105 protein-coding genes and 1 riboswitch (2 of these 106 running past the window's edge) are annotated in these 115,343 nt (G+C 71.4%); of the genes, 38 read left to right on the top strand and 67 right to left on the bottom strand.

The genetic code is table 11. The features are described from left to right. Together gltB and ACFWM2_RS18060 are read right to left on the bottom strand one after the other, a co-directional pair. Positions 1-2,719: the 5' portion of a glutamate synthase large subunit gene (gene gltB / locus ACFWM2_RS18065; RefSeq protein ID WP_383280217.1), read on the bottom strand. The gene continues 1,877 nt to the left of window position 1, outside the view; only the first 2,719 of its 4,596 coding nucleotides appear in the window; the start codon lies at positions 2,717-2,719; its stop codon lies off the left edge, out of view. 400 nt (positions 2,720-3,119) lie between these two features. Then, positions 3,120-3,851, bottom strand: a complete 732-nt coding sequence (locus tag ACFWM2_RS18060) for a VIT1/CCC1 transporter family protein (protein ID WP_383280214.1) — start codon at positions 3,849-3,851, stop codon at positions 3,120-3,122. Between the two features lie 282 nt (positions 3,852-4,133). Here ACFWM2_RS18060 and ACFWM2_RS18055 point away from each other — a divergent pair, with 282 nt between their 5' ends. The 7 genes from ACFWM2_RS18055 (at position 4,134) to ACFWM2_RS18025 (ending at position 12,472) form a co-directional block, all read left to right on the top strand. Further along, a complete protein-coding gene (locus ACFWM2_RS18055) occupies positions 4,134-5,276 on the top strand; it encodes an ADP-ribosylglycohydrolase family protein (protein ID WP_383280212.1) in 1,143 nt (380 codons plus the stop codon). Between the two features lie 491 nt (positions 5,277-5,767). Further along, positions 5,768-6,871, top strand: coding sequence for an ADP-ribosylglycohydrolase family protein (locus tag ACFWM2_RS18050; RefSeq protein ID WP_383281074.1), 1,104 nt, complete (start codon positions 5,768-5,770; stop codon positions 6,869-6,871). Between the two features lie 7 nt (positions 6,872-6,878). Beyond that, on the top strand, positions 6,879-8,054 hold the full coding sequence (locus ACFWM2_RS18045) for an ADP-ribosylglycohydrolase family protein (protein WP_383280209.1): 1,176 nt from the start codon (positions 6,879-6,881) through the stop codon (positions 8,052-8,054). Beyond that, positions 8,042-9,475, top strand: coding sequence for an ADP-ribosylglycohydrolase family protein (locus ACFWM2_RS18040; protein ID WP_383280206.1), 1,434 nt, complete (start codon positions 8,042-8,044; stop codon positions 9,473-9,475). The genes ACFWM2_RS18045 and ACFWM2_RS18040 overlap by 13 nt, the downstream gene beginning before the upstream one ends. After that, entirely contained in the window at positions 9,472-10,374 is a 903-nt protein-coding gene (gene rbsK, locus ACFWM2_RS18035) for a ribokinase (protein WP_383280204.1), read from the top strand. Before ACFWM2_RS18040 ends, rbsK begins: the two co-directional genes overlap by 4 nt. A gap of 95 nt (positions 10,375-10,469) precedes the next feature. Further along, positions 10,470-11,636, top strand: a complete 1,167-nt coding sequence (locus ACFWM2_RS18030) for a CaiB/BaiF CoA transferase family protein (RefSeq protein WP_383281071.1) — start codon at positions 10,470-10,472, stop codon at positions 11,634-11,636. Further along, complete coding sequence (locus ACFWM2_RS18025; protein ID WP_383280201.1) at positions 11,633-12,472, top strand: HpcH/HpaI aldolase/citrate lyase family protein; 840 nt, start codon at positions 11,633-11,635, stop codon at positions 12,470-12,472. The genes ACFWM2_RS18030 and ACFWM2_RS18025 overlap by 4 nt, the downstream gene beginning before the upstream one ends. A 58-nt stretch (positions 12,473-12,530) precedes the next feature. On the opposite strand, the gene lgt is transcribed toward ACFWM2_RS18025, so the two are convergent. The 11 genes from lgt to hisI all read right to left on the bottom strand — a co-directional run bounded on the left by lgt (position 12,531) and on the right by hisI (position 21,862). Further along, positions 12,531-13,601 (bottom strand): prolipoprotein diacylglyceryl transferase, encoded by a 1,071-nt coding sequence (gene lgt, locus ACFWM2_RS18020; RefSeq protein WP_383280199.1) that lies wholly within the window; start codon positions 13,599-13,601, stop codon positions 12,531-12,533. 118 nt (positions 13,602-13,719) lie between these two features. Beyond that, the gene (locus tag ACFWM2_RS18015) at positions 13,720-14,496 is read right to left on the bottom strand and encodes a DsbA family protein (protein WP_383280196.1); all 777 of its coding nucleotides are present in this window, start codon (positions 14,494-14,496) and stop codon (positions 13,720-13,722) included. Between the two features lie 107 nt (positions 14,497-14,603). After that, positions 14,604-15,419, bottom strand: a complete 816-nt coding sequence (gene trpA, locus ACFWM2_RS18010) for a tryptophan synthase subunit alpha (RefSeq protein ID WP_383280193.1) — start codon at positions 15,417-15,419, stop codon at positions 14,604-14,606. Next, on the bottom strand, positions 15,416-16,708 hold the full coding sequence (trpB, locus tag ACFWM2_RS18005) for a tryptophan synthase subunit beta (protein ID WP_383280191.1): 1,293 nt from the start codon (positions 16,706-16,708) through the stop codon (positions 15,416-15,418). The genes trpA and trpB overlap by 4 nt, the downstream gene beginning before the upstream one ends. Positions 16,709-16,876: 168 nt before the next feature. Further along, positions 16,877-17,107, bottom strand: coding sequence for a tryptophan biosynthesis modulator TrpM (gene trpM, locus ACFWM2_RS18000; RefSeq protein ID WP_383281068.1), 231 nt, complete (start codon positions 17,105-17,107; stop codon positions 16,877-16,879). Positions 17,108-17,240: 133 nt separating this feature from the next. Beyond that, the gene (trpC, locus tag ACFWM2_RS17995; protein WP_383280188.1) at positions 17,241-18,050 is read right to left on the bottom strand and encodes an indole-3-glycerol phosphate synthase TrpC; all 810 of its coding nucleotides are present in this window, start codon (positions 18,048-18,050) and stop codon (positions 17,241-17,243) included. A gap of 165 nt (positions 18,051-18,215) precedes the next feature. Further along, a complete protein-coding gene (locus ACFWM2_RS17990) occupies positions 18,216-18,674 on the bottom strand; it encodes a DUF2752 domain-containing protein (RefSeq protein WP_383280185.1) in 459 nt (152 codons plus the stop codon). A gap of 109 nt (positions 18,675-18,783) precedes the next feature. Beyond that, positions 18,784-19,044, bottom strand: a complete 261-nt coding sequence (locus ACFWM2_RS17985) for an HGxxPAAW family protein (RefSeq protein WP_383280182.1) — start codon at positions 19,042-19,044, stop codon at positions 18,784-18,786. 163 nt (positions 19,045-19,207) lie between these two features. After that, the gene (locus tag ACFWM2_RS17980; RefSeq protein ID WP_383280180.1) at positions 19,208-19,846 is read right to left on the bottom strand and encodes a TIGR02234 family membrane protein; all 639 of its coding nucleotides are present in this window, start codon (positions 19,844-19,846) and stop codon (positions 19,208-19,210) included. A 52-nt stretch (positions 19,847-19,898) separates the two neighbouring features. Further along, positions 19,899-21,386, bottom strand: a complete 1,488-nt coding sequence (locus tag ACFWM2_RS17975) for an anthranilate synthase component I (RefSeq protein ID WP_383280177.1) — start codon at positions 21,384-21,386, stop codon at positions 19,899-19,901. Between the two features lie 11 nt (positions 21,387-21,397). Next, a complete protein-coding gene (gene hisI, locus ACFWM2_RS17970) occupies positions 21,398-21,862 on the bottom strand; it encodes a phosphoribosyl-AMP cyclohydrolase (RefSeq protein ID WP_383280174.1) in 465 nt (154 codons plus the stop codon). Positions 21,863-21,981: 119 nt separating this feature from the next. On the opposite strand from hisI, the gene ACFWM2_RS17965 reads away from it, so the two are divergent. Continuing rightward, positions 21,982-22,617, top strand: a complete 636-nt coding sequence (locus ACFWM2_RS17965; protein ID WP_383280171.1) for a TIGR03085 family metal-binding protein — start codon at positions 21,982-21,984, stop codon at positions 22,615-22,617. A 55-nt stretch (positions 22,618-22,672) separates the two neighbouring features. Here ACFWM2_RS17965 and ACFWM2_RS17960 read toward each other — a convergent pair whose 3' ends face one another. The 10 genes from ACFWM2_RS17960 to hisD form a co-directional block, all read right to left on the bottom strand. Continuing rightward, the gene (locus tag ACFWM2_RS17960; protein WP_383280169.1) at positions 22,673-23,956 is read right to left on the bottom strand and encodes an MFS transporter; all 1,284 of its coding nucleotides are present in this window, start codon (positions 23,954-23,956) and stop codon (positions 22,673-22,675) included. Positions 23,957-23,970: 14 nt separating this feature from the next. After that, complete coding sequence (locus ACFWM2_RS17955; RefSeq protein ID WP_383280166.1) at positions 23,971-24,558, bottom strand: ArsR/SmtB family transcription factor; 588 nt, start codon at positions 24,556-24,558, stop codon at positions 23,971-23,973. Between the two features lie 118 nt (positions 24,559-24,676). Next, entirely contained in the window at positions 24,677-25,432 is a 756-nt protein-coding gene (gene hisF / locus ACFWM2_RS17950; protein WP_383280163.1) for an imidazole glycerol phosphate synthase subunit HisF, read from the bottom strand. Then, on the bottom strand, positions 25,429-25,824 hold the full coding sequence (locus ACFWM2_RS17945; protein ID WP_383280160.1) for a RidA family protein: 396 nt from the start codon (positions 25,822-25,824) through the stop codon (positions 25,429-25,431). Before ACFWM2_RS17945 ends, hisF begins: the two co-directional genes overlap by 4 nt. Beyond that, positions 25,821-26,552 carry a bifunctional 1-(5-phosphoribosyl)-5-((5-phosphoribosylamino)methylideneamino)imidazole-4-carboxamide isomerase/phosphoribosylanthranilate isomerase PriA gene (priA, locus tag ACFWM2_RS17940; protein ID WP_383280157.1) on the bottom strand — a complete coding sequence of 244 codons (732 nt, stop codon included), beginning with the start codon at positions 26,550-26,552 and terminating at the stop codon, positions 25,821-25,823. The genes ACFWM2_RS17945 and priA overlap by 4 nt, the downstream gene beginning before the upstream one ends. 8 nt (positions 26,553-26,560) lie before the next feature. After that, positions 26,561-27,202, bottom strand: a complete 642-nt coding sequence (hisH, locus tag ACFWM2_RS17935) for an imidazole glycerol phosphate synthase subunit HisH (RefSeq protein ID WP_383280154.1) — start codon at positions 27,200-27,202, stop codon at positions 26,561-26,563. Next, positions 27,199-27,363, bottom strand: a complete 165-nt coding sequence (locus ACFWM2_RS17930) for a hypothetical protein (RefSeq protein ID WP_383280151.1) — start codon at positions 27,361-27,363, stop codon at positions 27,199-27,201. Before ACFWM2_RS17930 ends, hisH begins: the two co-directional genes overlap by 4 nt. Beyond that, entirely contained in the window at positions 27,360-27,953 is a 594-nt protein-coding gene (gene hisB, locus ACFWM2_RS17925; RefSeq protein ID WP_383280148.1) for an imidazoleglycerol-phosphate dehydratase HisB, read from the bottom strand. The genes ACFWM2_RS17930 and hisB overlap by 4 nt, the downstream gene beginning before the upstream one ends. Then, positions 27,950-29,074: a histidinol-phosphate transaminase gene (locus ACFWM2_RS17920; protein ID WP_383280146.1), complete on the bottom strand. Its 1,125-nt coding sequence runs from the start codon at positions 29,072-29,074 to the stop codon at positions 27,950-27,952. The genes hisB and ACFWM2_RS17920 overlap by 4 nt, the downstream gene beginning before the upstream one ends. Further along, the gene (gene hisD / locus ACFWM2_RS17915) at positions 29,071-30,396 is read right to left on the bottom strand and encodes a histidinol dehydrogenase (protein WP_383280143.1); all 1,326 of its coding nucleotides are present in this window, start codon (positions 30,394-30,396) and stop codon (positions 29,071-29,073) included. The genes ACFWM2_RS17920 and hisD overlap by 4 nt, the downstream gene beginning before the upstream one ends. Before the next feature lie 209 nt (positions 30,397-30,605). Between hisD and ACFWM2_RS17910 the strand changes: the two genes are divergently transcribed. The 4 genes from ACFWM2_RS17910 (at position 30,606) to ybaK (ending at position 34,784) form a co-directional block, all read left to right on the top strand. After that, positions 30,606-32,186: an oxidoreductase gene (locus tag ACFWM2_RS17910; protein ID WP_383280140.1), complete on the top strand. Its 1,581-nt coding sequence runs from the start codon at positions 30,606-30,608 to the stop codon at positions 32,184-32,186. A 159-nt stretch (positions 32,187-32,345) separates the two neighbouring features. After that, complete coding sequence (locus tag ACFWM2_RS17905) at positions 32,346-33,506, top strand: hypothetical protein (RefSeq protein ID WP_383280138.1); 1,161 nt, start codon at positions 32,346-32,348, stop codon at positions 33,504-33,506. A gap of 11 nt (positions 33,507-33,517) precedes the next feature. Next, on the top strand, positions 33,518-34,258 hold the full coding sequence (locus ACFWM2_RS17900) for an LON peptidase substrate-binding domain-containing protein (RefSeq protein ID WP_383280135.1): 741 nt from the start codon (positions 33,518-33,520) through the stop codon (positions 34,256-34,258). A 25-nt stretch (positions 34,259-34,283) separates the two neighbouring features. Next, positions 34,284-34,784, top strand: a complete 501-nt coding sequence (ybaK, locus tag ACFWM2_RS17895; protein WP_383280132.1) for a Cys-tRNA(Pro) deacylase — start codon at positions 34,284-34,286, stop codon at positions 34,782-34,784. A gap of 251 nt (positions 34,785-35,035) precedes the next feature. Here the strand turns inward: ybaK and ACFWM2_RS17890 are convergent, their stop codons facing one another. From ACFWM2_RS17890 to ACFWM2_RS17875, 4 genes are all read right to left on the bottom strand, one after another. Next, positions 35,036-35,704 (bottom strand): AAA family ATPase, encoded by a 669-nt coding sequence (locus tag ACFWM2_RS17890; RefSeq protein WP_383280129.1) that lies wholly within the window; start codon positions 35,702-35,704, stop codon positions 35,036-35,038. A 34-nt stretch (positions 35,705-35,738) separates the two neighbouring features. Further along, the gene (locus ACFWM2_RS17885; RefSeq protein ID WP_383280127.1) at positions 35,739-36,569 is read right to left on the bottom strand and encodes an ABC transporter permease; all 831 of its coding nucleotides are present in this window, start codon (positions 36,567-36,569) and stop codon (positions 35,739-35,741) included. Positions 36,570-36,699: 130 nt separating this feature from the next. Continuing rightward, entirely contained in the window at positions 36,700-37,731 is a 1,032-nt protein-coding gene (locus ACFWM2_RS17880; RefSeq protein WP_383280124.1) for an ABC transporter ATP-binding protein, read from the bottom strand. Positions 37,732-37,783: 52 nt separating this feature from the next. Then, positions 37,784-38,998 carry an NYN domain-containing protein gene (locus ACFWM2_RS17875; RefSeq protein WP_383280122.1) on the bottom strand — a complete coding sequence of 405 codons (1,215 nt, stop codon included), beginning with the start codon at positions 38,996-38,998 and terminating at the stop codon, positions 37,784-37,786. Between the two features lie 229 nt (positions 38,999-39,227). Between ACFWM2_RS17875 and ACFWM2_RS17870 the strand changes: the two genes are divergently transcribed. Next, positions 39,228-39,407, top strand: a complete 180-nt coding sequence (locus ACFWM2_RS17870) for a hypothetical protein (RefSeq protein WP_383280119.1) — start codon at positions 39,228-39,230, stop codon at positions 39,405-39,407. 100 nt (positions 39,408-39,507) lie between these two features. Here ACFWM2_RS17870 and dnaE read toward each other — a convergent pair whose 3' ends face one another. Further along, entirely contained in the window at positions 39,508-43,047 is a 3,540-nt protein-coding gene (gene dnaE / locus ACFWM2_RS17865) for a DNA polymerase III subunit alpha (RefSeq protein WP_383280117.1), read from the bottom strand. Between the two features lie 287 nt (positions 43,048-43,334). Between dnaE and ACFWM2_RS17860 the strand changes: the two genes are divergently transcribed. The 5 genes from ACFWM2_RS17860 (at position 43,335) to ACFWM2_RS17840 (ending at position 48,577) form a co-directional block, all read left to right on the top strand. Then, complete coding sequence (locus ACFWM2_RS17860) at positions 43,335-44,663, top strand: DUF2252 domain-containing protein (protein WP_383280115.1); 1,329 nt, start codon at positions 43,335-43,337, stop codon at positions 44,661-44,663. Positions 44,664-44,756: 93 nt separating this feature from the next. Continuing rightward, positions 44,757-45,440, top strand: a complete 684-nt coding sequence (locus ACFWM2_RS17855) for a hypothetical protein (RefSeq protein ID WP_383280112.1) — start codon at positions 44,757-44,759, stop codon at positions 45,438-45,440. Between the two features lie 94 nt (positions 45,441-45,534). Next, positions 45,535-46,344, top strand: a complete 810-nt coding sequence (locus ACFWM2_RS17850; RefSeq protein ID WP_383280110.1) for a thioredoxin domain-containing protein — start codon at positions 45,535-45,537, stop codon at positions 46,342-46,344. Between the two features lie 109 nt (positions 46,345-46,453). Further along, positions 46,454-48,133: an alkaline phosphatase D family protein gene (locus tag ACFWM2_RS17845; RefSeq protein WP_383280107.1), complete on the top strand. Its 1,680-nt coding sequence runs from the start codon at positions 46,454-46,456 to the stop codon at positions 48,131-48,133. 99 nt (positions 48,134-48,232) lie between these two features. Continuing rightward, positions 48,233-48,577, top strand: coding sequence for a hypothetical protein (locus ACFWM2_RS17840; RefSeq protein ID WP_383280104.1), 345 nt, complete (start codon positions 48,233-48,235; stop codon positions 48,575-48,577). Positions 48,578-48,707: 130 nt separating this feature from the next. Here ACFWM2_RS17840 and ACFWM2_RS17835 read toward each other — a convergent pair whose 3' ends face one another. Continuing rightward, positions 48,708-49,277 carry a dienelactone hydrolase family protein gene (locus ACFWM2_RS17835; protein ID WP_383280101.1) on the bottom strand — a complete coding sequence of 190 codons (570 nt, stop codon included), beginning with the start codon at positions 49,275-49,277 and terminating at the stop codon, positions 48,708-48,710. Positions 49,278-49,480: 203 nt separating this feature from the next. On the opposite strand from ACFWM2_RS17835, the gene ACFWM2_RS17830 reads away from it, so the two are divergent. After that, positions 49,481-50,590: a mechanosensitive ion channel family protein gene (locus ACFWM2_RS17830; protein WP_383280099.1), complete on the top strand. Its 1,110-nt coding sequence runs from the start codon at positions 49,481-49,483 to the stop codon at positions 50,588-50,590. Positions 50,591-50,926: 336 nt separating this feature from the next. Here ACFWM2_RS17830 and ACFWM2_RS17825 read toward each other — a convergent pair whose 3' ends face one another. The 5 genes from ACFWM2_RS17825 to ACFWM2_RS17805 all read right to left on the bottom strand — a co-directional run bounded on the left by ACFWM2_RS17825 (position 50,927) and on the right by ACFWM2_RS17805 (position 56,351). Continuing rightward, positions 50,927-52,513, bottom strand: coding sequence for a Na+/H+ antiporter (locus ACFWM2_RS17825; RefSeq protein ID WP_383280096.1), 1,587 nt, complete (start codon positions 52,511-52,513; stop codon positions 50,927-50,929). 278 nt (positions 52,514-52,791) lie between these two features. Then, positions 52,792-53,256, bottom strand: a complete 465-nt coding sequence (locus ACFWM2_RS17820; protein WP_383280093.1) for a GNAT family N-acetyltransferase — start codon at positions 53,254-53,256, stop codon at positions 52,792-52,794. After that, positions 53,253-54,197 (bottom strand): RluA family pseudouridine synthase, encoded by a 945-nt coding sequence (locus ACFWM2_RS17815; protein ID WP_383280091.1) that lies wholly within the window; start codon positions 54,195-54,197, stop codon positions 53,253-53,255. The genes ACFWM2_RS17820 and ACFWM2_RS17815 overlap by 4 nt, the downstream gene beginning before the upstream one ends. A gap of 110 nt (positions 54,198-54,307) precedes the next feature. Further along, complete coding sequence (gene lspA, locus ACFWM2_RS17810) at positions 54,308-54,934, bottom strand: signal peptidase II (protein ID WP_383280089.1); 627 nt, start codon at positions 54,932-54,934, stop codon at positions 54,308-54,310. 193 nt (positions 54,935-55,127) lie between these two features. Beyond that, positions 55,128-56,351, bottom strand: coding sequence for a TraR/DksA C4-type zinc finger protein (locus ACFWM2_RS17805; protein ID WP_383280087.1), 1,224 nt, complete (start codon positions 56,349-56,351; stop codon positions 55,128-55,130). Positions 56,352-57,027: 676 nt separating this feature from the next. Here ACFWM2_RS17805 and ileS point away from each other — a divergent pair. Continuing rightward, entirely contained in the window at positions 57,028-60,174 is a 3,147-nt protein-coding gene (gene ileS, locus ACFWM2_RS17800) for an isoleucine--tRNA ligase (protein ID WP_383280084.1), read from the top strand. A 369-nt stretch (positions 60,175-60,543) separates the two neighbouring features. Here ileS and ACFWM2_RS17795 read toward each other — a convergent pair whose 3' ends face one another. The 16 genes from ACFWM2_RS17795 to rsmH form a co-directional block, all read right to left on the bottom strand. Further along, on the bottom strand, positions 60,544-61,737 hold the full coding sequence (locus tag ACFWM2_RS17795; protein WP_383280081.1) for a DivIVA domain-containing protein: 1,194 nt from the start codon (positions 61,735-61,737) through the stop codon (positions 60,544-60,546). Positions 61,738-61,789: 52 nt separating this feature from the next. Further along, positions 61,790-62,080 carry a YggT family protein gene (locus tag ACFWM2_RS17790; RefSeq protein ID WP_383280078.1) on the bottom strand — a complete coding sequence of 97 codons (291 nt, stop codon included), beginning with the start codon at positions 62,078-62,080 and terminating at the stop codon, positions 61,790-61,792. A gap of 50 nt (positions 62,081-62,130) precedes the next feature. Then, entirely contained in the window at positions 62,131-62,772 is a 642-nt protein-coding gene (locus ACFWM2_RS17785) for a cell division protein SepF (RefSeq protein WP_383280075.1), read from the bottom strand. A 130-nt stretch (positions 62,773-62,902) separates the two neighbouring features. Next, positions 62,903-63,622 (bottom strand): YggS family pyridoxal phosphate-dependent enzyme, encoded by a 720-nt coding sequence (locus ACFWM2_RS17780; RefSeq protein ID WP_383280072.1) that lies wholly within the window; start codon positions 63,620-63,622, stop codon positions 62,903-62,905. Between the two features lie 6 nt (positions 63,623-63,628). Continuing rightward, entirely contained in the window at positions 63,629-64,366 is a 738-nt protein-coding gene (gene pgeF, locus ACFWM2_RS17775; protein WP_383280069.1) for a peptidoglycan editing factor PgeF, read from the bottom strand. Further along, the gene (gene ftsZ / locus ACFWM2_RS17770; protein ID WP_383280066.1) at positions 64,363-65,553 is read right to left on the bottom strand and encodes a cell division protein FtsZ; all 1,191 of its coding nucleotides are present in this window, start codon (positions 65,551-65,553) and stop codon (positions 64,363-64,365) included. Before ftsZ ends, pgeF begins: the two co-directional genes overlap by 4 nt. Positions 65,554-65,828: 275 nt before the next feature. Then, positions 65,829-66,614 carry a cell division protein FtsQ/DivIB gene (locus ACFWM2_RS17765; RefSeq protein WP_383280063.1) on the bottom strand — a complete coding sequence of 262 codons (786 nt, stop codon included), beginning with the start codon at positions 66,612-66,614 and terminating at the stop codon, positions 65,829-65,831. Between the two features lie 25 nt (positions 66,615-66,639). Then, a complete protein-coding gene (gene murG, locus ACFWM2_RS17760; protein ID WP_383280061.1) occupies positions 66,640-67,731 on the bottom strand; it encodes an undecaprenyldiphospho-muramoylpentapeptide beta-N-acetylglucosaminyltransferase in 1,092 nt (363 codons plus the stop codon). Positions 67,732-67,737: 6 nt separating this feature from the next. Further along, the gene (gene ftsW, locus ACFWM2_RS17755) at positions 67,738-69,087 is read right to left on the bottom strand and encodes a putative lipid II flippase FtsW (protein ID WP_383280058.1); all 1,350 of its coding nucleotides are present in this window, start codon (positions 69,085-69,087) and stop codon (positions 67,738-67,740) included. Positions 69,088-69,154: 67 nt separating this feature from the next. After that, complete coding sequence (gene murD / locus ACFWM2_RS17750; protein WP_383280055.1) at positions 69,155-70,573, bottom strand: UDP-N-acetylmuramoyl-L-alanine--D-glutamate ligase; 1,419 nt, start codon at positions 70,571-70,573, stop codon at positions 69,155-69,157. Then, on the bottom strand, positions 70,555-71,628 hold the full coding sequence (gene mraY, locus ACFWM2_RS17745) for a phospho-N-acetylmuramoyl-pentapeptide-transferase (RefSeq protein ID WP_383280052.1): 1,074 nt from the start codon (positions 71,626-71,628) through the stop codon (positions 70,555-70,557). The genes murD and mraY overlap by 19 nt, the downstream gene beginning before the upstream one ends. Then, positions 71,625-73,031, bottom strand: coding sequence for a UDP-N-acetylmuramoyl-tripeptide--D-alanyl-D-alanine ligase (gene murF, locus ACFWM2_RS17740; protein WP_383280050.1), 1,407 nt, complete (start codon positions 73,029-73,031; stop codon positions 71,625-71,627). Before murF ends, mraY begins: the two co-directional genes overlap by 4 nt. A gap of 4 nt (positions 73,032-73,035) precedes the next feature. After that, positions 73,036-74,556, bottom strand: coding sequence for a UDP-N-acetylmuramoyl-L-alanyl-D-glutamate--2,6-diaminopimelate ligase (locus ACFWM2_RS17735; protein ID WP_383281065.1), 1,521 nt, complete (start codon positions 74,554-74,556; stop codon positions 73,036-73,038). A 191-nt stretch (positions 74,557-74,747) separates the two neighbouring features. Further along, positions 74,748-76,700 carry a peptidoglycan D,D-transpeptidase FtsI family protein gene (locus ACFWM2_RS17730; RefSeq protein WP_383280047.1) on the bottom strand — a complete coding sequence of 651 codons (1,953 nt, stop codon included), beginning with the start codon at positions 76,698-76,700 and terminating at the stop codon, positions 74,748-74,750. Positions 76,701-76,705: 5 nt separating this feature from the next. Further along, positions 76,706-77,272, bottom strand: coding sequence for a septum formation initiator family protein (locus ACFWM2_RS17725; protein ID WP_383280044.1), 567 nt, complete (start codon positions 77,270-77,272; stop codon positions 76,706-76,708). An 88-nt stretch (positions 77,273-77,360) separates the two neighbouring features. Next, the gene (rsmH, locus tag ACFWM2_RS17720) at positions 77,361-78,317 is read right to left on the bottom strand and encodes a 16S rRNA (cytosine(1402)-N(4))-methyltransferase RsmH (RefSeq protein ID WP_383280041.1); all 957 of its coding nucleotides are present in this window, start codon (positions 78,315-78,317) and stop codon (positions 77,361-77,363) included. Positions 78,318-78,738: 421 nt separating this feature from the next. On the opposite strand from rsmH, the gene ACFWM2_RS17715 reads away from it, so the two are divergent. From ACFWM2_RS17715 to ACFWM2_RS17700, 4 genes are all read left to right on the top strand, one after another. Further along, on the top strand, positions 78,739-79,284 hold the full coding sequence (locus ACFWM2_RS17715) for a beta-class carbonic anhydrase (protein ID WP_383280039.1): 546 nt from the start codon (positions 78,739-78,741) through the stop codon (positions 79,282-79,284). Positions 79,285-79,527: 243 nt separating this feature from the next. Beyond that, positions 79,528-80,568, top strand: coding sequence for an AAA family ATPase (locus tag ACFWM2_RS17710; protein WP_383280036.1), 1,041 nt, complete (start codon positions 79,528-79,530; stop codon positions 80,566-80,568). After that, entirely contained in the window at positions 80,568-81,929 is a 1,362-nt protein-coding gene (locus ACFWM2_RS17705; RefSeq protein ID WP_383280033.1) for a DUF58 domain-containing protein, read from the top strand. The genes ACFWM2_RS17710 and ACFWM2_RS17705 overlap by 1 nt, the downstream gene beginning before the upstream one ends. Next, positions 81,926-84,316, top strand: coding sequence for a DUF3488 and DUF4129 domain-containing transglutaminase family protein (locus tag ACFWM2_RS17700; RefSeq protein ID WP_383280030.1), 2,391 nt, complete (start codon positions 81,926-81,928; stop codon positions 84,314-84,316). Before ACFWM2_RS17705 ends, ACFWM2_RS17700 begins: the two co-directional genes overlap by 4 nt. A gap of 398 nt (positions 84,317-84,714) precedes the next feature. Here ACFWM2_RS17700 and ACFWM2_RS17695 read toward each other — a convergent pair whose 3' ends face one another. The 3 genes from ACFWM2_RS17695 to ACFWM2_RS17685 all read right to left on the bottom strand — a co-directional run bounded on the left by ACFWM2_RS17695 (position 84,715) and on the right by ACFWM2_RS17685 (position 87,006). Further along, on the bottom strand, positions 84,715-85,110 hold the full coding sequence (locus ACFWM2_RS17695) for a DUF3040 domain-containing protein (RefSeq protein ID WP_383280027.1): 396 nt from the start codon (positions 85,108-85,110) through the stop codon (positions 84,715-84,717). A 275-nt stretch (positions 85,111-85,385) separates the two neighbouring features. Further along, the gene (locus tag ACFWM2_RS17690) at positions 85,386-86,156 is read right to left on the bottom strand and encodes a class I SAM-dependent methyltransferase (RefSeq protein ID WP_383280024.1); all 771 of its coding nucleotides are present in this window, start codon (positions 86,154-86,156) and stop codon (positions 85,386-85,388) included. 310 nt (positions 86,157-86,466) lie between these two features. Further along, the gene (locus tag ACFWM2_RS17685) at positions 86,467-87,006 is read right to left on the bottom strand and encodes an SAV_6107 family HEPN domain-containing protein (protein ID WP_383280021.1); all 540 of its coding nucleotides are present in this window, start codon (positions 87,004-87,006) and stop codon (positions 86,467-86,469) included. A 188-nt stretch (positions 87,007-87,194) separates the two neighbouring features. Between ACFWM2_RS17685 and ACFWM2_RS17680 the strand changes: the two genes are divergently transcribed. The 5 genes from ACFWM2_RS17680 (at position 87,195) to ACFWM2_RS17660 (ending at position 93,363) form a co-directional block, all read left to right on the top strand. Next, a complete protein-coding gene (locus ACFWM2_RS17680) occupies positions 87,195-88,076 on the top strand; it encodes an ATP-binding cassette domain-containing protein (RefSeq protein WP_383280018.1) in 882 nt (293 codons plus the stop codon). After that, a complete protein-coding gene (locus ACFWM2_RS17675) occupies positions 88,048-90,132 on the top strand; it encodes a YhgE/Pip family protein (RefSeq protein WP_383280015.1) in 2,085 nt (694 codons plus the stop codon). The genes ACFWM2_RS17680 and ACFWM2_RS17675 overlap by 29 nt, the downstream gene beginning before the upstream one ends. 23 nt (positions 90,133-90,155) lie before the next feature. Next, entirely contained in the window at positions 90,156-90,791 is a 636-nt protein-coding gene (locus tag ACFWM2_RS17670) for a TetR/AcrR family transcriptional regulator (RefSeq protein WP_383280012.1), read from the top strand. A gap of 382 nt (positions 90,792-91,173) precedes the next feature. After that, the gene (locus ACFWM2_RS17665) at positions 91,174-91,788 is read left to right on the top strand and encodes a DUF4126 domain-containing protein (RefSeq protein ID WP_383280010.1); all 615 of its coding nucleotides are present in this window, start codon (positions 91,174-91,176) and stop codon (positions 91,786-91,788) included. 81 nt (positions 91,789-91,869) lie between these two features. Next, the gene (locus ACFWM2_RS17660) at positions 91,870-93,363 is read left to right on the top strand and encodes a phytoene desaturase family protein (RefSeq protein WP_383280008.1); all 1,494 of its coding nucleotides are present in this window, start codon (positions 91,870-91,872) and stop codon (positions 93,361-93,363) included. Between the two features lie 102 nt (positions 93,364-93,465). Here the strand turns inward: ACFWM2_RS17660 and ACFWM2_RS17655 are convergent, their stop codons facing one another. From ACFWM2_RS17655 to ACFWM2_RS17630, 6 genes are all read right to left on the bottom strand, one after another. Further along, entirely contained in the window at positions 93,466-94,416 is a 951-nt protein-coding gene (locus ACFWM2_RS17655) for a hypothetical protein (RefSeq protein ID WP_383280005.1), read from the bottom strand. Positions 94,417-94,472: 56 nt separating this feature from the next. Then, the gene (gene metF / locus ACFWM2_RS17650; protein ID WP_383280002.1) at positions 94,473-95,396 is read right to left on the bottom strand and encodes a methylenetetrahydrofolate reductase [NAD(P)H]; all 924 of its coding nucleotides are present in this window, start codon (positions 95,394-95,396) and stop codon (positions 94,473-94,475) included. A gap of 141 nt (positions 95,397-95,537) precedes the next feature. Beyond that, entirely contained in the window at positions 95,538-96,194 is a 657-nt protein-coding gene (gene thiE / locus ACFWM2_RS17645) for a thiamine phosphate synthase (RefSeq protein WP_383279999.1), read from the bottom strand. 91 nt (positions 96,195-96,285) lie between these two features. Then, positions 96,286-96,657 (bottom strand): Rv2175c family DNA-binding protein, encoded by a 372-nt coding sequence (locus ACFWM2_RS17640; protein ID WP_383279996.1) that lies wholly within the window; start codon positions 96,655-96,657, stop codon positions 96,286-96,288. A gap of 232 nt (positions 96,658-96,889) precedes the next feature. After that, positions 96,890-98,110, bottom strand: coding sequence for an NAD(P)/FAD-dependent oxidoreductase (locus tag ACFWM2_RS17635; protein ID WP_383279994.1), 1,221 nt, complete (start codon positions 98,108-98,110; stop codon positions 96,890-96,892). Positions 98,111-98,142: 32 nt separating this feature from the next. Further along, positions 98,143-98,514, bottom strand: coding sequence for a hypothetical protein (locus tag ACFWM2_RS17630; RefSeq protein ID WP_383279991.1), 372 nt, complete (start codon positions 98,512-98,514; stop codon positions 98,143-98,145). A gap of 65 nt (positions 98,515-98,579) precedes the next feature. Next, positions 98,580-98,693, top strand: a riboswitch (TPP riboswitch). Here ACFWM2_RS17630 and thiO point away from each other — a divergent pair. The 6 genes from thiO to ACFWM2_RS17600 all read left to right on the top strand — a co-directional run bounded on the left by thiO (position 98,691) and on the right by ACFWM2_RS17600 (position 104,589). Next, entirely contained in the window at positions 98,691-99,848 is a 1,158-nt protein-coding gene (gene thiO / locus ACFWM2_RS17625; protein WP_383279988.1) for a glycine oxidase ThiO, read from the top strand. It overlaps the preceding riboswitch by 3 nt. Beyond that, entirely contained in the window at positions 99,845-100,045 is a 201-nt protein-coding gene (gene thiS, locus ACFWM2_RS17620; protein WP_383279985.1) for a sulfur carrier protein ThiS, read from the top strand. Before thiO ends, thiS begins: the two co-directional genes overlap by 4 nt. Positions 100,046-100,048: 3 nt before the next feature. Further along, positions 100,049-100,843, top strand: coding sequence for a thiazole synthase (locus tag ACFWM2_RS17615; protein WP_383279982.1), 795 nt, complete (start codon positions 100,049-100,051; stop codon positions 100,841-100,843). A 204-nt stretch (positions 100,844-101,047) separates the two neighbouring features. Beyond that, entirely contained in the window at positions 101,048-102,970 is a 1,923-nt protein-coding gene (gene pknB, locus ACFWM2_RS17610; protein WP_383279979.1) for a Stk1 family PASTA domain-containing Ser/Thr kinase, read from the top strand. A gap of 82 nt (positions 102,971-103,052) precedes the next feature. Continuing rightward, entirely contained in the window at positions 103,053-103,922 is an 870-nt protein-coding gene (locus tag ACFWM2_RS17605; protein ID WP_383279976.1) for a deoxyribonuclease IV, read from the top strand. A 124-nt stretch (positions 103,923-104,046) separates the two neighbouring features. Continuing rightward, on the top strand, positions 104,047-104,589 hold the full coding sequence (locus ACFWM2_RS17600) for a DUF4396 domain-containing protein (RefSeq protein ID WP_383279973.1): 543 nt from the start codon (positions 104,047-104,049) through the stop codon (positions 104,587-104,589). A 26-nt stretch (positions 104,590-104,615) separates the two neighbouring features. Here the strand turns inward: ACFWM2_RS17600 and ACFWM2_RS17595 are convergent, their stop codons facing one another. Beyond that, positions 104,616-105,248, bottom strand: a complete 633-nt coding sequence (locus tag ACFWM2_RS17595; RefSeq protein ID WP_383279970.1) for a sulfite oxidase-like oxidoreductase — start codon at positions 105,246-105,248, stop codon at positions 104,616-104,618. 155 nt (positions 105,249-105,403) lie between these two features. Here ACFWM2_RS17595 and bfr point away from each other — a divergent pair, with 155 nt between their 5' ends. Then, complete coding sequence (gene bfr / locus ACFWM2_RS17590; RefSeq protein WP_266503102.1) at positions 105,404-105,883, top strand: bacterioferritin; 480 nt, start codon at positions 105,404-105,406, stop codon at positions 105,881-105,883. A gap of 41 nt (positions 105,884-105,924) precedes the next feature. Here bfr and ACFWM2_RS17585 read toward each other — a convergent pair whose 3' ends face one another. The 3 genes from ACFWM2_RS17585 to ACFWM2_RS17575 all read right to left on the bottom strand — a co-directional run bounded on the left by ACFWM2_RS17585 (position 105,925) and on the right by ACFWM2_RS17575 (position 109,088). Beyond that, positions 105,925-106,176: a bacterioferritin-associated ferredoxin gene (locus ACFWM2_RS17585; RefSeq protein WP_383279967.1), complete on the bottom strand. Its 252-nt coding sequence runs from the start codon at positions 106,174-106,176 to the stop codon at positions 105,925-105,927. 171 nt (positions 106,177-106,347) lie between these two features. Further along, positions 106,348-107,700, bottom strand: coding sequence for a class II 3-deoxy-7-phosphoheptulonate synthase (locus ACFWM2_RS17580; protein WP_383279964.1), 1,353 nt, complete (start codon positions 107,698-107,700; stop codon positions 106,348-106,350). A gap of 149 nt (positions 107,701-107,849) precedes the next feature. After that, complete coding sequence (locus ACFWM2_RS17575; RefSeq protein ID WP_383279961.1) at positions 107,850-109,088, bottom strand: glycoside hydrolase domain-containing protein; 1,239 nt, start codon at positions 109,086-109,088, stop codon at positions 107,850-107,852. Between ACFWM2_RS17575 and ACFWM2_RS17570 the strand changes: the two genes are divergently transcribed. Together ACFWM2_RS17570 and ACFWM2_RS17565 are read left to right on the top strand one after the other, a co-directional pair. Beyond that, positions 109,012-109,251 carry a trp operon leader peptide gene (locus ACFWM2_RS17570; protein ID WP_383279958.1) on the top strand — a complete coding sequence of 80 codons (240 nt, stop codon included), beginning with the start codon at positions 109,012-109,014 and terminating at the stop codon, positions 109,249-109,251. The two genes, ACFWM2_RS17575 and ACFWM2_RS17570, sit on opposite strands and share 77 nt — an antisense overlap. 158 nt (positions 109,252-109,409) lie before the next feature. Then, positions 109,410-111,335 (top strand): anthranilate synthase family protein, encoded by a 1,926-nt coding sequence (locus ACFWM2_RS17565; RefSeq protein WP_383279955.1) that lies wholly within the window; start codon positions 109,410-109,412, stop codon positions 111,333-111,335. Here ACFWM2_RS17565 and ACFWM2_RS17560 read toward each other — a convergent pair. From ACFWM2_RS17560 to macS, 4 genes are all read right to left on the bottom strand, one after another. Next, entirely contained in the window at positions 111,278-112,282 is a 1,005-nt protein-coding gene (locus ACFWM2_RS17560; protein WP_383279953.1) for a 2-hydroxyacid dehydrogenase, read from the bottom strand. The genes ACFWM2_RS17565 and ACFWM2_RS17560 overlap by 58 nt on opposite strands. 103 nt (positions 112,283-112,385) lie before the next feature. Continuing rightward, on the bottom strand, positions 112,386-113,414 hold the full coding sequence (locus ACFWM2_RS17555; RefSeq protein ID WP_383279950.1) for a 6-phosphofructokinase: 1,029 nt from the start codon (positions 113,412-113,414) through the stop codon (positions 112,386-112,388). Between the two features lie 256 nt (positions 113,415-113,670). Continuing rightward, the gene (locus ACFWM2_RS17550) at positions 113,671-114,318 is read right to left on the bottom strand and encodes a response regulator (RefSeq protein ID WP_383281062.1); all 648 of its coding nucleotides are present in this window, start codon (positions 114,316-114,318) and stop codon (positions 113,671-113,673) included. Between the two features lie 153 nt (positions 114,319-114,471). Beyond that, positions 114,472-115,343, bottom strand: the 3' portion of a protein-coding gene (gene macS / locus ACFWM2_RS17545; protein WP_383279947.1) for a MacS family sensor histidine kinase. 346 nt of this gene lie beyond the right edge of the window; the window shows 872 of its 1,218 coding nt (coding positions 347-1,218); the start codon falls outside the window, past its right edge — the gene reads right to left on this strand; the stop codon is at positions 114,472-114,474.

The raw sequence follows: 115,343 nt of genomic DNA, 5'->3' as shown, positions 1-115,343 counted from the left end.
CGTGCGCCTCCTTGGAGATGGAGCCGTACGACATGGCGCCGGTGGAGAAGCGCTTGACGATCTCGCTGACCGGCTCGACCTCGTCGACCGGGATCGCCGGGCGGCCCGACGCGAAGCCGAACAGGCCGCGCAGCGTCATCAGGCGCTCGGACTGCTCGTTCACCCGGTCCGTGTACTTCTTGAAGATGTCGTAGCTGCCGGTGCGCGTCGAGTGCTGGAGGCGGAAGACCGTCTCGGGGTCGAACAGGTGCGGCTCGCCCTCGCGGCGCCACTGGTACTCGCCCCCTATGTCCAAGGCACGGTGCGCCGGCGCGATGCCGGAGGCCGGGTACGCCTTGGCGTGCCGGGCGGCGACCTCCTTGGCGATGACGTCGAGGCCGGCACCGCCGATCTTCGTCGCCGTGCCGCTGAAGTACTTCCCGACGAAGGCCTCGTCCAGACCGACGGCCTCGAAGACCTGGGCGCCCCGGTAGGAGGCGACGGTCGAGATGCCCATCTTGGACATGACCTTCAGGACGCCCTTGCCGAGGGCGTAGATCAGGTTGCGGATGGCCTGCTCGGACTCGATGCCCGTAAGGAACGTGCCCGCGCGGACGAGGTCCTCGACGGACTCCATCGCCAGGTACGGGTTGACGGCCGCGGCGCCGAAGCCGATCAGGAGGGCCACGTGGTGGACCTCGCGGACGTCGCCCGCCTCGACGAGCAGGCCGACCTGGGTGCGCTGCTTGGTGCGGATGAGGTGGTGGTGGACGGCCGCGGTGAGCAGCAGCGACGGGATCGGCGCGTGCTCGGCGTCCGAGTGCCGGTCGGAGAGGACGATCAGCCGCGCGCCGTTCTCTATGGCGGCGTCGGCCTCCGTGCAGATCTCCTCCAGGCGCGCGGCGAGCGAGTCGCCGCCGCCGGAGACCCGGTACAGGCCGGACAGCGTCGCGGCCTTCATGCCGGGCATGTCGCCGTCGGCGTTGATGTGGATGAGCTTGGCCAGCTCGTCGTTGTCGATCACCGGGAAGGGCAGGGTGACCGAGCGGCACGAAGCGGCGGTCGGCTCGAGCAGGTTGCCCTGCGGGCCGAGCGAGGAGCGCAGGGAGGTGACCAGCTCCTCGCGGATCGCGTCCAGCGGCGGGTTGGTGACCTGCGCGAACAGCTGGGTGAAGTAGTCGAAGAGGAGCCGCGGGCGCTGCGAGAGGGCGGCGATCGGCGTGTCCGTACCCATCGAACCGATGGGTTCCGCACCGGCCTTGGCCATCGGCGCGACGATGATGCGCAGCTCTTCCTCGGTGTAGCCGAAGGTCTGCTGGCGGCGGGTGACCGAGGCGTGCGTGTGCACGATGTGCTCGCGCTCGGGCAGGTCGGAGAGCTCGATCTCGCCGGCTTCCAGCCACTCCGCGTACGGCATGTCGGCGGCGAGGCCGGCCTTGATCTCGTCGTCCTCGATGATGCGGTGCTCGGCGGTGTCCACGAGGAACATGCGGCCGGGCTGCAGGCGGCCCTTGCGGACGACCTTCGCGGGGTCGATGTCGAGGACGCCGACCTCGGAGCCGAGGACGACGAGGCCGTCGTCGGTGACCCAGTAGCGGCCGGGGCGCAGGCCGTTGCGGTCGAGGACCGCGCCGACCTGGGTGCCGTCGGTGAAGGTGACACAGGCCGGGCCGTCCCAGGGCTCCATCATCGTGGCGTGGAACTGGTAGAAGGCGCGGCGGGCCGGGTCCATGGAGGCGTGGTTCTCCCACGCCTCCGGGATCATCATCAGGACGGAGTGCGGGAGGGTGCGGCCGCCGAGGTGCAGCAGCTCCAGGACCTCGTCGAAGGACGCCGAGTCGGAGGCGTCGGGCGTACAGACCGGGAAGATGCGGTCGATCTTCTCCTGCGCGCCGAAGAGGTCGGAGACGATCTGGGACTCGCGGGCCGCCATCCAGTTGCGGTTGCCCTTGACCGTGTTGATCTCGCCGTTGTGCGCGACGAAGCGGTACGGGTGGGCGAGCGGCCAGCTCGGGAAGGTGTTCGTGGAGAACCGGGAGTGCACGAGCGCGATCGCGGAGGCGAAGCGGCGGTCGGACAGGTCCGGGAAGAAGGGCTCCAGCTGGCCGGTGGTCAGCATGCCCTTGTAGACGATGGTGCGCGCGGAGAGGGACGGGAAGTAGACACCGGCCTCGCGTTCGGCGCGCTTGCGCAGCACGAATGCCTTGCGGTCCAGCTCGATGCCCTGGCTGGTGCCGTCCGCGACGAAGAGCTGACGGAAGGCGGGCATCGTGGAGCGGGCGGTGGCGCCCAGCAGCCCGGGGGCCACCGGAACGTCGCGCCAGCCGAGGACGGTGAGGCCCTCCTCGGTCGCGGCCGTCTCGATCTGTGAGACAGCCGCGTCGACGCCGAGCGGCGGCAGGAAGGCGATGCCGACCGCGTACGCACCGGCTTCGGGGAGCTCGAATTCCGCGACCTCGCGGAAGAAGGCGTCCGGAACCTGGGACAGGATGCCCGCGCCGTCACCCGAGTCGGGCTCGGAGCCGGTGGCACCTCGGTGTTCCAGGTTGCGCAGCACCGTGAGCGCCTGCTCGACCAGCGCGTGGCTCGCCTCACCGGTGAGGGTGGCCACGAAGCCGACGCCGCAGGCGTCGTGCTCGTTGCGGGGGTCGTACATGCCCTGCGCGGCAGGGCGAGCATCCATGAAGGACCAGTTCTGGCCATTCGTGGAGTGCTGGGACGGCTGGCGCGGCGTGCGCATCGGCTCTCCCGTCGTCGTCGTGGCTGGGGGCGCCTCCCAGGTCTTTGGGACTCTGGGGGAGCTAATAACCGAGGGACGACGTTGGCCCTCTGCGGTGGAGTGCAAAATTTCGTGCAGGTTACATGATGGAGCGATTCTCGGGAACCGGGATATGTCGTTCCAACATGCGGACACCGCGGGGTCGCGGCGGGGGTACCGCGCACGGCGGTGAAGGTAAGGGGCCCAAGCGGACAGATCGATGACCGTCGGCCCGGAGCACGGCAGGCAACGTCGCCCGCCGCACTCGATGCGGAGCAGGCCTCATTGCCCGCAGCGCTTACGGCTCATGCCCGGTGGTTAAGCGTTCGAAACCGCCGAGTAACGACTACTTATGCAGTCCCTTGCATAAGAGCCCGACGCGTCATCCTACGGCCGTACCGAACCAGCCGCCCAGGGCGTACGTCACACCCGCCGCGGCACCGCCCAGCGCGAGCTGCCGCAGCCCGCTGTACCACCAGGACCGCGCGGTCACCCTGGCCACGATCGCGCCACAGGCGAAGAGCCCGATCAGCGCGAGCAGCAGGGCGGGCCACAGCGAGGTCGCGCCCAGCAGATACGGCAGGACGGGGAGCAGGGCGCCGAGGGCGAAGGAGCCGAAGCTCGACACGGCGGCGACGCCCGGCGAGGGCAGATCGCCGGGGTCTATGCCCAGCTCCTCGCGCGCGTGGATCTCCAGGGCCTGATCGGGATCGCGGGACAGCTGCCTGGCCACCTCGCGGGCCAGCTCGGGCTCGACGCCACGGGCCTCGTACAGCTCGGCGAGCTCGCGCTCCTCGTCCTGCGGGTGCTTGCGCAACTCCCGCCGTTCGACGTCGAGTTCGGCCTCGACGAGTTCGCGCTGCGAGGCGACGGAAGTGTACTCGCCCGCGGCCATCGAGAAGGCACCGGCGGTCAGGCCCGCGAGCCCGGTGATGACGATCGTCTGATGGGAGACGGACCCGCCGGCGACCCCCGTCATCAGGGCGAGGTTGGAGACCAGACCGTCCATCGCACCGAAGACCGCGGGACGCAGCCAGCCGCCGTTGACATCACGGTGCGTGTGGTTGTCGCGGTGCGCCTCGTGCAGCGTCGCCTCGGTGTCGATGATCGCCATGCCGGCCCCCGGAGGTGCTTGATTGGACTGTTTCCACTTTTTGACAGCCCCAAAAGTACGCCGGATATTTCTGGCCCGCTAGCAAGGAAGGCCGTACTTACCTGCACCTTTGGGCCTCATCGCTCATCCGTGGCGACCTGCGCACAGATGTCGACCGGGTGACGCTGCGGTGCGTGAGGCTCTGCCCAACCGCTCAGGTGGGACACATCCGCAAAGGGGTCCGCGCACGGTTCCGCTCTGTGGTTCCGCGCGGTGACAGGAGCCCTGAGAGGAGAGGCACGTATGGCTTCCATCGCCTGCATTCCCTCGGCCCCGGCATCCGGGGACGCCGCCGATCTCCGCGACCGGGCACGCGGTGCGCTGCTCGGTCTCGCCGTCGGGGACGCCCTGGGGGCGCCCGCCGAGAACATGAAGCCGTCCGAGATCCGCGCGCGGTGGGGCCGTATCACGGGATACGTCGCCGAGCACCCGGCCGGGACCGACGACACCGAGTACGCGATCTTCTCGGGTCTGCTGCTGGCCCGCCACGGCTCGGCGCTCACGGTGGCCCATGTGGAGGCGGCCTGGCACCAGTGGATCGCGGACCGCGACGAGGGGCCGTTCCGAGGCGCCGGGTTCAGTGAGCGCGGCACGCTGGAGAACCTGCGCCGGGGGCTGGCGGCGCCGATCTCGGCCCAGCACCGGCACGCGTGGAGCGACGGACTGGCGATGCGCGCGGCGCCCTTCGGGGTCTTCGCGTCGGGCCGCCCGGCCGAGGCGGCCCGTCTGGTGGCGATCGACGGTTCGGTGAGCCACGACGGTGAGGGCATCTACGGCGGCCAGGCGGTGGCGGCCGGCGTCGCCGCGGCGATGACCGGTGCCCCCACGATCGCCGTGGTGGCCTGCGCCCTCGCCGTGATTCCCGACGACTCCTGGACGGCCCGCTCGCTGCGGCGCGCGGTCGCGGTGGCCCACCGGGGCGAACGCGCGGTCCGCTCCGCGGTGGTCATCGGCGGCTATCCGTGGACGGACCTCGCGCCCGAAGCGGTCGCCCTCGCCTTCGGCGCGTACGCGGCCGCCGACGGCGACTTCACGGAGTCGGTGCTCACCGCGGTCAACATGGGCCGCGACGCGGACACGACGGCGGCGGTGGCGGGCGCGCTGGCCGGTGCCACCCGCGGGGCCGCGTCGATCCCGGCCGCCTGGGCGGCGGCCATCGGTCCGGCCCGCGGCAGCTGTCTCCCCTCCATGGCGGGCCACCACGTGCTGGACGTGGCCGAGCTGCTGACGCCGGGGGACGACGCCAAGTGGCAGACGGGCGTGATCGCGCGTGGTGGCCTCGCGCCCAACCCGCATCACTTGCTGCCTGACCCCGGTGCCGACTGGCCGCCACCGGACCCGGGCGCGTTCCTGGCGGCCACCGACGACGAGGAGGTACGCCCATGAGCCCCGGACTGGTGGGAGACGAGCCGGACGAGGGACCGGCCGCGGGCATCCCGACGATCACGATCACCGCGGCTCCGGTCACGGACGCGCCCGGCGACCTGCCGCCCCGCACGGACGACGCGGCTCCTCTCACGGACGCCCCCGGCCACCTGCCGCCCCACACGGACGACGCAGCTCCTCTCACGGACGCCCCCGGCCACCTGCCGCCCCACACGGACGACGCAGCTCCTCTCACGGACGCCCCCGGCCACCTGCCGGATCTCACGACCCGCACGAAGGACCCGACTCCGGCCACGGAGACCCCCGATCACCACACGGCCGAACCCCGCACGAAAGACCCCGCTCCCGCCACAGACACCCCCGCCGATCACCACACGGCCGAACCCCGCACGAAAGACCCCACTCCCGCCACAGACACCCCCGCCCCCCACACGGCCCCCACGACCGAACCCCGTACGGAAGACGCCTCCCCCGCCCCCCACCCCCGCCGGATCGAGGGCCTTCTCCTGGGCCTTGCCGCGGGGGACGCCGCCGGGTGGCCGGCGGCCCGGCACCGGGCCGCGCGGATGCCCGAGTGGACGCGGCGGCTGACCCGGGAGCTGGACACGTTCGCGGAGCAGAACGCGACCACGACACTGCCCGTGCCGATCGCGCTCAACCAGCCGCCGGAGCCCCTGCGGCTCGGCCCGTCGGACGACGCCGAGTGGGCCGCCTTCGCGGCGGAGGCCGTCCTGCGAGCCGGGGACGGCAGCGTGCTCGGCGACCTGAGCCGGGAACGCCGGACGCGTGCGGCCATCGACCTGTCCTGGAACGCCGTGGCCAGTGAAGTGGCCGCCGCGGCCGAGCGCGCCCCCGAGGTCGAGTCCGCGCTCCTCCCCCTGCGCGCCCGGATCTCCGTACGGGCCGGCCTCGGCAATCTCGCCACCGGTCTGCGCCCGCCCGCCACCGGTCACGACAACCCCCACTACTTCGACGACGCGGCCTGCGTACGGGCCTGTGTGCTGGCCGTCGCCCACCCGGGTGACCCCCGGCTCGCCGCGGAACTCGCCGAGTTCGACGCCCGCTACACCCAGGACGGCGACGGAGTGCACGGCGCCCGGGCCATGGCCGCCGCCGTCGCGCTCGCGCTGGCCGGCGCGGACGTCGACGCCTGTGTGGCGGCAGCGCTCGCCGAACTGCCCGAGGAGACGGAGATCGGCCGCAACGCCCGGCATGCGATCGGCCTCGCACGGGCCGCCGAGAGCGCCTTCGGCGTCGTACCCCTGCTGGAGCACCAGATCGTCGACCACGTCTACAGCTACGGCATCGCCGCGGCCGAGACCGTCCCGGTCGCCCTCGCCCTCGCCATCGCGTCGCGCGGCCGGATCGCCGAGGCGGTGCCCGCCGCCGCCTGTCTGTCCCGGGTCGCCGACTCGGCCCCGGCCCTGGCGGGCGCCCTGACCGGCGCGCTCGGCGGCGGCGCCGCGATCCCCGCCGCCTGGCGCGACGCCTGCCGCACCCTCTCCGGCTGCGCCCTGCCCCGGCTCACCGGCACCGACCTCGTAGAACTCGCCGAACTCCTGGCAGCCACGGAACTGGACACCCCAGGAGGATGATTCGGACATGACGCCCAAAGGAGCAGAGACAACCACAGGGACCCTGGACGAGCGGCTGACCGGAGCACTCGTCGGAGCCGCCGTCGGCGACGCCCTCGGCGGACCGGTCGAGGGCTACTCCCCGGAGCAGATCGTGGAGCGCCACGGCGGCCGCGTCCACGGCGTCGTCGGCCCCTGGAACGGCGACACCTGGCGCACGGCGCGGCCGATCGCCCCGTACCACAAGGGCGACGGACACGTCACCGACGACACCTTGATGACCCATGCGTTGGTACGGGTGTACGCCACCGTCCGCGACCACCTCGACGCGTACGCGGTCGCCGAGCACCTGGTCCCCGACCTGATGGGCACCCCGCGGTGGATTCCCGAGCTGGAGGCCGAGGCACTCCCCCTCCAGCGGATCTTCCTCGCCGAGAAGTGGCTGGTGGCGCGGCTCCACTACGGGCACGTGGATCCGCGGGAGGCCGGCGCGGGAAACATCGTCAACTGCGGTGCCGCGATGTACATGGCGCCGGTCGGCCTGGTCAACGCGGCGAACCCGGCGGGCGCGTACGCCGAGGCGCTCGACATCGCGGGCGCCCACCAGTCGTCGTACGGGCGCGAGGCCGCGGGTGTCTTCGCGGCGGCGGTCGCCGCGGCCTGCGCGCCCGGGGCCACCCCCGGCTCGGTCGTCGAGGCCTGCCTCGCCCTGGCGAAGGACGGCACGCGTACCGCGATCGAGGCCGTATGTGACGTCGCCGCCCGGCACACGGACTTCGAGTCGGCGCTGCGACCGCTGCGTGAGGCGGTGGCCCCCTACGACACGGTGGGTCCCGACTACCGCGCGCCGTCGCTGGGCGCCCGCCGCCCGTCCCGGCTGCACGCGATCGAGGAACTCCCGGTCGCCCTGGGCATGTTGGTGGTCTCCGGCGGCGACTACCGGCACGCCGTCCTCGGCTCCGTCAACTACGGCCGTGACTGCGACTCCATCGCCACGATGGCCGGCGCCCTGGCCGGCGCGCTGGGCTCCGAGGTCCCCCTCGACTGGTCCAAGACGGTCGCGGAGGCCAGCCGCCTCGATCTGCACGCTCCCGCGACGGCGCTCGCGGCGGCCGCCCGCGAGATCTTCGACCGGGACGTACGACGCCGACGGGCCCACGAGGCCGCGTTCGCCGGACTCACGGGGGCATCGTGCTCCGGCTGACCTGGGTACAGCCCGAGGACCTCCTCGGCCACGAACTCCACCAGGCGGCCCTGGACGGCCGCGAGGCGGCGGCGATCGCCGCCCGCTGGCGAGCGGCGGGCGGCCCCGAGTGCCCGTCCCGCGCGGGCGCCTCCCCCACTCCGGCCTCGCCGTATCTGCGCCTGCTGGCGGCGGACCTGCTCGACGAACTCGCCGACCTGCCCAGCAGATCGGCGGAGCAGGAGCCGACCGACCTGGCCCGGATCAAGGCCCGGTGCCCGGACTGGCCGCCCGCACCGGCCGCGGGTCGTGATGCCGCGGGGGCGGACGCGGGCGGCACCCCGCCGGCACCGGACCGCGCTCCGGCCCAGGCGCGTCTGGAGGCCTCCTGGCTGGGCAGAGCCGTCGGCTGCCTCCTGGGCAAACCCGTCGAGAAGCTCCCCTTGCAAGGGATCAGGGAACTGGCCCGCGCCACCGGCAACTGGCCCCTGAACACCTGGTTCACGGCCCGCGGTCTCCCCCCGGAACTGGCAGCGGCCCACCCCTGGAACAGGCGCTCGGCGCCCACCTCCCTCGCCGAGAACATCGACGGCATGCCGGAGGACGACGACCTCAACTACCCGTTGCTGAACCTCCTGTTGCTCCAGCGTCACGGCCGCGGCTTCAGCACCTCGGACGTGGCCCGCCTCTGGCTGGACGAACTCCCCGCGGGCCGCACCTTCACCGCGGAACGCGTCGCGTACCGCAACCTCCTCAGCGGTGTCGAACCCCCGCGCACGGCCCGCCACCGCAACCCGTTCCGGGAGTGGATCGGCGCCCTGATCCGCGCGGACGTGCACGGCTGGACGAACCCCGGCGACCCGGCGGCCGCCGCCGAGCAGGCCCACCGCGACGCCACTCTCACCCACACGGCCAACGGTGTGTACGCGGCCATGTTCGCGGCGGCCACCCTCGCCGAGGCGGCCGCCGGCACCCACGACGTCCACCACTGTCTGCGCACCGGGCTCACCGTCGTCCCGCCCGCCTCCCGGCTGGCCCAGGCGGTCACCCACGCCGTCGAACTCGCCTGCACGACACGGGACTTCGACGCGGTCGTGGACCACCTGCACGCCACCCACCACGCCCACCACTGGGTGCACGCCGTCCCCAACACCGCGCTGATCGCCGCCGCCCTCACCCACGCGGACGGCGACTTCACCGGCTCCGTCTGCCGTGCCGTGTCGGGCGGCTGGGACACGGACTCCAACGGGGCGACGGCGGGCAGCGTCGCCGGCCTGCTCGCGGGTGACCCCGCCGCGATCCCGGAGCGCTGGACCGCCCCTCTCAAGAACCGGCTGGCCACCTCGATCGCCGACTTCAACGGCATCGGCTTCGACACCCTCGCCCAGCTCACCCATCGCCTCAGCCGCTCCGAGACCCACCAGGAGATCCCCCGCTCATGACCCACATCGCCGTACTCGGCAGCACCAACATGGACCTAGTCGCGTACGTCGCCAAGGCCCCGCAGCGCGGCGAGACCGTGACCGGGCGGGAGTTCCGTACGATCCCCGGCGGCAAGGGCGCCAACCAGGCGATCGCCGCGGCCCGTGCGGGCGCCGACGTCTCGATGATCGGCGCGGTGGGCGCCGACACCTTCGGCACCGGACTGCGCTCCACGCTCGAACACTCCGGGGTGGACACCGACCATCTGCGCACCACCGAGGGCCCGTCCGGCACCGCCCACATCGTGGTGGACGCCGAGGGCGGCAACGCGATCGTCGTCATCCCCGGCGCGAACGGCACGGTGGACCACCTCGCGCCCGGCGACGACGGTCTCATCGCCACCGCCGACGCGCTCCTGCTCCAGCTGGAGATCCCGCTGGAGGCCGTCGTCGCGGGCGCCGAATCCGCCCGCAGCCACGGCGTCCGCACCATCCTGACCCCGTCCCCCGTGCAACCCCTGCCGGCCGAACTCCTCGCCGCCACCGACCTGTTGGTGGCCAACCAGTACGAGGCCGCCGCGCTCACCGGCATCACCGAGCCCCGGGCCGCGGCGGCGGCCCTGCTCGACCAGGTCCCCGCCGTGGTCGTCACCCTGGGCGCGGCAGGCAGCCTGTACGTCGCCCAGGGTGACGAAACGCTGCGCATCCCCGCGCCGGAGGTGACCGCCGTGGACTCGACCGGCGCGGGCGACACGTTCGTCGGCACCCTCGCCGTGGGGCTCAGCGAGGGCCGGCCGGTGCGCGACGCCCTCATCTGGGCCTCGGCGGCGGCCGCCCTGTCCGTGCAGCGGGTGGGTGCGTCGTCCTCGATGCCGTACCGCTCCGAGATCGACGCCCTGACGTCACGGACCGCCTCGTGAACGCCCGCACGGAGGACGCCACGACGACTGCGGAGAGCGGCGCCCACGCCGAGCCCGGTCCGGGCGCGCCCCCGCGGCAGGGCCCGCTCACCGGCCTGCGCGTGCTCGACCTCGCGACCCTCTTCGCCGGACCGCTGGCGGCCACCATGCTCGGCGACTTCGGCGCCGAGGTGATCAAGGTCGAGCACCCCGTCAAGCCGGACGCGTCCCGCGGCCACGGCCCGTCGAAGGACGGCGTGGGCCTGTGGTGGAAACTCCTCGGCCGCAACAAGCGCACGATCACCCTCGACCTGTCCGCGCCCGGCGGCCGGGACACCCTCCTGCGGCTCGCCGCCACCGCGGACGTGATCATCGAGAACTTCCGGCCGGGCACGCTGGAGAAGTGGGACCTGGGCTGGGCGGAGCTCTCGGCGGCGAACCCGGGGCTGGTGCTGGCCCGCGTCACCGGCTTCGGCCAGTTCGGCCCGTACGCGCACCGCCCGGGCTTCGGCACGCTGGCGGAGGCGATGAGCGGCTTCGCGGCGATCACCGGGGAGCCCGACGCCCCGCCGACCCTGCCGCCCTTCGGCCTGGCCGACTCGATCGCCGGCCTGGCGACGGCGTACGCGGTGATGACCGCGCTGACGGCCCGCGAGCGCACCGGCGAGGGCCAGGTCGTCGACATGGCGATCATCGAGCCCATCCTCACGGTCGTCGGCCCGCAGCCCCTCTGGTACGACCAGCTGGGCCACGTCCAGCCCCGCACTGGCAACCGCTCCGCCAACAACGCGCCCCGCAACACCTACCGCACGGCGGACGGGGAGTGGGTCGCCGTATCCACCTCGGCGCAGTCGATCGCGGAACGGCTGATGCGGCTGGTCGGACGGCCCGAGCTGATCGACGAGCCGTGGTTCGCGACGGGCGCGGACCGTGCCCGGCACGCCGACGTCCTGGACGAGGCGGTCGGCACGTGGATCGCCCGGCACACCCGCGACGACGTCCTGGAGGCCTTCGACAAGGCCGAGGCGGCGGTGGCCCCCATCCAGGACGTACGGGACGTGATGACCGACCCCCAGTACGCGGCCCTGAACACCATCACCACGGTCGACGACCCCGAACTGGGCCCCCTGCGCATGCAGAACGTCCTCTTCCGCCTCTCCTCCACCCCCGGCGCCATCCGCTGGGCGGGCCGCCCGCACGGCGCGGACACGGAGGCCGTCCTGACCGAACTCGGCCTGACCGAGGCCGAGATCGGGGCCCTGCGCACGGAGGGAGCCCTGTGAGCGCGGACGCCCACCCCCTCACCTGGCTGTACGTCCCCGGTGACCGGCCCGAGGTGGTGGTGAAGGCCTTCGCGTGCGGCGCGGACGTCGTCGTCGTCGACCTGGAGGACGCGGTCGCCCCGGACCGCAAGGAGTACGCCCGCGCGGCCACCGCGGAACTGCTCGGCGAGACGCCGCCGGTCCCGGTCCACGTCCGCGTGAACGCGTTGGACGGCCCCCTGGCCGAGGCCGACCTCAGGGCGCTCTCCGCCCTCCCCGGCGTCTCCGGTCTCCGGCTGCCCAAGGTGACGTCCCCGTCCGACGTCGTACGGGTCGCGGAACGCGCCGCTCCCGCGGACGGCGGCGCCATCCCGCTCTACGCCCTGCTGGAGACCGCCCTCGGCGTGGAGCAGGCCTTCGCCGTCGCGTCCTCGCACCGGGCGCTGCGCGGCATCGCGCTGGGCGAGGCCGACCTCCGGGCGGATCTGGGCGTACGGGAGGACGCGGGGCTCGACTGGGCCCGCGCCCGCGTGGTCGTGGCCGCCCGTGCCGCGGGCCTGGCCCCGCCGGCCCAGTCCATCTACCCCGACCTCCTCGACCTCGACGGTCTGGCCGCGTCCTGCGCCCGCGGCCGGGCGCTGGGCTTCCTGGGCCGTACGGCCCTCCATCCCCGGCAGCTCCCGGTGATCGAGCGGGCCTATCTGCCCGGCCCGGAGGAGATCGAGTCCGCCGAGGCCGTCCTCAAGGCCGCCGCCGCGGACCCGGGTGCCCAGGCGCTGCCCGACGGCCGCTTCGTCGACGCCGCGGTGGTGGCGGCCGCCCACCGCACGCTGGCGCTGGCCCGACGCCGCAGATGAGAGACGGAAGGGGCGCCGCATCCGGGATGCGGCGCCCCTTCCCACGTATCGAGAGCTCTCAGCCCTTCTTGGCCGACTCGGCCTCGTCCACCGCAGACTCGGGGGACTGTGCAGACTCGGGGGCCTCCGAAGACTCTGACGGCTCCGAAGATGCCTCAGCCTTCTCGGCCTTGTCGGATCCTTCGGGCTTCCCGGAGTCCTTGGCCTCGGCGGAGTCCGAGGAGTCGGCGTCGGCGTCGGCGTCGGCGTCGGCGTCGGTCTTCTTGTCGAGGTCGACGGCGGCACCGTCGGCCGGGTCGTCGCCCTCGCCGGGCGCGCCCGGCTCCACGACCTCCTCACGCCCCGGCCGCAGCCGCGCGGAGAGGACGAAGTAGACGACGGCGAGGACGAAGACCCCCATCGCCGTCCAGTCGTTGAGACGCAGGCCCAGGATGTGGTGTGCGTCGTCGACGCGCATGTACTCGATCCAGCCGCGGCCCACGCAGTACGCGGCGACGTACAGCGCGAACGCCCGCCCGTGCCCGAGCTTGAAGCGGCGGTCGGCCCAGATGACGAGGAAGCCGACGCCGATGCACCACAGGGACTCGTACAAGAACGTCGGGTGGTAGTAGCCCGGCACGCGGCCGTCCGCGGAGGACGTGATGTGCAGCGCCCAGGGAAGGTCCGTCGCCTTGCCGTAGAGCTCCTGGTTGAACCAGTTGCCCCAGCGCCCGATGGCCTGTGCGAAGGCGATGCCCGGCGCGAGGGCGTCTGCCCAGGCGGGGAGCGGGATGCCCCGGCGGCGACAGCCGATCCACGCACCCACGGCACCGAGCGCGATCGCGCCCCAGATACCGAGTCCGCCCTCCCAGATCTTGAAGGCGTCCACCCAGTCGCGGCCCTCGCTGAAGTACAGCTCGTAGTCCGTGATCACGTGGTAGAGCCGTCCGCCGACGAGGCCGAAGGGGACGGCCCAGACCGCGATGTCGGCCACCGTGCCGGCTCGCCCGCCGCGGGCGATCCAGCGCTTGTTGCCGAGCCAGACGGCCACGAAGACGCCGATGATGATGCAGAACGCGTAGCCGCGCAGCGGAATGAAGCCGAGGTGGCGCACACCGCTCGCCGGGCTGGGGATGTAGGCAAGTTCCATGGCAGGGTCGACGCTACCGTGCCGAGTGGGACCGACGGCAGGCAGCCCGGCTACGGGTCCATAACAGGCGGTGCCCCCGGCCTGTGGAGGACCGGGGGCACACGGGCGGACGGGGCGCTCAGCTCTTGTTCTCGGCCTGCACCAGCTGCTTCAGCTTCGCCGGGGTCATCGACTGGTCCGCGTAGATGTTCTTGCCGCCGAGCAGCACGGTCGGGGTGCCGGTGAACCCGCCGGCCCCGAAGGCGCTGTTCGACTTCACGACCCAGCTGTCGTGCGTGCCGTCGTTGACGCACTTCTGGAACGCGGGGGTGTCCAGCCCGTCGACCTTGCCCGCCAGCTCGATGAGCCGGGCGTTGCCGGCGAAGGCGTCGTCGGTCTCCTTGGGCTGGTTGTCGTAGAGGACGTCGTGGTACGCGCTGAACTTGCCCGCGTCCTGGGCGCAGGCCGCCGCGTTCGCCGCGTGCCGGGAGCCGCTGCCGCCCATGTTCCCGTCGATGAGGGTGACGAGGTGGTAGTCGACCTTCAGCTGGCCGGCGTCCACCAGCTCATGGATCGTCGGGCGGTACGTCACCTCGAAGGACTGGCAGGCCGGACACCGGAAGTCCTCCCACACCGTGAGGGCCGACTTGGCGCCGGCCTTGCCGACGGGGATCGCGAGACTGTCCTTGCCCTGCGCCCCCGAGGGCGAGACGACGGGGCCCGCCGTGTCGCTCTTCTTGTCCTGGCCGGAGTTGGCGGCCAGCACGCCCACCACCGCGGCCAGCGCCAGGACGCAGACCACCGAAGCGCCCACGATGAACGTCCTTCGGCGCTTCTCCGTGGCCTTCTGCTTCTCTCGCTCGACCGCCAGTCGCTCGCGGGCGGTGCGCTTACCGTCACGGTTCTTCTCGCTCACATCCGGCAGAACGAACCGGGGAGGCGCAGCGCGCCTCCCCGGTCCCAGGTCCACCCGTTCGAGTGAGCGGATTGTCCGTTACGTACAGGTACGTGAACGGACAGACCCTAGGCCGTGCCGCGCACACCTCGCGCCAGCTCGCCCGCGAGGACGCGTACGGCGTCCAGACCGGCCGCCTCGTCCGGCGCGTCCAGCATCCGCTTCACGAAGGCCGAGCCGACGATCACGCCGTCGGCGAAGCCGGCCACCTCGGCGGCCTGTCCGGCGTCGGAGACACCGAGGCCGACGCAGACGGGCAGATCGGTGGTGGCCTTGGTGCGCTGCACCAGGTCCTGCGCCTGCGCGCCCACCGACGCCCGGGTGCCGGTGACACCCATCAGCGAGGCCGCGTAGACGAAGCCGGAGCCCGCCGCGGTGATCTCGGCGAGCCGGGCGTCCTTGCTGCTGGGGGCCACCACGAAGACGGTCGCGAGACCGTGCTTCTCGGCGTGCTCCCTCCACAGGGCCGACTCCTGCACCGGCAGGTCGGGCAGGATGCACCCGGCGCCGCCCGCCTCCGCGAGCTCGGCGGTGAAGCGCTCGACGCCGTAGCGGTCGATGGGGTTCCAGTACGTCATGACGAGCACCGGCTTGCCGGTGGCCGCGAAGGCCTCGCGCACCGTGCGCATCACGTCCGCGATCTTGACGCCGCCGCGCAGCGCGATGTCGTCGGCGGTCTGGATGACGGGCCCGTCGAGGACGGGGTCGCTGTGCGGCAGCCCCACCTCGACGACGTCCGCCCCGCCGTCGAAGACGGCCTTGATGGCCTCGATCCCGCCGTCCACGGTCGGGAACCCGGCCGGGAGGTACGCGATGAGGGCGGACCGCCCCTCGGCCCTGGCGCCGGCGAGGGTGTCACTCAACAGCTGGATGTTGCCGCTCACTTGGCGTCCCCCTCGATCTCGGCGCCGTCGCCGGCCTCGTCCGCCTCGACGACGGCGTCGGTGTCGGTGTCGTACAGCCCGAAGTAGCGGGCGGCCGTGTCCATGTCCTTGTCGCCGCGCCCGGACAGGTTGATCAGGATCAGCCCGTCCTTGCCCAGCTCCCGCCCGACCTCCAGGGCCCCGGCGAGCGCGTGTGCGCTCTCGATCGCCGGGATGATGCCCTCGGTGCGGGAGAGCAGGCGCAGGGCCTGCATGGCCGCGTCGTCGGTGACCGCGCGGTACTCGCCGCGGCCGCTGTCCTTGAGGTACGAGTGCTCCGGCCCGATGCCCGGGTAGTCGAGGCCCGCCGAGATCGAGTAGGGCTCGGTGATCTGGCCCTCCTCGTCCTGGAGGACGTACGACCGCGAGCCGTGCAGGATGCCCGGCTCGCCCGCCGTCAGGGTGGCCGCGTGCTCGCCGGTCTCGATGCCGTGTCCGGCGGGCTCGCAGCCGATGAGGCGTACGTCCGCGTCCGGGATGAAGGCGTGGAAGAGGCCGATGGCGTTGGAGCCGCCGCCGACGCAGGCCACGGCCGCGTCGGGCAGCCGCCCCGCACGCTCCAGGATCTGCCGTCGGGCCTCGACGCCGATGACCCGGTGGAAGTCGCGCACCATGGCCGGGAAGGGGTGCGGTCCGGCCACGGTCCCGAAGAGGTAGTGGGTGCGGTCGACGTTGGCGACCCAGTCGCGGAAGGCCTCGTTGATCGCGTCCTTGAGCGTGCGGCTGCCGGACTTCACGGCGATGACCTCGGCGCCGAGCATGCGCATCCGGGCGACGTTGAGGGCCTGGCGCTGGGTGTCGATCTCGCCCATGTAGATGGTGCATTCGAGGCCGAACAGGGCGCAGGCGGTGGCGGTCGCGACACCGTGCTGGCCGGCGCCGGTCTCCGCGATGACGCGGGTCTTGCCCATCCTCCTGGTGAGCAGCGCCTGCCCGAGGACGTTGTTGATCTTGTGGGATCCGGTGTGGTTGAGGTCCTCGCGCTTGAGGAACACCCGGGCGCCACCGGCGTGTTCGGCGAACCGGGGGACCTCGGTGAGAGCGCTCGGCCGCCCGGTGTAGTGGACGAGCAGGTCGTCGAGCTCGCGGGCGAACTCGGGGTCGGACTTGGCCTTGTCGTACTCGACGGCGACCTCGTCCACGGCGGCGACCAGCGCCTCCGGGATGAACTTGCCGCCGAAGGCGCCGAAGTAGCCCTCGGCGCTGGGGACTTGACCGTCGGGGTCGGGAATGAAGAACTCGCTGGGCATGCGGTTACCTCGCTGGGGCGTCAGCCCCGGTCACGGGTCGGACAGTGGTCACGTCGGCGACGTACGCACGCAGCATGGCCTTCGTCCGGCACCCGCAGAGACCGGGCCCTTCCCGCACGACGGCGAGAACCTCCGGCACGGAAGAGGACCGGCGGAGTCGGGCTCGGCTCAGCGCACCCGCAAGGGGCGACCGGCCACGGACGGCACGAGCGTGCGCACGCGGGCACGCCATCGCATTCCGTTGACCTGTCCCGGCTCATCGCCGATGACATAGCGGACCCGGCGCCCGTGCACCCGTCGTGCGGGCGCCCGGCAGCCGCGCGGACGGCAGCCGCGGGCGAGGCGGGCGTAGGGGTTCCGCGCGGCCGAGGCGGCCGCCAGGGGCGCTGCCGACCGCACACACGGGCGGCCGGCGTACGGGGCCGGGTGTCCCGGGAGCAGCAGCGGCTCGGCCGACTCCGCGCGCGCACCGGCGCCGGGCGAGCGCGGGCTCTCCCGGTGTCGGCGTGCGGTCAGGTCGGCCATGGTGGTGTCAGCCCCGTCCGTGGCGCAGCGCGGGGTGGGCCCCGGCCGCGACGAGGTCGGAGACCGCGGACTTCGGGTCGCGGCCGGTGACGAGCGACTCGCCCACCAGGACCGCGTCGGCGCCGGCGTTGGCGTACGCGATGAGGTCGTGCGGTCCGCGGACGCCGGACTCGGCGATCTTGACGAGGCCGGCCGGGATCTCGGGGGCGACGCGCTCGAAGGTGGAGCGGTCCACCTTGAGGTCCTTGAGATTGCGCGCGTTGATACCGATCACCTTCGCGCCGGCGTCCACCGCCCGCTCGGCCTCGTCCTCGTCGTGCACCTCGACGAGCGGGGTGAGCCCGATGGACTCGGCACGCTCGATGAGGGACTCCAGGGCGGCCTGGTCGAGGGCGGCCACGATCAGCAGGGCGAGGTCGGCACCGTACGCACGGGCCTCCCACAGCTGGTACGAGGTGACGATGAAGTCCTTGCGGAGGACCGGGATGTCGACCTTGGCGCGGACGGCCTCCAGGTCGGCCAGCGAGCCGCCGAAGCGCCGCTGCTCGGTCAGCACAGAGATGACGGCCGCACCGCCCGCCTCGTAGTCCGCGGCCAGCGCGGCCGGGTCGGCGATCGCGGCCAGCGCGCCCTTGGACGGGCTGGAGCGCTTGACCTCGCAGATGACCTTGACGCCGTCACCCCGCAGGGCCGCCACGCCGTCCTTGGCCGCCGGAGCCTTCGCCACGCGCTCCTTGAGCTCGTCGAGGCTGACGCGCGCCTGCCGTTCCGCGAGGTCGGCACGGACTCCGTCGATGATCTCGTCGAGCACACTCACGCGAGCGGCCCCCTTCCCTGCGGTGGACGGTTGGAGCGGTTGAGCGTCTGACCTCCGTCACCGCCCGGGGCGGTTCAGAAGGGTCACTGTGATGGTATCCGGAGGAAGGCGTAGGCCTGACATCCGGTTGACGGCGGTCCCACTACCTGGACATTTGTCATTTGATCAAGGATGCAGCCAGCCACCCGACGGCAGGTTCCGGACAACCGTGAAGACCAGCAGCAACACGCCCACGCCCCACAACTGCACGGGACCGGGATCGAGCCGCACCGGCCGGCCGCGCACGGTCCGGACCACCCAGACGGTCCACACCGCCGCGAACCCCAGATACCCCGCGAAGGCGAGCGCGTTGTCCGTGAACGCCGCCGCGAAGTCCCCGTGCACGAAGGCGTGCGCGCCGCGCAGTCCGCCGCAGCCGGGGCAGTACAGCCCGGTGTAGCGCAGCAGCGGGCAGACCGGGTAGTGCCCCGGCTCGTTCGGGTCGACCGCGCCGACGTAGGCGAAGGCGGCCGCGACGGCGGCGAGCAGACCGGCGGGGACGGCCAGCCTGCGCACCAGGCCGGTGGGCCCGGTGGCCGCGGCCGGTGGAGTCACCCGGTGGGTTTCGGCGTTCACCCGACGCATTCTGCCCCGCCCCCGGACGGGTCGCCCGTCGCGGGTACCAGCGGGCGGCCGGGCGCGTCAGAGGCGGCCCGGGCGCGCCGGGCCGCCTCTGACGGAGTGGTGGGAGCGGTCAGCTCTCCGCGCCGACGGCCTGGCGGGCCGGCTCCGGCTGCGGCACGGTCGCCGGACCGTGGTCGGCCCTCGGCTGGCCGAGACCCATCAGCCGCATGATGCCGCCGACGACACCGCCGAGGACGACGATGACCAGGCCGGCCCAGAAGCCCAGCGGGTCGGCCAACACCATGAAGGCACCGGAAACGCAGAAACCGATGAAGGCGATGATGACACCGGTCCAGGCGGCCGGGGTGTGACCGTGGCTGCTGCCCGCCATGACTTGCTCCTCGTTGCTGTGTGCGTGTGTGAGTCGGACGCTCACCGCCCATTGTCCCGTACTCGCGCGTATGCCGTGAGCGGGGGGTCGCCCCTCGCGAGTCGAGCGGGCGAGGTCGTGACCGAGGGCCCGGGGCGAAGGTCCCGGAGAGCCGGCCGGCGTCTCAGGTCCCGGTCGGGTCCTCACCACGGTCCAGGGCCTTCCACAGGTCCTCGGGCCGGTCGGGGTCGACGGGCTTGGCCTTGCGGGGCCGCGGGGTGCCGTCCCGCTCGTAGCGGCCTGACATCGCGGGCCACAGCCGCCCGTAGCGCAGCGCGAGCAGTCCCGCGAGGAGGATGAGCCCGCCGCCGACGGCCGCGACGTACGGCCAGGCGGTGTGGCTGAGCGCGTCCACGGTCGCGGAGGTGTCGCCGGACGCCTGTGCGGCCTTCTCGTCGAGCGCGGAGCTGTCGTTCAGGCCGATCAGGGCGGCGGCGACGGTGCCGGCGCCGGAGAGCGCGAGCAGCGCGGAGACCAGGAGGCGCCCGGAGCGGCGGACGGCGAAGACGGCGACGAGTGCGGCGAGGCCCACTATGGCGAGGGCCGCGGGCACGCCCGTGACGTCGCTGCCCCTGGCGGTCAGCGGGAAGGCGCCGCCGGCCACCGACGCCGTGCCCTCCGACCAGCTCTGCCGGGTGGAGAGCAGCGCCACGGCCGCGCCGAGCGCGCCGCAGAACAGGGCCACGCCGAGGCTGCGGCGGCCGGACCGGGCGGGTCCGGCGGCTTCGGATCGGGGGTGCGGTACAGCAGTCACGTACCCCACTATCGCCTGAACCCGGGGCGAAGCGTCACCCGGGGTTCACGTGAGACTCGTCCTATTGCCCGAGCCGGTTCGCCGTGTGCACCGCGCGGAGCACCGCCGCGGCCTTGTTGCGGCACTCGGTGTCCTCCGCGACCGGGTCCGAGTCGGCGACGACACCCGCGCCGGCCTGCACATACGCCGTGCCGTCCCGCAGCAGGGCGGTCCGGATGGCGATGGCGGTGTCGGAGTCTCCGGCGAAGTCGAGATAACCGACACATCCGCCGTACAGCCCGCGCCGGGAGGGTTCGAGTTCATCGATGATCTGCATCGCGCGCGGCTTGGGCGCTCCGGAGAGGGTGCCGGCGGGGAAGCACGCGGTCAGTACGTCGAAGGCCGTACGCCCCCGCGCGACCCGGCCGGTCACGGTCGAGACGATGTGCATGACGTGTGAGTACCGCTCGACGGACATGAAGTCGACGACCTCGACCGAGCCGGGCTCGCAGACCCGCCCCAGATCGTTCCGTCCCAGGTCGACGAGCATCAGGTGCTCGGCGCGCTCCTTGGGGTCGGCGAGCAGCTCCTCGGCCAGGGTCTGGTCCTCCTGCGGTGTGGCGCCGCGCGGCCGGGTGCCCGCGATGGGGTGCACCATCGCCTGCCCGTCGTCGACCTTGACCAGAGCCTCCGGGGACGAGCCCACGACGTCGAAGCCGTCGAAGCGGAAGAGGTACATGTACGGCGACGGGTTGGTCGCCCGCAGGACCCGGTAGACGTCCAACGCGCTTGCCGTGCACGGCGTTTCGAAGCGCTGGGAGGGGACGACCTGGAAGGCCTCGCCGGCCCGGATGCGCTCCTTGATGTCCTCGACCGCGACCTGGTAGTCCGGGCCGCCCCACAGCGCGGTGTACTCGGGGAGCTCGGACGGCGGGAGGGCGGCCGGGGGCTGCGAGACGGCGCGCGAGAGGTCCGCCTCCATGGCGTCGAGGCGCGCCACGGCGTCCGCGTACGCCTCGTCGACGCCGGTGTCCAGGTCGTTGTGGTTGATCGCGTTGGCGATCAGCTCGACCGTCCCGTTCCAGTGGTCGAGGACGGCGAGGTCGCTGGTGAGCAGCATGGTCAGCTCGGGCAGCTTCAGGTCGTCCCGCTCACCGGGGCCGATCTTCTCCAGGCGGCGCACGACGTCGTAGCCGAGATAGCCGACCATGCCGCCGGTGAAGGGCGGCTGGTCCTCGCCGTGGGGCGTGTGCAGGGTCTCGATCGTGGCGCGCAGGGCGGCCAGCGGGTCGCCCTCGACGGGGACGCCCACCGGCGGCGTACCCAGCCAGTGGGTCTTCCCGTCGCGCTCGGTCAGGGTGGCGTGGCTGCGGACGCCGACGAAGGAGTAGCGAGACCAGGTGAACGCCGCGCGGCCGTTCTCGGCGGATTCCAGGAGGAAGGTGCCGGGGCGCTCGGCGGCCAGCTTGCGGTAGAGCGCGACCGGCGTGTCGCCGTCCGCGAGGAGCTTGCGGCTGACGGGGATCACACGGCGGTCGGTGGCCAGCTTGCGGAACGTCTCTAGGTCCATGGCGGCTGACCTTACTGAGCGGCGGGAGGTACGTCGGACACGGCTTCCCCTGCCGATTCGGGCGGTGCCGTCCCCGCCGATTCGGAGCGTGCCGACCCCGCCGCTCCGGGCCCCGCGTCCTTGAGCAGGACGTCGGCGTCGAAGCAGGTGCGGGCGCCGGTGTGGCAGGCGGCGCCGACCTGGTCGACCTGGACCAGGACCGTGTCGGCGTCGCAGTCCAGGGCCACCGACTTCACGTGCTGGACGTGGCCGGAGGTGTCGCCCTTGACCCAGTACTCCTGGCGGCTGCGCGACCAGTACGTGCAGCGGCCCGTGGTCAGCGTGCGATGCAGCGCCTCGTCGTCCATCCAGCCGAGCATCAGCACCTCACCGGTGTCGTACTGCTGGGCGATGGCGGGGACGAGCCCGTCGGCACTGCGCCTGAGGCGCGCGGCGATCTCGGGATCCAGGCTGCTGGGCGGGGGCGTACGGGTCATGCCGACCATTGTGCCGCGCCGCTCGGACACGCCGGACGGAGGTCCACTGGGCGGACCGGGCGCCGTGGTGGCCGGGTGTCCACTGGGCGGACCGGTGCGGCGGTCGTAGGCTGGCTGTCATGTCGACCCATGCCAAGCGTGAACGACTTCTCCTCGCCGACCTGTTGGAGGCCGAGGGACCGGACGCCCCCACCTTGTGCGGGGACTGGAACACCCGAGATCTTGCGGCCCACGTGGTGGTGCGCGAGCGCCGCGCGGACGCCGCGGGCGGGATCCTGATCAAGCAGCTCGCGCCGCGGCTGGAGCGGGTTCAGGCCGAATTCGCCGAGAAACCGTACGAGGAGCTGATCCAGCTGATCCGTACGGGGCCGCCGCGGTTCTCGCCGTTCTCCCTGAAGCAGATCGACGAGGCGTCGAACACGGTCGAGTTCTACGTCCACACGGAGGACGTGCGCCGGGCGCAGCCCGACTGGACGCCGCGCCCGCTCGACGCCGTCTTCCAGGACGCGCTGTGGTCCCGTCTCGAACGCACGGCCCGGCTGGTGGGCCGCGGGGTGCCGACCGGCCTGGTGCTGCGCCGCCCCGACGGCCAGACGGCGGTCGCGCACAAGGGCACGCCGGTCGTCACGGTGACCGGCGAGCCCTCGGAGCTCCTGCTGTTCGTGTACGGGCGCCAGAACGTGGCCGATGTGGCGCTGGACGGCGAGAAGGACGCGATCGCGAAGCTCCAGGAGACCAAGCAGCTCGGACTCTGACGCGCCGGTCCTCCGGCGGCTCGGCTGCTGCCGGGCGCCCGGGGACGGCCGCGCCTCACTTCGGCAGCTCGGCCCGTCGCAGCGGTCCTGAACACAGGACGACCACACCGCCGAGGCCGCAGACCACCGCGCTGACGACGAAGACGGGGCCGGTGCCCCACAGGCCGATGGCGGCCGCGGACACCGGCATGCTGAGCGGCGCGATGCCGAGGCTGACGATGCCCGAGACGGCGCTGACCCGGCCGAGGTAGGCCGGCGCCGTCTCGGTCTGCAGCAGGGCGCCGCACAGGGCGCCGCTCAGCCCCGCGAGCAGCCCGACGAGCAGCGCCACGCCGACGGCGGCGACCACACCGGGTACGTAGGCGAGCGATCCGATCGCCGCACAGCCCGCGAGGATCGACCCGGCCATGACATACCCCGCGTGCGGCAGCCGTCCGCGCACGGTCAGCAGCAGGGAGACGGCCCCCGCGCCGGTCCCGAACCCGGCGAGCACCCAGCCCATGCCGGCGGCTCCCCAGCCGCGCTCGTCGGCCAGCAGGGTCAGCCCCACGTTGAGCGGTCCGACGAAACCGAGGTCGCCGAGCGCGATGGCGACGATCAGCGGGGCGAGGACCCGGTGGCCCCGGATGTACCGCAGTCCGTCCCGCAGGTCCTGCCAGGCACTGCGCGACTCCGCGAGAGGCGTCGGCCCCGCGGCCCCCTCGACCCCGGACCCGTCCTCCGCCGGCAGGTCCCGCATCCGTACGGAGATCAGCAGCGGTACGGACACCGCGATCAGGAGTCCCGCCAGGCCGAATGCCGCCGTCGCGCCCCCGAGCGCCACCCCGAGGCCGCCGAGCGGGGCGCCCACGACGTTGGCGAAGCGGATCGCGAGGCCGCGCATGCCCTGGACCCGGGCGAGCTGGCCGCGGCTCGTGACACGGGCCGGGAGGGCGCCCACGGCCGGCATGAAGACCGCGTCGACCGTGCCGAAGACCAGGGCGAGCAGGGCGAGGAGCCACAGTCCCGGGCCGGCGGCGAACAGCAGCGCGGCCACCGCGAGGACGGCCGCGCACCGCACGGCATCGCTGCCGATGACGACCTTCCGCGGTCCGAAGCGGTCGGCCACCACTCCCCCGCCGAGCATCAGCAGGGCCCGCGGTACGGCGCTGACGGCCATCACGAGCCCGGCCTGCGAGGGCGTGCCCGCCTGGACGGCCGCCCAGGACAGCGCGATGTAGTACACGTTGTCGCCCACCATCGAGGCGGTGTACGCGCCCAGCCAGCGCAGTACGTTGCCGTCCCGGTGGGCGGGCCGGTCGGCGGCTACCGAGGCCGAGGGAATGACGGTCGTGGTCACGGAGGGGCGTCCTCTCAGGCGCGGAACGGAAAGCCGAACACGTGCAGCGCGACGTTCTCGCGCCCGTGGCTGTCGCCGGCCGCTTCGGCGGTCCGGCCCTTCTCCTCGTACTTCTTGAGCACGCCGAGCAGCTCGTCGGTGAGCTCGGTCAGTTCACCGGCCGTCAGCCGCATCAGCGACTCGGAGTCGGTGGACGCGTTGCTCCACTCGCTGCCCCAGGTGGCCCGCTCGTTGAGGTAGCGGCGGTACGCCTCGGTGCGCTGCTCGTGGAAGAGGCGGGTGGCCGCTTGGTGCGCGGCCGCCTTCTCGGGCGCGTCCCGGAAGTCCGCCTCGTGGATGTCCACGCCGTCCGAAGCGGGCTGCCACCAGCGCTCCCGCCCGTCCGTGCGCTGCGACTCGGCGGCCTCGATCAGCCCATGCTCGGCGAGCTTGCGCAGGTGGTAGCTGACCAGCGAGACGGCCTCGTCGGCCTGCTCGGCGAGCTGTGAGGCGGTCGCCGTGCGCGCCATGATCAGCGCGCGGTAGAGCTGCGAACGGAGCGGATGGGCAAGGGCCTTGAGCGTGCCCAGATCCGTGATGCGGCGCTTCTGCGGGTCGGCCATGCGTTCAGCCTAGACAGGAAAGAAAAGTTGCGCAACATAAATTGCGCAACTTTTCTTTTGCATCTCCTCGGTGAAAAGCCCCGGCCACCAGTGACCGGGGCTCACGCCGAACGCGATGTCACCGCACGGGATGCCCCGCCTCCCGCAGCGTCTGCTTCACCTGGCCGATCCGCAGATCACCGAAGTGGAAGACGGAGGCGGCCAGCACCGCGTCGGCGCCCGCGGCGACGGCGGGCGGGAAGTCGGCGAGCCGGCCCGCTCCCCCGCTGGCGATGAGCGGCACGGTCACGTGCTTGCGGACGGCCTGGATCATCTCGATGTCGTAGCCGTCCTTCGTCCCGTCCGCGTCCATCGAGTTGAGCAGGATCTCGCCCGCGCCCAGCTCGGCCGCCCGGTGCGCCCACTCGACGGCGTCGATGCCGGTGCCCTTGCGTCCGCCGTGGGTGGTGACCTCGAAGGAACCGCTCTCGGTGCGGCGCGCGTCCACCGACAGCACCAGCACCTGCCGGCCGAACCGCTCCGCGATCTCGCGGATCAGCTCGGGCCTGGCGATGGCGGCCGTGTTCACGCCCACCTTGTCCGCGCCGGCGCGCAGCAGCCTGTCGACGTCCTCGGCCGTGCGCACACCGCCGCCCACCGTCAGCGGGATGAAGACCTGCTCGGCCGTACGGCGCACCACGTCGTACGTCGTCTCGCGGTTGCCGGAGGACGCGGTGATGTCCAGGAACGTCAGCTCGTCCGCGCCCTCGGCGTCGTACACCTTGGCCATCTCGACGGGGTCGCCCGCGTCGCGCAGGTTCTGGAAGTTGACCCCCTTCACGACCCGGCCGTTGTCCACGTCCAGGCAGGGGATGACACGTACCGCCAGGGTCATGACCTGGCCCCTCGGTACGCCTCCACCTCGACCTCGACGACCAGGCTGGGGTCCACGAAGCCGGAGACGATGACCAGGGACGCGGCGGGCCGGACGGAGTCGAACAGCTCCTTGTGGGCGCGTCCGACGTCGTCCACGTCCCGGGCGTGCGTGAGGTACAGCCGCGTACGCACCACGTCCTCCCGGCCGAGGCCCAGTTCCTTCAGGGCCGCGAACGCGACGTTGAAGGAGTTGATCGTCTGCTCGTACGGCCCGCCTCCGGCGATCTCACCGTCCACTATCGAGGTGCAGCCGGAGACCAGCACCAGGCCGTTGGGCAGTTCCACCGCGCGGGAGTACCCGAAGGTGTCCTCCCAGGGTGCGCCGGTCGTGACTCGTCGTACGTCGCTCACTTGGCCACCGCCTCCAGGGCCTCTTCCAGGGTGAACGCCTTCGCGTACAGGGCCTTCCCGACGATGGAGCCCTCGACACCGAGGGGCACCAGCTCGGCGATCGCCCGCAGGTCGTCCAGGGAGGACACACCTCCGGAGGCCACCACCGGGCGGTCGGTCGCCGCGCAGACGTTCTTCAGCAGCTCCAGGTTCGGGCCCTGGAGCGTGCCGTCCTTGGCGATGTCGGTGACGACATACCGGGCGCAGCCCTCGGAGTTGAGGCGTTCCAGCGTCTCGTAGAGGTCACCGCCGTCGCGGGTCCAGCCGCGGCCGCGCAGCGTCGTGCCGCGGACGTCGAGACCGACCGCGATCTTGTCGCCGTGCTCGGCGATGACCTTGGCGACCCACTCCGGGGTCTCCAGGGCGGCCGTGCCCAGGTTCACCCGGGTGCACCCGGTGGCGAGGGCGGCCGCGAGCGAGGCGTCGTCCCGGATGCCGCCGGACAGCTCGACCTTGATGTCCATCGCGCCGGTCACCTCGGCGATCAGCGCGCGGTTGTCGCCGGTGCCGAAAGCGGCGTCCAGGTCGACCAGGTGCAGCCACTCGGCGCCCGCGCCCTGCCAGGCGAGGGCGGCCTCCAGGGGAGAGCCGTACGAGGTCTCCGTCCCGGACTCGCCGTGCACCAGACGGACGGCCTGGCCGTCGCGGACGTCGACGGCGGGGAGGAGTTCGAGCTTCGCGGAGGACATCGAGGGCATCAGAGGGTTCCGATCCAGTTGTTCAGCAGCTGCGCTCCGGCGTCGCCGGACTTCTCGGGGTGGAACTGCGTGGCCCACAGGGCGCCGTTCTCGACGGCGGCCACGAAGGGCTTGCCGTGCGTCGACCAGGTCACCAGGGGCGACCGCATCGCCGGGTTCGCCACCTCCAGGGACCAGTCGTGGACGGCGTAGGAGTGCACGAAGTAGAAGCGCGCGTCGGCGTCGAGCCCGGCGAAGAGCTGGGAGCCGGCCGGGGCCTCGACGGTGTTCCAGCCCATGTGCGGCACGATGTCGGCCTGGAGCGGCTCGACCGAGCCGGGCCACTCGTCGAGGCCCTCGGTCTCCACGCCGTGCTCGATGCCGCGGGCGAAGAGGATCTGCATCCCGACGCAGATGCCCATGACCGGGCGGCCGCCGGCGAGGCGGCGGCCCACGATCCAGTCGCCGCGCGCCTGCTTCAGCCCCTGCATACAGGCGGCGAAGGCGCCGACGCCCGGCACGAGGAGCCCGTCCGCGTTCATCGCCGTGTCGTAGTCACGCGTTATCTCGACCTCGGCGCCGGTGCGGGCCAGGGCCCGCTCGGCGGACCGGACGTTCCCGAAGCCGTAGTCGAAGACGACGACCTTCTTGGGGGCGCTCACGTCCACACCGCCAGCCGCATGACACCGGCCACGAGACACATCGCGGCGCCGATGGAGACCAGCACGATGAGGCTCGCCGGCATCTTCTGCTTGACGAAGGAGTAGACACCGCCGAGGAGGAAGAGTCCGACGACGATCAGGATGCTCGACAGGCCGGTCACAGCGCGCCCTTCGTGGAGGGGAGGATGCCGGCGGCGCGCGGGTCGCGCTCGGAGGCGTACCGCAGCGCGCGGGCGAGCGCCTTGAACTGGCACTCCACGATGTGGTGCGCGTTGCGCCCGTAGGGCACGTGCACGTGCAGCGCGATCTGGGCCTGCGCGACGAAGGACTCCAGGATGTGGCGGGTCATCGTCGTGTCGTACTCGCCGATCATCGGCGCCATCTTCTCGGGCTCGGTGTGCACCAGGTACGGGCGGCCGGAGAGGTCGACGGTCACCTGGGCCAGCGACTCGTCCAGCGGCACGGTGCAGTTGCCGAACCGGTAGATCCCCACCTTGTCGCCGAGCGCCTGCTTGAAGGCGGCGCCCAGCGCGAGGGCGGTGTCCTCGATGGTGTGGTGGGAGTCGATGTGCAGGTCGCCCTCGGTCTTCACGGTCAGGTCGAACAGACCGTGCCGGCCGAGCTGGTCGAGCATGTGGTCGTAGAAGCCGACGCCTGTCGACACATCGACCTTGCCGGTGCCGTCGAGATCGATCTCGACGACGACCGACGTCTCCTTGGTCGCCCGCTCCACTCTTCCGACGCGGCTCATGCGCTCTGCTCCTTCTTCACATCACGGACCGCGTCCAGGAACGCGTCGTTTTCCGCCGGGGTGCCCGCGGAGACCCGCAGCCAGCCCGGTACACCGTTGTCCCGGACCAGGACGCCCCGGTCGAGGATCTTCTGCCAGACCTCGTGCGCGTCGGCGAACCGCCCGAACTGCACGAAGTTGGCATCCGATGCGGTCACGTCGTAACCGATCGCGCGCAGTTCGCCGACCAGCCGGTCCCGCTCGGCCTTCAGTTGCTCCACGTACCCCAGCAGTGTGTCGGTGTGCTCCAGGGCGGCCAGCGCCGTCGCCTGGGTGACGGCCGACAGGTGGTACGGCAGCCGTACGAGCTGGACCGCGTCGACGACCGCCGGGTGCGCGGCGAGATAGCCGAGGCGCAGTCCGGCCGCGCCGAACGCCTTCGACATCGTGCGCGCGACGACGAGATTCGGCCGACCTTCGAGCATGGGCAGCAACGAGTCGCCGTGGCTGAACTCGATGTACGCCTCGTCCGCGATCACCATGGACGGCTTCGCGGCCTGGGCGGCCTCGTACAGCGCGAGGACCGTCTCCGGCGGGACCGCGCTGCCCGTCGGGTTGTTCGGCGTGGTGATGAAGACGACGTTCGGCCGGTGCTCGGCGATGGCCCGTTCGGCCGCCGCCAGGTCGATCGTGAAGTCCTCGTTGCGGGGACCGGAGATCCAGCCGGTGCCCGTGCCGCGCGCGATGAGCGAGTGCATCGAGTACGACGGCTCGAAGCCGATCGCCGTACGGCCGGGCCCGCCGAACGTCTGCAGCAGCTGCTGGATGACCTCGTTCGAGCCGTTCGCCGCCCAGACGTTCTCGATGCCGACGGGGTGCTTGCCGGTCTTCGTCAGGTACTTGGCCAGTTCGGTGCGCAGCTCCACCGCGTCCCGGTCGGGATAGCGGTTGAGGTTGCGGGCGGCCTCGCGCACCCGCTCGGCGATCCGCTCGACGAGCGGTTCGGGCAGCGGGTACGGGTTCTCGTTCGTGTTGAGCCGCACCGGGACGTCGAGCTGGGGCGCCCCGTAGGGGGACTTGCCACGGAGCTCTTCCCGTACGGGGAGCTCGTCCCAGGGGGACGAAGAGGGGTTGCCAGTCACTTGCTCTCCGGAACCTTCCACCCGAACCGGGCCTTGATCGCCGCGCCGTGCGCCGGCAGGTCCTCCGCCTCCGCCAGCGTCACCACGTGCTGGGCGACCTCGGCGAGGGCGTCGCGGTCGTAGTCCACGATGTGGATGCCGCGCAGGAACGACTGGACGCTCAGCCCCGAGGAGTGGCAGGCGCAGCCGCCGGTGGGCAGCACGTGGTTGGAGCCGGCGCAGTAGTCGCCCAGCGAGACGGGGGCCCAGGGGCCGACGAAGATCGCGCCCGCGTTCTTCACCCGGTCGGCGACGGCGGCCGCGTCGGCGGTCTGGATCTCCAGGTGCTCGGCGCCGTACGCGTCGACCACCCGAAGCCCCTCGTCGACGCCGTCGACCAGCACGATCGCGGACTGCCGGCCGTTCAGCGCGGGCGCGATCCGGTCGTCCACGTGCTTGGTGGCGGCGACCTGGGGTGCCAGCTCCCGCTCGACCGCGTCGGCCAGCGCCACGGAGTCCGTGACGAGGACGGCGGCGGCGAGCGGGTCGTGCTCGGCCTGGCTGATCAGGTCGGCGGCGACGTGCACCGGGTCGGCGCTCTCGTCGGCGAGGACCGCGATCTCGGTGGGACCGGCCTCGGTGTCGATGCCGATCTTTCCGGTGAAGTACCGCTTGGCGGCGGCGACCCAGATGTTGCCCGGGCCGGTGACCATGTTGGCGGGAGCGCAGGACTCGGTGCCGTGCGCGAACATCGCGACGGCCTGGGCACCGCCGACCGCGTACACCTCGTCGATGCCGAGGAGCGCGCAGGCGGCGAGGATCGTCGGGTGCGGAAGGCCGTCGAACTCCTTCTGCGGTGGGGAGGCGAGGGCGATGGACCCGACCCCGGCCTCCTGGGCGGGGACCACGTTCATGATCACGGAGGACGGGTAGACGGAGCGGCCACCGGGCGCGTACAGCCCGACGCGCTCGACCGGAACCCACTTCTCGGTCACCGAGCCGCCCGGCACCACCTGCGTGGTGTGCGTGCTGCGGCGCTGCTCGCGGTGGACCAGACGGGCGCGGCGGACGGACTCCTCCAGGGCCGCGCGCACAGCCGGGTCGAGCCGCTCCAGGGCGCCGGTGAGCGCCTGGGCCGGGACCCGTACGGTGTCGAGCCGGACGCCGTCGAACTTCTCCGCGTAGTCGATCAGCGCCGCGTCGCCCCGATGATGCACGGCCTCGCAGATCGGGCGCACCTTCTCCAGGGCGGCCGAGACGTCGAAGTCGGCTCGGGGCAGCAGGTCGCGCAGGGCGGTGCCCTCGGGGAGGGCGTCGCCGCGCAGGTCGATTCGGGAGATCACATGGCCAATTCTCTCAGACCGCCATCGAGCGTCGGACGGCTGTATCAGTGACTGATACACGACCTGGGACGACGGCTGGACCATGGCCGGAACCAGTGGCCGATACGAGACCCGGAAGATCCCCTTCACCGCTAGCGTTCCGCCCGTCACAGAGCGGGCATTGAACGGTTGTACGAACCCGCGAGTAGCTGGGGTGGAAGGGAATTGCCGTGACCGAGGGTGCCGGCATCCGGAACGGGGACCTGCCGGACGAGCTGACCGCCGCCGAGGCCGGCATGTGGCAGGCCTTCCGCAACGGCAGCGTGTACGACCTGCGCAGCGGGGACACCGTCGTGGACGACCCGCACGGGGGCCACCCCTGGGGCCCCGAGCGCAGTGTCCGGGCGCGGATCGTGGCCTGGCTGCTGCTGGCCGGACCGCCCGCCCTGGACGGCCGGGTCGCCTCACTGAAGCTGACCGGCGTGCAGATCAGGGACGTCCTCGACCTGGCGGGCGGCACGATCGAGCCGTACGTCGAGCTGAAGGGCTGCCGGTTCGAGAAGGAGGTCCTGCTGCCGGAGGCCCGGTTCACGACCGTACGCCTGGTGGACTGCTCGGTGCCGCGGCTCGAGGCGGCCCGGCTGCACACCGAGGGCGATCTGCATCTGCCGCGCTGCCGCTTCCACAACGGGGTCCGCCTCACCGACGCACACATCGGTACGGATCTGCTGCTCAACCAGGCCGTCGTCTACCGGGACCGGCGTATGCGGTCCATCACCGGCGACGGCATGACCGTGGGCCAGGACCTCCAGGCCGAGATGCTGGAGTCGCACGGCGAGCTGAGTCTGCGCGGAGCCCAGGTCGGCGTCTCGCTGAGCCTGCGCGGCAGCCGGCTCACCAACCCCTACGGCCGCCTCGCGCTGAACGCCCCTCAGCTGACCGTCGAGCGCACGCTGTATCTGACCCCCGCCGGCCTCGGCAATCCGCTGCAGACCGGAGGCACCACCCCGGCGCACGGAACGCGGGTGCAGCGGTTCGTGTGCCAGGGCGGGATCCGTCTGGACGACGGACGGTTCGGTGACGCGCTCGACTTCGAGCAGGCCCGTTTCACCTTCGAGGACGACCAGGAGCTGTCCCTGCGCCGGGTGCAGACGCCCGAGCTGCGTTTCCTCGGGGAGAGACCGGAGCGCGGGAAGGTGGTCCTGTCCGGCGCGCGGATCGTCACCCTGGTCGACCGGGCGGCCAGCTGGCCGGGCCCGGGCAGCCTCCACATGGGCGGCTTCGGCTACGAGAGCCTCGTTCCGCAGGGGGCGTTCCCGCTGGCCCGACGGCTGGAGTGGGTCGCCGCGGCGACCGCCGAGTACAACCCGGAACCGTACGAACGCCTGGCGGCCGTGCTGCGCAACTCCGGCGAGGACGAGGACGCGCGCGAGGTGCTGCTGGCCAAGCAGCGCCGCCGCCGCGAGACGCTGCCGCTCGCGGGCAAGCTGTGGGGGTACGCGCAGGACTGGACGGTGGCCTACGGGTACCGGCCCGGCCGGGCCGCCGTATGGATGGCGGTGCTGTGGGCGGCCACCTCGTTCGCCTTCGCCCACGCGAGCCATCTCCCGCTCAAGGGCGAGGAGCATCCGCCGTGGAACGCCTCGCTGTTCGCCCTGGACCTGCTGCTGCCCGTCATCGACCTCGGTCAGGTGGGCTACTGGCAGCTGCGCGGCGGTTGGCAGTGGCTGGCCGTGGTGGTCATCCTCCTCGGCTGGATCCTGGCCACGACGGTGGCGGCGGGCGCGACCCGGCTGCTGCGCAGGAGCTGAACCGCTCCCGGTCCGCGGAGGCCGGCCGCTCTCCGCTGCGGCGCGAGGTGCACCGCACCCATTCTTTTTGCTGTTCCTTGACTATCTCGCGCACAACCAATTGACGGTTACGAAAGCTTCACCGCAACCCCCTGGCTCGGTCCCGACCTGCGGTTTTCAATGGTCTCCACCATGGCACTGCTGCGCGCGATCATCCGTACGGCCCGGATGACCAGGAACGCTCCGCGTCTCGCGGTCGGACTGCCCGCCGACGACGAGGTACTCCTCGACGCGCCCGACGAGCGTCTGGCGCCCGCGCTCGTCGCGGCCGGTGGTGGCGACTACGCGCCCGCCGCGAAGCTCCTCGCCACCACCCGCGAGGCCGCCGAGTGGGAGAACCGCGACCGCTACGCGATGCGCCTGGCCACCTTCGCCCGCTCCCGCGACGAGTGGCTGCGGGAGTGGCAGGACGCGGCGCCGCACGACCCGGACGCCCTGCTGGTCAAGGCCGAGCTGGCGGTGCGCCGCGGCTGGGAGTCCCCCGCCCGCGTCGAGCTGCTGCGCCAGGTCGGCCCGCTGATCACCGCGGCCGCCGAGGGCGACCAGCGCGACCCGGTGCCCTGGCGGATCGCGCTCGACCACGCCCGCGGCACCAACGCCGGGCACACCGAGTTCGAGCAGCTCTGGGGCGAGGCCGTACGCCGTTCCCCGCACCACTACGGCTGCCATGCGGCCGCCCTGCAGTACCTGTCGGCGGCCTGGTACGGCTCGCACCGCGAGTGCTTCGACTTCGCCGAGCGGGCCGCGCAGGACGCCCTGCCCGGTTCCCTGGTCCAGGCCCTGCCGGTGCGCGCCGCCTTCGCGTATCTGACCGAGGGCGGCGGACCCGCGGTGGGGCGCGAACGTCTCGACGCGGCGGCCGACCTGGCGATCGCCGTCTCCGCGACCTACGCGGCCGCCGATCCCTGGCCCGCCGAGGTCCGCAACCTCCTGACCTACGTACTGGTCAGGCTCGAACGCTGGGAGGACGCCCTGGAACAGCTGCGGCGGACCGGCCCCTACGCCACGTCGTTCCCCTGGGACCGGGTCTCGGACGACCCGCTCGGGCAGTTCCTGGAGCTGCGGGACGGGATACGGCTGGAGGTCGCGGCCGGGAGGCCGCTGGGGTCCGTCGCGCGAGCGCCGCGGCCGTCCGAGCGGCATCCCGGGCCGTCCGGGGGGCATTCCGGGCCGCACGCGGGCCGCTTCGGACCTTCCGAGGGCCGCTTGGGACCGTCCGAGGGCCGCTTCGGGCACCCGCAGAACGAGCGGGGCGGACGTTCCGCCTCCGGCGACCATTAGGCTTTCCCGTCGTGACCACCGTCCGGCTCCCGCTCTTCCCGCTGAACTCGGTGCTTTTCCCGGGGCTCGTGCTTCCTCTGAACATTTTCGAGGAGCGCTATCGCGCCATGATGCGCGATCTGCTCAAGACCCCCGAGGACGAGCCCCGCCAGTTCGCCGTCGTCGCCATCCGCGACGGCCACGAGGTCGCGCCCAGCGCGCCCGGTATGCCGGACCCGACGGCGGTGCTGGCACGGGGTCCCGCCGCCGGCTTCGGCGACGACCCGGCCCAGGCCTTCCACGAGGTGGGCTGCATCGCTGACGCGGCGACCATCCGGGAGCGCGCCGACGGCAGTTTCGAGGTGCTGGCCACCGGGACGACCCGCGTCCGGCTGCTCTCCGTGGACGCGTCCGGCCCGTTTCTGACGGCCGAGCTGGAGGAGCTGCCCGAGGAGCCCGGCGAGGAGGCCGGGGCGCTCGCCGAAGGCGTCCTGCGGGCCTTCCGCCAGTACCAGAAGCGGCTGGCCGGTGCCCGGGAGCGGTCGCTGTCGACCGGGGCCGAGCTGCCGGACGAGCCGGCCGTCGTCTCGTATCTCGTCGCGGCCGCCATGATGCACGACATCCCGGCGAAGCAGCGGCTGCTCCAGGCCCCGGACACCGCCGCCCGGCTGCGCGAGGAGCTGACCATGCTGCGTGCGGAGACGGCGATCATCCGCAATCTTCCGTCGCTGCCGGCGTCCGAGCTGACGCGCGGCCCGACGAGTCTCAACTGACGCATCTCCCGTACCCGAGAAGGCGATGGCGAAGAAGACGAAGAAGCAGCAGCCCGGTGGCACCCCGGCGACGGTCGCCCTGACGGCCGCGGGCGTCCCGTACACCGTGCACGCGTACGAGCACGATCCCGCGCACCCGTCCTACGGCGAGGAGGCGGCCGAGGCGATGGGCGTCTCCCCCGACCGGGTCTTCAAGACCCTGGTGGCCGACGTGGACGGCTCACTCGTGGTCGCCGTCGTCCCCGTCGCCGGCTCGCTCGACCTGAAGGCCCTGGCCACTGCGGTGGGCGGCAAGCGCGCGGCCATGGCGGACCCGGCGGCGGCCGAGCGCACCACCGGATACGTCCGCGGCGGCATCTCCCCCCTGGGCCAGCGCAAGAAGCTCCCCACGGTCCTGGACGCCTCGGCCGCCGCCCACCCCACGATCTGCGTCTCGGCGGGCCGCCGCGGCCTGGAGGTCGAGCTCTCCCCCACCGACCTCACCCACCTCACGGAAGCCGTCTGCGCCCCCGTCGCCCGTGCGTGACCCCTCGACGTACGCCCCGTCCTCGGTTAAGTACGAGAGACATGTCGAAGAGAACCCGAAAGCGCAAATGGCGCACCAGAAAGGGCCGCTCCAACCACGGAAGGCGCCCGGCGTAGGCAATTTCAGCCCGTCCGGCGTTTGAGGACGAGGCCGTTCAGGCCGAAGCGGGGGTCTGGGGGCGGAGCCCCCAGGGATGGGACGGGCAGGGGCGGAGGCGGCGAGAAAAAACCCAGGCCCGCCCCAACGAACCGCTACCCGGCCGGAGGCACCGGCGGCGACGCGGCATACGGGCTCGGATACGGCTCGGGATCCCGCGGCCCGAACAGGGCCGTCAACCCCAGGTGAACCACCAGCGCTGCCAAGGACCAGGCCAGCAACGCCCCCTTCGCCCCCAGCTTCAGCGGCGCGGAGAAGGTCACCCCCTTGCCCACGGCCTTGGCATGCGCGATCACGTCCTGCGTGGGCCCCAGCCAGACACCCACCCGCCAGGCGAGCAGGGACCCGAGCAGCCCGCCCACCGCGAGCGCCACGACCAGCGGCACACCGCCGCGTCGCCGCAGCAGGAACACGGCCAGCGCGCTGACCGCCCCGAACGCGAGCGCGAGCAGAGTGAACGTTCCGTCGACCCCGATGGCCTGCTCGCCCTCGCTGTCCTTGAAGTAGACGACCCACTTCTTGTCGACGAGATCCCCGACCAGCGGCACATGCGGCGCCAGCCACCACCACAGCAGCCCGAGCAGCACCCCGCCGAGTGCCACCGCCACCGTGATCACGGCGGCCTCCCGCACTTCGGTCTTCATCCCGGGGCCGTCCTGCCCGTACTCGGAGACCCCCACGCCGCCGTCGGCGGGCGGAGCCTGCCAGGCGTTGTGCGAGGGCTGCTGGTGCGGGGGCGGCGGCGGAGTAAGCGGTGCGGTCACCCTGACATCGTGCCAGGCCCGGCTGCCGGCCGCGTCACCGGACGGCCGCCCGGCGGTAGGCCCAGGTCGCGACGGCCAGCGAGGCGACCCCGACGCCCGCGCAGACAGCCAGGTCACCGAGGACGAAGGCCCAGTCGGGGTGGCTGTCGAAGGCGCGGGCGAAGGCCTCGACGCCGTAGGTCGAGGGCAGCAGATCCCGCGCGTACTGGACGACCGTCGGCAGCCGGTCCGGCGGGAGCACTCCGAGCAGGAGCGCCGCGGACATCCCCAACTGGCCGAGCAGCGTGGCGAGTTCAGGCCGGGGCGCGAGCAGGCCGAGGGCCGCCCCGAGTCCCGCGAGCGCGGCCCCGGCGAGCGGGATCACCGCGAGGAGCACCCACAGATGCGCCATCGGCAGCCCGAAGAGCACACAGCCGAAGACGGCGGTGGCCAGCGTCCCCGGCACGGTGAACGAGGCGTACGCGCCCGCGGCGCCGAGCACCACGGCGGCCGGCGGCACCGGCAGCGTCGCGTAGTGGTCGAGCCCGCCGCCGGCCCGCAGCTGACCGAAGTACTGCGCGAGGAGATTGAGGGCGACGAAGGCCACCACCAGGACCGAAGCCCCGGCCACCACGGACCGCGCCTCGCCCCCGCCGTCCACCACGCCCCGCATCAGGATCATGATCCCGACGGACTGGAAGGTGGCCACGAACAGCAGCGGGATCCGCGCGACCCGCGCCCGGGAGAGCTGCGCCCGGTACACGGCGGCCAGCGCCGGCCACAGCCGGGCGCGCGGCCCCAGTTCCGCGGCATCGCGGGATGCGCCGGCATCGTCGGCCACGGGCAGCGCGCTGCCCGGCAGAACCCCAGCGGGTACGACACTCACGTCGAGCTGCTCCCCTTCGCTCCGGCAGCCGTCCTGTTCCCAACGCCCACAGCTTCTCGCAGGTTCCGCCCGCACACGGCGCCGCGTCCCCTCCTGGCAGCCTCCGGTACGGATTCCACGCCCCGCGCGCTCACGTCTTCACCAGTCCCTGCAGCCCGAGGGTGTCCCCGCCCAGCGCCAGATACACGTCCTCCAGGCTCGGCGTGGCCAGCGTGAAGTCGTCCAGGGCCGCGAAGGCGGCGCCTCCGGTGACCGTGGCGACGGCCGCGCGGGCCTCCTCGGGCGCGAGCCGCAGCGTCCAGCGGCGGCCCGACTCGACGGCCCGGGCGCGCAGCGCGGCGACCTCGGGGACGTCGAGCGGGGCGCTCTGGCGCCAGACGAGCTCGACCCGCACCTCCCCGGCGACCCGTTCCTTGAGCCCGGCCGGGGTGTCGCAGGCGATGACCCGGCCCTGGTCGAGCACGGCGACGCGGTCGAGGACCGTCTCCGCCTCGATGACGTTGTGGGTGACCAGCAGCACGGTCGTGCCGCGCTCGGCCCGGCGCCGGTCGACGGCGGCCCAGACGGCGCGCCGGGCGACGGGGTCCATGCCGGTGGTCGGCTCGTCGAGGACGAGCAGCGGCCGCTCCCCGACCAGGGCGGCGGCGAAGCAGGCCAGCCGCCGCTGTCCGCCGGACAGCTTCTTGAGGGGGCGGCCGGCCAGCGGGGTGAGACCGAGCTCGTCCAGCACCGCGTCGCGCTCGGCCCGGGCCGAGCGCAGAGCGAGACCGCGCAGCCGCCCGGTCGTCTCCGCGGCCAGGGACACGGTCAGCTCGTCGAGGGCGGTCGACTCCTGCCCGAGGTACGCGAGGATCCGCGCCGCCCGGTCCGGGTGGCGCACGATGTCGTGCCCGAGGATCTCGACGCCGCCGCTGTCGGGCCGCATCAGCCCCGTCAGCTGCCGTACGAGGGTGGACTTGCCCGCGCCGTTCGGCCCGAGAAGGCCGAAGATCTCTCCGCGCCGGATGTCGAGGCGCACCCCGTCGGTGGCCCGCACCTCGGGTGTCGCGGGGGTGCCGCGCCGTCCGCGCACCGCCGGATAGGTCTTGGTCAGGCCTCGGACCGCGCACACGACATCGCCGCCGTGTCCCCTTCGGACTCCCTGTGCGGTGCGCGTACTCACGAGGAACGAGACTACGGGGTCCGATGCCCCGTTATGCCTCCGGGGCCGTCGCTCACTCCCCCGCGGGCGCGTGCTCCGTGGCCGTACGCACGTCGATCTCGCGCCAGAAACCGGCCCGGATCGCGTACCGGTCGTGCTCGTCGATCTGGTCGTCCTTGTGCGCGAGCAGCCCGAACCTGGCCGCGTATCTCAGCAGTTCACCGTCCACCCGGTGCGGGACGCGCGGATACATGGCGGACAGCTTCTGCAGATGGCTCTGGTCGGTGAGGCGCTCCATCCAGCGGCGCGCGAAGACCTGTCCCACCTCGAAGGGGTCGCCGCCGACGGTGGTGATGTCCTCCTCGCGGTCCGCCCAGCGCTGCTCGGCCGAGGTGAGCTGGGCGAGTGTGGGCAGCGAGGCGGCCTCCGCGGACTCGGCGGTGCCGCCGGGGCGCTCGACCCAGCCCTTGTCGGAGGACCAGCGCAGGGTGGCGCTCGCCGGGTGCTGGGCGGGCTGGGTGCCGGGGCCGCGCAGGGCGGCCAGGTCCTTGGGGGTGGGGACGCCCTTGGGCGCGGGGACCCGTTCCTGCACGCCGTTGCGGGAGTCGGACGCCGTGACGTGCTCGGTCTCCTCCACGGAGCGCTCGGCGGCGGCGAGGGCGGATTCGGGCAGCGGCGCGGAGAGGATGGCCGCGATCTCGGGCCGCGGCACCGGCGGCGGCGCGCAGATCCCGCCGAGGTCCTTGGCCCGTACGGCCTTGGTGATCCAGGCCCGGTCGAGCACGCGGCGCTCGTCGGCCTCGGCCACCAGGTCCTCGGACTGGTTGTAGTCGCCGTCCGCGGCCTGTACGGCCCACAGGTGTACGGCGACCCCGTGCTCCTTGGCCGCCATCATGCCCGGCAGCAGATCCCCGTCGCCGGTCACCAGGACCACGTCGGAGCAGGCGCGGTTGCGGGCCAGCTCGGTGAGCTCGGCGTGCATGGCGGCGTCGACGCCCTTCTGCGCCCACCGCCCGTCGCTGCGGGTCAGCGCACCGAGGCGCACCGTCACGCGCGGCATCACCCGCAGCCGGCGGTGTTCGGGCTGCGGTACGCGGTCGGGGGCGCCGTCGAACCAGTAGATGCGCAGCAGGGGCCGTTCCGTGTCGGACTCGGCGCGCTCGCGCAGCCCCTGGATCAGGGCGGCGTGGTCGACGGTGATCCGGGAGCGAGAGGGTTCCCCGGCGAGCAGACTGGCGGCAGCCCCGAGCAGATACCCGGCGTCCACCAGGACGATGCAGCGGTCCACGGGTCCACCCTCTTTCCGGTTTCCGGGAGGTTTGCTTCGGGCTTGCTTCGAGTCTGCCCGACGGCGCGAAGGTTAACGGCCCGAACTCGATCTTCGGCGTGGCGCATCGGCGGATCACTCTCCGACAGCGCTTATTACGCACGGTAATTCTCCGAAATGCGCGAGTTGTCGGCCTATGTGAATCTGGTCCCGGCCCTGGCCCCTAGATCCCCCTCAGGAGGCAGTCACCATGGCCAAGAACAAGAACCGTAAACAGGGTGCCCAGCAGGACCGCTCTTCGCAGTCGGAGCAGGCGCAGGAGCACGCCCGGTCCACCGCGTCCGAGGCGCAGGACACGCCGGTCCAGCACATCCAGGGCAGCCCTGCCGATGTTGCTCGTAAGCACCAGAAGCGCTTCGGCCACAACTGAGGTCGGCGCACGGGCTGTTGAAGCCCCGGTACACACCGCGAGGGACGCACCTTTTCCAGGTGCGCCCCTCGCGTACATCACTCTCCGCGGCCGCCGGCCGTCAGCCCGCCAGGCAGGCCGGTCCCAGCAGCACCTTCAGGTCGCCGAAGAGCGCGGGATCCGGCTTCACGCGGTGCCGGTCGAGCCGTAGCACCGTCGTCCGGCCGGGGCCCTGGAGCTTGATGCGGACCTCGCTGTCGCCCTTGTGGTGGGTGAGGATCTCACCGAGCCTGCTGACCATGGGCGGGGTGACCTTCATCGCCGGAATGGTCAGGATCACCGGCGCGTTGGTGCCCGCGTTCGACAGGTCGGGGACCATCAGCTCCATCGCGACCAGCCGCGGCACGTCCTCGCGCTTGTCGAGGCGTCCCTTGACGAACACCACGGCGTCCTCGACGAGTTGGGTCGACACCAGCTGGTACGTCGCCGGGAAGAACATGCACTCGATGGAACCGGCGAGGTCCTCCACCGTCGCGATCGCCCAGGCGTTGCCCTGCTTGGTCATCTTGCGCTGCAGGCCCGAGATGATGCCGCCGATGGTGACCACCGCACCGTCCGCGTGCTCACCGCCGGTGAGCTGGGAGATGCCGGCGTCCGCCTTGTCGGACAGGACGTGTTCCAGACCGAAGAGCGGGTGGTCGGAGACGTAGAGACCGAGCATCTCCCGCTCCTGGGCGAGCAGATACGTCTTGTCCCACTCGTCGGTCGTGAACTCGACGTCGAGCCCGAAGCCCGGCTCGTCCGCGGCATCGTCGCCCATGCCGCCGAAGAGGTCGAACTGCCCCTCGGCCTCCTTGCGCTTGACCTGCACCACGTTGTCGATCATCGGCTCGTACTGCGCGGTGAGGCCCTTGCGGGTGTGCCCCATCGTGTCGAACGCGCCCGCCTTGATGAGCGATTCGGTGGTGCGCTTGTTGCAGACGACCGCCTCGACCTTGTCGAGGTAGTCGGGGAAGGAGCCGTACTTCCCCTTGGCCTTGCGGCCGCGGATGATCGCCTCGACCACGTTCGTACCGACGTTGCGCACCGCGGACAGGCCGAAGAGGATCACGTCGTCGCCCTGGGCGGCGAAGTTGGACATGGACTCGTTGACGTTCGGCGGCAGGACCTTGATGCCCATGCGGCGGCACTCGTTGAGGTAGACGGCCGACTTGTCCTTGTCGTCCTTCACCGAGGTGAGCAGCGCCGCCATGTACTCGGCCGGGTAGTTCGCCTTGAGGAACGCGGTCCAGTACGTGACCAGTCCGTACGCGGAGGAGTGCGCCTTGTTGAACGCGTAGCCGGCGAAGGGGACCAGGACGTCCCACAGGGCCTGGATCGCCTGGTCCGAGAAGCCGTTCTTCTTGGCGCCGGCCTGGAAGATGGTGAAGTTCTTCGCCAGCTCCTCGGGCTTCTTCTTGCCCATCACGCGGCGCAGGATGTCGGCCTCGCCGAGCGAGTAGCCGGCGATGATCTGCGCGGCCTTCTGCACCTGCTCCTGGTAGACGATGAGGCCGTAGGTCAGGCCCAGCGTCTCCTTCAGGGGCTCCTCGAGCTCCGGGTGGATCGGGGTGATCTCCTGGCGCCCGTTCTTGCGCTCCGCGTAGTTGATGTGCGAGTTCATGCCCATCGGGCCCGGCCGGTACAGGGCCGAGACGGCGGAAATGTCCTCGAAGTTGTCGGGCTGCATCTGGCGCAGCAGCGAACGCATCGGACCGCCGTCGAACTGGAACACACCGAGCGTGTCACCGCGGCAGAGCAGTTCGAAGGTCTTGGGGTCGTCCAGCGGGAGGGCGAGCATCTCCAGGTCGACGCCCTTGTTGGCCTTCACCATCTTGATGGCGTCGTCCATGATCGTCAGGTTGCGCAGGCCCAGGAAGTCCATCTTCAGGAGGCCGAGCGACTCGCACTGCGGGTAGTCCCACTGCGTGATCGTGACGCCGTCGGTGTGCCGCACCCAGATCGGGGCGTGGTCGACGATGGGCTCGCTGGACATGATCACGCCGGCGGCGTGCACGCCCATCTGCCGGACCAGGCCCTCGACGCCCTTGGCGGTGTCGATGACCTTCTTGACGTCCGGCTCGTTCTCGTACATCCCGCGGATCTCGCCGGCCTCGCTGTAACGCGGGTGCGAGGGATCGGTGATGCCGTTCAGATCGATGCCCTTGCCGAGGACGTCGGCCGGCATCGCCTTGGTGAGGCGGTCGCCCATCGCGTACGGGTAGCCCAGCACGCGCGCGGAGTCCTTGATCGCGTTCTTCGCCTTGATCTTTCCGTACGTGCCGATCATGGCGACCTTGTCGGCGCCGTACTTCTCCGTCACGTACCTGATCACCTCGACGCGCCGGCGCTCGTCGAAGTCGATGTCGACATCGGGCATGGAGACGCGCTCGGGGTTGAGGAACCGCTCGAAGATCAGCCCGTGCTCGATCGGGTCGAGGTCGGTGATGCCCATGGCGTACGCGACGATCGAGCCGGCCGCGGAGCCTCGGCCGGGGCCGACCGCGATGCCGTTCTTCTTGGCCCACATGATGAAGTCGGCGACCACGAGGAAGTAGCCCGGGAACCCCATCTGGATGATGACGTCCATCTCGTACTCCGCCTGCTTCTGGCGGTCTTCGGGAACACCGCCCGGGTAGCGGCGGTTCATGCCGACCCGGACCTCCTCCTGGAACCAGGTGACCTCGGTGAAGCCGTCCGGGATCTCGAACTTGGGCATCAGGTCGCGCTTCTCGAACATCCCGGAGGTGTCGATCTGCTCGGCGACCAGGAGGGTGTTGGCGCAGCCCTCCTGCCAGGCGTCCGAGGCGTCGATGGCGTACATCTCGTCCGTGGACTTCAGGTAGTAGCCGGTGCCGTCGAAGCGGAAGCGGTCCGGGTCCGAGAGGTTCTTGCCGGTCTGGATGCACAGCAGGGCGTCGTGCGCGACCGACTCGTGCGCGTACGTGTAGTGCGAGTCGTTCGTCACCAGGGGCGGGATGCCGAGCTTCTTGCCGATCTCCAGGAGGCCGTCGCGAACCCGGCGCTCGATCTCGATGCCGTGGTCCATCAGCTCCAGGAAGTAGCGGTCCTTGCCGAAGATGTCCTGGTACTCGGCTGCCGACTTCAGGGCCTCGTCGAAGTGGCCGAGGCGCAGCCGGGTCTGCAGCTCGCCGGAGGGGCAGCCGGTGGACGCGATGAGACCCTCGGACCACTGGGAGATGGTCTCCTTGTCCATGCGCGGCCACTTCTGCAGCCAGCCCTCGGCGTACGCGTCCGAGGAGAGCTTGAAGAGGTTGTGCAGGCCCGTCCGGTTCGCCGCCCAGATCGTCTTGTGCGTGTAACCACCCGAACCGGACACGTCGTCGCGCTTCTGGTGCGGCTGTCCCCACTGGATCTTGCGCTTGTTGCGCCGGGACTCCGGGGCGACGTACGCCTCGATGCCGATGATGGGCGTGACGCCCGCCTTCTGCGCCGTGTGGAAGAAGTCGTACGCCCCGTGGAGGTTGCCGTGGTCGCTCATCGCGATATGGGTCATGCCCATCTCGTTGCACGCGTCGAACATGTCCTTGAGCCGCGCGGCACCGTCCAGCAGCGAGTACTGGGTGTGGACGTGCAGGTGCGTGAACGGCGGCTTTGACACGGCTTGGGCCTCCAATTGAACGGGTGCGGCGCGGAGCGCCTCGATGAGGGGCGGTGGCCGGGCGACGGGCGGGCAGGCGTCGAACGGCTGCGGACGGTCCGGGGGACAGCGTCGAAGTCTATGCCGGAGCACTGACACTCCGCGGGCTCTCCCACGTACCTTCGTGCGGGGAACGCGGCACTCCCGCGTACCTTCGTCCGTTGGAAGTGGACGGAAGACCCGTCCCAGGGGACGGCCCGCCCGTTCCCCCCATGTCACGCACCACCTGCACCAGGAGGCACCCAGCGATGTCGGACCCGCAGCTCAGCGCCGAGCAACGCGGCGAGCAGATTCTCGCCGTCTTCGACACCGCCTTCGGCGAGCTCCTGGCCGCCGACCCGGCCGCGTTCCGCGTGAAGTTCCGCAAGATGGCGGCCTCCGCCTTCGCGTTCTACCGGGGCACGGCCGGCCTCTTCTACCACGACCTCGACCAGGACAGGCGGGGCGGCCCGTACCTGGACGAGCGGACCTCGCGGGTCTGGATCCACGGCGACCTGCACGCGGAGAACTTCGGCACGTACATGGACGCCCAGGGCCGGTTGATCTTCAATGTGAACGACTTCGACGAGGCCTACGTCGGCCCCTTCACCTGGGACCTCAAGCGCTTCGCGGCCTCCGTGGCCCTCGTCGGGTACGCGAAGGCGCTCAGCGACGAGCAGATCACCGAACTGGTCAAGGTCTACGCGGGCGCGTACCGCGAGCGGATCCACGCCCTGTCCACCGGCGCCAAGAGCGACGAGGTGCCGCCCTTCACGCTGGACACGGCCGAGGGCCCGCTCCTCGACGCGCTGCGCGACGCCCGCTCGCTGACCCGCTTCGGGCTGCTGGACTCGATGACCGAGATCCGCGACTTCGAGCGCCGCTTCGCCGCCGGCGGCGGCTCCATCGAGCTGGACGCGGCCACCCGGTACAAGGTGCTGGCGGCCTTCGACGGCTATCTGGAGACGCTCCCGGAGTCGTCCCTGGCCCGCCCGGACTCGTACCGGGTGAAGGACGTCGTGGGCCGCCGCGGCATCGGCATCGGCTCGGCGGGCCTGCCCTCGTACAACATCCTTCTGGAGGGCAACAGCGACGCCCTGGAGAACGATGTGGTGATCTACATCAAGCAGGCCCAGACCCCCGCCGTCTCCCGGCACATCACGGACACCTCGATCCGCGACTACTTCCAGCACGAGGGCCACCGCACGGTGATCTCGCAGCGCGCCCTCCAGGCGCACGCCGACCCGTGGCTGGGCTGGACGGAGCTGGACGGGGCGGGTCAGCTGGTCGCCGAGGTATCGCCGTACGCGGTGGACCTCGACTGGGGCGACATCGACGACCCGGAGGAGATCGCCTCGGTCGTCGCCGACCTGGGCCGGGCCACGGCCACCATGCACGCGGCGGCGGACGACGAGAGCGGCCACTCGGAGCTGGTGCCGTTCTCCACCGAGCGGGCCATCGACGCGGCGATCGCGGCCGACGAGGGCGGTTTCGCGGACCTCCTGGTGGACTTCGCGCACGACTACGGCGCACGCGCGCGTGCGGACCACCAGATCTTCGTGGACCTGTTCCGCAACGGCCGGATCCCGGGCCTGTAGGCGCCCGCAGGCAGCGGTCTCACAACGCTCCCGTAACGCACAGGGACCCTTTAGGGGCCTCTTACGGGAGCCCGTGGGACACTCTCCAGCGCTATGGACATATCCGGGACCCAGCTCAGAGCCCTTCGCGCGGCTCTGTTCACGGCTGTCGTCATGACGCTCTCGACGACGTCGCACGTGCTGCTGTCCCGGATGCCGCTGCCACTGAGCACCGTGGCCGCGATCGCGGGTGCCGTCTTCGTCGTCGCCTACGCGCTGGCGGGCCGTGAGCGCCGCTTCGGCCCGATCGCGGCCCTGCTGATCCCGCTGGAGCTGGCCGCCGACACGGTGTTCACCACAGGCCAGCACGTCTGTTACGGCAGAGCGGGCGGTCCGGTCGCGGGTCCCCTGCGCTCGGTCGGCTTCGACGTGCTGTGCGGCGGCACCGTCGGCTCCCCGCTCGCCCGGGTGACCGGCGGCAACGGCGACCGCGCGGCGGTTCTGCTCGCGCACGCCGACCCGGCCGCCGCCTGGCTGCTGCTGGGCGCGCACATCTGCGTCGGTCTCCTCGCGGCCGCCTGGCTGCGGCGCGGCGAGCGCGCGCTGGCCCAGCTGCTGCGCGCGGTGGCCGCGTCCACCTTCCGGCCGCTGCTGCTCGCGGTCGCGGCGGTCACTGTACGACTCACTCCCGCACGCCGGCCGGTCCGCCCCGCACCGCGGCCGGCCACCGCCCGTACCCGGCTGTTCGTGCACTCCCTGGGACGGCGTGGACCGCCGCGCTCGGCCGCTTTCGCCTGAGCCATCGCTGCTGCGCGACAGCCCTTGAGCACCAGCAGTCCCCCATACGTATCCCGCGTACGACGTGTGCGCGTCCCCCATGGAGATCACCAACATGAGCAAGCGGAACAGCCAGGCGGCGAAGACGGCGGCCCGGGAGAAGCTGCGCATCGAGCGCGAGCGCCAGGCCAAGCGCGACAAGATCAAGCGCCAGGCCATCGTGGGCGGCGCCATCGTCGCCGTCCTCGCGATAGCCGGCGGCGTCGGCTACGCGGTCGTGCAGAACAACAAGCCCGGCTACTGGGAGGGCCTGAAGGACGCCAAGGTCGTCGCCCCGGCCAACACCACGGGCACCAAGGGCACCACCGTCGTCATCGGCAAGAGCACGGCCAAGAAGACCCTCAAGGTCTTCGAGGACCCGCGCTGCCCGGTCTGCGCCCAGTTCGAGCAGACCGTCGGTCCGACCGTGAAGAAGGACATCGACGACGGCAAGTTCAAGTTCCAGTACATCGGCGCCACGTTCATCGACGACAAGGACAGCGGCCAGGGCTCGAAGAACGCGCTGAGCGCCCTGGGTGCCGCGCTGAACGTCAGCCCCGAGGCGTTCCTCGAGTACAAGACCGCGCTGTACTCGACGAAGTACCACCCGGACGAGACGACCGACAAGTTCAAGGACGACGCCTACCTCATCAAGGTCGCGAACACCGTCTCCGCGCTGAAGGACAACACGAAGTTCCAGAACGCGGTCAAGAAGGGCACCTACGACGCCTGGGCGATGGCCATGTCGAAGACCTTCGACGACAACAAGGAGGGAGTGACCGGCACCCCCGGCTTCGCCATGGACGGCAAGCAGCTCAACAACGGCACCCCGCTCCTGACGGTGGCCGACTTCAACAAGGTGGTGGACGCGGCCCTCAAGGGCTGACGACGGCTGGGAACCGGGCCTCCGCCTGAAGAGCAGGCGAACGAAGAGCGGGCGAACTTTTACGGGTTCGCCCGCTCTTCGTTCGTACCGGTCAGTAATCTGATCGCCCGTGACCACTCGACACAGATCTCCCGAGCCGCAACAGACCCCGGGCGCCGCCCACTTCCGCGCCCCTCGCCGCCGTACGGTGGTCAAGGCCGCGGCCGCCGGCGCCGTGCTCGCCGCTCCGCTCACCTCCGCGCTCCCGGCCCGCGCCGCCGCCGAGACGCCCGCGTTCCTGCACGGTGTCGCCTCCGGCGATCCGCTGCCCGACGGCATCCTGCTGTGGACCCGGGTGACGCCGGCTCAGGAGGCCGTACCCGGTTCCGGGCTCGGCCCGGACGTCGAGGTCTCCTGGACCGTCGCCCGGGACAAGGCGTTCACCAATGTCGTCGCCAAGGGCTCCCTCACCGCGACGGCCGCCTCCGACCACACCGTCAAGGCCGACATCCGCGGCCTGGAACCGGCCACCGACTACTGGTTCCGCTTCTCCGCGGGCGGCACCGACTCGTCCGTCGCCCGCACCCGCACCGCCCCCGCCGCCAACGCCGCGGTGGCGGGCCTGCGCTTCGGCGTGGTCTCCTGCGCCAACTGGGAGGCGGGCTACTTCTCGCCGTACCGCCACCTCGCCGCGCGCGGTGACCTGGACGCCTGGCTGCACCTGGGCGACTACATCTACGAGTACAAGTCCGGCGAGTACGCGGCGCGCGGCACGGTCGTACGGCCGCACTCGCCCGCGAACGAGATCCTCACCCTCGCCGACTACCGCACCCGGCACGGCCGTTACAAGACCGACCCGGACCTCCAGGCCCTGCACCTCAAGGCGCCGGTGGTGGCGATCTGGGACGACCACGAGTTCGCCGACAACGCCTGGCCGGGCGGCGCGGTCAACCACACCGAGGGCGCCGAGGGCAGCTGGACGGCCCGTCAGGCCGCCGCGAAGCAGGCCTACTTCGAGTGGATGCCGGTCCGTCCGGCTATCGAGGGCACCACCTACCGCCGGCTGCGCTTCGGCAAGCTGGCCGACCTCTCGCTGCTCGACCTGCGCTCCTTCCGCTCCCAACAGGCGTCCACCGGCAGCGGATCGGTCGACGACCCGAGCCGTACGATCACCGGCCGGGCCCAGCTCGACTGGCTGAAGGCGGGGCTCAAGGCCTCGGACACCACCTGGCGGCTGGTCGGCAACTCGGTGATGATCTCGCCGTTCTCGGTGGGCTCGCTCCCCGCCGACCTCCTCAAGCCGCTCGCCAAGCTGCTGGGACTCCCGCAGGAGGGCATCGCCCTCAACACCGACCAGTGGGACGGCTACACGGACGACCGCCGCGAACTGCTCGCGCACCTGCGCTCCAACGCCATCCGCAACACGGTCTTCCTGACCGGCGACATCCACATGTCGTGGGCCAACGACGTGCCGGTGGACGCCGGTACGTACCCGCTGTCGGCCTCCGCCGCCACGGAGTTCGTCATCACCTCGGTCTCCTCCGACAACCTCGACGACATCGTCAAGGTCCCCGAGGGCACCGTCTCCGCCGTGGCCGCGCCGATCATCCGCACGGCCAACCGGCACGTCCACTGGGTCGACACCGACCGCCACGGCTACGGCGTCCTGGACATCACCGCCGACCACGCGCAGATGGACTACTACGTGCTCTCCGACCGCACGGACCCCGACGCGACCTCGTCCTGGGCCCGTTCGTACCGGACGCGCACCGGCACGCAGAAGGTCGAGCGCACCTACGACCCGGCGTAGCGACAATTCCGGGCGCGGCCAGAAAGATCTTGATAGCGTCGCACACATTGCCGGACCGTTTCACTGACGGTCCGTCAATTCCCTTACGATTGGAGTCACATGGCCACCCCCCAGAGTGTCCTGACGAAGACCGCAGTGCTCGGCGCCGCCCTGGCTCTCGCCGGACTCACCGCCACATCCGCCGAGGCGCAGGAAGCCACGTCGGCGGCGGCACCGGCGTACGTGAACCTGACCACGGCCGAAAGCTCCCCCATATACTCCCAGCCGACTTCCTCGTCGACGAAGTACCGCACGGAGCCCAGGGGCACGACCCTGCGGATCGAGTGCTCGACCACCGACACCCCCTCGGGGGCACGGTGGTTCAGGATCTACCTCTCCCAGCCGACGTCCTGGGTGTGGTCCGGGCACTTCCCGTCGCAGGTGAACCCGCCCAAGGAGTGCTGACCGGCCTGGGGCTCCGACGTTCCACACGCCGGTAGTCGCAGTCGGTCGAAGGTGAACAGACGGGCCCGGGCCATCCAACAGATGGCCCGGGCCCGTCTGTTGGAAGCTTGTCGCCCGGTGCGGCGGACCGCTACAGCGCGTCGAGGAAGCCGAGCGCCACCTTCCAGGTGGCCTCGGCCGCCTCCGCGTCGTAGTCCGGCAGGTCGGGGTCGGTGTAGAGGTGCCCGGCACCGGCGTACCGGTAGATCTCCACGTCGGCGCCCGTCCGCTGCATCTGCAGATACCAGGCGCTCAGCCAGTCGTCCGTCTCGAAGGCGTCGGGCTCGGCGACATGGAGCTGGACCGGCAGCTCGTCCACCGAGGCGTTCTCCGCGATGTCCGACGTGCCGTGCAGGAGCAGCAGCCCGCGGGCCTTGTCGTCGCCGAGTGCCAGGGTCTGCGCGATCGAGGCGCCGAGCGAGAAGCCCGCGTACACCAGTCCCCGCTCGGAATAGGGCGCGGCGGCCAGGATCGCGCGCTTGAGCAGCTCGTCCTTGCCGATCTCCTCCTGGGCGTTCCTGCCCTCCTCGACGGTCTCGAAGACGCGGCCCCCGAAGAGATCGGGCGTCCATACCTCGTGTCCCGCCGCGCGCAGCCGGTCCGCCGCCGCACGCACCGCGGGGCGCGGCCCGTAGGTCGAGTGAAAGAGCATGATGTTCATGAGGCCATGGTGCCAGCCGGCACCGACAGCGCCGCGGGGAGCCAGGGCGGGCAGCCGGCCGTCGGGGGCCGGGCCCCGGGACCCCGGGGAGCCTGTCGAGCCCGCCGACCCGGCGCCGGCGGAAGGGGCGGACGCGGGCCCGTACCCCGGATCAAGCCGAGATCACATGTTCATGTGCGCCCGGGACGGTTACGTTCGGAGGCATGGAGAACGTACTGCGTCCGCTGATCGTCGTCGGCGGTTCGGTCGTCCTCACGCTGGTCGTCGGCTGGGCCGTCGACCAGGTGTTGCGACGAACCGACGCCCGACACCACGAGACCCCGTTGTGGGGCCTGCTGCGCCGCGGCCGTGTCCCCTTCCAGCTCGTCCTGTTCGCGGCCGTGCTCAGAGGGTCCTACGACCAGGCCCAGCTGCTGCAGGACCATCGCGTCGGCCTGGGCAGGGCCCTGACACTGGTCCTCATCGGATCGGCGGCCTGGCTGGTCGTGCGCATCGCGACAGCGATCGTGGAGGCCTCGTACTCGCGCTACGCGACCGTGCACCGCGATCCCGCCCGGGTCCGCCGGGTACGCACCCAGGTGTCGCTGATCCAGCGGGTGGTGACGGCGATCGTCGGGGTGATGGCGGTCGCCGCGATGCTGCTCACCTTCCCCGCGATGCGGGCGGCCGGCGCCTCGCTGCTGGCCTCGGCCGGCATCCTCGGCATCGTCGCCGGTGTCGCCGCCCAGTCCACGCTGAGCAACCTCTTCGCCGGGCTGCAGATCGCCTTCGGTGACATGGTGCGGCTCGGCGACACCGTGGTGGTGGACGGGGAATGGGGCGTGGTCGACGAGATCACGCTGACGTTCCTGACCGTACGCACCTGGGACGAGCGCCGGATCACCATGCCCGTCTCGTACTTCACGTCGAAGCCCTTCGAGAACTGGTCGCGCGGCAGCGCCCAGATGACCGGCATCGTCTTCTTCCACCTCGACCACACCGCGCCCGTGGAGGCCATGCGCGACAAGCTCCGGGACATCCTGCGCGAGTGCGCGGCCTGGGACGGCCGCGACTGGGGACTCGCCGTCACGGACACCACCCCCAACACCATGCAGGTCCGCGCCCTGGCGACCGCGAAGGACGCGGACGACATCTGGACGGTACGGGTCACCGTGCGGGAGCAGATGATCCGCTGGCTGACCAGGGAGCATCCCTACGCGCTGCCCCGGGTCAACACGGCCGACGCCGCGCTGCCGCCCGACAACACCAACGGACGGGTCCGCGACGGAGCGGGCCGCCGCGCCCACCAGCCGCCCCGGACTGGCCGCGGCTGAGCAACACCGGCCCGTCAGGCCGGGCCGCGGCTGAGCAACACCGGCCCGTCAGGCCGGGGCCCGTCCGGTCGTACCCGGTCCGGTCGTACCCGGTCCGGTCGTACCCGGTCCGGCCCGGCCCGGTCCGGTCGCGGCCGGTCGGGTCGGACCCGTCCCCCCGCATCCGTCCGTCGCGGCCGCACAGGCCGCGGACGGACGGGCCGCAGTTGGACGGGCCGCAGTCGGACGGGCCACGGCTGGACAGGCGTGAGCCGGAACGGGGCACGGAACCCGGCACCAGGGCCGCCAGGCGGGCAGACAGGCGGACGGGCAGGCAGGCGGGCGCACACCCACGCCTCAGCGCAAGCTGCGTACATCCAGGTGCCGAAGTACCCGGTCCACGATCTCCGGGTCCGCCCCGGGCTCGCTCCGCGCGGACAGCACCTCGTGCCGGGCCGCGCTCATCATCTCCCCCTGGATGCGCCGCACCCGCTTGACCCGCCGCACCCGCTGTTCGTGCGCCTCGCGCCGTTCGTCGTCCCCCAGATCGGGGCTGATCCGCACCCCGATGTCGAAGGCCCGCCGCAGCAACTGCTCGGACAGCTCCTCCGGCAGGTCCTCCACCTCCTCGATCTCCTTCAGCCGCCGCTTCGCGGCCTTGGCGGCCCGGACCGCGAGCGCCTTCTCGAACGCCTTCTCGCTGTCCGTGTCGGCCCGCACGTCGAGCTTCCTGACCAGCCAGGGCAGTGTGAGCCCCTGGAGCACAAGCGTCGCCATGATGACCCCGAAGGCGATGAAGATGATCTCGTCCCGGTTGGGGAACGGCGACCCGTCGTCCATCTCCAGCGGAATCGCCAGCGCCAGGGCCACCGAGGCCACACCCCGCATCCCCGCCCACCACATCACCAGGGTCTCGCGCCACGACGTCGGGATCTCCTCGTCGTAATCCCGCTTCGCGTGCAGCCGTTTGGTGAGCCAGGTCGCCGGCAGCAGCCACAACAGCCTCAGCAGTACGACGACAACGACGATGGCCGCCGCCCACCCGAGCATCTCGCCCCAGCGCCCCGCGGCCGTTCTGATGGCGTTGTGCAGCTCCAGTCCGATCAGCCCGAACGCGACCCCGGTCACCAGCGTGTCCACCACGCTCCAGAAGGTGTGCCCGGCCAGCCGCGTCAGCACGTCGTCGGCATCGGTGGAGTACTCGGCCAGGAACAGCGCGGTGGTCAGCACGGCCAGCACTCCGGACCCGTGGAGCTCTTCGGCCAGGATGTAGGAGGCGTACGGCACCAGCAGCGTGAGGCCGATCTGCAGCGTGGCGTCGTCGAGCAGGTCCATCAGCTTGTTCGCGGCCCAGCCGAGCACCAGCCCGATGGCGACCGCCACGACCGCGGACAGCACCAGGTCGAGCGCGGCGCGCGGCAGCGAGAAGCTGCCGCTGACCGCGGCGGCGATGGCGACGTGGTAGAGCACGATGGCCGTGACGTCGTTGAAGAGACCCTCGCCCTCAAGGATCGACACCAGCCTGCGCGGCAGTCCGAGCTGTCCGGCGACGGCGGTCGCGGCGACGGGGTCGGGCGGCGCGACCAGGGCACCGAGCGCCACGGCGGCCGCGACCGGCAGCCCGGGCACGATCGCGCCCGCGACCACGGCCACCACCACGGTCGTGACGAACACCAGCGCCACGGCCAGCAGGAAGATGGGCCGTTTGTTGGCCGTGAACTGCCGCCACGAGGTACGCCGTACGGAGGCGTAGAGCAGCGGTGGCAGCAGGGCGGGCAGGATCAGGTCCGGCGGGATGTCCACGTTCGGCACGAAATCCAGCACCGCCAGCACGATGCCGAGGAGCGTCATGAGGACCGGGGCGGGCAGCCCGAACCGGTCGCCCACCGGGACGCTCACGACGGCCCCGAGCAGCAGCACGAACAACAGGGCCAACTGATCCACGGTCAGCGCTCCGACGGTCTAGACGATCAAGAACAGCCAGAGGTCCAGCGTGCCATGCGGAGAATGCGCGCGCCGCAGCGGCGGAACGTCCTGCCGCGGTTCCTGCGGTGCCGGACGGATGCCGTCCTCGCCCGGTGGCACCCGTCGGCCGGTCGGCAGGTCCCCGTCGCGGCCGCTCGGCCGGCCCGGGTCCCGGCCGGTGAGTCGCTACAGAGCGCGCCGAAATCGACCGGTGGTGAGTCGCTACAGAGCGCGCCGCATCGACCGGTGGTGAGTCGCTACAGAGCGCGCCGCATCGACCGGTGCGGAATGCCCGCGTCGGGGAACTCCGGCCCGTACGCCACGTATCCGAGACGTTCGTAGAAGCCCAGCGCGTGCGTCTGTGCGTGCAGGTCGACGGCCGCCAGGCCGCGTACGCGGGCCGCGTCCTCGATGGCCCGCACCAGGGCGACCCCGACGCCGAGCCCGCGCGCCTCGCGCGTCACGGCGAGCCGTCCGAGGGAGCCCACGGCCGCGTCGCCGGTCCTGGCGACGGCCGCCTCGCCGTGCAGCAGACGCCCGGTGCCCAGCGGCGTCCCGTCCGCGCGGAGGGCCAGGACGTGCACCGCGTCGGCGTCGTACGCGTCGTACTCGAGGTCCTCGGGGACGCTCTGCTCGACGACGAAGACCTCTTTGCGGACCGCGAAGCACGCCTCACGGTCGGCGGTGTCCTCCGCGACCCGCAGTACGAGACCGTCGCTCATGCGTAGCTTTCCTCCCGCACCTTGTCCAGCGCCTGCTGGAGGTCCTCGGGGTAGTCGCTCGCGAACTCGACCCACTGGCCGTCACCGGGGTGCTCGAAGCCGAGCCGCATCGCGTGCAGCCACTGCCGGGTCAGGCCGAGGCGCTTGGAGAGCGTGGGATCCGCGCCGTAGGTCAGATCGCCGACGCAAGGGTGGCGGTGGGCCGACATGTGGACGCGGATCTGGTGCGTGCGCCCCGTCTCCAGCTTGATGTCGAGCAGGCTGGCCGCGCGGAAGGCCTCGATGAGGTCGTAGTGCGTGACCGAGGGCTTGCCTTCCGCCGTCACGGCCCACTTGTAGTCGTGGTTCGGGTGGCGGCCGATCGGAGCGTCGATCGTGCCGCTCATTGGGTCCGGGTGGCCCTGGACCAGCGCGTGGTAGCGCTTGTCGACGACGCGCTCCTTGAACTGCCGCTTCAGCGACGTGTACGCGCGCTCCGACTTGGCGACCACCATCAGGCCCGACGTGCCGACGTCCAGCCGGTGCACGATGCCCTGACGCTCGGCGGCACCGGAGGTCGAGATGCGGTAGCCCGCGGCGGCGAGACCGCCGATGACGGTGGTCCCGCTCCAGCCGGGGCTCGGGTGCGCGGCCACACCGACCGGCTTGACGATCACGACGATGTCGTCGTCGTCATGCACGATCTCCATGCCCTCGACGGGCTCGGCGACGATCTGCACGGGCGCGGGAGCCTGGGGCATCTCCACCTCGAGCCAGGCACCGCCGTGCACCCGCTCGGACTTCCCGACCACCGAGCCGTCGACCGTGACCTTCCCCGCCGCGGCAAGCTCGGCGGCCTTCGTACGGGAGAAGCCGAACATACGGGAGATGGCGGCGTCGACGCGCTCGCCCTCCAGACCGTCGGGCACGGGCAGGTTACGGATCTCGGGAATCGTGCTCACTCGTCGAGTATGCCGGACGGGTCCGACACCGCCCGACCAGAGCCCGAACATCCGTACCCCCGGAAGCCGCGGTACGTACACCCTGAGCAGGCCGCACCCGCCCCGACGACTCAGTCCTTGTGGACGGTCCCGTCCGGGTCAAGGCCGCGGAAGGACAGCAGCACGATCAGGATGCCGCCGCAGACGATCGCCGAGTCGGCCAGGTTGAAGACCGCGAAGTGCTTGGGCGCGATGAAGTCGACGACCGCGCCCTCGAAGAACCCGGGCGAGCGGAAGATCCGGTCGGTCAGATTGCCCAGGGCACCGCCGAGGAGCAGTCCGAGCGCGATCGCCCAGGGCAGGCTGTAGAGCTTGCGCGCCAGCCGGGCGATCACCACGATGACGGCCGCCGCGATCACCGTGAAGATGATGGTGAAGGCCTGCCCGAAGCCGAAGGCGGCGCCCGGGTTGCGGACCGCCTCGAACTTCAGCCAGTCCCCGATGACCTCGATCGAGTCGTGGTGCTCCAGCTTCGCGACCACGAGCAGCTTGCTGACCAGGTCGAGGGCGTACGCCAGAGACGCGACCGTGAACAGGACGGCGATCCGGCGCCCGCCCCTGGGCCGCTCGGCCGGAGCCTGCGCGTCCTCGGAGCCGGACGGCTCGCCCGATGCCGCGTTCTCGTCGGGCCGCTCCGGCTCGGTCCCCGAAGCGTCCGGGGTATCCGGCGTACCGATGATGCGCTCCGCCTCTGCCACGTGAGTCCCTCAACCTAGGTGCCTGACTGAGGACGAGGGTACGGCACACCCCCTCCCGGCCTCGTGCTCAGGAGGCCTCCCGCGCCGACCGGAAATCGACCGACGACCGGTCGGCGGCGAACGGACCGCGACGCTGCCACCGGCGCACTCCCGGCCCGCCGTGGCCGGCGACGGCAGGCCGTTCCGCCACTGCCTAGTAGCGGCGCTCCTGCTTCTGCTTGCACTCGACGCACAACGTGGCGCGCGGGAAGGCCTGCATCCGCGCCTTGCCGATGGGGTTGCCGCAGTTCTCGCAGAGCCCGTACGTGCCCGCGTCGAGGCGTTGCAGGGCGCGGTCGGTCTGGTCGAGCATCTCGCGCGCGTTGGCCGCTAGGGCCATCTCGTGCTCGCGGGTGATGTTCTTGGTGCCGGTGTCCGCCTGGTCGTCGCCCGCACCGTCGCCGGAGTCCCGCATCAGCCCCGCCAGCGCCTGCTCGGAGGCCGTGATCTCGGCGCTCAGGCGGGCCGACTCGGAGGCCAGCTCCGCACGCGCCTCCTCGACCTCCTGCGGGGTCCAGGGGTCCTCACCGGGGCGCACCGCGAGCTCGCCGGGCTCCGCCGCCGCGACCCGCGCCTTGGGAACCGCGGTGGGCTTCTTCGCCGCCGTGGCCGTGCCCGGAGTCTTCTTCGCAACCACCGTCGTGGCTCCCGTCTTCTCCGCGGCCTCGACCGCGCCCTCGGCCGCGGAGGCGGCCGTCTTCTTGGCCCTGCTGGTGCTCTTCCCGGCCGTACTCCTGGCCCCGGCCCTCTTGGCGGAGGCCTTCTTGGCAGGAGCCTTCTCGGCCCCCGCCGCGGAGGCGGCCGCCTCCGTAACCGGCGCTTCCGTAACCGCCGTCTTCGTAGCGGCCGACTTCGCGACCGCCGTCTTCGTAGCGGCCGACTTTCTGCTGGCCGTCTCCGCAGGAGTCGCCGCTTTCGGATCCGCCGCCTTCGTCGCGGCCGTCTTCCTGCTGGCCGTCTCCGTAGCAGCCGCTCTCGGATCCGCCGCCTTCTTGGCGGCCGTTTTCCTGGCGGTGGTTTCCTTGACGGTCGTCTTCGCCCCCGCAGTCTTGGCAGGCGCCTTCTTGGCAGCCGGCTTCTTGGCAGCTGCCTTCTTGGCGGTCGGCTTCTTGCCGCCCGTCTCCTTGGCGGCGGGCTTCCCCCCGGCCGTCTTCTTGGCGATCTTCTTCGCCCCCGAGGCCCCCTCGGCGGCGACCCCGTCGACCGGGGCCCCGCTCCCCTTCGCCTTCGCGGCGGCGGCCCGCACCGTCTTCACGGGCTTGGCTCCGCCCGCCTCGGGTGCTCCCTGCGTGGTCTTCTTGCCGCTCACATCCTTGGCCGCCGGACCCGTGGATCTGCCGGACGCCGACTGCTGTACGGCGGTCTTCTTCGCCACCATGGCCGCGGCCCCTTCACATATTGTGATATTGCTCGCGAATCGTGCTGGGACGATAAATCGACTTCAGGCCCGCGGCAACGGGGCACGCCAGCGATTCGCCCGCCCCACGGGTGCCGCGCGGCGAGCCTGCAAGCGTTGTGCCCAGCTCCCCGCCCGGTAATCCGCCGAGCCGACCGTCCCAGGATCCGGACGCCGGCGCGTCGCCATTCGGGTCAGTTCGCAGGCCAGGGCGGTACCCCGAGGAAGGACCGCGACGGCGCCCCGGCCGGGGGTCGCGCCGTACCCCCGGAGCACCCGGCCGCGGGCCCCCGTAAACCGGTCGGCCGCTGTCGTTGCGGCGCCGTACACTGGGCGGAGCGAAAAGCGTGGATGGGGACGAGTAGCGGCGTACGCAGCCAAGAGCGACCCGGGGACGGTGGAAGCCCGGGGGCGAGCGCGACGCGAAGATCACCCCGGAGCCGCCGGAAGAAAGCCGAAGCCCCGTGGGCAAGGCCGGTAGACCCGGAATCGCGACCCCAATGAGGGGGCTCACCGGTGCACACCGCGCACAGGGGAGCCAAGGAGGGTGGTACCGCGGGAGCGCGCCGCACACGGCGTAGGACGCAGCTACTTCGTAGCAGCTCAGGCTCTCGTCCCTCCGACGGAAGGCAGAAAGTCCGTTGGAGGAAGCTCGCTGATGACAGCGCCGACGTACCGCCAGGTGCCCGCCCAGGTCGACCTGCCCGCCCTCGAGCACGCCGTGCTCGACTTCTGGCGCGAGCAGAAGATCTTCGCCAAGAGCCTTGAGCAGTCCGAGGGCCGCCCCGAGTGGGTGTTCTACGAGGGCCCGCCCACCGCCAACGGCATGCCGGGCGCCCACCACATCGAGGCACGCGTCTTCAAGGACGTCTTCCCGCGGTTCCGCACCATGCGCGGCTACCACGTCGCCCGCAAGGCCGGCTGGGACTGCCACGGCCTCCCGGTCGAGCTCGCCGTGGAGAAGGAGCTCGGCTTCAACGGCAAGAAGGACATCGAGGCGTACGGCATCGCCGAGTTCAACGCCAAGTGCCGCGAGTCCGTGACCCGCCACACCGACGCCTTCGCCGACCTGACGACCCGCATGGGCTACTGGGTCGACCTCGACGACGCCTACCGCACCATGGACCCCGAGTACGTGGAATCGGTCTGGTGGTCGCTCAAGGAGATCTTCAACAAGGGCCTGCTGGTCCAGGACCACCGCGTCGCCCCCTGGTGCCCGCGCTGCGGTACGGGCCTGTCCGACCACGAGCTGGCACAGGGCTACGAGACGGTCGTCGACCCGTCCGTGTACGTCCGTTTCCCGCTCACCTCCGGTCCGCTCGCCGGCCAGGCAGCGCTCCTGGTGTGGACGACGACCCCCTGGACGCTGGTCTCCAACACCGCGGTCGCCGCGCACCCCGACGTGACCTACGTGGTCGCGACGAACGGCGACGAGAAGCTCGTCGTCGCCGAGCCGCTCGTCGAGAAGTCCCTCGGCGAGGGCTGGGAGACCACCGGCGAGACCTTCACCGGCGCCGAGATGGAGCGCTGGACATATCAACGTCCGTTCGAGCTGGTGGAGTTCCCGGCCGGCACGGAAGCCCACTACGTGGTGAACGCGGACTACGTGACGACCGAGGACGGTACGGGTCTGGTCCACCAGTCCCCCGCCTTCGGTGAGGACGACCTCAAGGTCTGCCGCGCCTACGGCCTGCCGGTCGTGAACCCGGTCCGCCCGGACGGCACCTTCGAGGAGGACGTCCCGCTCGTGGGCGGTGTCTTCTTCAAGAAGGCGGACGAAAAGCTCACCGAGGACCTCCTGGACCGCGGACTGCTCTTCAAGCACATCCCGTACGAGCACAGCTATCCGCACTGCTGGCGCTGCCACACCGCGCTGCTCTACTACGCCCAGCCGTCCTGGTACATCCGCACCACCGCCATCAAGGACCGCCTCCTCCAGGAGAACGAGAAGACCAACTGGTTCCCCGACTCGGTCAAGCACGGCCGCTTCGGCGACTGGCTGAACAACAACATCGACTGGGCGCTGTCCCGCAGCCGTTACTGGGGCACCCCGCTCCCGCTCTGGACCTGCGAGGAGGGCCATCTCACCTGTGTCGGCTCCCGCGCGGAGCTCTCCGAGCTGACCGGCACCGACCAGTCGAACCTGGACCCGCACCGTCCGTTCATCGACGAGGTCACCTTCCCCTGCCCGCAGTGCGCGCAGCCGGCGACCCGCGTCCCGGAGGTCATCGACGCCTGGTACGACTCGGGATCGATGCCGTTCGCGCAGTGGGGATACCCGCACAAGAACAAGGAGCTCTTCGAGAGCCGCTACCCGGCGCAGTTCATCTCGGAGGCCATCGACCAGACGCGCGGTTGGTTCTACACGCTGATGGCGGTCGGCACCCTCGTCTTCGACAAGTCGTCGTACGAGAACGTGGTGTGCCTCGGCCACATCCTCGCCGAGGACGGCCGCAAGATGTCCAAGCACCTGGGCAACACCTTGCAGCCGATCCCGCTGATGGACCAGCACGGCGCGGACGCGGTCCGCTGGTTCATGGCGGCCGGCGGCTCCCCCTGGGCGGCCCGCCGCGTGGGCCACGGCACCATCCAGGAGGTCGTCCGCAAGACGCTCCTCACGTACTGGAACACGGTCGCCTTTCAGGCCCTGTACGCGCGTACGGCAGGCTGGGCGCCCAGCGAGGCCGACCCGGCCCCGGCCGAGCGCCCGGTCCTCGACCGCTGGCTCCTGTCCGAGCTCCACGCGCTCACCGACCAGGTCACGGGAGCCCTGGACGCGTACGACACCCAGCGCGCCGGCAAGCTCCTCTCGGCCTTCGTCGACGACCTGTCCAACTGGTACGTGCGCCGCTCGCGCCGCCGCTTCTGGCAGGGCGACAAGGCCGCGCTGCGCACGCTGCACGAGGTCGTGGAGACGGTCACGCGACTGATGGCCCCGCTGACCCCGTTCATCACCGAGCGGGTCTGGCAGGATCTCGTCGTCCCGGTCACCCCGGACGCACCGGATTCCGTCCACCTCTCGTCCTGGCCGGAGGCGGACCTGTCCGTCATCGACCCGGAGCTGTCACGGCAGATGGTGCTCGTACGCCGTCTCGTGGAGCTCGGCCGAGCCACGCGCGCGGAGTCGGGCGTCAAGACGCGCCAGCCGCTGTCCCGCGCGCTGGTCGCCGCGACCGGCTTCGAGGCCCTCGACCGCGAGCTGCACGCGCAGATCACCGAAGAGCTGAACGTGTCTTCCCTGGCGTCGCTCTCCGACGTGGGCGGCTCACTGGTCGACACGACGGCCAAGGCGAACTTCCGCGCGCTCGGCAAGCGCTTCGGCAAGGGCGTCCAGGCGGTCGCCAAGGCAGTCGCCGAGGCGGACGCGGCAGCGCTGTCCCTGGCCCTGCGCGAGGGCAAGGCCTCGGTGCAGGTCGACGGCGAGACCGTCACCCTGGCCCCCGACGAGGTGATCATCACAGAGACCCCGCGTGAGGGCTGGTCGGTGGCGTCCGACTCGGGCGCGACGGTTGCCCTGGACCTGGAGATCACCGAGGAGCTGCGCCGGGCGGGCCTCGCCCGTGACGCGATCCGGCTGATCCAGGAGGCCCGCAAGAACAGCGGCCTCGACGTGGCCGACCGCATCGCCCTGCGCTGGACGTCCACGGACCCGGCCGTCATCGCCGCTCTCTCCGAGCACTCCGCCCTCATCGCCGACGAGGTCCTCGCCACGGACTTCGCCCAGGGCGAGCCCGACGACACCTACGGCCCCCCGTTCACCGACGAGCCCCTCTCCCTCACCTTCCACCTCCACAAGACCCACTAGCCACGTCCAGCCCGTCCGGCGTTCGAGGACGAGCCGGCCGGATTCAGCCCGCCGGCGTTCGAGGACGAGCCCGCCAGAGTCAGCCCGTCCGGCGTTTGAGGACGAGGCCGCCAGGCCGACAAGCGGGGTCTGGGGGCGCAGCCCCCAGGGACGGGACGGGAAGGGGCGGAGGGGGCGAGAACCCCCGACGCCACCCCCACCGGGCGAAACAGAGAAGGCCCGGGGCCACCGGAAACCGGTGGCCCCGGGCCTTCGGCGTCGCGCACCCCGCACAGACGCCCCAGCACCCGCACAAAAGGGCGGGGCCCCCGGTACAACCCGGGGGCCCCGCCCTGAACGCTGCCGACGCCTAAGGCGTACGAGAGGCCGTCAGTTGTCGTCCTCGTCGATCAGGAATCCACGCATCGGCGAGGGAGCCTGCTGCATCGGCGACGGCCCCTGCGGCCGCACCGGCGCCATCGGCTGAGTCATCGCCGGAGACATCTGCTGCTGGCCACCGTAGGACGGCGGGGGCGGCGACTGGTTGCCACCCATCGTCTGGTTGCCGCCGTACGACGGAGCGCTCGCACCGGCCGGCGCCATGGACGGCGCGGACGACGGCAGCGAAGCGGTGGCCGGGGCGCGCGGCGGAGCCAGCGAGTCGTCCGCCTGGGTCTCCAGCTGACGCAGCTGGGACTCAAGGTAGGACTTCAGACGCGTACGGTACTCACGCTCGAAGCCTCGCAGGTCCTCGACCTTGCGCTCCAGCGTGGCACGGGCGGACTCCAGGGAGCCCATCGCGACGCGGTGCTTCTCCTGCGCGTCCCGCTCCAGGGCGTCGGCCTTGGCACGGGCGTCGCGCTCCAGACCCTCGGCGCGGCTGCGGGCCTCGCCGACGATCTTGTTGGCCTCGGAGCGGGCCTCGGCGATCGCCTGGTCGGCGGTCTGCTGCGCCAGCGAGAGCACACGGGCGGCGCTGTCGCCACCGGGGCCCTGACCGGGCTGCGGCATCTGCGGGCCGTGACCGCCCATGGGGCCACCCATCGGGCCGCCCATCTGCTGCATCTGGCCCTGCATCTGGCCGGGACCCTGGCCCATCGGGCCCTGACCCATCGGGCCCTGACCCATCGGACCCTGACCCATCGGACCCTGACCCATCGGACCCTGGCCCATCTGGCCGGGACCCTGCTGACCCTGGCCGCTCGGGCCGGCGGGCAGCTGCGGCGCACCGCTCGGCAGCTGGGGCGGGCCGCCCATGGGGCCGCCCATCTGCTGCTGCGGCGGGCCCGATATGCCGGCGGGCACCGGGGCGCCCGGACCGCGCATGCCCTGCGGCGGACCCTGCTGCTGGTGCTGCGGGTCCTGCTGCTCGGGCGGCTTGCGCATGCCCTGCTGCTGGTTCTGCGCAGCCGCGCGCGTGGCCGCCGCCAGTTTGGCGCGCAGGTCCTCGTTCTCACGGAGCAGACGCGTCAGCTCGGCTTCGACCTCGTCGAGGAAGGCATCGACCTCGTCCTCGTCATAGCCTTCTCGGAGGCGGACGGTCGTGAACTGCTTGTTCCGCACGTCCTCGGGGGTCAACGGCATCTCTTCACCTCAACGTAGTCATCGGCAGTCGGCAAGACCGTATCGTCCACAGTCACCTCGCGAGATTGCCCACGAGAGTGATCAGGATGTAGACGATGATCATCAGTACGAAGAAGGACAGGTCAAGTGCCACGCCCCCGAGACGCAGCGGCGGGATGAACCGCCGCAGAAGCTTGAGCGGTGGATCGGTGACAGTGTAGGTGGCCTCCAGAACGACCACCATCGCCTTGCCGGGTTGCCATGAGCGGGCGAACTGGAACACGTAATCCATGACCAAACGGAAGATCAGCACGATGAGGAAACACATCAGCGCGACGTAGAGAATATTCAAAACCACGCCCATGATCCGTGCGTCCCTCTCCCCTGCTCCCGTGCGGTGTCCGGTCCTGCGTCTCAGCTCTGGTTGAAGAACCCGCCCTCTGCGATGCGGGCCTTGTCCTCCGCCGTGACATCGACGTTAGCAGGCGACAACAGGAACACCTTCTGCGTCACCCGCTCGATGCTGCCGTGAAGACCAAACACCAAACCGGCCGCAAAGTCGACAAGTCGCTTCGCGTCTGTGTCATCCATCTCAGTGAGATTCATGATCACCGGGGTGCCCTCACGGAAGTGTTCCCCGATGGTACGGGCCTCGTTGTAGGTCCGCGGGTGCAGCGTGGTGATCCGGTACGGCTCTCGCTCGGACACGACCTTGGGCATGATCACCGGTGCGTTCTTCTCCAGAGGCGGGCGTTCTTGTGTGATGGATGCCACGGGGGCGATTCGCGCCGGACGCCCGGATTCCGCGGGAAGCGAAGCGGCATGGGACAAGGAGTCGCGCTGCACCGGAGGCTGCACCACTCGTACCGATTCGTCCCGTTGGGACTGATGTGCCTGGTGCGATTGGTGCGACGGCTCGTGCCGCCTGCGGTCCCGCTCGGGCTCCGGGTCGAGCTCGGGCTCGAAGTCGTCGTCGGGGTCAAATCCCCTGCCGTCGTACCCATCGTCCTCCACGAGGCCGAGGTAGACCGCCATCTTGCGCATCGCGCCGGCCATGCTCTGAGTCCTCCGCTCTGTGGTGGATCGGCTGACGAGTTGCCAAGTGTCCGCGATCCACGAGGTCGTTATGCCCGCCTATCGGCGGTAATGACCATATTTTCTGCTGTGGTCCGACTTCTTGGCGACGTTACCCGAGCCTGGGGCGGACGCCGAGTACCGCGGTGCCGACGCGTACATGTGTCGCTCCGGCGGCCACGGCCTGTTCGAGGTCCGCACTCATCCCTGCCGAGACCATGTTCGCAGCCGGATGGGCACGGCGCAGGACAGTCGACAAATCCATCAGCCGCTCGAACGCCGCCTGTTGGCGCCCGGCGTACGGTCCGGAGAGCGGAGCGACGGTCATCAGACCGTCGAGCCGGAGCCCCGGAGCGTTGGCGACGAGGTCGCCCAACTCTTCGATTCCGCCGACTCCCACGCCTCCCCGCTCCCCCCGGCCGCTCTCCTCCGCGTCCAGTGCGACCTGGATGAGGCAGCCCAGTTCGCGCTCCGACCGCACCGCTTCCTTCGACAGAGCCGTGACGAGCTTGGAACGGTCGACGGACTGCACGACGTCGGCATAACCGACCACGGACCGCACTTTGTTGGTCTGCAGCTGACCGACAAAGTGCCAGGAGAGGGGCAGATCCGAGCACTCCGCCGCCTTGGGCGCCGCGTCCTGGTCCCGGTTCTCGGCGACGTGACGCACACCGAGTTCCGACAGGATCCGCACATCACCGGCCGGATAGGTCTTGGTGACCACGATGAGGGTCACCTCTTCACGCTTGCGCCCGGCGGCGACACACGCCGCCGTGATGCGCTCTTCCACTTTCGCCAGATTTGCGGCGAGTTGAGCCTTACGGTCCGTCATGCACCATCAGTCCAGCCACACATAGCCCGCGAGCCGCCCGGTGGTGCGGTCGCGACGGTACGAGAAGTGGTCGTCCGACTCGAGCGTGCACACCGGCGACTGCTCCCGGTCGCGCACCCCGAGCCGTTCCAGCTGCGCGTGCACGCCGGCGGTCACGTCGACCGCCGGAGTGCCCCAGCTGGTCTCGGCGAACGCCGCGGGCTCCACGGCGGCGACCTCGGCGCGCATCAGCTCCGGCACCTCGTAGCACCGCCCGCACACGGCGGGTCCGGTGCGGGCGACGATCCGGGACGGCTCGGCACCGAGTTCCACCATGGCCGCGACCGCCGCGGGGACGACCCCGGCGATCATGCCTGGCCGCCCGGCGTGCGCGGCGGCCGCGACTCCCGCGACCGGATCGGCCAGCAGGACGGGGGTGCAGTCGGCGGTGAGCACAGCGAGCGCGAGTCCGCGCCGGGCGGTCACGATCGCGTCGACCTCCGGCACCGGACGGTCGTCCCACGGTGCGTCGACCACCGTCACGTCCGGCCCGTGCACCTGGTTCATCCAGACGACCCGGGCCGGGTCGAGGCCCAGGGACTTGGCGGCCAGTTCGCGATTGGTCGCCACGGCACCGGGGTCGTCGCCGACCGCGCCGCCGAGGTTGAGCTCCTCGTACGGAACGGCGCTCACCCCGCCCCACCGGTCGGTGAAGGCGAAGTGGGCGCCGCTCGCGGTGCTCGTTTCGGAGCGATGTCCTATCACTTCAGGAAGTCCGGCACGTCCAGCTCTTCGGCCGCGCTGTCCGAGTAGGAGCGGGAGGGCGGGACCGGCGGGGAGACCGGCAGTTCGTTCGCCGGCTCAGGGGCGGGCGTGGGGTCCTCCTTCGGCGTGACGCTGCCGAGCGAGCCGAAGGACGGACGGCTGTCGGCCGACCGTACCGGCGTGGGCTCGTCGCGCTTGGCCGAGGACGAACCGAGGACGGTGTCCCGCTTCGACGGCGGCTGGCCCCCGTCGAAGCCGGCGGCGATGACGGTGACCCGCACCTCGTCGCCGAGCGCGTCGTCGATGACCGCGCCGAAGATGATGTTGGCCTCGGGGTGTGCGGCCTCGCTCACCAGCTGGGCCGCCTCGTTGATCTCGAAGAGACCGAGGTCGGAGCCGCCGGAGATGGAGAGCAGCACACCGCGTGCGCCGTCGATGGAGGCTTCCAGAAGCGGCGAGGAGATCGCCATTTCCGCCGCCGCCACCGCACGGTCGTCGCCGCGGGCGGAGCCGATGCCCATCAGGGCCGAACCGGCCTCGGACATCACGGACTTGACGTCGGCGAAGTCGAGGTTGATCAGACCGGGCGTGGTGATGAGGTCGGTGATGCCCTGAACACCGGAGAGCAGGACCTGGTCCGCCGACTTGAAGGCGTCGAGGACCGAGACCTGGCGGTCCGAGATGGACAGCAGCCGGTCGTTCGGGATGACGATGAGGGTGTCGACCTCTTCGCGGAGTTCCGCGATGCCGTCCTCGGCCTGGTTGGCGCGGCGCCGCCCTTCGAAGGTGAAGGGGCGGGTGACCACGCCGATGGTCAGGGCGCCGAGGGAGCGGGCGATGTTGGCCACGACGGGGGCCCCGCCGGTGCCGGTGCCGCCGCCTTCGCCGGCCGTGACGAAGACCATGTCGGCCCCCTTGAGGACCTCCTCGATCTCCTCGCGGTGGTCCTCGGCGGCCTTGCGGCCGACAGCCGGGTTGGCTCCGGCGCCGAGTCCGCGGGTGAGTTCACGGCCGACGTCGAGCTTGACGTCGGCGTCGCTCATCAACAGAGCTTGCGCGTCGGTGTTGATGGCGATGAACTCGACGCCCTTGAGACCGACCTCGATCATCCGGTTGATGGCATTGACACCACCGCCGCCGACACCGATGACTTTGATGACTGCGAGGTAGTTCTGCGGTGCTGCCACGTCGAAGGCCTCTCGCCTCGAGTTACGTGTCGCCGCCTCGCACGTTCGCGATCCGACGACTGATGCCGAATGGGACGGTCCGAACGCCGACCCGAACCCTAACGCTGAAGTTTAGGGTTACCAGTGTGTCTGTTCCTTGGACTCTTCCGAACAGGACACTAAGTCGACAAGTGGCGCACGTTCAACGAACACGCCGAACCTCCCGTTTTTCTTTTCACCCTATGTGATCAGGCGTAGCGCTGCCCAACCAGGGTGCTGGCCTGCGCGGATGCGCGTCAACTCCCTGATGACGCAGGGGCGGTGGGCGTACTTACGTCGAAGTGCCGGGCCCCGGGAGCTGCTTTCATGAGAGCGGTGAGCGTCCGCGCCTTCGCGCGGCCCTTCTCGTCGCTCCCCCATGCCACCGTGCGCCCGCCGCTCAACTCCAGCGAGATGGAGTCGTACGAACGGACCTTGACGGTCCCGGTTTCGCGGGCGACGTCGGCCGGAATGTCACCGGCGACCCGCACCGCCTCGCGCACCAGCCGGTCGGTGCCGAAGCGGCGCAGCCCCGCGGACCGCGGAACCGTCAATTCCAGCGTGGGGATGCCCTTCGGGGCGTCGGAAACCGTAGCGAATCGCACACCCTCGGCGTCCACTTCGACGAACTTTCCGCCCTTTTCGACAATCAGGACCGGAGTGCGCTCGGTCACTTTCAACCCGATTCCGTGCGGCCAGGAACGGACGACGTCAACCGTGGCAATTCGGGGCAATTTCTGGCGCAATCGCGCTTCAATGGCATCGGTGTCGACGGAAATCAGGGGCGATCCGACCGGCACCTCGGCTGCTTCGCGCACCTGTCGATCCGTCAGTACCCGCATCCCGGTGGCGGACACCTTCTCCACCCGCAGCCAGTGCGAGCCGTAGAGGACCCACACGGATCCGGCGCCCGCCAACACCAGCGCGAGCAAAAGGATGATGAGCGTACGAGGGCGCGGAAGCCGCCCGCTGCGGGGCGGCCGGGGCGGGCCGGACTCCAGCTTCTGCCGTTCGCCGCGTTGCGCGGTGCTCGGTCCGGCCACGCTCCCTGCCTTCCCTCATACGGTGCTAGTGACGGCGTGAGGCGATCGCCTCGTACACCATGCCGACGAGCAGGTCGTCGGCGTCCCGGCGGCCGAACTCGGAGGCGGCGCGGGACATCTCGTACAGCCGGTGCGGGTCGGCGAGCACGGGCAGCACGTTCGCCTGGATCCACTCGGGCGTCAGTTCCGCGTCGTCGACCAGCAGTCCGCCGCCGGCCTTGACCACCGGCTGGGCGTTGAGCCGCTGTTCGCCGTTGCCGATCGGCAGCGGGACATAGGCGGCCGGGAGCCCGACAGCGGAGAGTTCGGCGACGGTCATCGCGCCCGCGCGGCAGAGCATCATGTCGGCCGCGGCGTACGCGAGGTCCATCCGGTCCACGTACGGTACCGGGATGTAGGGGGGCATCCCCGGCATCTGGTGGACCTGCGGCAGTTCGTTCTTGGGCCCGACCGCGTGCAGGATCTGGATACCGGCCTGCTGGAGGTACGGGGCGACCCGCTCGATGACCTCGTTGAGGTGGCGGGCGCCCTGTGAGCCGCCCGAAACGAGCAGGGTCGGCAGCGCGGGGTCGAGCCCGAAGGCGGCGCGCGCCTCGGGGCGCACAGCGGCCCGGTCGAGGGTGGCGATCGAGCGGCGCAGCGGGATGCCGATGTAGCGGGAGCCGCGGAGCTTGCTGTCCGGGGTGGAGACGGCGACCTGGGCCGCGTAGCGCGATCCGATCTTGTTGGCCAGACCCGGGCGGGCGTTGGCCTCGTGGACGATGATCGGCACGCCCAGGCGCTTGGCCGCGAGATAGCCGGGCAGGGCGACATAGCCGCCGAAGCCGACGACCGCGTCGGCCTTGGTGCGCTCCAGGACCTGCTCGACGGCCTTGATCGTGCCGCGCAGCCGTCCGGGGACGGTGATCAGCTCGGGGGTCGGTTTGCGTGGCAGCGGCACGGCGGGGATCAGCGCGAGTTCATAGCCCCGCTCGGGTACGAGTCGGGTCTCGAGTCCGCGCTCCGTGCCCAGGGCCGTGATCCCCACGGTCGGGTCCTGCCTGCGCAGGGCGTCCGCGAGGGCGAGCGCTGGCTCGATGTGGCCGGCGGTCCCCCCACCGGCGAGTACGACATGCACCGAAATTCACCGCTCTCCGGACGAACGCGCCGAGGCACGCCGTCGCATCGTGTTCCATCTCCGAGGCTCTCCAGAGCCTCTGACCGCAGCACGCTTTTTACCAAAGCGGGGTTGCCGCATGGCAAGCGCCGCCCGCGCAGCGGGCTCGTCGCGTGCGAAGGCGATCAGCAGCCCGATGGCGAACATGGTCGGCAGCAGGGCGGAACCCCCGTAGGAGAACAGCGGGAGCGGGACTCCGGCGATCGGCAGCAGACCGAGCACCGCACCGATGTTGATCACGGCCTGCGCCGTGATCCAGGTGGTCACGCCTCCCGCGGCATACCTCACGAAGGGGTCCTCCGTGCGTCCGGCCACGCGGATACCCGCATAGCCTAGAGCCGCGAAGAGGACGAGCACCGACAGCGTCCCTGCCAGGCCCAGTTCCTCCCCGGTGATGGCGAAGATGAAGTCGGTGTGAGCTTCGGGGAGTTGGCCCCATTTCTCCACACTGGCGCCCAGTCCGGATCCGAAGAGTCCGCCGGACGCCAGGGCGTAGATCCCGTGCACGGCCTGCCAGCAGGTGTCGTTGGGGCCGGGTTCCGTGGCGCCGATGCAGCCGAGCCGCGCCATCCGGTTGGGGCTCGTCTTGATCAGGATGACACCGAGCGTCGCGGCGATGGAGAGCACACCCGCGAACAGCCGGGTCGGCGCCCCGGCCAGCCAGAGCAGCCCGAAGAGGATCGCTGTCAGGATGATCGCCGTACCCATGTCGCCGCCGAGCATGATCAGCCCGAGCAGCATGAAGGTCACCGGAACGAGCGGCACCAGCATGTGCTTCCACTGGGTCAGCAGCCGCTTGTCCTGCTTGCGGGCGATCAGGTCCGCGCCCCACAGCACGAGCGCGAGCTTGCCGAACTCGCTCGGCTGGAGCTGGAACGGGCCACCGACGGAGATCCAGTTCTGGTTGCCGTTGACCGCCACTCCTATCCCCGGCACCTGCACCAGGACCATCAGGAAGACGGAACCGGCCAGCATCGGGTAGGCCAGCGCGCGGTGCAGCTTCACCGGCATCCGCGAGGCGATCAGCAGCAGTACGGTGCCGATCAGGGCCGCGAGGAACTGCTTCCGGAAGAAGTAGGAACCGGACAGCGACATCTGCAGCGCCGTGATCATCGAGGCCGAGTAGACCATCACGAGGCCGAGCACGGTGATCAGCAGGCTGCTGCCGAAGATCAGATAGTACGCGGTGAGCGGCCGGTCCCAGACCCGGCGCAGGCGCAGGTAGAGGCCTCGCAGGGGCCTGTCGCCCGCGGGGCGCGGTGCGGGACGCCTGGCGGCGCGCTGCACGGGGGGTCGGCCGGTACGGCTACTGGGCATCGGCGTCTCCGGGCCACAACGATGTCACGCGTCCGTCCCTCCCAGTGTCGCCCGGCGGGCGGCCGGGTCAGGTGCCGAGTTCGCGAACCGCCGCCGCGAAAGCGTCACCGCGCTTGTTGTAGTTGGCGAACATGTCCATGGAGGCGCAGGCCGGGGCCAGCAGCACCGTGTCTCCCGGACCGGCGAGCCGCTCGGCCTCCTGGACAGCCGCGAGCATCGCCCCAGTGTCCGTCCGGTCCAGGTCGACGACCGGTACTTCGGGCGCGTGTCGCGCCAGGGCTTCCCGGATGAGGGCGCGGTCGGCGCCGATCAGCACGGCGCCCCGAAGTCGCTTGGCCGACTTGGCGACCAGCTCGTCGAAGGTCGCGCCCTTGGCGAGCCCGCCGGCGATCCACACGATCGACTCGTAGGCCGCCAAAGAGGCTTCCGCCGCATGGGTGTTGGTCGCCTTGGAGTCGTCGATGTACGCGACTCCGTCCACATCGGCCACGTGCGCGATGCGGTGGGCGTCCGGCCGGAAGGCCCGCAGGCCGTCCCGTACGGCCGTAGGGGGCACCCCGAAGGCCCGCGCCAGGGCCGCCGCCGCAAGGGCGTTGGCGACGTTGTGCGGGGCCGGTGGCTGGACGTCGGAGACCTCGGCGAGCTCCTGGGCGTTCTTCTGCCGGTCCTCGACGAAGGCGCGGTCGACCAGGAGGCCCTCCACGACACCGAGTTGGGAGGGTCCGGGCGTGCCGAGCGTGAAGCCGATCGCCCGGCAGCCCTCCTCGACGTCCGCCTGGCGCACCAGGTCCTCGGTGGCCTTGTCGGCCAGGTTGTAGACACAGGCGACGCGATTGCCCTCGTAGATGCGGCCCTTGTCGGCGGCGTACGCCTCCATGGAGCCGTGCCAGTCGAGGTGGTCGGGCGCCAGATTCAGGACGGCGGCCGAGTGGGCGCGCAGCGAGGGCGCCCAGTGCAGCTGGTAGCTCGACAACTCCACCGCGAGGACGTCGTACGGCTCCTCACCGAGTACGACGTCCAGCAGCGAGACCCCGATGTTGCCGACGGCGGCCGTGCGCAGTCCCGCCGCCTTCAGGATCGAGGCGAGCATCTGGACGGTCGTGGTCTTGCCGTTGGTGCCGGTGACGGCGAGCCAGGGAGCCGCGTCCGGGCCCCTGAGCCGCCAGGCCAGCTCCACGTCGCCCCAGACCGGGACGCCCGCCTCGGCGGCCGCGGTGAACAGCGGCTTGTCCGGCTTCCAGCCGGGCGTGGTGACGATGAGCTCGGTGCCCTCGGGCAGGGTGGCGCCGTCACCGAGGCGCACGGTGATGCCGAGCGCCTCCAGGTCCGCGGCCTGGGCCCGGGAGCGCTCGTCGTCGCCGTCGTTGACGACCGTGACGACCGCGCCGAGCCCGTGCAGCACGCGGGCCGCCGGGATACCGGAGACGCCGAGACCGGCGACGGTGACGTTCTTCCCCTGCCAGGTGGTCACTTCTTGGCTGCCCATCCCGCGTAGAAGAGGCCGAGTCCGACGATCACGCACATGCCCTGGATGATCCAGAAGCGGACCACCACAAGGACTTCGGACCACCCCTTGAGTTCGAAGTGGTGCTGGAGCGGTGCCATCCGGAAGACGCGCTTGCCGGTGAGCCGGAACGAGCCGACCTGGATGACGACCGACATGGTGATCAGGACGAAGAGACCACCGAGCAGGGCGATCAGGAACTCCGTGCGGGAGCAGATCGCGAGACCGGCGAGCGCGCCGCCGAGCGCGAGCGAACCGGTGTCGCCCATGAAGATCTTGGCGGGCGAGGTGTTCCACCACAGGAAGCCGAAGCAGGCACCCATGAGGGCGGCGGCGACGACCGCGAGGTCGAGTGGATCGCGCACTTCGTAACAGGCGGCCGGGTTGGTCAGGGTCGCCGCGTTGGCGCAGGACTCCTGGAACTGCCAGACGCCGATGAACGTGTAGGCGCCGAAGACCATCACGGAAGCACCGGTGGCCAGGCCGTCCAGACCGTCCGTCAGGTTCACGCCGTTCGACATCGCGAGAATCATGAACAGGGCCCAGACCACGAACAGCACCGGTCCGATGGACCAGCCGAAGTCCTGCACGAAGGAGAGCTTCGTGGAGGCCGGGGTGTTGTTGCGGTTGTCCGCGAACTGCAGCGAGAGCACCGCGAAGGCGATACCGACGGTCAGCTGGCCGGCCATCTTCGCCTTGGCCCGCAGACCCAGCGACCGGCGCTTGACGATCTTGATGTAGTCGTCGAGGAAGCCGACCAGGCCCATGCCCGTCATCAGCCCGAGCACCAGGAGTCCGGAGAACGTCGGCGGCTTGCCGGTGATGACCTTGCTGAGGAAGTACGCGATGAGTGTCGCCAGGATGAAGGCGATACCACCCATGGTCGGCGTACCGCGCTTGGCGTGGTGCTCACGCGGGCCGTCGTCGCGGATGTACTGGCCGTAGCCCTTGCGGGCCAGCAGCTTGATCAGCAGCGGGGTACCGATCAGCGTCAGGAAGAGGCCGATGACTCCCGCGAACAGGATCTGGTTCATCATCGGGCGGAAACCTCACCCTCGGCACCGGGCTCGAGCAGCGCGAGCGCCACCCGTTCGAGCCCGACCGACCGGGACGCCTTCACGAGCACGACATCCCCCGGGCGCAGCTCGCTGCGCAACAGGTCGACAGCCGCCTGTGCGTCGGACACGTGCACCGACTCCTCACCCCACGAACCCTCGTTATATGCGCCCAGTTGGAGCCAGGACGCTTCCCTGCCCCCGACCGCGACGAGCTTGCTGACGTTGAGTCGGACGGCAAGCCGTCCGACCGCGTCGTGCTCGGCGAGCGCCTCGTCCCCGAGCTCGGCCATCTGACCGAGCACCGCCCAGGTCCGCCGCCCCTTGCCCATCGCCGCGAGCGCGCGCAGGGCGGCTCGCATGGACTCGGGGTTCGCGTTGTAGGCGTCGTTGACGACCGTCACGCCGTCCGGGCGCTCCGTGACCTCCATCCGCCAGCGGGAGAGGGAGCCCGCCTCGGAGAGCGCGCGGGCGATCTCGTCTGCGGACATGCCCAGCTCATGGGCGACGGCGGCCGCGGCGAGCGCGTTCGACACGTGGTGCTCACCGTACAGGCGCATGGTCACGTCACTGCACCCGGAGGGTGTGTGAAGCCTGAATGCGGGCTGTCCGCCGTCCGTGAGACGGACGTTCTCGGCGCGTACGTCCGCTTCGCCGGACTCTCCGAAGAGGATCACCCGGGCCTTCGTACGGGATGCCATCGCGCGGACGAGGGGGTCGTCGGCGTTGAGGACCGCGGCGCCGTCCGCCGGCAGGCTCTCGACCAACTCGCCCTTGGCCTGGGCGATCTGCTCGCGGCCGCCGAACTCGCCGATGTGCGCGGTGCCGACGTTGAGGACGAGACCGACCTTGGGCGGGGTGAGATCCGTGAGGTAGCGGATGTGGCCGATACCGCGCGCGCCCATCTCCAGCACGAGGAAGCGGGTCTCCTCGGTGGCGCTGAGCGCGGTCAGCGGCAGTCCGATCTCGTTGTTGAGCGAACCGGGCGTGAAGACGGTCGGCGCCTTGCTCCGGAGCACCTGCGCGATGAGGTCCTTGGTGCTGGTCTTGCCCGCGGAGCCGGTGAGCGCCACGAGGGTCGCGCCGAGGCGTTCGACCACATGGCGGGCGAGGGCGCCGAGGGCCGCCTGGACGTCCGCCACGACGATCGCGGGGACGCCCACGGGCCGGGAGGCCAGGACGGCGACCGCGCCCGCGTCCACGACCGCCCGGGCGTAGTCGTGGCCGTCCACGCGCTCGCCGACGAAGGCGACGAAGAGGCTGCCGGGCTCCACTTCACGGGAGTCCCTGACGACCGGTCCGGTGACCTGTACCGCCGGATCCGGTATGTCGTACGTCTGCCCGCCGACGACTGCTGCGATCTCGGCGAGAGAGAGGGCGATCACAAGTTCATCCCTGGGTCTTCTGGATAGCTTCGCGAAGCACCTGGCGGTCGTCGAAGGGACGTACCACCCCGGCGATGTCCTGGCCCTGCTCGTGGCCCTTGCCCGCGACCAGCACGGTGTCGCCCGGCTGTGCCCGGGCGACGGCGGCGGCGATGGCGGCAGCCCGGTCCTCGAAGACCTGGACCTCTCCGCGTTCGTGCGCCGGCACTTCGGCGGCGCCCGCGAGCATCGTGGCGAGGATCGCGAGGGGGTCCTCGCCACGGGGGTTGTCGGAGGTCAGTACGGCGGTGTCGGCGAGCCGGGCCGCGGCGGCGCCCATCGGCATCCGCTTGGTCTTGTCGCGGTCGCCGCCGCAGCCGAGCACGATGTGCAGCTTGCCCTCGGTCACCTTGCGCAGCGCGCGCAGGACCGATTCGACGGCGTCCGTCTTGTGGGCGTAGTCGACGACGGCGAGATACGGCTGGCCCACGTCCACCCGCTCCAGACGGCCCGGTACGCCCGGTACGGCGGCGATGCCGTCGGCGGCGCCCTGGGGGTCGATCCCGGCCACGGCGAGGGAGACGATCGCGGCGAGCGTGTTGGCCACGTTGAAGGGCCCGGCGAGCGGCGACTTCGCCGTGATCCGCTCCCCCTTGGGGCCGATCACCGTGAACGTCGAGTCCATGGGCCCGACTTCGACGTCCTCGGCGCGCCAGTCGGCGTCGGGGTGGCCCTCGGCGGAGAACGTGACCACGGGGACGCCGGCTTCCTTGACGAGCCTGCGTCCGTATTCGTCGTCGAGGTTGATCACGCCGAGTCTGCTGCGTTTCGGCGTGAACAGCTGCGCCTTGGCATGGAAGTAGTCCTCCATGCCGGAGTGGAACTCCATGTGCTCCGGGCTGAGGTTGTTGAAGACGGCGATGTCGAAGACACAACCGTCGACCCGACCGAGCACCAGCGCGTGGCTGGAGACCTCCATGGCGACCGCCTCGACACCGCGCTCGCGCATGACCGCGAACAGCGCCTGGAGGTCGGTGGCTTCGGGCGTCGTACGTTCCGACTTGATGCGCTCGTCGCCGATGCGCATCTCGACCGTCCCGATGAGCCCGGTGCTGCGGACCGTCTTCAGACCGCCCTCGACGAGGTACGCCGTGGTGGTCTTGCCGGAGGTGCCGGTGATGCCGATCTGGAGCAGGTCGCGCCCGGGGTGGCCGTAGATGGTGGCCGCCAGCTCCCCCATCAGGGCGCGCGGATCGTCGACGACGAGGACCGGCAGACCGGTGGCGGTGGCCCGCTCGGCGCCCGTCGGGTCGGTCAGCACGGCGACGGCGCCGAGGCCGGCCGCCTGCGTCACGAAGTCGGCGCCGTGGAGGCGGGCACCGGGCAGCGCGGCGTACAGGTCGCCGGGGCGTACGGCGCGGGAGTCATGGGTGATGCCCGTGACCTCCGCGGCGCTTGCGGGCTTCTCGACCCCCAGCTGATCGGCCAGTTCCGCCAGGGGTGTGGCGGAAACATGAACCGGTCGCGGCGGCCCCGGATATGTCACAGGAACGCCCTTCTGGGTGGTTTGGGACTGATCAGCGTGTGGCACGGCGGTGAGCGTACCGGCCACACCCCCGCCGGAGCGAAGTGAGGGGCGCGGCGGGGTGTGGTTCCCGGGGTCCGGGGTGATCGTTGTCACGAGCTGTTCCTGGTCCGTTGAGCGTGGGGGGGTGATCGGGGCGTGCGCCGAGCGGGTCAGGGAGTGAAGCTGACGGGCAGCCTGGCGGGCTCGGCGCCGGTGGGCGGGACCTGGAGCGTCTTCAGCGCGAACTCCATGACCTGCTGGTAGATGGGTCCGCAGATCTGACCGCCGAAATAGCTGCCTTTGGTGGCGTTCTGGATGGCGCAGTAGACGGTGACCCGCGGTTTGTCCGCGGGCGCGAACCCGGCGAACGACGAGGTGTAGCCGTGGTACTTGCCGGTGGCCGGATCCACGCGGTTGGCCGTACCCGTCTTACCCGCGACCCGGTAGCCCGGGATGCGCGCCTTGGCGCCGGTGCCCTCCTCGTCGTCCACCACGGACTCCAGCATCTGGGCGAGGGTCTTCGCCGTCTTCTCGCTCACGACCCGCGTCTTCTTGGGCTCGGGCGCGGGTGTGAAGCGCCCGTCGGGCCCCTTCGCGCCCCGCACCAGCGTGGGCTCGACGCGTACGCCGCCGTTGGCGATCGTCGAGTAGACGGAGGCCGCCTGCATCGCGTTGAGGGACATGCCCTGGCCGAAAGGAATCGTGTACTGCTGCGAGGTCGACCACTTGCCGGCGGGCGCGAGGATGCCCTTCGTCTCGCCGGGGAAGCCGAGCCCGGTGTAGCCGCCGATGCCGAACTTGCGCAGGTACGAGTAGAGGACCTGGTTGGCCTGCTGCTGCGTCTTGCCGAGCTGGCCGGTCGCCAGGATGGTGCCGATGTTGCTGGACTTGGCGAGAACGCCGTTGAGCGTCAGGTTCCAGGTCGCGTGGTCGATGTCGTCCTGGAAGAGCCGGTCGCCGCGGTGCAACCGGTTGGGCACGACCACATGGGTCGCGGGCGTGGCGACGTTCTCCTCCAGTACGGCGGCCATCGACATGACCTTGGCGGTGGAGCCGGGCTCGTAGGCGTCCTGGACTGCCGCGTTGCCGAGGGCCGCCGAGTTCGCCTGCGAAAGGTCGTTCGGGTCGAAGCCGGGCGAGTTGGCCATGGCCAGGACCTCGCCGGTCCGGGTGTCCTGCACTATCACGTACCCGCGGTCCGCCTTGGACTTCTTCACCTGCTCGGTGATGGCGTTCTGGGCGGCCCACTGGATGTCGCGGTCGATGGTCAGCTCGACGTCGGAGCCGGCCACCGCGGGCGTCTCGGTGGAGCCCGCGGTGGGCACCTGCCGGCCGCCGGACTGGGCGTAGCGGATCTTGCCGTCCTTGCCGGCGAGTTCCTGGTTCAGCTTCTGCTCGACGCCGCCGCCGCCCTTGCCGTCGGCGTTGACCCAGCCCAGTATCCCGGCGGCGAGATCGCCGTTCGGGTACACCCGCTTGCTGGCCGGGACCGCGAGGACGCCCGCGAGGACGTTGAACGTGGTCTTGTCGGTCTCCGCCTTGGCCGCGAGGGTGTCCTTGAGGTCCTTGATCTGCTTCCAGACCTGAGGCGTCTGGCGGTGCGCGAGCAGGGTGTATCGCGTGTTCCTGGTACTGAGCTTCTTGGCGATCCTGTCCGCGTCCTGGCCGAGGATCGGGGCGAGGAGCGCGGCTGCCTGCTCGGGCGCGTCCGACGTCTTCGTGGCGCCGGACGTGAACATCGTGGGGTCGGCCGTGATGTCGTACGCGTCCACGCTGGTCGCGAGCTCGACGCCGTTGCGGTCCGTGATCCCGCCGCGCTCGGCGGCCAGGGTGCGGCCCACGTACCGGTTCTGCTCGGCCTTCGAGGCGTAGGAGCTGGCGTCCACGGCTTGCACCTGGAGCAGCCGTACGACGAAGGCGACCATCACCAGGGTCAGCGCGAGGCTGACCATGCGCAGGCGGGGTCGCGGGCTGCCGAGCCGGATGACGCGCGGGCCGCTCTGGCGGGGTGTGCTCGGGCGGCGCGCGGGGCGCGAGCCGGGGCCCGGGCGCCGCTGCCCGCCGGGGCGAGCGGGCCTGGCGGGGCCGGGCACGCGGCGGCGCGGCGGTTCCCTGTCGGACACTTCCGTCACCTGCCGTTTGTGGTGGGCTGCGTGAAGGGGGCGGTGGTGGGGAGCTGCGGGGTGGGCGCGGCCGGGGAGAACTGCGCGGGGGGCGCGCTCACGGCCGGCGCCGGGGTCTGGGTCGGGCCGGGGGGCGTCGTCGGGGTCGCGCTGGGCGCGGGGGCGACGACTTCGGGCGGCAGCACCTGGTTGTGCACCGAGGACTGTTCGGCGGCCGCTCCGGGGACGCCCTTGACGGTGCCGTCGGGATTGAGGAACGCGGGGTCGCCGCCGGGGACCATGCCCAGCTCCCGGGCGCGGCGCTGGAGGGCGTCGGGGGCCGAGTAGGAGTCGACGTCCCGCTGGAGCTCCTGCTCCTCGTCCGTGAGGTTCTTCGTCTCCTTCTGCAGGTCGTCGAGCCGGAACGACCCTTCACTGAGCGCGGAGTTCAGCACGAGCAGCCCGATCAGACCGCCGCCGAGCAGCAGCACGACCAGCAGGACGAAGGGGGTGCGGGCGGCTCTTCCCGCTCCGGCGGGGAGCAGCCGCGCGAGCCGGGCGGCCCGGCCCCTCAGTACGGGTTTCCTACTCACGGACCCTCCCGGCGAGTTTGGGTTTCCCACTCATCGGCCACCCCGTGAGTTCGGCTTTCCTACTCACTCACGCTCCCCTTCGTGCGCCTCACTCGGCGTCCTCGCGGATGCGCTGCGCCCCCCGCAGCCGCGCGGGAGCCGCGCGCCGGTTCTCCGCGACCTCTTCCTCGGTGGGAAGTTCGGCACCGCGGGTGAGCAGCTTGAGCCGCGGCTGGTAGCGCTCCGGCACGACCGGCAGTCCGGGCGGGGCGGTGGAGGCGGCACCGGCCGCGAGGACCTGCTTGACCAGCCGGTCCTCCAGGGAGTGGTACGACAGCACGGCGATCCGGCCCTCGACGGCGAGCGTCTTCACGGCGGCGGGGATCGCCCTCTCCAGGACGGTCAGTTCGCCGTTGACCTCGATGCGCAGCGCCTGGAAGGTGCGCTTGGCGGGGTTGCCGCCGGTGCGCTTGGCGGCCTGCGGCAGCGAGTCGCGGATCAGCTCGACGAGCCGAGCGCTGTTGCTGAAGGGCTCCTTCTCGCGTTCGCGCACGACGGCGGACACGATCCGCTTGGCCTGCTTCTCCTCGCCGTACGCCCGCAGGATCCGCACCAGTTCGCCCGGCGGATACGTGTTGAGCACTTCGGCCGCGCTGATGCCGGTCGTCTGGTCCATGCGCATGTCGAGGGGGGCGTCCTGGGCGTACGCGAACCCACGGTCGGCCTCGTCGAGTTGCATGGACGAGACGCCGAGGTCGAACAGCACGCCCTGGACGTGCGGGAGCCCCAGGCGGTCGAGTACGTCGGGGAGGTCGTCGTACACCGCGTGCACCAGGGTGGCGCGGTCGCCGAAGGGGGCGAGCCGCTCCCCGGAGAGGCGCAGCGCCTCCTTGTCGCGGTCGAGGGCGACGAGCCGGGCCTCGGGGAAGCGGGCCAGCAGTGCTTCGCTGTGCCCGCCCAGGCCGAGGGTGCAGTCGACGACCACGGCTCCCGGCCGCTCCAGTGCGGGGGCCAGCATGTCCAGGCACCGCTGGAGCATCACCGGGACGTGTCGACTCTGGCTCAAGGGGCCCTCTCAGGTCCGCGCGGCCGTACGCACCGCCGGGTCCCCGCCCGCTCGAGAAGGGGAGGCCTGCCGGCGCCGGGTGAGTGGCGTCAGCCGACCGGGAGCGGGAGGAGGCCGAGCCGTACGTACGCACCGCGCACGCGGGGAGAATCCGGAAAAGCACCGGGTTCTCCGGGTAAAAGTCCAGCAGGGAGAGCCTCGTCTCCCGCTTCGCGTCACTTTAGTCCACGGTGTCTCGCGGTCAATCAACCGGCATGCGCGTCGCGTACCCCGCTCTCCGTGAAGCGGCGAATCGGAAAGAATCATCCGTACGGTTGAGTGGCCACCGCCCGTGTGGGTTACCTCACAACAAGCCACGATGACGTTTTTTGTCCTCTCTCACAGCAGGACTGCGCCCCGCGTGACCAGTAACGTCATAGCCATGACGACTTCTGCATCCGTGCCCGCAGAGCCCGAAGGCGCCATATCCACTGGCACCGTCACCGACCGGCTCGTCGACGCGAACCAGCAGTACGCCGCCGCTTTCAGCGACCCCGGGATGGACGCCCGTCCCGTCCTGCGCGTGGCCGTCGTGGCCTGCATGGACGCCCGGCTCGACCTGCACGCCGCGCTCGGCCTGGAACTGGGCGACTGCCACACCATCCGCAACGCGGGCGGAGTCGTCACCGACGACGTGATCCGCTCCCTCACCATCAGCCAGCGGGCGCTCGGCACCCGCAGCGTCGTTCTCATCCATCACACGGGCTGCGGCCTGGAGGCCCTCACCGAGGACTTCCGGCACGACCTGGAGATGGAGGTCGGCCAGCGCCCCGCCTGGGCCGTGGAGGCCTTCCGGGACGTCGAGCAGGACGTACGGCAGTCCATGCAGCGGGTGCGCACCTCGCCGTTCCTGGTGCACACCGACGACGTCCGCGGTTTCGTCTTCGACGTGAAGACCGGTCTGCTGCGCGAGATCGACCCCGCCTGAGCGCCTCTCCCGGCCCGTATGCCACTGTCCACACGGAAACTCCCGGGTGTTCCCGGGCCCAAAAGGCCGTAAGACCTGACATAAGGCGGCCAGTTATCCACAGGCGAGTGACACGAACCGGTAACGGCAACAAGAATGCGGGTGTGGCGTCACGCAGAACTATTCGCGCGTGGTGTCCGTGTTTCGGGGTGGGCCGTTCCGCATCACAGAGCGTCGGCCCGGGAAAGGGCCGAGGAGGGCCGGGTGACGACCTATGACGATCGAGCGAGCCTCACTGATCTGACCGCCACTGCGGAGCGTGTCCGCAGTTCGGTGGAAGAGGTGATCGAAGGCAAGCCAGAGGTCGTACGGCTTTCGCTGACCGTGCTGCTCGCCGAGGGGCATCTTCTGATCGAGGATGTCCCGGGCGTCGGCAAGACCATGCTGGCCAAGGCATTGGCGCGGTCCATCGACTGTTCGGTGCGGCGTATTCAGTTCACACCCGACCTGCTGCCCTCGGACATCACAGGTGTGTCCATCTGGGACCAGCAGCGCCGGGACTTCGAGTTCAAGCCGGGGGCGATCTTCGCGCAGATCGTGATCGGCGACGAGATCAACCGCGCCTCGCCCAAGACGCAGTCGGCGCTGCTGGAGTCGATGGAGGAGCGCCAGGTCACCATCGACGGGCAGACGTACGAACTGCCCAGCCCCTTCATGGTGGTGGCCACGCAGAACCCGGTCGAGATGGAGGGCACGTACCCGCTGCCCGAGGCCCAGCGCGACCGCTTCATGGCCCGGGTCTCCATCGGCTACCCCAGCGCGGAGGCCGAGCTGCAGATGCTGGACGTGCACGGCGGGGTCTCGCCGCTCGACGACCTCCAGCCGGTGGCCCACGCGCACGACATCGTGAAGCTGATCGACGCGGTGCGCACGGTGCACGTCGCCGACCCCGTCCGGCGGTACGCGGTGGATCTGGTCGCGGCCACCCGGACGCACCCCGACCTCAGACTCGGCGCCTCGCCGCGAGCCACGCTGCATCTGCTGCGCGCGGCGAAGGCGTCCGCAGCCCTGAGCGGCCGGGAGTTCGCGCTGCCGGACGATCTGCAGGCACTCGCCGTGGCCGTGCTGGCCCACCGGCTGCTGCCCACCGCGCAGGCGCAGCTGAACCGGCGTACGGCCGAGCAGGTCGTCCAGGAGATCCTGCAGCGCATCCCGGTGCCCTCGGCGCCCCAGCAGCAGGGCGGCGCCTTCACCATGGGCCGTGGCACTCCCGCGTTCGGCCCACAGCCGCCGCGGAGGCTGTGATGACGTCAGGGGGGACCGGACACGCGGAGGAGTCCAGGGGCGGGCTGCGCACGGCGCTCGCCGGGCTCACCACCCGCGGTCGCTCCTTCCTCGCCGCCGGAGTGGCGGCCGCCATCTGCGCGTACGTCCTCGGGCAGAGCGATCTGCTCCGGGTCGGCCTGCTGCTCGCCGTGCTGCCGCTGGTGTGCGCGACGGTGCTCTACCGCACCCGCTACCGGGTCTCGGGCAGCCGCCGGCTCTCCCCCGCGCGCGTCCCCGCCGGTTCGGAGGCCCGGGTCCATCTGCGCATGGACAACGTCTCCCGGCTGCCCACCGGTTTGCTGATGCTCCAGGACCGGGTGCCGTACGTGCTCGGTCCCCGGCCCCGGTTCGTCCTGGACCGGGTCGAGGCGGGCGGCAACCGTGAGGTGTCCTACCGCGTGCGCTCGGACCTGCGCGGCCGCTATCCGCTCGGTCCGCTGCAACTGCGCCTCACCGACCCGTTCGGGATGTGCGAACTGACCCGCTCCTTCTCGACGTACGACACGCTGACGGTCATCCCGCGCGTGGAGTCGCTGCCGCCGGTGCGCCTGAGCGGCGAGGCGAAGGGGTACGGCGACGGACGGCACCGTTCGCTCGCGCTGGCCGGCGAGGACGACGTGATCCCGCGCGGGTACCGGCACGGCGACGATCTGCGCCGCGTGCACTGGCGGCTGACCGCGCGGTACGGCGAGCTGATGGTCCGCCGAGAGGAACAGCCGCAGCGCGCTCGGTGCACGGTGCTGCTCGACACCCGCGGCGTCGCCTTCGCGGGCGCGGGCCCGGACTCGGCCTTCGAGTGGGCCGTGTCGGGCACGGCGTCGACGCTGGTGCACATGCTCGAACGGGGCTTCTCGGTACGGCTGTTGACGGACACCGGGAGTTCGGTGCCGGGTGAGGGCACCGACGGTTTCGCCGGTGCGAGCCAGGAGTCGGCCGACGCGGCGGGGCTGATGATGGACACCCTCGCCGTCGTCGACCACTCGGACGGCACGGGCCTGTCCCGCGCCTACGACGTGCTGCGCGGGGGCAACGAGGGCCTGTTGATCGCCTTCCTCGGGGACCTGGACGAGGAGCAGGCGACCGTGCTCGCCAAGATGCGCCAGCGCAGCGGCGGAGCCCTCGCCTTCCTGCTGGACAGCGACGCCTGGGTGCGGGAACCCAGCGATGTCCCCGGCCCGTTGGACAAGAGCGAGGAACAGCTGCGCATGCTGCGCGAGGCGGGCTGGACCGCGGTGAAGGTGCCGCGGGCGGCGCAGTTCGCCGACCTGTGGCGGCAGGCGGACCGGCAGCGCATCGGCGCGGCGTCGACGGGGAGCACGTCAGGGGGCGGTGGCTCATGAGCGGGCGGGCACGACTGGCGCTGTGTGCCGCGGCGGCGACGCTGATGGCGTCCTGCGCCCTGCTCCCGCTGGTGGACCCGGCGACCTGGATCCTGCAGGCGGCGCTGCTGCTGGCGCTGCAGACGGGTGTGGGCGCGCTGACCCGACGGGTCCCGCTGGCACGCCCGCTGACCGTGGCCGTGCAGGCACTGGCGACCCTGATGCTGCTGACCCTCACCTTCGCCCGCCGGCAGGCCATCGTCGGAGTGATCCCCGGTCCCGACGCGTTCCACCGCTTCGGCATGCTGCTCCAGGTAGGTGCGGACGACGTGGGGCGGTTCGCGATCCCGGCGCCGCTGTCGGACGGCATCCGGCTGATGCTCGTCGGCGGTGTCCTGGTCATCGGGCTCGCGGTGGACGCGCTCGCGGTGACGTTCCGCAGCGCCGCCCCGGCCGGGCTGCCGCTGCTCGCGCTGTACTCGGTGGCCGCCGGACTGGCCGGCGGCGGCGCCGCGTGGCTGTGGTTCCTGCTCGCGGCCACCGGCTATCTGATGCTGCTCCTGGCCGAGGGCCGCGACCGGCTCTCCCAGTGGGGACGGGTCTTCGGCGGGGCACCCCGGGCTCCGGGCGCGGGCTCCGCCGGCGGAGTCGTCGCCCCGGTCCGCACCGGGCGGCGCATCGGCGCGGTCGCGCTGGGCGTCGCCCTCGTGGTGCCGCTCGGCCTGCCTGCCCTGGACGGCGGCCTGCTGGGCGCCGCGGGCACGGGTGTCGGCGCGGGCACGGGCGGCGGGGGGACGATCTCCGCGGTGAACCCGCTGGTCTCGTTGCGCGACAGCCTGAACGTGAACGAGGACCGCCAGGTCCTGTCGTATCGCACCAGCACCGAGGACACCCAGGAGATGTATCTGCGGATCGTCTCCCTGGACGACTTCGACGGGACGGCCTGGAAGCCTGCCCAGCGGCACATCGAGGCCGTGCCGGACACGTTCCCCACGCCGATCGGCCTCGGTTCCGACATCCGGCGGACCGAGATCCGCACGAGCATCTCGGCCGCGGACTGGTACGCGCAGGACTGGCTGCCGATGCCCTATCCCGCCAGCGCGGTGAACATCAGCGGCAATTGGCGGTACGAGCCCGTGGGGCGCACGCTCGTCGGCGACCACGGCCAGAACACGCGGGGCGTGCAGTACGACGTCACCAGCCTGGTCGTGCAGCCCACGGCCGAGCAGCTCGCCCTCGCCCCGGAGCCGTCGGCGTCCCTGAAGCGCGAGTTCACCAAGGTGCCGGAGTCGCTGCCGGCGGAGGTGGCACAGACCGCGCGCGACGTCACCGAGGGCTCCGCGAACAACTACGAGAAGGCCGTCAAGCTCCAGGACTACTTCGCCGTGAACGGCGGCTTCACGTACGACACCCAGGTGCAGGTCGGCAGCGGCTCCGCCGCGATCGCGCGTTTCCTGAAGGAGAAGGAGGGCTTCTGCGTCCACTTCTCCTTCGCGATGGCCGCGATGGCCCGCACGCTGGGCATACCCGCCCGGGTCGCGGTGGGCTTCACTCCCGGATCCCCGCAGCCGGACGGCTCGATGTCGGTCGGCCTGCGCGACGCGCACGCCTGGCCCGAGCTGTACTTCGAAGGCGTGGGCTGGACCCGCTTCGAGCCGACCCCGAACCGGGGGACGGTGCCGGAGTACACGCAGACGGACACTCCCGGCAGTAACGTCCCGGACGTCCCGAGGCCGACCCAGTCGTCGTCCACGGCTCCGTCCGCCGCTCCGTCGGCGAGCGAGAGCTGCTCGGCCCAGCAGAAGAAGCTGGAGGCGTGCGCGAGCGACTCGGCGCAGGCCGCGATCGGCTCCGGTGATGACGGCCCGCCGTGGTTCCTGGTCCTGGCGCTCACGCTGGCGGGGCTCGCCGTACTGGCGGTGCCGTTGCTGCCGATGCTGTGGCGGATGCGGGTCCGTGCTGTGCGGCTCGGCGCCCACGGCCGTACGGAGGAGGGCGCGGCGGCGCACACCCTGGCCGCCTGGCAGGAGGTGACCGACACGGCGTGGGACCACGGGATCGCGCCGGACGACTCCCAGACACCGCGGAAGGCCGCCGCCCGCCTGGTCCGTCTGGGGCATCTCGAAGAGGACGCGGAGGCATCGGTGCACAGGCTGGCGGCGGCGGTGGAGCAGGTGCTCTACGCTCCGCGGCCTCGTCCGACGGCGGGACTCGCGGAGGACGGCCGCCGGGTCGTGGCCGCCCTGCACGCGTCCGTGCGCCGTTCCACCCGGCTGCGCGCCCTCGTGGCGCCGCGTTCAGCCGTCCGGGTGGCCTGGGCGGCATCGGCCCGCTGGACGGCCCTGACAACCACCCTGGCAGCCCGCCGAGCGGCCCTGCTCCGCCGCCCGTCCAACCAGAACCCCTGACCCACCCCGGCCCGCGCCCCCTGCCCCACCTGGGCGGGGGGCGCGAGCTGCTGGGCACTGTGGGCCACCGCTGCGAGCTACCGCCGTGGACCACCGCTGCGAGCGACCGCTCCGGGCTACCGCTGTGGGCAATCGTCCGGCAGGGAGGGACGGGTGGGCACAGCCACCAGCGCCGGGTGCCTCCGCATCCAAGGGTTCCCAGCAACGCCCCCGGCCCGGGGGAGGTTCGGCGCCCCCACAGGCCCGGGACGGGACCCGGACGCCCGACGCGCGCCGCCGCAAGGCAAGGCACGCATGGGGCACGCATGAGGCAACGGCATGCGTGAGGGGGTGTCCTGCCCACACGGGGCAGGACACCCCCTCACGCGACGTAAGACGGCCGCGAACGCCCGGAGGGCCTAGTGGCCCTGCTGCTCGTCGCGGCGACGCTGCCAGCGTTGCTCGATACGGTCCATCAAGGAGCGGCGCTGCCGCGGCTGACGCCGACCGCTGGGCGCACCCGCGGCGGGCTGTTCACCCGGCTTGGGCGCCTTGCGCCAACCGGTGACGGCAAGCACCGCACAGCCCAGCATGACGAGGAACCCCACCACACTGATCCAGATCTGCTGTGCGACCATTCCGGCCATGAGGAGCGCGATACCCACCAGAAAGCCCGCGACCGCCTGGTAGACCCGTCGCCGGGTGTACGTACGCAGCCCGCTTCCCTCAAGCGCTGTCGCGAACTTGGGATCTTCGGCGTACAGCGCTCGCTCCATCTGCTCGAGCATTCGCTGCTCGTGCTCCGAGAGCGGCACGGAGTCCTCCTCATCGTGCAGTCGCCGGGGCGACTGGGGGTCCCCTTCAGGATAGGCAGGGAATCGCCCCCGTGAAACCCGCCCCTCTACGCCAATTAGCCAACCGGAACCCGTCATGACGGTCTCGGCCCACTGAAGCGTGCATTCCCCAGCGGCCGCCCCGTCATGCCGGGAGGTCTCCCTCGATCATACGGCGCAGAGCGCCCGATCGGGGGGCCTGTGGCGTACTCCATGTGCAGCCAAGGGCCTGATCAGCGGCGCGCCGCAGGAGGGGGTCAGACCCCTCCTGTCCCCCGCGTCTCACCGAGCACATGGAGTTGCGTGGCCACGGAGTGGAACGCGGCGACCTCGGCCGCCGCGGCCTCCAGCTTCAGCAGTGCCTCCATGGCGCCCGGTTCGGTGTCCACGAGGACCCCGGGGACCAGGTCGGCGAAGACCCGCACACCGTGTACGGCGGCGACGCGCAGGCCCGCGCCCTCGACCAGCGCGGTGAGCTGTTCGGCGGTGAAGCGGTGCGGCACGGGATCACCCTCGCCCCAGCGTCCGTCCGGGTCGTCCAGCGCCTGCCTGGCCTCCTTGAAGTGCCCGGCGAGGGCCCGCGCGAGCACGGCGCCGCCCAGCCCGGCGGCGAGCAGACTGAGGACGCCCTCGTCGCGCAGCGCGTCCACCACGTTGCGGACGCCCTCGGCCGGGTCGTCCACGTACTCCAGGACGCCGTGGCACAGCACCGCGTCGTAGCCGCCGCGCTCGACCACGTCGAAGAGGCCGTGCGCGTCGCCCTGGACGCCCTTGACTCGCTCGGCGACGCCGGCTTCGGCGGAGCGGCGCTCCAACGCGAACAGGGCGTTCGGGCTGGGGTCGACGACCGTGACGCGGTGGCCGAGGCGGGCCAGGGGCACCGCGAAGTTGCCGCTGCCGCCTCCGGTGTCGAGGACGTCGAGCGACTCGCGCCCCGTGGCCTTCACGCGGCGGTCGAGGGCGTCCTGGAGGACCTCCCACACCACGGCGGTACGGAGAGAAGCGCGGGGGCGCATCGGGTCCGACACGGCAGTTGACTCCTCGGCGCGGCACCGCCTGTTTGTCGGGCGGAGCGATCGGGACGCCTCCCACCGGCGGGAGGCTGTATGCGCGTCCCACCTTATTGCCTCCGTCGCCGGACCCGGCCCCCCGTCTCACGCGCCGGGAAAGCAGGCGGGCCGCGGTCCCGACACCGGTCGGCCCCGCTCGGTCCGCACGCGGCGCTGCCGCCCACGGCACTCGGCCCGCTCGCCACCACAGGCCCGCAGCACCCTCGCTCACAGGCGTCCGGCCGACCGCTCGCGGTCACAGACATCCGGCGCTCCCGCCCGCCGGCACTCAACCCGCGTCCTGGACCCCGCGGTCGACGTCCTGGCGGGGTTGGGGCAGCACCGGCTGGAGGACCAGCATCCGCTCGACGAGGCGCAGGAACATCGCCACGTCGCGTATCAGATCGTCGGCGTCGCGGTTGGTCGCCGCGCCCTGGATGCCCGCCTCGGCGCGGGCGCGGCGGCCCGCTCCGGCGGCGAACAGCGCGCTCCACTCGGTGAGTTCGGGAGCGATTTCGGGGAGCACTTCCCAGGCGCTCCGGATGCGTGCCCTGCGTCGCTGGGTGGGTTCGGGGCGGCCTCGCGCGGCGAGCACGGCGGCGGCGGTGCGCAGGGCGGCCAAGTGCGCAGTCGCGTAGCGCTCGTTGGACGCCTCGAGGGCGGTCGCCTCGTCGAGTCCGGAGCGGGCCTGGGCGAGCAGGTCGAGGGCGGCGGGCGGCGCAGTGGTCCGGCGCAGAACGGGGTGCACGTCGCTCGCGGGGCCGGTCGGTGAGGGGGCAGGGCCGGTGGCGCGGCGCCGACGGGCGGCGGCTGCGGATGAGTTGGCCATGACGAACCTCCTGTCGTCGTGTGACGGCACTGTGGCCGTATGTGCCCATCGTGAGGTATGCCACTGACAATCCGTTCTGACCAGGGCTTTTGCTTCGATCGAAGGTTCGAGATAGTTTTTGCACTGACCAGTCAGTTCAAAAATGGGGGCCTTGACCGGGTCCCCGGCTCAGGGGAGCGAGGGGGGACATGGGCGAGCCACAGGGGTCGGCCGCGGTCGCCGTCAGTGCGCGGGGGTTCGGGCTCAAGGGCCCGCGCGGCTGGGCGTTCAGGGGCGTCGACATCGATGCGGAGCCCGGCTCGCTGATCGCGGTCGAGGGGCCGTCCGGTTCCGGCCGGACGTGTCTGCTGCTCGCGCTCAGCGGCCGGATGAAGCCCACCGAAGGGCGGGCCTCGGTCGGCGCCTTCGGGCTGCCCCGGCAGATGTCCGCCGTACGCGGGATCAGCGCGCTCGCCCATGTCCCCGGCGTCACGGACCTGGAACCGGCCTTGACCGTAGGGGAGCATCTGCGCGAACGGGCCCTGCTGCAACGGCGGTTCACCGGTTCCGTGGGCGAGTCCCTGCGGGACCTGCTGCGGCCGCGCGCCGAGCGGGCCGCCGAGGCGAGGCTGCGTGTCGACACCGCGCTGACGGCGGCCGGACTCGACCGGTCCGCGCTCCCCAAGGGCTCCCGGACCGCCGTGCGCGATCTGGAGCGGCTGGAGGCGCTGCGGCTCTCCGTGGCGCTGGCTCTCATCGGCGGCCCGCGTCTGCTGGCCGTCGACGACACGGACCTCAAGCTCTCCGACACCGAACGGGACGAGGCCTGGGCCCTGTTGAGGTCGCTGGCCGAGTCCGGCATCACGGTCGTGGCGGTGTGCAGCGAGGCTCCCGAGGAAGCGGTCGTCGTGTCCACGCACCCCGAGGCCGAGCCCGACGAGCACCCGGGCACCGCCGGCCGCGAAGAGACGGCCGACGCCGAGCCGCACGAGCACCGGAATGCCGCAGGCGGCCACGAGACCGACGCCGAGCAGGACCGCGACGACGACAAGGAGACGGCGGATGCGCTCCCCGAAACTGGCCGCGCTTGAGATCAGGCGATTCGGCAGGGGGACGCTGCCCCGCGCGGCGCTGGCCGCGCTCCTGCTGCTGCCCCTGCTCTACGGCGCCCTGTACCTGTGGTCGTTCTGGGACCCGTACGGGCGTCTCGACCGCATCCCCGTGGCACTCGTGAACGCCGACCAGGGGGCGACGGCCGCCGGCAAGAAGGTCACCGCCGGCGACGACATCACCAAGGGGCTGCGCGACAGCGACACCTTCGAGTGGCACGAGGTGAGCGCCGCCGAGGCCCGCGAGGGCGTCGAGGACGGCACGTACTACCTGTCGCTCACCATGCCGGAGGACTTCAGCGAGCGCATCGCCTCCAGCTCCGGGGACTCCCCCGAGACGGGCGCCCTCCAGGTGCGTACGAACGACGCGAACAACTACATCGTCGGGCAGATATCCCGGACCGTGTTCAGCGAGGTGCGCACGGCCGCGTCCACGAAGGCCTCGCGGTCGTTCCTCGACAGGATCTTCATCTCGTTCTCGGACATCCACGGGAAGACGGAGAAGGCCGCCAAGGGCGCCGACAAGCTCACGGGCGGGATCGGCAAGGCCAAGAAGGGCTCCAAGGACCTGGCCGACGGCCTCAAGGACGCCAAGGCGGGCAGCGGGAAGCTGGCCGGCGGCCTGAAGAAGCTCAACAAGGGAGCGGGCGATCTGGAGGACGGCTCGCAGCGCGTCGCGGACGGCACCCAGACGCTGGCGGACAAGGTCAACGGGATCGCCGACGAGGTCGGGCCCTTCCTGAAGGACAACGAGAACACGATCGGTGACACCGCCCAACTCATCGCCGACTCCGCGGCCGGGATCCGCCACAACCTCGACAGCCTGGTGAAGGCGGCGCCGACCGCCGCCAAGGGCGCCCACGCGGCGTCCGACACGCTCGACAGCGTCTACAAGGCGCGCTGCGAGACCCCGGTGATCCCCGACCCCGCGTGCCCGGACCTGAAGAAGGCCAAGCAGGCGGCCGCCGACTCGGCCAGGATCGCCGACGACGTGAACACGCTGGTGGCCGACCAGGACGGCGACCTCGACAAGCTCGACAAGAACCTGGCCACCCTCCAGAAGCAGGCCCAGGCGCTCGCCGACCGCTCACCGCACCTCTCCGAGGACCTCGACGACGCGGTCTCGAAGATCAACAAGCTCAACAGCGGTGCCGGCAAGGTCGCCGAGGGAGCGAAGACACTGCACACCGGACTCGGCACGGCGAAGACCGGCGCCGCGGACCTCGACGAGGGCGTCGGCAAGCTCAAGACGGGCGCGGTCGACCTCAACGGAGGCATGTACAAGCTGGCCGACGGCTCCGGAAAGCTCGCGGGCGGACTGCACGACGGCGCCGGCAAGATCCCCGACTACGACCAGCAGGACCGCGACCGGCGCACCGACGTCATGTCCGACCCGGTACAGCTCGCCTCGCGGGACCTGCACAAGGCCCCCAACTACGGCACCGGATTCGCCCCGTACTTCATCCCGCTGTCCCTGTGGGTGGGCGCGATGGTGGCGTACATGCTGATCCCGCCGCTCAACCGGCGCGCGCTCGCGGCCGGCGCCCCGGCATGGCGGATCGCGGTGGCGGGCTGGCTGCCGGTCGCGGCGCTTGGCGTCCTGCAGACCGTCGCCCTGATGTCGGTGCTGCACTGGGCGGTCGGCCTGGAGATGACCCGGGCGGCCGGGACAGTGGGCTTCCTGTGCCTGGTGACGGCGTGTTTCGCGGCGATCGTGCAGTGGCTGAACGCGCACTTCGGAGCGGCAGGCCGGATCCTCGTACTCGCCCTTCTGATGCTCCAGCTGACCTCGGCCGGGGGCACGTACCCCGTGCAGACCAGTCCGGGCTTCTTCAACGCGATCCACCCCTTCCTGCCGATGAGTTACGTCGTCGACGCCCTCCGCAGGCTCATCACGGGCGGCGGTCTCGGCCCGGTCTGGCAGGCCTGTGCCGTCCTCGCGGCCTTCACCGCGGGTGCCCTCGCCCTGACCGCCCTGTCCGCCCGCCACAAGCAGGTGTGGACGCTCGACCGACTGCACCCGGAGCTGACCCTGTGACCGTTCCTGTGACAATCAAGGCCATGGACAGCACCAGCGCCACGGGGGCCGGCAGCAGCCGTCGCGAGGCGACCCGGCAGAAGCTCTACGAAGCGGCCGTCACCCTCATCGCCGAACAGGGGTTCTCGGCCACCACGGTGGACGAGATCGCCGAGCGCGCCGGCGTCGCGAAGGGCACGGTCTACTACAACTTCGCGAGCAAGTCGGTGCTCTTCGAAGAGCTGCTTCGGCACGGGGTGGAACTGCTCACCGCGTCGCTGAGGGAGGCGGCCGAGCGGACCGCGCGGGACGGCGGCAGCAAGGTCGACGCGCTGGACGCGATGATCCGGGCGGGGCTCGTCTTCATCGACCGCTATCCGGCCTTCACCCAGCTGTACGTCGCCGAACTGTGGCGCACCAACCGCGCCTGGCAGTCCACGCTCATGGTGGTGCGGCAGCAGGCCGTCGCCGTCGTGGAGGGCGTGCTGCGCGACGGCGTGGCGAACGGCGAGCTCAGCGACGAAATCGACATCCCCCTGACGGCGGCCGCCCTGGTCGGCATGGTCCTGGTGGCCGCCCTGGACTGGCAGGCGTTCCAGCCGGAGCGCTCCCTGGACGATGTGCACGCGGCGCTCTCCCGGCTCCTCCAGGGACGCGTCGGCGGCAGCCGCCAGGACTGATCCTCCGGCCGGCTCCCGCACACACGAGAGCGCCGGTTCGATGTGGCCGCGTCCCCCGCGGGCCACCTCGAACCGGCGCTTCGCCGTACTCCCCCGTACTTTCCCCCGTACCCCGTCGGGCCCCCGTGCGGTCATTCACCGGGCCCCCCGTGCCTCGCTCCCGCCGACGAGAGTCGGCGGAAGGAGCGGTCCAGGGCCTGCCCCGTTCCGCCGCCCCGTGTCGGCGGTGCCGGAGCCGTGCCCCTTTCCGTGTCTCCACTCTGTCGTTTCCGCCGGCCGGGCCCATCCGCGTGGGTACTCATCTCCCTCCCTGAGTACGTGTACTCAGACCTGCGCACTCAGACCCAGGACGCACCGTCGCCAAGTGGTTACGATCGCGTCCGTGTCCGTACTCCCCCTGGTCTTCACCAGCGGCTGGGCCAGCGGTGTCAACGCGTACGCGGTGGTGCTGCTGCTCGGCGTCTTCGGTGCGACCGGCCTCAGTGACGACGTTCCGGAGTCCCTGCAACGCCCTGAGATCCTGATCACAGCCGGCGTCCTGTTCCTCTGCGAGGCGGTCGCCGACAAGATCCCCTACGTCGACTCGGTGTGGGACTCGGTGCACACCGTGATCCGGCCGGTGTCGGGTGCGGTGGTCGGGGCGCTGCTCGCCGGGCAGAGCGGTTCGCTGCCTGATCTGGCGGCCGGCGCGATCGGCGGTTCGACGGCCCTGGCGAGCCACGCCGTCAAGGCCGGGACCCGGATGGCGATCAACACCTCGCCGGAGCCGTTCAGCAACATCCTGATGAGCACCGCCGAGGATCTCGGGGTCGCCGGGATCCTCACCTTCGCGATGTTCCATCCCCAGGCCGCGGCGACCATCGCGGGTGTCCTGCTGCTCGCGGGGCTGCTCCTGCTCTACTTCCTGGTCTCGCGCATCCGGCGGTTCCTGCGCCGCCGGGCCCAGCGCCGTGAGGAGAAACGGCTGGCGGAGCAGGTGGGACCACCGCCCGGCTGACCCGCCGACCCGAACCCCGGCCCGACCGGGAGCGAACGGGCGGTCCCGTGGCTGTCAGTGGCGGCCGATAAAGTCCCTGGCATGGCACGGATTGCGGTGATCGGCGCCGGGATGGGCGCGATGGCGTCCGCCGCCCGGCTGGCCGTCGCGGGCCACCGGGTGGTGGTGTACGAGCGCGCGGCGACGTACGGCGGAGCGGTGGGCCGCTTCGAGCGCGACGGCTTCTCCTTCGACCTGGGCCCGGGGCTGCTGCCCCTGCCTGCGGTCTACCGCGATCTGTTCGTCAAGACGGGCAAGGAGCCGCTGGAGGCCTGCGTCGAGCTGGTCCAGGTGGACCCGTCCGCGCATCACGTCTTCGCCGACGGCACCGAGGTCGCCGTACCGAACGCCTCGCGCGCGGGTGTCGTGGCCGCCCTGGACGAGGCCCTCGGCGCCGGCTCGGGCGGCCGGTGGGGCGACTTCCTGGTGCGGGCCCGGGAGGCCTGGGACCGGACACGCCGGCCGCTCCTGGAGGAGCCGTTGTGGCCGAACTGGTCGGTGCTCGCCGACCGCGAGCCCTACCCGGCGGTGCCGCACAGGCGGCTGCTGCGCACCCGGCGGGCCACCACCCTCGCCGAGGTGGGCGCCTGGGAGCTGCGTGACCCGCGTCTCACGGCCCTGCTGGAGAGCCACGCGCTCGCGTACGGGCTGGATCCACGCGTCACCCCGGCGAGCGCCGCCGTGCTGCCCTATCTGGAGCACGCCTTCGGCGCGTGGTACGTGCGCGGGGGCATCCGGGAGCTGGCCCGCGCGGTCCACGAGCGGTGCGTCGCCCGCAGGGTGGAGTTCGTCTTCGGCGCCGAGGTGACCGGGATCGTCGAGAAGGACGGCCGGGCCGCGGGCGTGGAGCTCGCCGACGGGACGGTCGCGGACGCCGACTTCGTGGTCGCCGGGGTCGCGCCCGCGGTCCTGGACCGACTCACCCCGGGGACGGCGGTCCGCGGTGAGGGCGAGGTCCCCCCGCAGCGCGGGGCGTCGAGCCGGCTGACCGTGCTGCTGGCCCTGCGGGGCGCGCGGCCGCCGGGGGCGGCGCACCGGACGGTGGTGCATGCGGCGGACCGCGACGACGAGTTGGACCGGCTCTTCGGTGCGCACCCGGGCCTCCCGGACGCACCCACCGTCACGGTGCTGCGCCCGGACGACCCCGCGTCCGCGCCCGGCCCCGAGCACGAGGCGCTCACCCTGACCGTCACCGTGCCGGCCGGCCTGGAGGTCTCCGAGCCCGATGTCGAGCGGGTGCTGGAGGTCGCCGGCCGCGCGCTGCCCGGTCTCCGCGACCGCCTGCTGTGGCACGAGGTCCGTACGCCGCTGGACATCGCCCGGGCGACCGGCGCGGACGGTGGCGCGGTCCCGGCGCCGGCACTCGCCGCGTCGGACGGCCGCCTGCTGCACGCGTCGAACGTCACCCGTCTCCCGGGGCTGTTCGCGGCGGGCGGCTGGGCGCATCCGGGCGGCGGGCTGCCGCACGCGGGGATGTCGGGCGCGCTGGTCGCCGGACTCATCGTGGAGGGGCCGGAGTTCCGCGGCTCGCAGTGATGCGACGGCTACCGCGGTGACTGTTCCGCGGCTCGCAGTGATCCGACCGGCCACCGCGGTGACTGTTCCGCGGCTCGGCGTCGGAAGAAACAGATCAGGACGTCAGTAGCGGTACTGCTCGTCGAAGCCGTTGCCGTTGTTGTTCCCGTTGTTGTTCCCGTTGCCGTTGTTCCCGTCGCCCTGGTACGGGTACTGCTGCTCCGGCGGGAGTTCGCCGCCGTACTGGTCGTCGGTGGTGCGCTGCTGGGGCACCCAGACCCCGCCGGACGGGGTCTCGCCGCCGTAGCCGCCGGCCGCGTACTGGGACTGGTCATAACCCTGCTGGCCGTAGTCCTGCTGACCGCCGTAGGAGTTGTCGTACGTGGCTCCGCCGTAGGTCTGCGTGCCGATGTACGGGTCGGAGTAGGCGGCGTACTGCTGCTGCCCGGCGTCGTAGCCGTACTGCTGCTGGTCGTATCCGGAGTAGCCGTCGTACGCATAGGCCTGCTGGTCCTGCGTCTGGGCGGCGCCGGCGTAGGACGGATCGGTGGCCGCCGCGTAGGCGTTGTCGCTGTAGACGCCGTACGAGCCCGTGTCGTCGGGCAGGGGCTGCGGCTCGTACACGGCGGTGCTCTCGGCGGCCGAGGGCATCGCGCCGGGGTGGGCGGGGGTGAAGACGTCGTCGCGGTCGTAGTCGTCGTCGTCCGCGTACTGCTCCGCGGCGTTCGCTTCGAGGTCGGTGACCTCCAGCGTCGGGTCCTGGCGGTCCGGCTCGCCGCGACGGCGCTTGCTCTTGCCCGCGCTCTTGCCCGCGCCCGGCCGGTTGCCCACGGCCCAGCCGGCCGCGAACCCGCGGCGGAAGGAGAGCGTGACGTACGTCTGGCCGACGGCGAAGGCGGCCGCGCCCAGACCGATCACGATCACGGAGGGGATCAGCACCCCGAGGACGACACCGAGGAAGCCGACGAAGGCGAGCAGCCGCCAGCGCAGCCGCGCCTTGTACTGCAGCAGCACCTCGCCCAGCAGCCACAGCGCGACAATTCCGAACGCGATGTAGAGGACCGTCCAGCCCATGTACGCCCCTCTCCCAGTGACCGCTACGCAGTGTGTCGCATGCCGGTGCGGCCGGTCTAGGCCTGCTGTGAGTGGTGCAGGCCCAGATTCTCGTAGATTTCCAGCGTCGCCGTGGAGTTGTTGAGCGTGATGAAGTGCAGTCCGGGGACTCCCTCGGCCAGCAGCCTCGCGCAGAACTCGGTGGCGAAGTCGATTCCAATCGAGCGTACAGCCGCCGGATCGTCTTTGGCTGTGACGATCCGCTCTTTCAACTCGGCCGGAATGGAGGCGTTGCTGAGCTTCGGGAGCCGCTCCAGCATCTTCACGCTGGTGACCGGCATGACCTCGGGGATGACCGGCGTCTCGCAGCCGGCGGCGACGACGCGGTCGCGCAGCCGCAGATACGACTCGGGCTGGAAGAACATCTGGGTGATCGCGTAGTCGGCGCCGGCCCGGCACTTGTCGACGAAGTGCGAGACGTCCAGGTCCCAGGTCGGGGAGCGCGGGTGCATCTCGGGGAAGGCGGCCACGCCCACGCAGAAGTCGCCGGACTCCTTGATGAGCCGGACGAGTTCGGCCGCGTAGGTCAGGCCGCGGGGGTGCGGCACCCAGTCGGCCATGGGGTCGCCCGGCGGGTCGCCGCGGACCGCGAGCATGTTCCGGATCCCGGCGTCCGCGTACTGGCCGATGATGTTGCGCAGTTCGGCGATGGAGTGGTTGACCGCCGTGAGATGGGCGACCGGCGTGAGGGTGGTGTCCGCGACGATCTGCTCGGTCTCCTTGACCGTGCCGGCGCGCGTGGAGCCGCCGGCGCCGTAGGTGACGGAGACGAAGTCGGGTGCGACGGCCTCGACCCGGCGGAGGGCGTTCCACAGGTTCCGCTCGCCCTTGGCGGTTTTCGGCGCGGAGAACTCGAACGAGTACGTCTTCTTGCCGGTCGCGAGCATGTCGCGCACGGTGCGTGCGCGATCAGTCCTGGTGGAGGCAGATCCGAGGGCCATATCCGCAGGTTAGCCAGGGGACGCCGGTCCCCCAACCGAACCGATGAGATTTGTCCGATTTGTCGACTTCTTGTCCACCCTTCGGACACGCAGCGTCAAGCTCCGGCGCCTTAGGCCGCCCGGAACCGTCTCGCGAGCTGCTCACGCCGCCCGGAGCCGCTTCGCGAACTCTCCGGCCGCCGCCGCGGGGTCGTCCGCCTCGGTGATCGCCCGCACGACGACGACACGGCGGGCGCCCGCTTCGAGCACCTCGTCCAGATTGCCGAGGTCGATGCCGCCGATGGCGAACCAGGGGCGATCGGTGCCCAGCGAGGCGGTGTGGCGCACCAGGTCGAGGCCGGGTGCGTGCCGGCCGGGCTTGGTGGGCGTGGGCCAGCAGGGGCCCGTGCAGAGGTAGTCCACGCCCTCCTGGACCGCGGCGGCCGCGGCCTCGGACCCGGCGTGCGTGGAACGGCCGATCAGGACGTCCTCGCCGAGGATCGCGCGGGCGGCAGGGACGGGGAGGTCACCCTGGCCCAGGTGCAGCACATCGGCGCCGACGGCGTGGGCGACGTCCGCACGGTCGTTCACCGCGAGGAGCTTGCCGTGGCGCGCGCAGGCGTCCGCGAAGACCTGGAGGTGCGCCAGCTCCTCGGCCGCCTCCATGCCCTTGTCGCGCAGCTGCACGATGTCGACCCCGCCCGCCAGGACCGCGTCGAGGAACTCGGCGAGGTCGCCCTGGCGCCTACGGGCATCCGTGCACAGGTAGACCCGGGCGTCGGCGAGCTGCTGGCGGGCGGTGGCGGCGGTCTCGGGCATGGGTGTGTGTCCCCCGTGGTCGGTGGCGCGTACGGACCGCGGCGGCCGGGTGAGCGGCGAGCCGTGGTCCGTACGCCGGACGGTTGTCGGATCAGACGGCGAGCGCCTGGGCGCGGCGCTTCACCTCCGTGCCGCGATTCTCGCTCAGAGCCTGCGCGGGGGTGCCGGGCAGGGTCGAGTCGGGGGTGAAGAGCCACTCGAGCATCTCTTCGTCGGTGAAGCCGTCGTCCCGCAGGAGCGTCAGGGTGCCGGTCAGGCCCTTGACGACCTTCTGCTCGACCCCGTCGATAAAGGCGGCGGGGACGTGCAGCGCGCGGTTCTCACCACGGCGTACGGCAATCAGCTGGCCTTCCCTGACCAGCTGCCGGACGCGGGTCACCTCGACGCCGAACTGTTCGGCGATGTCGGGGAGGGTGAGCCAGGCGGGGACGAGAGCATCGATCTTTGCGTCAATCTCGGTCACGGGACAAGCCTGCCATCCCGGACTGACAGTCGGAAGCCAGACCCCTCCGACCAGGGGTGACGGACCAGGGCCCGCCCGGCGGATCATGCGCCGGGTCGTGGGGTGTGGCACGCACACTCGCGGCGTTGTCGTCGGCCGTGATGGCTCCGCTTTGCGCGGCACGCACCCCACCCCGCTCGGCCCAGTCTCCGGGCACCGTGCGGACGGAACCGCAGGATCCGCCGGACAGACCCTAGGCCGCGGCGGCCTTCAGCGGCCGCGCCGGGTCCGCGAGCAGTTCCGGATCCATAGGGGTCCCCGCCTCGATGACCTTGCGGCCCTGGGCCAGGTCCCGGGGGCGGCCGACCGCGAGAAGCGCGACGAGCCGGCCCTCCCGCAGCCAGCAGACCGTCCAGGCCGCCCCCGAGGGGTCGCCGCGCCACACGGTCGTGTCGGCGGAGTCGTGGTGGCCGACGTACTGCACGAAGCGGCCGAACTGCTCGGACCAGAAGTACGGGACCGGGTCGTAGGCCGCCGGGGCCTCGCCGATGATGTTCGCCGCCACCGTGCGCGGCCCCTGCAGGGCGTTGTCCCAGTGGTGGACCAGCAGGCGCCCCTCGTACCGCCCCGAGGGGAAGGAGGCGCAGTCGCCGACCGCGAACACGTCCGGCGCGGAGGTGCGCAGATGGGCGTCGGCCAGCACCTCGCGGTGGGCACCGAGCGTGATCCCGGAGCCGGCCAGCCAGGCGGTGGCGGGGCGGGCGCCGATGCCGACGACGACCGCGCCCGCGGGCACCCGCGAACCGTCGTCGAGGATCACCGCGCCGGGCTCGATACGCTCCACGCGCGCGTGGGTGCGCAGCGTGGCACCGCTGTCGGCGTACCAGGCGGCCATCGGCGCGGCCACCTCGGCGGGCAGCGCTCCGGCCAGCGGCCGGTCGGCGGCCTCTACGACGGTCACCGCGCAGCCCGCCTCACGCGCCGCCGTGGCGAACTCGGCCCCGATCCAGCCCGCTCCCACGACCACGATGTCGTGCTGCTGGGCGAGCACGGGACGCAGCCGCTCGGCGTCGTCGAGGGTGCGCAGGAGATGGACCCCCGGCACGCCCTCGGTGCCCGGCAGCCGGATCGGTTCGGCACCCGTCGCGAGCACGAGGACGTCGTACGGGACCGGACCGGAGTCGGTGTCCAGCTCGTGGTCCCCGGGGCGCACGCCGAGCGCCTCGCGGCCGAGTTGCAGTTCGATGCCCAGGCTCTCGAAGTCCACGTCGAAGGCGGAGCCCTCGGCCTTGCCGAGCAGCACGGCCTTGGACAGGGGTGGCCTGTCGTACGGCTGGTGCGGCTCCGCGCCGATCAGGGTCACGCTGCCGGTGAAGCCCTGTTCCCGCAGGGCGACCGCGGTCTGCACCCCGGCCATGCCCGCGCCCACGACGACGACCCGCCGCGCTGTCCGCTCCTGCGTCTGCTCGCTCACCTGATCACCTTAGACACCTGACAAAATGTCAGTCAGGGGACGTGCTCAGTGACCTGTTCCACACTTTCGTGGATCTGTTCCACCACGCTCGTCCCGCTGCCCGCCTGCGACTCCCACTTCCAGGTCTCCTCCAGGCGCACCCGGCCGTCGGCCAGTTCGACGACCGCGGACACGCAGTGCCCGGAGGAGGTCGTGCCGTCGTGCTTCAGCTGCACGTAACGGAAGTCGAGCCGGTCCCCCTCCCGTCTACCCACGAGATGACCACGTACGACATCGCCGCCGGCGTACTCGGCCCAGATCACGCCGTCCTTCTCGTGGTACGTGAACCGGGTGCGGGTGCCGACCTGCCCCGGCGCCTGGTCGGCGACCGGGGCCAGGACGAGACCGTCGAGCGAGCGGGCCACGCGGAGGGCTCCTCTACTGAGGTTCGAGTACTGAGGTTCGTGACGAAGGGCTAGGCTGGCCAACGTAAAGCACACGCGGGAGCCCGGACGAACCGGGCTGAGAGGGAGGCTGGGACGGCCTCCGACCGTACGAACCTGATCCGGGTCATGCCGGCGAAGGGAGGGGCTGGACGCCCATGTCGCGTACCTCAGACGTCCTGGTCATCGGGGGCGGAATCATCGGTCTGGTGACCGCCTGGCGGGCCGCTCAGCGCGGGTTCTCCACCGCGGTCGTGGACCCGGAACCGGGCGGCGGAGCGGCGCAGGTGGCCGCCGGCATGCTGGCCGCCGTCACCGAACTGCACTACGGCGAGCAGACCCTGCTGGGACTCAACCTCGCCTCCGCGCGCCGCTATCCGGACTTCGTGGCCGAGCTGACCGCGGCGACCGGCCTGGACCTCGGCTACCGCCAGTGCGGCACGCTCGCCGTCGCGCTCGACGCCGACGACCGGGCCCATCTGCGCGAACTGCACGCCCTGCAGAGGCAGTCGGGCCTGGAGTCGGAGTGGCTGAGCGGCCGTGAGTGCCGTCGCCTGGAGCCGCTGCTGGCGCCCGGAGTGCGCGGCGGCCTGCGGGTCGACGGCGACCACCAGATCGACCCGCGCCGGCTGGCCAGGGCTCTGGTCACCGCATGCGAGCGCGCCGGGGTCGTCTTCCACCGGACCTGGGCCGAGCGGCTCTCCGTCGTACGGGACCGGGCCGCCGGCGTCGGCACCGCGCACGGCACCGACCTCTCGGCGGGCCACGTCGTCCTCGCCGCGGGCAGCCTCAGCGGGCGGCTCGCCGGGGTCCCCGACGCCGTACTGCCGCCCGTGCGGCCGGTGAAGGGGCAGGTGCTGCGGCTGACCGTGCCGCAGCGGTACGCGCCCTTCCTGAGCCGGACCGTGCGCGCCGTCGTCCGCGGCAGCCAGGTCTATCTGGTGCCGCGCGAGAGCGGCGAGCTGGTCGTCGGCGCCACCAGCGAGGAGCTGGGCTGGGACAGGACGGTGACCGCGGGCGGCGTGTACGAGCTGCTGCGCGACGCCCACGAGCTGGTCCCCGGGATCACCGAACTGCCGCTCACCGAGACCCGGGCCGGACTGCGACCCGGCTCCCCGGACAACGCGCCGCTGCTCGGTCCGACCGAGCTCGACGGCCTCCTGCTGGCCACCGGGCACTTCCGCAACGGCGTCCTGCTCACGCCCGTGACCGGCGACGCCATGGCGCACGTCCTCGCCACCGGTGAACTCCCGGCCGAGGCACGCCCCTTCACCCCCAAGCGCTTCAGCACGGCCCTCACGGAGCAGCCCGCATGAACATCATCGTCAACGGCGAACAGCAGCGGATCGCCGCGGGCACCGCGCTCGACACCCTCGTCTCGGCCCTGACCCCGGCCCCGTCCGGCGTCGCCGCCGCGCTCAACGAAACCGTCGTCCCACGCGCGCGGTGGTCGTCCACGTCCCTCTCCGAGGGAGACCGCGTCGAAGTCCTCACCGCCGTCCAAGGAGGCTGACCCATGGCCGACGATCCCTTCGTCCTCGGCGGTACGACCTTCTCGTCCCGGCTGATCATGGGCACCGGAGGCGCCCCCAGCCTCGACGTGCTGGAACGCTCGCTCGTCGCGTCCGGCACGGAGCTGACGACGGTCGCGATGCGGCGGGTGAACCCGGCGGCCCACGGCTCGGTCCTCTCCGTGCTCGACAAGCTCGGCATCCGGGTGCTGCCGAACACGGCGGGCTGTTTCACCGCAGGGGAGGCCGTCCTGACCGCGCGCCTGGCCCGCGAGGCCCTCGGCACCGACCTGGTCAAGCTGGAGGTCATCGCCGACGAGCGCACGCTGCTGCCCGATCCGATCGAGCTGCTGGATGCCGCCGAGACGCTCGTGGACGACGGCTTCACCGTGCTGCCGTACACGAACGACGACCCGGTCCTCGCGCGGAAGCTGGAGGACGTCGGCTGCGCCGCGGTCATGCCGCTGGGTTCACCCATCGGCTCCGGGCTCGGGATCCGCAATCCGCACAACTTCCAGCTGATCGTGGAGCACGCACGCGTGCCGGTCGTTCTGGACGCCGGTGCCGGCACGGCGTCCGATGCCGCGCTCGCCATGGAACTGGGGTGCGCGGGTGTGATGCTCGCCTCGGCGGTGACCCGCGCGCAGGAGCCCGTTCTCATGGCGGAGGCCATGCGGCACGCGGTCGAGGGCGGGCGGCTGGCGCGGCGCGCGGGGCGCATCCCCCGCCGTCACTTCGCCGAGGCGTCCTCCCCCGCGGAGGGCATGGCGCGGCTGGATCCCGAGCGGCCCGCCTTCTAGGCACCCGTCAGGCGCGCGCCACTGAGACGCGCCACTGAGAGATGTGCCACCCCGGCCGCGACTCCCCGCCGGGGCCGGGACGGGCGCGCCCCGGCGGCGGCTCCCCTCCGGGCTGGGACAGGTGCGTCACAGGTCGGCTGCAGTCCGGCGCCGGTATCGGCCGAACGGGCGGGGGTGTCGGTGACGGATCGTAGACTCACCCGCGTGGATACGACCCTTCAGGACCCGCTTGTCGGGCACGTGCTCGACGGCCGCTACCGCGTCGACGCGAGGATCGCGGTCGGCGGGATGGCCACGGTCTACCGGGCCCTGGACACCCGCCTCGACCGCGTGCTCGCGCTCAAGGTGATGCATCCGGCGCTGGCCGCCGACGGCTCGTTCGTCGAGCGCTTCATCCGTGAGGCCAAGTCGGTGGCGCGGCTCGCGCACCCCAATGTGGTGCAGGTCTTCGACCAGGGCACGGACGGGTCGTACGTCTATCTGGCCATGGAGTACGTCGCCGGGTGCACCCTGCGTGACGTGCTGCGCGAGCGGGGCGCGCTGCAGCCGCGGGCCGCGCTCGACATCCTGGAGCCGGTGCTCGCCGCGCTGGGCGCCGCGCACCGCGCCGGATTCGTGCACCGCGACATGAAGCCGGAGAACGTCCTCATAGGGGACGACGGCCGCGTCAAGGTGGCGGACTTCGGTCTCGTGCGCGCGGTGGACACGGTCACGAGCACGACCGGGTCCGTCCTCGGCACCGTCTCGTATCTCGCTCCCGAGCAGATCGAGCACGGCACGGCCGACCCCCGCGTCGACGTGTACGCGTGCGGGGTCGTGCTCTACGAAATGCTCACCGGCGACAAGCCGCACTCCGGCGACTCCCCCGCCCAGGTTCTGTACCAGCACCTGCACGCGGACGTGCCGGCGCCGTCGGCCGCCGCGCCGGGGCTGGCCTTCGAACTCGACGACCTGGTCGCCTCGGCGACCGCCCGCAATCCCGAGGTGCGCCCGTACGACGCCGTGGCGTTGCTCGCGCAGGTGCTGGAGGCGCGCGCCGGACTCAGCCCCGAGCAGCTCGACGCCGTACCGCCGAAGGCCCTGACCCCGGACCACGACAACGCCGAGGACCGTACGAGCGTGATCCCGCGCTCGCTGTCCGGGCAGCGTCCGCTGCCCGTCAACGAGGACGACGCGGCCGTACTCGACCGGACCAGCCGTTTCGAGAGCCCGCCGCCGCCTCCGCGGCGGCGCGGGAACCGGCCCCGGCGCGGGCTCTTCGCGATCGTCGCGGCGGTGCTGCTGGCGCTCGGCCTCGGCGCCGGTGTCTGGTACATCAACTCGGGACAGTTCACCAAGGTCCCGCCCGTGCTGGCGAAGACCGAGGCGCAGGCGAGGGACCGGCTCGCGAAGGTGGGCCTGGACGTCAAGCAGGTCAAGCAGGCCTACAGCGACACGGTGAAGCGGGGCACGGTCAGCGGCATCGACCCCGAGGTCGGCGCCCGCATCCGGGAGAACGACGCGGTGACGCTGACCATCTCCAAGGGCCCGGAGACCGTGAAGGTGCCCGATCTGGCGGGCTCCTCGCTGAACGAGGCCAAGGCGCTGCTGAAGGAGAAGGGGCTGGCGGCGGGCATGGTCACCAGGTCCTTCAACGACGACGTCAGTCAGGGTTCGGTGATCGGCACGGACCCGGGGGCGGGCACCGAGCGGCACGCCGGTTCGGCCATCGCGATCACCGTCAGCAAGGGCAGCCGGATCGAGGTGCCCGAGGTCACCGGCTCGTCGGTGGAGGAAGCCACCGCGGACCTGGAGGACGAGGGCCTGAAGGTGAAGATCGCCTCCCAGCGCGTGACGTCCGAGTTCGACAAGGGCGAGGTCGCCGAGCAGTCGCCGGGCCCGGGCCGCTACCTGGCCGAGGGCGACACGGTCACCCTGACGATCTCCAAGGGTCCCGAGATGGTCGAGGTCCCCGACGTCGTGGGGGACAGCGTGGACGACGCCACGAAGGCACTGGAGGACGCCGGGTTCGAGGTCGACGAGGACCGGGGGCTGCTCGGGCTCTTCGGGGACACGGTCAAGGGCCAGTCGGTGGACGGCGGGGAAGAGGCCCCCAAGGGATCGAAGATCACCATCGAGATCCGCTGAGGCGGCCCTCGTGAGATCCGCTGCGCCGGCCTGGGCGGGATCCGCGCCCGGGCACCGCTCAGCGCGTGACACCCTGAAGTACGTGACCAGCGAGAAACTCCGCAACCCCGTCGGCGGCCATGTGCCCGTGGCCGGCGGCCTCAACTCCGTCGGCCTGGCCTACGCGCGCGAGATGGGCGCCGAAGCCGTCCAGGTCTTCGTCGCCAATCCGCGCGGCTGGGCGACCCCGCCCGGCAACCCGAAGCAGGACGAGGCGTTCCGCGCGGCCTGTACGGCCGAGTCGATTCCGGCGTACGTCCATGCCCCGTATCTGATCAACTTCGGCTCGCACACGGAGGCGACCGCCGAGCAGTCGGTGCACTCCCTGCGGCACTCGCTGCGCCGGGGCCGGGAGATCGGCGCGCTCGGCGTCGTCGTGCACACCGGGAGCGCGACCGGCGGCCGGGACCGGGCGACGGCCCTCGCGCAGGTACGCGAACGGATGCTGCCGCTGCTCGACGAGCTCACGCACGACGACGACCCGTATCTCCTGCTGGAGTCGACGGCCGGACAGGGCGCTTCGCTCTGCTCCCGCACCTGGGACTTCGCGCCGTACTTCGAGGCGCTGGACGCCCATCCGAAGCTGGGCGTCTGTCTCGACACCTGCCACATCTTCGCGGCGGGCCACGACCTGACGGGGCCGAGCGGGATGCACCAGACCCTCGACCTGCTGGTCGACACGGTCGGCGAGGGCCGGCTGAGGCTGATCCACGCCAACGACTCCAAGGACGTGGTCGGCGCCCACAAGGACCGCCACGCGAACATCGGCGCGGGTCACATCGGCGAGGACCCGTTCCGGGCGCTGATGACCCACCCCGCCACCGAGGGCGTACCGCTGATCATCGAGACACCCGGCGGCAAGGAGGGGCACGCGGAGGACGTCGAGCGGCTGAAGAAGCTCCGCGACGTCTGAAGGCGGCTCCGAAGCCCTTCCGAAGCCGCTCCGAGCTGCTGTCCCATCCATTGAGGGAATACCCCTGGGGGGTATACGGTTCCTGCCAGGTGCAGGCACCGTTACCTGACGTTGGGGGCTTCTCATGCAGCACGAAACGCATGCCGGACACGCACACGGCGAGGATCACGCGCACCACCGGGACCACGCCGGTCACGCGCACGGTGAGGGTCACGCGCACGGCATCGGCAAGGCCACCTGGGCCATGGCCGCGCAGGCGACGCTGCACTGCCTCACTGGCTGCGCCATCGGCGAGGTGCTGGGCATGGTGATCGGCACCGCGCTCGGCTGGGGCAATGTGCCGACGATGGTCCTGGCCATCGCGCTCGCCTTCTTCTTCGGCTACTCGCTCACGCTGCGTGGAGTGCTCAGGGCGGGGGTCGACTTCAGGACGGCCTTCCGGGTCGCCCTGGCCGCGGACACCCTGTCCATCGCGGTGATGGAACTGATCGACAACGGCGTGATCGCACTCTGGCCGAGCGCCATGGAGGCACACCTCGACGACCTGCTCTTCTGGGGCGCCCTGGCGATCTCACTGGTGATCGCCTTCGTGGTCACGACCCCGGTCAACAAGTGGATGATCGGCCGTGGCAAGGGCCACGCGGTGGTGCACCAGTACCACCACTGACCGCACCAGGCGGTACTCGGGAGGTGCTAGAGCTCGGGGCCGTCCCCGAGCTCTTCCTGGTAGGAGTACCGCTGCTCGCGCCAGGGGTCGCCGACGTTGTGGTAGCCGCGCTCCTCCCAGAAACCGCGGCGGTCGGCCGTCATGTACTCGACGCCACGGACCCACTTGGGGCCCTTCCAGGCGTACAGCTGCGGCACCACCAGGCGGAGCGGAAAGCCGTGTTCCGCGGTGAGCAGCTCGCCGTCCTTGTGGGTGGCGAAGATCGCGCGGTCGGACGCGAAGTCGTCGAGTCGCAGGTTCGAGCTGAAGCCGTACTCGGCCCAGACCATCACATGGGTGGCGGTGGGCGCGGGCGGGGCGATCTCCAGGATCGTCCGCGCCGGAATCCCGCCCCATTCGGCACCGACCATGCTGAACTTCGTGACGCAGTGCAGATCACCCACCACCGTGGCGTACGACAGGGCCGTGAACTCCTCGTGGGTCCAGCAGTGCTTCTCGTTGTCCGCGGTGGCGCCGAACACCCTGAACTCCCAGCGTTCGGGGCGGAACTTGGGCACCGGACCGTAGTGCGTGACCGGCCAGCCGCGCTGCAGTCGCTGTCCCGGCGGGAGCTCCGACCGTGCCGCTTCTCCAGATTCACGCTCCACCGGCTGACCCATGACTCCATCCTGACAGACCTGGGACGGTGCACATGACCAGCCCGTTCCGATTCGGGCAACTCCTACTAAGCGTGCACTTACTGGACGGCCCAGGACGCCGGTGCAAGGATGCGGCGCAACCTGCCCAGTCCCCCCACTTGGAAGGAGCCTCTGCAATGCAGGGCGACCCCGAGGTCATCGAATTCCTCAACGAGCAGCTGACCGGTGAGCTGACCGCGATCAACCAGTACTTCCTGCACGCGAAGATGCAGGAGAACTTCGGCTGGACGAAGCTCGCGAAGTACACCCGGCACGAGTCGTTCGACGAGATGAAGCACGCCGAGGTGCTCACCGACCGGATTCTCTTCCTGGAGGGCCTGCCGAACTACCAGCGGCTCTTCCATGTCCGGGTGGGGCAGACCGTCACCGAGATGTTCCAGGCGGACCGGCAGGTGGAAGTCGAGGCGATCGACCGCCTCAAGCGCGGGATCGAGGTGATGCGCACCAAGGGCGACATCACGTCCGCGAACATCTTCGAGTCGATCCTCGAGGACGAGGAGCACCACATCGACTACCTGGACACCCAGCTGGAGCTGGTGGAGAAACTCGGCGAGGCGCTCTACATCGCGCAGCTCATCGAGCAGCCGGACAGCTGAGCCGCACCGGCGGCCGCAGGAGCGAGCCCGGGGTCCGAGGGCTAGGCGGCCTCGTTGAGCACGGCGACATCGGGGGCCTCGGCGACCTCGGCGAGGACGGGCCGGCTCCGGTCGGCGAGCTCACCGGGCGGGCAGGCGCCCCGGCCCAGCAGGGCCTGGATGCGGCGTACGCACGAACCACAGTCCGTGCCCGCCTTGCATGCCGACGCGATCTGCCGGGGGGTGCAGGCACCGCCCTCCGCGTGCTTCTTCACCTGCGCCTCGGTGACACCGAAGCAGTTGCAGACGTACACGCGGGTTCACCTCCCGACGGGATGCTGGGTCGTGCCGTCCCGAGTACTCGGTGAGGCAAACCTAACCTTACCCATAACGGGAGCAGCCGCAAAAGTGGGAGGGGGCGCGGATCGTATGTGATCCGCGCCCCACTTAACGTCGGTGTAACGACCCGACCCGCTCTTGATCTGCTACTGGTCGCGGTACATCTCGGCGACCAGGAAGGCCAGGTCCAGGGACTGGCTGCGGTTCAGCCGCGGGTCGCAGGCCGTCTCGTAGCGCTGGTGCAGATCGTCGACGAAGATCTCGTCGCCGCCGCCCACGCACTCGGTGACATCGTCACCGGTGAGCTCGACATGGATGCCACCCGGGTGGGTGCCCAGTGCCTTGTGGACCTCGAAGAAGCCCTTGACCTCGTCGAGCACGTCGTCGAAGCGGCGGGTCTTGTGGCCGGAGGCCGCCTCGTAGGTGTTGCCGTGCATCGGGTCGGTGATCCAGGCCACCGTCGAACCGGAGGCGGTGACCTTCTCGACCAGCTCGGGCAGCTTGTCGCGGACCTTGTCCGCGCCCATCCGCACGATGAAGGTGAGCCGGCCCGGCTCGCGGTCCGGGTCGAGGCGCTCGATGTACTGCAGCGCGTCCTCGGGAGTCGTCGTCGGACCGAGCTTGATGCCGATCGGGTTGCGGATCTTCGAGGCGAACTCGATGTGCGCGCCGTCCAGCTGACGGGTGCGCTCACCGATCCACACCATGTGGCCCGAGACGTCGTACAGCCGGCCCGTGCGCGAGTCCACCCGGGTCAGCGCCGACTCGTAGTCGAGCAGCAGCGCCTCGTGGGAGGCGTAGAACTCGACGGTCTTGAACTCCTCCGGGTCCGTGCCGCAGGCCCGCATGAAGTGCAGCGCGTTGTCGATCTCACGCGCGAGCTGCTCGTAGCGCTGGCCCGAGGGGGACGACTTCACGAAGTCCTGGTTCCAGGCGTGCACCTGGCGCAGATCGGCGTAGCCACCGGTGGTGAAGGCGCGCACCAGGTTGAGCGTGGAGGCGGAGGCGTTGTACATCCGCTTCAGGCGCTCGGGGTCCGGGATGCGGGACTTCTCGTCGAAGGCGAAGCCGTTGACCGAGTCGCCTCGGTACGTCGGCAGGGTCACGCCGTCGCGGGTCTCGGTCCCCTTGGAGCGCGGCTTGGAGTACTGACCGGCGATCCGGCCGACCTTCACGACCGGCACCGAGGCGGCGTACGTCAGCACGGCGCCCATCTGGAGCAGGGTCTTCAGCTTGTTGCGGATGTGGTCGGCGGACACCGCGTCGAAGGCCTCGGCGCAGTCGCCGCCCTGGAGAAGGAACGCCTCTCCCTTGGCGACGGACGCCAACCGGGCGCGCAGCTGGTCGCACTCGCCGGCGAAGACGAGCGGCGGATACGACTCGAGGTCCGCGATCACTGCGCGCAGAGCCTCGGTGTCGGGGTACTCGGGCTGCTGCGCCGCGGGCAGGTCTCGCCAGGTGTTGCCAGCGCTTGCGCTGGGCTTAGCGTTCACGGTCACCCCCACAACATTACGGGGTCGTGTCGGGCGTCCATTCACCTGCTCATCAAGTGAGACGGGGGGCGCTCGTACGGTATACGGCACAGGGCGGTCGTACGGCGGGCCTGCGGCCCCTCCGGAGAGGGGCCCGTCCGTGGTGTCGGGGGACGTCAGGGGCCCACGTCCAGCTGATTGCGGTCGATGCCGATCTTCACACCGCCGTGGGTCTCGGTCCGGTCGCCGGCGTACTGGTGGATGCGCTGGTGGTCGGCCCACAGGCGGGCGGGGATCGCCGAGTCCTCGGTGGTGGCGGAGTCGTTCCAGCGGGCGAAGTGGATCACGTCGGGGAGCGTGACGTCGGCCGCGCCGGCGACGAGGTCCTGGATGAGGGACGAGGAGCTGCCGTACGCCCCGGAGCGGTAGCCGAGCTCGTGCAGCCGCTCGGTGTAGGCCTCCAGGTAGGTGAGCACGCGGGTGGTGACGGCTCCGCCGGTGGTGTAGTGCTCCAGGTCGTTGTAGATCACCGTCCCCTTGCCGAGTCCGACGGCGGCCGCCTGCCGGGCCGCGTCGTCGGCGGCCGCGGTGCCCTGCGGAGCCGCGTCGGTGATCGCCGCGCAGCCGCTCCCGCAGCTGCCGCCGTCGGCCGAGGGCTGCCGGCCGACGTAGAGCGGGATGAACCGCCAGCCGTTGGCGTACTGCTTCTGCACCCAGCTCGCGGTGAGGTTCGGCTGGGCACAGGCCCGGTTGATGCCGCCGATGTAGACGCCGACCGCACCGTAGCCGGAGGTGTCCTTCCAGGCGTCCATGGCCGTCTGGCTCGGGGCGGTGCAGGCGTCGAAGCCCTTGCCCCGGAAGGAGGTCGCGTCCGCGGGGACGGCCAGCGCGGCGGGCGCCTCGGCGACCGTCTCGGCCCGCGCGGAGGCCACGTTCAGGCCCGCGGTACGGAGGATCTCCTGGATCCGCGTCCGGTCCTGGCCGTACGCGGCGGTCACGGCGATCCGGTCGGCGGTGGCCCGGTAGGTGCCGGCCGTGCGGTTCTCGGTGACATCGGTGCCGGCCGCCCCGGTGGGCTGCAGCAGCAGCGCCTCGGTGCGTCCCGTCGGGTCCGCCGGGCAGTTCTGGCGCGAGCCCGGGGTGCCGAGGTACACGACGTGCCGGTCGAACCGGACGCAGGTGTCCGGGTCCTTCTCCAGGTCCACGACCCGCCAGGAGGCGGGAACGGTGAAGACATGGCCGCGGTAGGTGACGTGGATGGTGTCGTCGGAGGTCCGCTGGGCCGCCGGGGCGGTGGCGGGCGAGCCGGTGGCGAGTGCCGTGGCCGCAGCGAGCACCATGAGCACGCGTGCGCCGCCGCGGCGGAACAGGGGTGAACGAGCTGGGTGGATGACTCTCTCCTCGGTCGGCTGCACGGTCGGGCTTTCTGCCCATGAATGGCCGGACGGGGCGTCGTCCGAACCCCTCAACGGCCCGGTTCACGCTGTTGCCGGGCCCCGGACGTCGGGTAGGGTGCGGCGCATGTTCGCGCACTCGATCCAGAACTGGTGGTGGACCGCTCATCCGGCGGCCCACTGACTGCGCGTACGCAAGACTTCGCGAAGGCCGCCCGAGGGGCGGCCTTCGGTGTTTTCGGACCCGGCCGTTCCTCTCCGAGTGAGCTCTCCGCGTGAGACCTCCGAGCGGAGGTCTCCGTGGGAGACCTCTCCGCACTCCCGAGAGAAGGAACAGGACCGATGAACCTGCTCGATCTGCTGGACGATCCCCGTCCGTTCGCCCTGCTGCGCCGCCGCACCCCCGGCCGCGACCACGACGTGGTCGAACTGCTGCTCGGCCCGGTGACCGAGGTGGACCGCCTCGCCGACATCCCCGTCGGCGAGGGTCCCTCGCTGGCCCTGGTGCCGTTCCGGCAGATCCGGGAGCGCGGCTTCGACGTACGCGACGACGGCACACCGCTGGCGGTCCTCACCGCCGAGGACAGTTACGAACTCCCCCTGGCGCAGGCCCTGTCGCAGCTCCCGTCGCACGACGTGCAGGTGGCGGACGGCGGCTTCGACGTCGACGACGAGGAGTACGCGGGGATCGTCGGCCGTGTGCTGCGCGAGGAGATCGGCCGGGGCGAGGGCGCCAACTTCGTCATCCGGCGTACGTACGAGGGTGGGATCCCCGGGTTCGGGAGGGCCGACGCCCTCGCCCTGTTCCGGCGGTTGCTGGTCGGCGAGCGGGGCGCGTACTGGACGTACGTCGTGCACACCGGGGACCGCACGCTGGTCGGGGCGAGTCCCGAGGTGCATGTGCGGATGTCGGGCGGGACGGTCGTGATGAACCCGATCAGCGGCACGTACCGCTACCCGGCCGAGGGGCCCACGCCGGAGCACCTGCTGGAGTTCCTGGCCGACGGCAAGGAGATCGAGGAGCTCTCGATGGTCGTCGACGAGGAGCTCAAGATGATGTGCACCGTCGGGGACCGCGGCGGAGTGGTGATCGGGCCGCGGCTGAAGGAGATGGCCCATCTCGCGCACACCGAGTACGAGCTGCGGGGCCGGTCCTCGCTGGATGTCCGCGAGGTCCTGAAGGAGACGATGTTCGCCGCGACCGTCACCGGGTCGCCGGTGCAGAACGCGTGCCGGGTCATCGAACGCCACGAGGTCGGCGGGCGCGGCTACTACGCGGGGGCGCTGGCCCTCGTCGGACGGGACGCGGGCGGAGCGCAGACCCTCGACTCCCCCATCCTCATCCGCACCGCCGACATCGACGCGAACGGGCGGCTGCGGGTGCCGGTGGGCGCCACGCTCGTCCGGGGGTCGGATCCGGCGAGCGAGGTCGCCGAGACCCACGCGAAGGCGGCCGGGGTGCTGGCGGCTCTGGGGGTGCGTCCCGGCAGGCCGCACGAGGAGGGCGTACGGCCCGGGCTCGCCGACGATCCGCGCGTGCAGGCGGCCCTCGACGGGCGGCGGGGCTCGCTCGCGCCGTTCTGGCTGCGGATGCAGGAGCGGGCCGAGTCCCTGGCGGGGCACGCGCTCGTGGTGGACGCCGAGGACACCTTCACGGCGATGCTCGCGCACGTGCTGCGGTCGTCGGGGCTCGACGTGACCGTGCGGCGCTACGACGAACCGGGGCTGCGGGAGGCCGTCCTCGGGCACGAGGGGCCGCTGGTGCTGGGGCCGGGCCCGGGTGACCCCTCGGACGCGGCGGACCCCAAGATGCGGTTCCTGCGCTCGCTGACCGCCGAGGTGCTCACCGGGCACGCGCACGGTGTGCTCGGTGTCTGCCTCGGACATGAGCTGATCGCGGCCGAGCTGGGCCTGGAGACCGTGCGCAAGGACGTGCCGTACCAGGGGGCGCAGACGGAGATCGACCTGTTCGGGCGCACCGAGACCGTCGGGTTCTACAACAGCTTCGTGGCGCGCTGCGACGACGAGACGGCGGCGGAGCTGGCGGCCCACGGCGTCGAGGTCGCCCGCTCCGCCACCGGTGAGGTGCACGCGCTGCGCGGGCCACGTCGTGCCGGAGGCGCGCCCATGAACGCAGTCGCGGGCGTGCAGTTCCATCCGGAGTCGGTGCTGTCGCTGCGCGGTGCGGACATCGTGCGGGAGTTGCTGGGTCAGCTGCGCGGGATCGCGGGGACCAGCACGTTCTCCGAGCGGCGGCCCGCCTTGTAGTCGAGGACGTTGCGCACCGTGGCGTCGACGATCTGGCCGACGGCGTCCACGGTGTAGTACGCCTGGTGGGAGGTGACCAGGACGTTCGGGAAGGTGACGAGGCGGGCCAGGGTGTCGTCCTCGACGGCTTCGAGGGACTTGTCGAGGAAGAACAGCCCGGCCTCCGCCTCGTAGACGTCGAGGCCGACACCGGTGAAGCGGCCCGCGCGCAGTTCGGCGACGAGCGCGCGGGAGTCGATCAGACCGCCGCGGCTGGAGTTCACCAGGATCGCGTCGTCCTTCATCGCGCGCAGGGCGGCCGCGTCGATGAGGTGCTGGGTCTCCGGCATCAGCGGTACGTGCAGGGTGACCAGGTCGGACTCGGCGAGCAGCTCGTCCTTGGGGACGTATTTCATGCCGAGTTCCAGACATGCGGGGTTCTCGGCGACGTCCCAGCCGAGCAGCCGCATGCCGAAGCCGTGGGCGATCCGGGCGAACGCCTCGCCGATCTTGCCGGTGCCGAGGACGCCGACGGTGCGGCCGTGCATGTCACGGCCCATCAGACCGTCCAGCCGGAAGTCGAAGTCGCGGGTGCGGTTGGCGGCCCGCACGACCCGGCGGTTGACGGCCATGCCCAGCGTCCAGGCGAATTCGGCGACCGAGTAGGGCGAGTAGTACGAGACCCGGGCGACCGTCATGCCGAGGCGTTCGGCCACCTTGAGGTCGATGTTGTTGAAGCCGGTGGAGCGCTGCGCGATCAGCTGCGTGCCGCCGGCCGCCAGGGTCTGCAGGACGCGGTGGCCGAGTTCGGCGTTGACGCTGGTGGAGATGATCTCGTAGCCGGCCGCGATGGGGGCGGTGTCCTCGTTCAGGAAGACGCTCAGGCAGCGGACCTCGTGGTGCCCTTCGAAGGCCTTCTCGATCAGGGGCTTCTCGTCGGACTGCACGCCGAACGCGAGAATTTCCACGGTTTCTCCCACCTGCTTCGCATACGGCTGGTTACCGCCGAATATAGGGCGGTAACCAGCGCTGCGCAGCGGCTGCGGCGGGGCCCGGTCCGCCGGTCAGGACCTAACCGAAGAAGACCCCGACCTCCTCGTACAGCTTCGGGTCCACCGTCTTCAGCTTCGCCGTGGCCTCCGCGATCGGGACCCGGACGATGTCGGTGCCGCGCAGGGCGACCATCTTGCCGAAGTCGCCGTCGCGGACCGCCTCGATCGCATGCAGCCCGAAGCGGGTGGCGAGCCAGCGGTCGAAGGCGCTGGGCGTGCCGCCGCGCTGGACGTGCCCGAGGACCGTGGTGCGCGCCTCCTTGCCGGTGCGCCTCTCGATCTCCTTGGCGAGCCATTCGCCGACGCCGGAGAGCCTGACGTGTCCGAAGGAGTCGAGCGTGCCGTCCTTGAGGACCATGTCGCCGTCCCTGGGCATGGCTCCCTCGGCGACGACCACGATCGGCGCGTACGACGCCTTGAAGCGGGAGGTCACCCAGGCGCAGACCTGGTCGACGTCGAAGCGCTGCTCGGGGATGAGGATGACGTTCGCGCCGCCCGCCAGACCCGAGTGCAGGGCGATCCAGCCCGCGTGCCGGCCCATTACCTCGCAGACGAGGACCCGCATGTGCGACTCGGCGGTGGTGTGCAGACGGTCGATCGCCTCCGTCGCGATGCCGACCGCCGTGTCGAAGCCGAAGGTGTAGTCGGTGGCGGACAGGTCGTTGTCGATGGTCTTCGGGACGCCGACGACGTTGATGCCGTAGTCGTCGGTGAGCCGCGCGGCGACGCCGAGGGTGTCCTCGCCGCCGATGGCGATGAGCGCCTCGACCTCCTGCTTGGCGAGGTTCTCCTTGATCCGGCGGATGCCGTGCTCCTGCTTGAGGGGATTGGTGCGCGAGGAGCCGAGGATGGTGCCGCCGCGGGGCAGGATGCCGCGCACGGCCGGGATGTCGAGCCGCACGGTGTCGTTCTCGAGCGGACCCCGCCAACCGTCCCGGAAGCCGACGAAGTCGTAGCCGTACTCCTGCACGCCCTTACGGACGATGCCCCGGATGACGGCGTTGAGCCCGGGGCAGTCGCCGCCTCCGGTCAGTACTCCGACCCGCATGGAAAAGTCCCTTCGCCGCGGTTGGCTGATGGGACTCACGCTAATAGTGATCCAGGTCACTTCGGCATGGGGCGGAAGGTCAATTCCGGTGAATTGTGGGGGAGTTGATCACTCGCCTTCACTCGATGGTGGCGTGCGGAGGGTTTACACCTCCGCGGGGCGGCGAGTTCAGGCCCGGCGCACGACGGAGATCAGGCCACGTCGAACCGCCGTCCGACGGAGAGCAAGCCACGTCGAACCGCCCTTCGACGCAGGATCAGGCCTCGTCGAGACCGCGCTCTATGGCGTAGCGCACCAGCTCGACCCGGTTGTGGAGCTGGAGCTTGCCCAGGGTGTTCTGCACGTGGTTCTGGACCGTGCGGTGGGAGATGACCAGACGCTCGGCGATCTGCTTGTAGCTCAGGCCCTTGGCGACCAGGCGCAGGACCTCGGTCTCCCGGTCGGTGAGCTGGGGGGCCTTCGGCTCGTTGCCGCCTGCGGCCGGCGCGGGCTCGGAGGCGAGCCTGCGGTACTCGCCGAGGACCAGACCGGCGAGTCCGGGGGTGAACACCGGGTCGCCGACGGCTGTACGGCGCACCGCGTCGGTGAGCTCCTCGGTGGACGCCGACTTCAGCAGATACCCGGTGGCGCCGGACTTGACCGCCTCGAGGACGTCGGCGTGCTCGCCGCTGGCCGAGAGGACCAGGACGCGCAGGGCGGGATTGGCGCCGACCAGCTCCTTGCAGACCTGGACGCCGGGCTTGGCGGGCAGGTTCAGGTCCAGCACGAGGACGTCGGGCGTGACGGCCAGGGCACGGCGCACGGCCTGCTCGCCGTCGCCGGCCGTGGCGACCACGTCGAAGCCGGACTCGGCCAGGTCGCGGGCGACGGCGTCGCGCCACATGGGGTGGTCGTCGACGACCATCACCCTGATCGGGTCCTCGCCCACCTGCTGTGCCGCCTCCGTCGTGTCCGTCATCGCCGCTCCGCCGTCTTCGTCATCGTGTTCTGTCGTCTGCAACTTCATCGGCGCCGGTGCGCCGGCGCATCGTCCTCGTGCGTCCGCGTCCCGCGCTCGTCAGCGCGTGGTCGCCTTCCCCCGCGCCGGCTTGGGGACCTTCAGTTCGACCTCCGTGCCCTGACCCGGCACCGAGATCAGCTCGGCCGAGCCGCCGATGTCCCGGAGCCGGCCGCGGATCGAGAGGGCCACACCGAGGCGCCCCTCCCCCTCGGCCTGGGCGAGCCGCCCCTCCGGGATGCCGGGTCCCTCGTCGCGCACGGTCACGATCACCTCGTCCGGCTCGTCCTCCACCAGGATCCAGGCCCGGGCGCTCTCGCCGACGTGCCTGCGGACATTGTCCAGGGCCGCACCGACGGCGTCGGCGAGTTCCCTGGCGGTGGCCGGGGCGAGCGGCACGGGAGCGCCGGGCTCGGAGAGGGTCACGCGCGCGCAGGCGTACCGGGCGAGCAGGGAGCGCAGGTCGAGCGGGCCCTCGTCGTCGTCCGGCTCGTCGACGGCGCGTACGAGCGCACCCAGCGCGGCGTCCTCGGACACCCGGGAGACGGGCACCAGGCCGCCGGAGACCAGCGTGCGCAGGGCCACCTCCTGCTCGCCCGCCATCCGGCCCAGCTCTCCCGCCTCGCCACCGAGCACGGCACCGCGCCGCTGCACCATGGCGAGCACCTGGAGGACGCTGTCGTGGATGTCGCGGGCCAGCCGCTCGCGCTCCCGGGTCGCGGCCTCGATCTCCAGGGCGCGGGCGAGGGTGCGCTCCGAGGCGCGGGCGACCTCGACCACGTATCCGATGGCGATGGAGGCGACCCAGACGAGGATCACGTTGTGGACGGTGTCCCGGGTGGGGGCACCGCGCTCGACGATGTTGGCGGCCGCGACGAGCGTGGACGCGAACGCGGCCCAGCGCCAGCCGCCCTTGATCGCGAAGGCCAGGA

It is taken from the genome of Streptomyces sp. NPDC058371 (assembly GCF_042723265.1).
GTDB lineage: Bacteria > Actinomycetota > Actinomycetes > Streptomycetales > Streptomycetaceae > Streptomyces.
Note: the sequence above shows the minus strand (reverse complement) of the source record. Positions and strands in the feature narration are given on the sequence as shown.

Coding starts and splice junctions, on each gene's coding strand:
- ACFWM2_RS18060 (WP_383280214.1), bottom strand. CDS start 3,851: ATGGCGATCATCGACACCGAGGCGACGCTGCACGAGGCGCACCGCGAC.
- ACFWM2_RS18055 (WP_383280212.1), top strand. CDS start 4,134: ATGGCTTCCATCGCCTGCATTCCCTCGGCCCCGGCATCCGGGGACGCC.
- ACFWM2_RS18045 (WP_383280209.1), top strand. CDS start 6,879: ATGACGCCCAAAGGAGCAGAGACAACCACAGGGACCCTGGACGAGCGG.
- rbsK (WP_383280204.1), top strand. CDS start 9,472: ATGACCCACATCGCCGTACTCGGCAGCACCAACATGGACCTAGTCGCG.
- lgt (WP_383280199.1), bottom strand. CDS start 13,601: ATGGAACTTGCCTACATCCCCAGCCCGGCGAGCGGTGTGCGCCACCTC.
- trpB (WP_383280191.1), bottom strand. CDS start 16,708: ATGCCCAGCGAGTTCTTCATTCCCGACCCCGACGGTCAAGTCCCCAGC.
- ACFWM2_RS17990 (WP_383280185.1), bottom strand. CDS start 18,674: ATGCGTCGGGTGAACGCCGAAACCCACCGGGTGACTCCACCGGCCGCG.
- ACFWM2_RS17985 (WP_383280182.1), bottom strand. CDS start 19,044: ATGGCGGGCAGCAGCCACGGTCACACCCCGGCCGCCTGGACCGGTGTC.
- ACFWM2_RS17975 (WP_383280177.1), bottom strand. CDS start 21,386: ATGGACCTAGAGACGTTCCGCAAGCTGGCCACCGACCGCCGTGTGATC.
- hisI (WP_383280174.1), bottom strand. CDS start 21,862: ATGACCCGTACGCCCCCGCCCAGCAGCCTGGATCCCGAGATCGCCGCG.
- ACFWM2_RS17965 (WP_383280171.1), top strand. CDS start 21,982: ATGTCGACCCATGCCAAGCGTGAACGACTTCTCCTCGCCGACCTGTTG.
- ACFWM2_RS17955 (WP_383280166.1), bottom strand. CDS start 24,558: ATGGCCGACCCGCAGAAGCGCCGCATCACGGATCTGGGCACGCTCAAG.
- hisF (WP_383280163.1), bottom strand. CDS start 25,432: ATGACCCTGGCGGTACGTGTCATCCCCTGCCTGGACGTGGACAACGGC.
- priA (WP_383280157.1), bottom strand. CDS start 26,552: ATGTCCTCCGCGAAGCTCGAACTCCTCCCCGCCGTCGACGTCCGCGAC.
- hisB (WP_383280148.1), bottom strand. CDS start 27,953: ATGAGCCGCGTCGGAAGAGTGGAGCGGGCGACCAAGGAGACGTCGGTC.
- ACFWM2_RS17905 (WP_383280138.1), top strand. CDS start 32,346: ATGGTCTCCACCATGGCACTGCTGCGCGCGATCATCCGTACGGCCCGG.
- ybaK (WP_383280132.1), top strand. CDS start 34,284: ATGGCGAAGAAGACGAAGAAGCAGCAGCCCGGTGGCACCCCGGCGACG.
- ACFWM2_RS17870 (WP_383280119.1), top strand. CDS start 39,228: ATGGCCAAGAACAAGAACCGTAAACAGGGTGCCCAGCAGGACCGCTCT.
- ACFWM2_RS17860 (WP_383280115.1), top strand. CDS start 43,335: ATGTCGGACCCGCAGCTCAGCGCCGAGCAACGCGGCGAGCAGATTCTC.
- ACFWM2_RS17855 (WP_383280112.1), top strand. CDS start 44,757: ATGGACATATCCGGGACCCAGCTCAGAGCCCTTCGCGCGGCTCTGTTC.
- ACFWM2_RS17850 (WP_383280110.1), top strand. CDS start 45,535: ATGAGCAAGCGGAACAGCCAGGCGGCGAAGACGGCGGCCCGGGAGAAG.
- ACFWM2_RS17840 (WP_383280104.1), top strand. CDS start 48,233: ATGGCCACCCCCCAGAGTGTCCTGACGAAGACCGCAGTGCTCGGCGCC.
- ACFWM2_RS17835 (WP_383280101.1), bottom strand. CDS start 49,277: ATGAACATCATGCTCTTTCACTCGACCTACGGGCCGCGCCCCGCGGTG.
- ACFWM2_RS17830 (WP_383280099.1), top strand. CDS start 49,481: ATGGAGAACGTACTGCGTCCGCTGATCGTCGTCGGCGGTTCGGTCGTC.
- ACFWM2_RS17820 (WP_383280093.1), bottom strand. CDS start 53,256: ATGAGCGACGGTCTCGTACTGCGGGTCGCGGAGGACACCGCCGACCGT.
- ACFWM2_RS17805 (WP_383280087.1), bottom strand. CDS start 56,351: ATGGTGGCGAAGAAGACCGCCGTACAGCAGTCGGCGTCCGGCAGATCC.
- ileS (WP_383280084.1), top strand. CDS start 57,028: ATGACAGCGCCGACGTACCGCCAGGTGCCCGCCCAGGTCGACCTGCCC.
- ACFWM2_RS17795 (WP_383280081.1), bottom strand. CDS start 61,737: ATGCCGTTGACCCCCGAGGACGTGCGGAACAAGCAGTTCACGACCGTC.
- ACFWM2_RS17790 (WP_383280078.1), bottom strand. CDS start 62,080: ATGGGCGTGGTTTTGAATATTCTCTACGTCGCGCTGATGTGTTTCCTC.
- ACFWM2_RS17785 (WP_383280075.1), bottom strand. CDS start 62,772: ATGGCCGGCGCGATGCGCAAGATGGCGGTCTACCTCGGCCTCGTGGAG.
- ACFWM2_RS17780 (WP_383280072.1), bottom strand. CDS start 63,622: ATGACGGACCGTAAGGCTCAACTCGCCGCAAATCTGGCGAAAGTGGAA.
- ftsW (WP_383280058.1), bottom strand. CDS start 69,087: ATGCCCAGTAGCCGTACCGGCCGACCCCCCGTGCAGCGCGCCGCCAGG.
- murD (WP_383280055.1), bottom strand. CDS start 70,573: ATGGGCAGCCAAGAAGTGACCACCTGGCAGGGGAAGAACGTCACCGTC.
- mraY (WP_383280052.1), bottom strand. CDS start 71,628: ATGATGAACCAGATCCTGTTCGCGGGAGTCATCGGCCTCTTCCTGACG.
- ACFWM2_RS17715 (WP_383280039.1), top strand. CDS start 78,739: ATGACGACTTCTGCATCCGTGCCCGCAGAGCCCGAAGGCGCCATATCC.
- ACFWM2_RS17705 (WP_383280033.1), top strand. CDS start 80,568: ATGACGTCAGGGGGGACCGGACACGCGGAGGAGTCCAGGGGCGGGCTG.
- ACFWM2_RS17700 (WP_383280030.1), top strand. CDS start 81,926: ATGAGCGGGCGGGCACGACTGGCGCTGTGTGCCGCGGCGGCGACGCTG.
- ACFWM2_RS17685 (WP_383280021.1), bottom strand. CDS start 87,006: ATGGCCAACTCATCCGCAGCCGCCGCCCGTCGGCGCCGCGCCACCGGC.
- ACFWM2_RS17680 (WP_383280018.1), top strand. CDS start 87,195: ATGGGCGAGCCACAGGGGTCGGCCGCGGTCGCCGTCAGTGCGCGGGGG.
- ACFWM2_RS17675 (WP_383280015.1), top strand. CDS start 88,048: ATGCGCTCCCCGAAACTGGCCGCGCTTGAGATCAGGCGATTCGGCAGG.
- ACFWM2_RS17670 (WP_383280012.1), top strand. CDS start 90,156: ATGGACAGCACCAGCGCCACGGGGGCCGGCAGCAGCCGTCGCGAGGCG.
- ACFWM2_RS17660 (WP_383280008.1), top strand. CDS start 91,870: ATGGCACGGATTGCGGTGATCGGCGCCGGGATGGGCGCGATGGCGTCC.
- ACFWM2_RS17655 (WP_383280005.1), bottom strand. CDS start 94,416: ATGGGCTGGACGGTCCTCTACATCGCGTTCGGAATTGTCGCGCTGTGG.
- metF (WP_383280002.1), bottom strand. CDS start 95,396: ATGGCCCTCGGATCTGCCTCCACCAGGACTGATCGCGCACGCACCGTG.
- thiE (WP_383279999.1), bottom strand. CDS start 96,194: ATGCCCGAGACCGCCGCCACCGCCCGCCAGCAGCTCGCCGACGCCCGG.
- thiO (WP_383279988.1), top strand. CDS start 98,691: ATGTCGCGTACCTCAGACGTCCTGGTCATCGGGGGCGGAATCATCGGT.
- thiS (WP_383279985.1), top strand. CDS start 99,845: ATGAACATCATCGTCAACGGCGAACAGCAGCGGATCGCCGCGGGCACC.
- ACFWM2_RS17615 (WP_383279982.1), top strand. CDS start 100,049: ATGGCCGACGATCCCTTCGTCCTCGGCGGTACGACCTTCTCGTCCCGG.
- ACFWM2_RS17600 (WP_383279973.1), top strand. CDS start 104,047: ATGCAGCACGAAACGCATGCCGGACACGCACACGGCGAGGATCACGCG.
- ACFWM2_RS17595 (WP_383279970.1), bottom strand. CDS start 105,248: ATGGGTCAGCCGGTGGAGCGTGAATCTGGAGAAGCGGCACGGTCGGAG.
- bfr (WP_266503102.1), top strand. CDS start 105,404: ATGCAGGGCGACCCCGAGGTCATCGAATTCCTCAACGAGCAGCTGACC.
- ACFWM2_RS17570 (WP_383279958.1), top strand. CDS start 109,012: ATGAGCACGCGTGCGCCGCCGCGGCGGAACAGGGGTGAACGAGCTGGG.
- ACFWM2_RS17565 (WP_383279955.1), top strand. CDS start 109,410: ATGAACCTGCTCGATCTGCTGGACGATCCCCGTCCGTTCGCCCTGCTG.
- ACFWM2_RS17555 (WP_383279950.1), bottom strand. CDS start 113,414: ATGCGGGTCGGAGTACTGACCGGAGGCGGCGACTGCCCCGGGCTCAAC.
- ACFWM2_RS17550 (WP_383281062.1), bottom strand. CDS start 114,318: ATGGTCGTCGACGACCACCCCATGTGGCGCGACGCCGTCGCCCGCGAC.